Annotated in this window: 113 protein-coding genes, 3 tRNA genes, 2 pseudogenes and 2 riboswitches (2 of these 120 only partly in view); of the genes and pseudogenes, 57 read left to right on the forward strand and 61 right to left on the reverse strand. The window is 61.3% G+C overall.

Annotated features, from left to right (window positions below):
• Positions 1–120, reverse strand: partial view of an ABC transporter substrate-binding protein gene (locus DXT74_RS20140; protein WP_194426859.1) — the 5' portion only. 1,464 nt of this gene lie to the left of the window's left edge; only the first 120 of its 1,584 coding nucleotides appear in the window; the start codon lies at positions 118–120; the stop codon falls past the left edge of the window.
• A 187-nt stretch (positions 121–307) separates the two neighbouring features.
• Here DXT74_RS20140 and DXT74_RS20145 point away from each other — a divergent pair, with 187 nt between their 5' ends.
• Positions 308–1,084 carry an ABC transporter substrate-binding protein gene (locus DXT74_RS20145; RefSeq protein ID WP_194426860.1) on the forward strand — a complete coding sequence of 259 codons (777 nt, stop codon included), beginning with the start codon at positions 308–310 and terminating at the stop codon, positions 1,082–1,084.
• Here the strand turns inward: DXT74_RS20145 and DXT74_RS20150 are convergent, their stop codons facing one another.
• The 4 genes from DXT74_RS20150 to gcvT form a co-directional block, all read right to left on the reverse strand.
• Positions 1,085–4,510: an EAL domain-containing protein gene (locus DXT74_RS20150; RefSeq protein WP_194426861.1), complete on the reverse strand. Its 3,426-nt coding sequence runs from the start codon at positions 4,508–4,510 to the stop codon at positions 1,085–1,087.
• A 170-nt stretch (positions 4,511–4,680) separates the two neighbouring features.
• A complete protein-coding gene (gene gcvP, locus DXT74_RS20155) occupies positions 4,681–7,533 on the reverse strand; it encodes an aminomethyl-transferring glycine dehydrogenase (protein ID WP_194426862.1) in 2,853 nt (950 codons plus the stop codon).
• Positions 7,534–7,656: 123 nt separating this feature from the next.
• Positions 7,657–8,043: a glycine cleavage system protein GcvH gene (gene gcvH, locus DXT74_RS20160; protein WP_194426863.1), complete on the reverse strand. Its 387-nt coding sequence runs from the start codon at positions 8,041–8,043 to the stop codon at positions 7,657–7,659.
• Between the two features lie 73 nt (positions 8,044–8,116).
• Positions 8,117–9,205, reverse strand: coding sequence for a glycine cleavage system aminomethyltransferase GcvT (gene gcvT, locus DXT74_RS20165; RefSeq protein WP_081554257.1), 1,089 nt, complete (start codon positions 9,203–9,205; stop codon positions 8,117–8,119).
• A 41-nt stretch (positions 9,206–9,246) separates the two neighbouring features.
• A riboswitch (glycine riboswitch) is annotated at positions 9,247–9,343 on the reverse strand.
• Between the two features lie 14 nt (positions 9,344–9,357).
• Positions 9,358–9,449: riboswitch (glycine riboswitch) on the reverse strand.
• 245 nt (positions 9,450–9,694) lie between these two features.
• Between gcvT and DXT74_RS20170 the strand changes: the two genes are divergently transcribed.
• Positions 9,695–11,380 (forward strand): dihydroxyacetone kinase family protein, encoded by a 1,686-nt coding sequence (locus DXT74_RS20170; RefSeq protein WP_194426864.1) that lies wholly within the window; start codon positions 9,695–9,697, stop codon positions 11,378–11,380.
• A gap of 45 nt (positions 11,381–11,425) precedes the next feature.
• On the opposite strand, the gene DXT74_RS20175 is transcribed toward DXT74_RS20170, so the two are convergent.
• The 3 genes from DXT74_RS20175 to gluQRS all read right to left on the reverse strand — a co-directional run bounded on the left by DXT74_RS20175 (position 11,426) and on the right by gluQRS (position 14,962).
• A complete protein-coding gene (locus DXT74_RS20175) occupies positions 11,426–12,169 on the reverse strand; it encodes a M15 family metallopeptidase (RefSeq protein ID WP_194426865.1) in 744 nt (247 codons plus the stop codon).
• 139 nt (positions 12,170–12,308) lie between these two features.
• Entirely contained in the window at positions 12,309–13,649 is a 1,341-nt protein-coding gene (locus DXT74_RS20180; RefSeq protein WP_231138233.1) for an amino acid permease, read from the reverse strand.
• Between the two features lie 425 nt (positions 13,650–14,074).
• A complete protein-coding gene (gene gluQRS, locus DXT74_RS20185) occupies positions 14,075–14,962 on the reverse strand; it encodes a tRNA glutamyl-Q(34) synthetase GluQRS (protein WP_194426866.1) in 888 nt (295 codons plus the stop codon).
• Positions 14,963–15,097: 135 nt separating this feature from the next.
• Between gluQRS and fdxA the strand changes: the two genes are divergently transcribed.
• Complete coding sequence (gene fdxA, locus DXT74_RS20190) at positions 15,098–15,421, forward strand: ferredoxin FdxA (RefSeq protein ID WP_019103290.1); 324 nt, start codon at positions 15,098–15,100, stop codon at positions 15,419–15,421.
• Positions 15,422–15,572: 151 nt separating this feature from the next.
• On the opposite strand, the gene cheD is transcribed toward fdxA, so the two are convergent.
• The 10 genes from cheD to DXT74_RS20240 form a co-directional block, all read right to left on the reverse strand.
• Positions 15,573–16,181 carry a chemoreceptor glutamine deamidase CheD gene (gene cheD, locus DXT74_RS20195; protein ID WP_019101361.1) on the reverse strand — a complete coding sequence of 203 codons (609 nt, stop codon included), beginning with the start codon at positions 16,179–16,181 and terminating at the stop codon, positions 15,573–15,575.
• Positions 16,178–17,254 (reverse strand): chemotaxis response regulator protein-glutamate methylesterase, encoded by a 1,077-nt coding sequence (locus DXT74_RS20200; protein ID WP_043635910.1) that lies wholly within the window; start codon positions 17,252–17,254, stop codon positions 16,178–16,180. Before DXT74_RS20200 ends, cheD begins: the two co-directional genes overlap by 4 nt.
• A gap of 37 nt (positions 17,255–17,291) precedes the next feature.
• Entirely contained in the window at positions 17,292–18,119 is an 828-nt protein-coding gene (locus DXT74_RS20205) for a CheR family methyltransferase (protein WP_194426867.1), read from the reverse strand.
• A gap of 40 nt (positions 18,120–18,159) precedes the next feature.
• Entirely contained in the window at positions 18,160–20,511 is a 2,352-nt protein-coding gene (locus tag DXT74_RS23255; protein ID WP_196783793.1) for a methyl-accepting chemotaxis protein, read from the reverse strand.
• A gap of 34 nt (positions 20,512–20,545) precedes the next feature.
• The gene (locus DXT74_RS20215; protein ID WP_231138234.1) at positions 20,546–21,064 is read right to left on the reverse strand and encodes a chemotaxis protein CheW; all 519 of its coding nucleotides are present in this window, start codon (positions 21,062–21,064) and stop codon (positions 20,546–20,548) included.
• On the reverse strand, positions 21,061–23,085 hold the full coding sequence (locus DXT74_RS20220) for a chemotaxis protein CheW (RefSeq protein ID WP_194426868.1): 2,025 nt from the start codon (positions 23,083–23,085) through the stop codon (positions 21,061–21,063). The genes DXT74_RS20215 and DXT74_RS20220 overlap by 4 nt, the downstream gene beginning before the upstream one ends.
• A 35-nt stretch (positions 23,086–23,120) precedes the next feature.
• Positions 23,121–23,486 (reverse strand): response regulator, encoded by a 366-nt coding sequence (locus DXT74_RS20225; protein ID WP_043635932.1) that lies wholly within the window; start codon positions 23,484–23,486, stop codon positions 23,121–23,123.
• A gap of 259 nt (positions 23,487–23,745) precedes the next feature.
• Positions 23,746–24,744 carry a SpoIIE family protein phosphatase gene (locus DXT74_RS20230; protein ID WP_194426869.1) on the reverse strand — a complete coding sequence of 333 codons (999 nt, stop codon included), beginning with the start codon at positions 24,742–24,744 and terminating at the stop codon, positions 23,746–23,748.
• An 80-nt stretch (positions 24,745–24,824) separates the two neighbouring features.
• Positions 24,825–25,130 (reverse strand): STAS domain-containing protein, encoded by a 306-nt coding sequence (locus DXT74_RS20235; RefSeq protein ID WP_039754785.1) that lies wholly within the window; start codon positions 25,128–25,130, stop codon positions 24,825–24,827.
• A gap of 40 nt (positions 25,131–25,170) precedes the next feature.
• On the reverse strand, positions 25,171–26,328 hold the full coding sequence (locus DXT74_RS20240) for a PAS domain-containing sensor histidine kinase (protein ID WP_194426870.1): 1,158 nt from the start codon (positions 26,326–26,328) through the stop codon (positions 25,171–25,173).
• A 179-nt stretch (positions 26,329–26,507) separates the two neighbouring features.
• On the opposite strand from DXT74_RS20240, the gene DXT74_RS20245 reads away from it, so the two are divergent.
• From DXT74_RS20245 to DXT74_RS20285, 9 genes are read left to right on the forward strand one after another with little or no spacing between them, the layout of a single operon-like run.
• Positions 26,508–27,461 (forward strand): chemotaxis protein, encoded by a 954-nt coding sequence (locus tag DXT74_RS20245; RefSeq protein ID WP_019103159.1) that lies wholly within the window; start codon positions 26,508–26,510, stop codon positions 27,459–27,461.
• 38 nt (positions 27,462–27,499) lie between these two features.
• Positions 27,500–28,438 carry a chemotaxis protein gene (locus DXT74_RS20250; RefSeq protein ID WP_043635942.1) on the forward strand — a complete coding sequence of 313 codons (939 nt, stop codon included), beginning with the start codon at positions 27,500–27,502 and terminating at the stop codon, positions 28,436–28,438.
• Between the two features lie 51 nt (positions 28,439–28,489).
• Complete coding sequence (gene cheY, locus DXT74_RS20255) at positions 28,490–28,885, forward strand: chemotaxis response regulator CheY (RefSeq protein WP_019103157.1); 396 nt, start codon at positions 28,490–28,492, stop codon at positions 28,883–28,885.
• 45 nt (positions 28,886–28,930) lie between these two features.
• Positions 28,931–29,692 carry a protein phosphatase CheZ gene (gene cheZ, locus DXT74_RS20260; RefSeq protein WP_043635944.1) on the forward strand — a complete coding sequence of 254 codons (762 nt, stop codon included), beginning with the start codon at positions 28,931–28,933 and terminating at the stop codon, positions 29,690–29,692.
• A gap of 51 nt (positions 29,693–29,743) precedes the next feature.
• Positions 29,744–31,684 carry a chemotaxis protein CheA gene (locus DXT74_RS20265; RefSeq protein WP_194426871.1) on the forward strand — a complete coding sequence of 647 codons (1,941 nt, stop codon included), beginning with the start codon at positions 29,744–29,746 and terminating at the stop codon, positions 31,682–31,684.
• A gap of 19 nt (positions 31,685–31,703) precedes the next feature.
• Positions 31,704–32,927 carry an EAL and HDOD domain-containing protein gene (locus DXT74_RS20270; RefSeq protein WP_043635948.1) on the forward strand — a complete coding sequence of 408 codons (1,224 nt, stop codon included), beginning with the start codon at positions 31,704–31,706 and terminating at the stop codon, positions 32,925–32,927.
• Positions 32,928–32,973: 46 nt separating this feature from the next.
• Positions 32,974–33,648 (forward strand): tRNA (adenosine(37)-N6)-threonylcarbamoyltransferase complex dimerization subunit type 1 TsaB, encoded by a 675-nt coding sequence (tsaB, locus tag DXT74_RS20275; RefSeq protein ID WP_194426872.1) that lies wholly within the window; start codon positions 32,974–32,976, stop codon positions 33,646–33,648.
• Positions 33,645–34,088, forward strand: a complete 444-nt coding sequence (gene rimI, locus DXT74_RS20280; RefSeq protein ID WP_052370449.1) for a ribosomal protein S18-alanine N-acetyltransferase — start codon at positions 33,645–33,647, stop codon at positions 34,086–34,088. The genes tsaB and rimI overlap by 4 nt, the downstream gene beginning before the upstream one ends.
• Positions 34,085–34,915 carry a uracil-DNA glycosylase family protein gene (locus DXT74_RS20285; protein WP_194426873.1) on the forward strand — a complete coding sequence of 277 codons (831 nt, stop codon included), beginning with the start codon at positions 34,085–34,087 and terminating at the stop codon, positions 34,913–34,915. Before rimI ends, DXT74_RS20285 begins: the two co-directional genes overlap by 4 nt.
• A gap of 119 nt (positions 34,916–35,034) precedes the next feature.
• Here DXT74_RS20285 and rpmG read toward each other — a convergent pair whose 3' ends face one another.
• Positions 35,035–35,190: a 50S ribosomal protein L33 gene (rpmG, locus tag DXT74_RS20290; protein WP_017506994.1), complete on the reverse strand. Its 156-nt coding sequence runs from the start codon at positions 35,188–35,190 to the stop codon at positions 35,035–35,037.
• A gap of 34 nt (positions 35,191–35,224) precedes the next feature.
• On the reverse strand, positions 35,225–35,458 hold the full coding sequence (rpmB, locus tag DXT74_RS20295; protein WP_011137003.1) for a 50S ribosomal protein L28: 234 nt from the start codon (positions 35,456–35,458) through the stop codon (positions 35,225–35,227).
• A 288-nt stretch (positions 35,459–35,746) separates the two neighbouring features.
• Between rpmB and DXT74_RS20300 the strand changes: the two genes are divergently transcribed.
• The 5 genes from DXT74_RS20300 (at position 35,747) to DXT74_RS20320 (ending at position 41,790) form a co-directional block, all read left to right on the forward strand.
• The gene (locus DXT74_RS20300; protein WP_194426874.1) at positions 35,747–37,393 is read left to right on the forward strand and encodes a CTP synthase; all 1,647 of its coding nucleotides are present in this window, start codon (positions 35,747–35,749) and stop codon (positions 37,391–37,393) included.
• Entirely contained in the window at positions 37,390–38,241 is an 852-nt protein-coding gene (gene kdsA, locus DXT74_RS20305; RefSeq protein WP_043635969.1) for a 3-deoxy-8-phosphooctulonate synthase, read from the forward strand. Before DXT74_RS20300 ends, kdsA begins: the two co-directional genes overlap by 4 nt.
• 82 nt (positions 38,242–38,323) lie before the next feature.
• Complete coding sequence (gene eno, locus DXT74_RS20310) at positions 38,324–39,607, forward strand: phosphopyruvate hydratase (protein ID WP_043635974.1); 1,284 nt, start codon at positions 38,324–38,326, stop codon at positions 39,605–39,607.
• 4 nt (positions 39,608–39,611) lie between these two features.
• On the forward strand, positions 39,612–39,902 hold the full coding sequence (gene ftsB / locus DXT74_RS20315) for a cell division protein FtsB (protein ID WP_019103546.1): 291 nt from the start codon (positions 39,612–39,614) through the stop codon (positions 39,900–39,902).
• A 79-nt stretch (positions 39,903–39,981) separates the two neighbouring features.
• Complete coding sequence (locus DXT74_RS20320) at positions 39,982–41,790, forward strand: GGDEF domain-containing protein (RefSeq protein WP_194426875.1); 1,809 nt, start codon at positions 39,982–39,984, stop codon at positions 41,788–41,790.
• 29 nt (positions 41,791–41,819) lie between these two features.
• On the opposite strand, the gene DXT74_RS20325 is transcribed toward DXT74_RS20320, so the two are convergent.
• Entirely contained in the window at positions 41,820–42,128 is a 309-nt protein-coding gene (locus DXT74_RS20325) for an RnfH family protein (protein ID WP_194426876.1), read from the reverse strand.
• Complete coding sequence (locus tag DXT74_RS20330; protein ID WP_019103543.1) at positions 42,121–42,558, reverse strand: type II toxin-antitoxin system RatA family toxin; 438 nt, start codon at positions 42,556–42,558, stop codon at positions 42,121–42,123. Before DXT74_RS20330 ends, DXT74_RS20325 begins: the two co-directional genes overlap by 8 nt.
• A 205-nt stretch (positions 42,559–42,763) precedes the next feature.
• Between DXT74_RS20330 and smpB the strand changes: the two genes are divergently transcribed.
• The 4 genes from smpB to DXT74_RS20350 all read left to right on the forward strand — a co-directional run bounded on the left by smpB (position 42,764) and on the right by DXT74_RS20350 (position 46,757).
• Positions 42,764–43,219 carry an SsrA-binding protein SmpB gene (gene smpB / locus DXT74_RS20335; RefSeq protein WP_019103542.1) on the forward strand — a complete coding sequence of 152 codons (456 nt, stop codon included), beginning with the start codon at positions 42,764–42,766 and terminating at the stop codon, positions 43,217–43,219.
• Positions 43,219–43,572 (forward strand): hypothetical protein, encoded by a 354-nt coding sequence (locus tag DXT74_RS20340; RefSeq protein WP_019103541.1) that lies wholly within the window; start codon positions 43,219–43,221, stop codon positions 43,570–43,572. Before smpB ends, DXT74_RS20340 begins: the two co-directional genes overlap by 1 nt.
• An 86-nt stretch (positions 43,573–43,658) precedes the next feature.
• Entirely contained in the window at positions 43,659–45,242 is a 1,584-nt protein-coding gene (gene guaA / locus DXT74_RS20345) for a glutamine-hydrolyzing GMP synthase (RefSeq protein ID WP_114153825.1), read from the forward strand.
• A 306-nt stretch (positions 45,243–45,548) separates the two neighbouring features.
• On the forward strand, positions 45,549–46,757 hold the full coding sequence (locus DXT74_RS20350; RefSeq protein ID WP_194426877.1) for a site-specific integrase: 1,209 nt from the start codon (positions 45,549–45,551) through the stop codon (positions 46,755–46,757).
• On the opposite strand, the gene DXT74_RS20355 is transcribed toward DXT74_RS20350, so the two are convergent.
• Positions 46,732–46,971 (reverse strand): AlpA family transcriptional regulator, encoded by a 240-nt coding sequence (locus tag DXT74_RS20355; RefSeq protein WP_194426878.1) that lies wholly within the window; start codon positions 46,969–46,971, stop codon positions 46,732–46,734. The two genes, DXT74_RS20350 and DXT74_RS20355, sit on opposite strands and share 26 nt — an antisense overlap.
• Before the next feature lie 141 nt (positions 46,972–47,112).
• Entirely contained in the window at positions 47,113–48,087 is a 975-nt protein-coding gene (locus tag DXT74_RS20360) for a hypothetical protein (protein ID WP_196783794.1), read from the reverse strand.
• Between the two features lie 90 nt (positions 48,088–48,177).
• Between DXT74_RS20360 and DXT74_RS20370 the strand changes: the two genes are divergently transcribed.
• Genes DXT74_RS20370 through repC form a run of 3 tightly spaced genes read left to right on the forward strand, consistent with a single transcriptional unit; the run spans position 48,178 to position 50,152 of the window.
• Positions 48,178–48,399, forward strand: a complete 222-nt coding sequence (locus DXT74_RS20370) for a DNA-binding protein (RefSeq protein WP_194426880.1) — start codon at positions 48,178–48,180, stop codon at positions 48,397–48,399.
• Positions 48,400–48,414: 15 nt separating this feature from the next.
• On the forward strand, positions 48,415–49,293 hold the full coding sequence (locus tag DXT74_RS20375) for a helicase RepA family protein (protein WP_194426881.1): 879 nt from the start codon (positions 48,415–48,417) through the stop codon (positions 49,291–49,293).
• Positions 49,283–50,152, forward strand: a complete 870-nt coding sequence (repC, locus tag DXT74_RS20380; RefSeq protein ID WP_370551731.1) for a replication protein C, IncQ-type — start codon at positions 49,283–49,285, stop codon at positions 50,150–50,152. Before DXT74_RS20375 ends, repC begins: the two co-directional genes overlap by 11 nt.
• 438 nt (positions 50,153–50,590) lie before the next feature.
• Here repC and DXT74_RS20385 read toward each other — a convergent pair whose 3' ends face one another.
• Positions 50,591–51,370 (reverse strand): hypothetical protein, encoded by a 780-nt coding sequence (locus tag DXT74_RS20385; RefSeq protein ID WP_194426883.1) that lies wholly within the window; start codon positions 51,368–51,370, stop codon positions 50,591–50,593.
• Between the two features lie 177 nt (positions 51,371–51,547).
• Between DXT74_RS20385 and DXT74_RS20390 the strand changes: the two genes are divergently transcribed.
• The 10 genes and pseudogenes from DXT74_RS20390 (at position 51,548) to DXT74_RS20440 (ending at position 56,308) form a co-directional block, all read left to right on the forward strand.
• On the forward strand, positions 51,548–51,745 hold the full coding sequence (locus DXT74_RS20390; RefSeq protein ID WP_194426884.1) for a hypothetical protein: 198 nt from the start codon (positions 51,548–51,550) through the stop codon (positions 51,743–51,745).
• Positions 51,742–51,978, forward strand: a complete 237-nt coding sequence (locus DXT74_RS20395; protein WP_194426885.1) for a hypothetical protein — start codon at positions 51,742–51,744, stop codon at positions 51,976–51,978. Before DXT74_RS20390 ends, DXT74_RS20395 begins: the two co-directional genes overlap by 4 nt.
• On the forward strand, positions 51,971–52,240 hold the full coding sequence (locus tag DXT74_RS23260; RefSeq protein WP_194426886.1) for a TraK family protein: 270 nt from the start codon (positions 51,971–51,973) through the stop codon (positions 52,238–52,240). The genes DXT74_RS20395 and DXT74_RS23260 overlap by 8 nt, the downstream gene beginning before the upstream one ends.
• A gap of 303 nt (positions 52,241–52,543) precedes the next feature.
• Positions 52,544–52,915: a conjugal transfer transcriptional regulator TraJ gene (traJ, locus tag DXT74_RS20405; protein ID WP_194426887.1), complete on the forward strand. Its 372-nt coding sequence runs from the start codon at positions 52,544–52,546 to the stop codon at positions 52,913–52,915.
• Positions 52,916–52,951: 36 nt separating this feature from the next.
• A complete protein-coding gene (gene trbJ / locus DXT74_RS20410; RefSeq protein WP_194426888.1) occupies positions 52,952–53,731 on the forward strand; it encodes a P-type conjugative transfer protein TrbJ in 780 nt (259 codons plus the stop codon).
• 13 nt (positions 53,732–53,744) lie between these two features.
• Complete coding sequence (locus DXT74_RS20415; protein WP_194426889.1) at positions 53,745–53,951, forward strand: hypothetical protein; 207 nt, start codon at positions 53,745–53,747, stop codon at positions 53,949–53,951.
• A 4-nt stretch (positions 53,952–53,955) separates the two neighbouring features.
• Entirely contained in the window at positions 53,956–55,512 is a 1,557-nt protein-coding gene (gene trbL / locus DXT74_RS20420; protein ID WP_194426890.1) for a P-type conjugative transfer protein TrbL, read from the forward strand.
• Between the two features lie 18 nt (positions 55,513–55,530).
• Entirely contained in the window at positions 55,531–55,785 is a 255-nt protein-coding gene (locus DXT74_RS20425) for a hypothetical protein (protein ID WP_194426891.1), read from the forward strand.
• A 23-nt stretch (positions 55,786–55,808) separates the two neighbouring features.
• Positions 55,809–55,943, forward strand: a pseudogene (locus DXT74_RS20430) (conjugal transfer protein TraD); the annotation flags it as partial.
• Between the two features lie 191 nt (positions 55,944–56,134).
• Positions 56,135–56,308, forward strand: coding sequence for a hypothetical protein (locus DXT74_RS20440; RefSeq protein WP_194426892.1), 174 nt, complete (start codon positions 56,135–56,137; stop codon positions 56,306–56,308).
• Between the two features lie 107 nt (positions 56,309–56,415).
• On the opposite strand, the gene DXT74_RS20445 is transcribed toward DXT74_RS20440, so the two are convergent.
• Positions 56,416–57,378 carry a hypothetical protein gene (locus tag DXT74_RS20445; protein WP_194426893.1) on the reverse strand — a complete coding sequence of 321 codons (963 nt, stop codon included), beginning with the start codon at positions 57,376–57,378 and terminating at the stop codon, positions 56,416–56,418.
• A 164-nt stretch (positions 57,379–57,542) separates the two neighbouring features.
• Between DXT74_RS20445 and DXT74_RS20450 the strand changes: the two genes are divergently transcribed.
• The 8 genes from DXT74_RS20450 to DXT74_RS20485 all read left to right on the forward strand — a co-directional run bounded on the left by DXT74_RS20450 (position 57,543) and on the right by DXT74_RS20485 (position 63,140).
• On the forward strand, positions 57,543–57,920 hold the full coding sequence (locus DXT74_RS20450; protein WP_194426894.1) for a type II toxin-antitoxin system RelE/ParE family toxin: 378 nt from the start codon (positions 57,543–57,545) through the stop codon (positions 57,918–57,920).
• A complete protein-coding gene (locus DXT74_RS20455; RefSeq protein ID WP_194426895.1) occupies positions 57,901–58,236 on the forward strand; it encodes a helix-turn-helix domain-containing protein in 336 nt (111 codons plus the stop codon). The genes DXT74_RS20450 and DXT74_RS20455 overlap by 20 nt, the downstream gene beginning before the upstream one ends.
• Before the next feature lie 22 nt (positions 58,237–58,258).
• Positions 58,259–58,936, forward strand: a complete 678-nt coding sequence (locus DXT74_RS20460) for a hypothetical protein (RefSeq protein WP_194426896.1) — start codon at positions 58,259–58,261, stop codon at positions 58,934–58,936.
• Positions 58,933–60,372, forward strand: a complete 1,440-nt coding sequence (gene mauJ, locus DXT74_RS20465; RefSeq protein ID WP_194426897.1) for a methylamine utilization protein MauJ — start codon at positions 58,933–58,935, stop codon at positions 60,370–60,372. The genes DXT74_RS20460 and mauJ overlap by 4 nt, the downstream gene beginning before the upstream one ends.
• 335 nt (positions 60,373–60,707) lie before the next feature.
• Entirely contained in the window at positions 60,708–62,015 is a 1,308-nt protein-coding gene (locus DXT74_RS20470; protein ID WP_019103539.1) for an MFS transporter, read from the forward strand.
• A 136-nt stretch (positions 62,016–62,151) separates the two neighbouring features.
• Entirely contained in the window at positions 62,152–62,469 is a 318-nt protein-coding gene (locus DXT74_RS20475; RefSeq protein ID WP_019103538.1) for a YqjD family protein, read from the forward strand.
• Between the two features lie 3 nt (positions 62,470–62,472).
• Positions 62,473–62,862 (forward strand): phage holin family protein, encoded by a 390-nt coding sequence (locus tag DXT74_RS20480; protein WP_081554271.1) that lies wholly within the window; start codon positions 62,473–62,475, stop codon positions 62,860–62,862.
• Positions 62,859–63,140 (forward strand): hypothetical protein, encoded by a 282-nt coding sequence (locus DXT74_RS20485; RefSeq protein ID WP_019103536.1) that lies wholly within the window; start codon positions 62,859–62,861, stop codon positions 63,138–63,140. The genes DXT74_RS20480 and DXT74_RS20485 overlap by 4 nt, the downstream gene beginning before the upstream one ends.
• On the opposite strand, the gene DXT74_RS20490 is transcribed toward DXT74_RS20485, so the two are convergent.
• On the reverse strand, positions 63,141–64,118 hold the full coding sequence (locus DXT74_RS20490) for a hypothetical protein (RefSeq protein WP_194426898.1): 978 nt from the start codon (positions 64,116–64,118) through the stop codon (positions 63,141–63,143).
• A gap of 71 nt (positions 64,119–64,189) precedes the next feature.
• Here DXT74_RS20490 and tadA point away from each other — a divergent pair, with 71 nt between their 5' ends.
• From tadA to DXT74_RS20505, 3 genes are read left to right on the forward strand one after another with little or no spacing between them, the layout of a single operon-like run.
• Positions 64,190–64,957: a tRNA adenosine(34) deaminase TadA gene (tadA, locus tag DXT74_RS20495; protein WP_194426899.1), complete on the forward strand. Its 768-nt coding sequence runs from the start codon at positions 64,190–64,192 to the stop codon at positions 64,955–64,957.
• A 4-nt stretch (positions 64,958–64,961) separates the two neighbouring features.
• Positions 64,962–65,618 carry a L,D-transpeptidase gene (locus DXT74_RS20500; RefSeq protein WP_043632614.1) on the forward strand — a complete coding sequence of 219 codons (657 nt, stop codon included), beginning with the start codon at positions 64,962–64,964 and terminating at the stop codon, positions 65,616–65,618.
• Positions 65,618–66,031 carry a DUF2721 domain-containing protein gene (locus DXT74_RS20505; protein WP_194426900.1) on the forward strand — a complete coding sequence of 138 codons (414 nt, stop codon included), beginning with the start codon at positions 65,618–65,620 and terminating at the stop codon, positions 66,029–66,031. The genes DXT74_RS20500 and DXT74_RS20505 overlap by 1 nt, the downstream gene beginning before the upstream one ends.
• A 141-nt stretch (positions 66,032–66,172) precedes the next feature.
• Here the strand turns inward: DXT74_RS20505 and DXT74_RS20510 are convergent, their stop codons facing one another.
• From DXT74_RS20510 to DXT74_RS20525, 4 genes are all read right to left on the reverse strand, one after another.
• Positions 66,173–66,925, reverse strand: a complete 753-nt coding sequence (locus DXT74_RS20510; protein WP_081554275.1) for a class I SAM-dependent methyltransferase — start codon at positions 66,923–66,925, stop codon at positions 66,173–66,175.
• A 337-nt stretch (positions 66,926–67,262) separates the two neighbouring features.
• A tRNA-Thr gene (locus tag DXT74_RS20515) sits at positions 67,263–67,338 on the reverse strand.
• A gap of 154 nt (positions 67,339–67,492) precedes the next feature.
• Positions 67,493–67,569 (reverse strand) — tRNA-Pro (locus DXT74_RS20520).
• An 81-nt stretch (positions 67,570–67,650) separates the two neighbouring features.
• A tRNA-Pro gene (locus tag DXT74_RS20525) sits at positions 67,651–67,727 on the reverse strand.
• Positions 67,728–67,821: 94 nt separating this feature from the next.
• Between DXT74_RS20525 and DXT74_RS20530 the strand changes: the two genes are divergently transcribed.
• Together DXT74_RS20530 and DXT74_RS20535 are read left to right on the forward strand one after the other, a co-directional pair.
• Positions 67,822–68,802, forward strand: a complete 981-nt coding sequence (locus DXT74_RS20530) for a recombination-associated protein RdgC (RefSeq protein WP_043632609.1) — start codon at positions 67,822–67,824, stop codon at positions 68,800–68,802.
• Between the two features lie 667 nt (positions 68,803–69,469).
• A complete protein-coding gene (locus DXT74_RS20535; RefSeq protein WP_194426901.1) occupies positions 69,470–70,249 on the forward strand; it encodes a class III extradiol ring-cleavage dioxygenase in 780 nt (259 codons plus the stop codon).
• Here DXT74_RS20535 and DXT74_RS20540 read toward each other — a convergent pair.
• From DXT74_RS20540 to grpE, 6 genes are all read right to left on the reverse strand, one after another.
• A complete protein-coding gene (locus tag DXT74_RS20540) occupies positions 70,246–70,434 on the reverse strand; it encodes a hypothetical protein (protein WP_194426902.1) in 189 nt (62 codons plus the stop codon). The two genes, DXT74_RS20535 and DXT74_RS20540, sit on opposite strands and share 4 nt — an antisense overlap.
• Positions 70,435–70,495: 61 nt before the next feature.
• Positions 70,496–71,500 carry a porphobilinogen synthase gene (gene hemB / locus DXT74_RS20545; RefSeq protein WP_194426903.1) on the reverse strand — a complete coding sequence of 335 codons (1,005 nt, stop codon included), beginning with the start codon at positions 71,498–71,500 and terminating at the stop codon, positions 70,496–70,498.
• A gap of 164 nt (positions 71,501–71,664) precedes the next feature.
• Positions 71,665–73,170, reverse strand: coding sequence for a sodium:alanine symporter family protein (locus DXT74_RS20550; protein ID WP_194426904.1), 1,506 nt, complete (start codon positions 73,168–73,170; stop codon positions 71,665–71,667).
• 272 nt (positions 73,171–73,442) lie between these two features.
• The gene (dnaJ, locus tag DXT74_RS20555; protein WP_081554279.1) at positions 73,443–74,567 is read right to left on the reverse strand and encodes a molecular chaperone DnaJ; all 1,125 of its coding nucleotides are present in this window, start codon (positions 74,565–74,567) and stop codon (positions 73,443–73,445) included.
• A 143-nt stretch (positions 74,568–74,710) separates the two neighbouring features.
• A complete protein-coding gene (gene dnaK, locus DXT74_RS20560; protein ID WP_019101051.1) occupies positions 74,711–76,642 on the reverse strand; it encodes a molecular chaperone DnaK in 1,932 nt (643 codons plus the stop codon).
• Between the two features lie 116 nt (positions 76,643–76,758).
• On the reverse strand, positions 76,759–77,307 hold the full coding sequence (grpE, locus tag DXT74_RS20565; protein ID WP_043632594.1) for a nucleotide exchange factor GrpE: 549 nt from the start codon (positions 77,305–77,307) through the stop codon (positions 76,759–76,761).
• Positions 77,308–77,770: 463 nt separating this feature from the next.
• Here grpE and aceA point away from each other — a divergent pair, with 463 nt between their 5' ends.
• Complete coding sequence (aceA, locus tag DXT74_RS20570) at positions 77,771–79,069, forward strand: isocitrate lyase (protein WP_019101049.1); 1,299 nt, start codon at positions 77,771–77,773, stop codon at positions 79,067–79,069.
• A gap of 254 nt (positions 79,070–79,323) precedes the next feature.
• Complete coding sequence (locus DXT74_RS20575; RefSeq protein ID WP_019101048.1) at positions 79,324–79,878, forward strand: flavodoxin family protein; 555 nt, start codon at positions 79,324–79,326, stop codon at positions 79,876–79,878.
• A gap of 79 nt (positions 79,879–79,957) precedes the next feature.
• Here DXT74_RS20575 and mpl read toward each other — a convergent pair whose 3' ends face one another.
• From mpl to DXT74_RS22975, 12 genes and pseudogenes are all read right to left on the reverse strand, one after another.
• On the reverse strand, positions 79,958–81,337 hold the full coding sequence (mpl, locus tag DXT74_RS20580) for a UDP-N-acetylmuramate:L-alanyl-gamma-D-glutamyl-meso-diaminopimelate ligase (RefSeq protein ID WP_039754468.1): 1,380 nt from the start codon (positions 81,335–81,337) through the stop codon (positions 79,958–79,960).
• A 133-nt stretch (positions 81,338–81,470) separates the two neighbouring features.
• The gene (locus DXT74_RS20585; RefSeq protein WP_043632591.1) at positions 81,471–82,880 is read right to left on the reverse strand and encodes a sodium:proton antiporter; all 1,410 of its coding nucleotides are present in this window, start codon (positions 82,878–82,880) and stop codon (positions 81,471–81,473) included.
• A 520-nt stretch (positions 82,881–83,400) separates the two neighbouring features.
• Complete coding sequence (gloA, locus tag DXT74_RS20590) at positions 83,401–83,781, reverse strand: lactoylglutathione lyase (protein WP_043591907.1); 381 nt, start codon at positions 83,779–83,781, stop codon at positions 83,401–83,403.
• Between the two features lie 162 nt (positions 83,782–83,943).
• A complete protein-coding gene (locus tag DXT74_RS20595; protein ID WP_231138235.1) occupies positions 83,944–84,654 on the reverse strand; it encodes a M48 family metallopeptidase in 711 nt (236 codons plus the stop codon).
• Positions 84,614–85,390: a 1-acyl-sn-glycerol-3-phosphate acyltransferase gene (locus tag DXT74_RS20600; protein WP_019103521.1), complete on the reverse strand. Its 777-nt coding sequence runs from the start codon at positions 85,388–85,390 to the stop codon at positions 84,614–84,616. The genes DXT74_RS20595 and DXT74_RS20600 overlap by 41 nt, the downstream gene beginning before the upstream one ends.
• A 26-nt stretch (positions 85,391–85,416) precedes the next feature.
• Positions 85,417–85,962 (reverse strand): D-glycero-beta-D-manno-heptose 1,7-bisphosphate 7-phosphatase, encoded by a 546-nt coding sequence (gene gmhB / locus DXT74_RS20605; RefSeq protein WP_019103520.1) that lies wholly within the window; start codon positions 85,960–85,962, stop codon positions 85,417–85,419.
• A gap of 49 nt (positions 85,963–86,011) precedes the next feature.
• Positions 86,012–88,072 carry a glycine--tRNA ligase subunit beta gene (gene glyS, locus DXT74_RS20610; protein ID WP_194426905.1) on the reverse strand — a complete coding sequence of 687 codons (2,061 nt, stop codon included), beginning with the start codon at positions 88,070–88,072 and terminating at the stop codon, positions 86,012–86,014.
• A gap of 14 nt (positions 88,073–88,086) precedes the next feature.
• Positions 88,087–88,512, reverse strand: a complete 426-nt coding sequence (locus DXT74_RS20615) for a surface-adhesin E family protein (RefSeq protein WP_081554283.1) — start codon at positions 88,510–88,512, stop codon at positions 88,087–88,089.
• 44 nt (positions 88,513–88,556) lie between these two features.
• Positions 88,557–89,447, reverse strand: coding sequence for a glycine--tRNA ligase subunit alpha (gene glyQ, locus DXT74_RS20620; RefSeq protein WP_043632582.1), 891 nt, complete (start codon positions 89,445–89,447; stop codon positions 88,557–88,559).
• 137 nt (positions 89,448–89,584) lie between these two features.
• The gene (locus DXT74_RS20625) at positions 89,585–90,319 is read right to left on the reverse strand and encodes an ABC transporter substrate-binding protein (protein ID WP_162788047.1); all 735 of its coding nucleotides are present in this window, start codon (positions 90,317–90,319) and stop codon (positions 89,585–89,587) included.
• Between the two features lie 37 nt (positions 90,320–90,356).
• Positions 90,357–91,688, reverse strand: coding sequence for a protoporphyrinogen oxidase (hemG, locus tag DXT74_RS20630; RefSeq protein WP_194426906.1), 1,332 nt, complete (start codon positions 91,686–91,688; stop codon positions 90,357–90,359).
• 273 nt (positions 91,689–91,961) lie between these two features.
• A pseudogene (locus tag DXT74_RS22975) lies at positions 91,962–92,063 on the reverse strand (IS5/IS1182 family transposase); the annotation flags it as partial.
• A 254-nt stretch (positions 92,064–92,317) separates the two neighbouring features.
• On the opposite strand from DXT74_RS22975, the gene sodC reads away from it, so the two are divergent.
• Entirely contained in the window at positions 92,318–92,830 is a 513-nt protein-coding gene (gene sodC / locus DXT74_RS20635; protein WP_194426907.1) for a superoxide dismutase family protein, read from the forward strand.
• Between the two features lie 89 nt (positions 92,831–92,919).
• A complete protein-coding gene (locus tag DXT74_RS20640) occupies positions 92,920–93,372 on the forward strand; it encodes a DUF4442 domain-containing protein (protein ID WP_043632569.1) in 453 nt (150 codons plus the stop codon).
• Positions 93,373–93,393: 21 nt separating this feature from the next.
• Here DXT74_RS20640 and DXT74_RS20645 read toward each other — a convergent pair whose 3' ends face one another.
• Complete coding sequence (locus DXT74_RS20645) at positions 93,394–93,822, reverse strand: hypothetical protein (RefSeq protein WP_194426908.1); 429 nt, start codon at positions 93,820–93,822, stop codon at positions 93,394–93,396.
• Positions 93,819–94,757, reverse strand: a complete 939-nt coding sequence (locus tag DXT74_RS20650; protein ID WP_194426909.1) for a Nudix family hydrolase — start codon at positions 94,755–94,757, stop codon at positions 93,819–93,821. The genes DXT74_RS20645 and DXT74_RS20650 overlap by 4 nt, the downstream gene beginning before the upstream one ends.
• Positions 94,758–95,834: 1,077 nt before the next feature.
• On the opposite strand from DXT74_RS20650, the gene DXT74_RS20655 reads away from it, so the two are divergent.
• Entirely contained in the window at positions 95,835–97,541 is a 1,707-nt protein-coding gene (locus tag DXT74_RS20655; protein ID WP_043632847.1) for a potassium/proton antiporter, read from the forward strand.
• On the opposite strand, the gene DXT74_RS20660 is transcribed toward DXT74_RS20655, so the two are convergent.
• A complete protein-coding gene (locus DXT74_RS20660) occupies positions 97,536–98,408 on the reverse strand; it encodes an ATP-binding protein (protein ID WP_081554288.1) in 873 nt (290 codons plus the stop codon). The two genes, DXT74_RS20655 and DXT74_RS20660, sit on opposite strands and share 6 nt — an antisense overlap.
• A gap of 90 nt (positions 98,409–98,498) precedes the next feature.
• Complete coding sequence (cysK, locus tag DXT74_RS20665; protein WP_194426910.1) at positions 98,499–99,434, reverse strand: cysteine synthase A; 936 nt, start codon at positions 99,432–99,434, stop codon at positions 98,499–98,501.
• Between the two features lie 194 nt (positions 99,435–99,628).
• Here cysK and DXT74_RS20670 point away from each other — a divergent pair, with 194 nt between their 5' ends.
• Positions 99,629–100,504, forward strand: coding sequence for an ion transporter (locus DXT74_RS20670; protein ID WP_081554289.1), 876 nt, complete (start codon positions 99,629–99,631; stop codon positions 100,502–100,504).
• A 1-nt stretch (position 100,505) separates the two neighbouring features.
• On the opposite strand, the gene DXT74_RS20675 is transcribed toward DXT74_RS20670, so the two are convergent.
• From DXT74_RS20675 to DXT74_RS20690, 4 genes are all read right to left on the reverse strand, one after another.
• Complete coding sequence (locus DXT74_RS20675) at positions 100,506–101,024, reverse strand: O-acetyl-ADP-ribose deacetylase (RefSeq protein ID WP_194426911.1); 519 nt, start codon at positions 101,022–101,024, stop codon at positions 100,506–100,508.
• A gap of 95 nt (positions 101,025–101,119) precedes the next feature.
• Complete coding sequence (locus tag DXT74_RS20680; protein ID WP_275888101.1) at positions 101,120–102,484, reverse strand: amino acid permease; 1,365 nt, start codon at positions 102,482–102,484, stop codon at positions 101,120–101,122.
• A gap of 557 nt (positions 102,485–103,041) precedes the next feature.
• Positions 103,042–103,503 carry a DUF4136 domain-containing protein gene (locus DXT74_RS20685; RefSeq protein WP_194426912.1) on the reverse strand — a complete coding sequence of 154 codons (462 nt, stop codon included), beginning with the start codon at positions 103,501–103,503 and terminating at the stop codon, positions 103,042–103,044.
• A 4-nt stretch (positions 103,504–103,507) separates the two neighbouring features.
• Positions 103,508–104,398 (reverse strand): LysR family transcriptional regulator, encoded by an 891-nt coding sequence (locus tag DXT74_RS20690; RefSeq protein WP_043632538.1) that lies wholly within the window; start codon positions 104,396–104,398, stop codon positions 103,508–103,510.
• Positions 104,399–104,562: 164 nt separating this feature from the next.
• On the opposite strand from DXT74_RS20690, the gene aceB reads away from it, so the two are divergent.
• The 4 genes from aceB to DXT74_RS20710 all read left to right on the forward strand — a co-directional run bounded on the left by aceB (position 104,563) and on the right by DXT74_RS20710 (position 109,049).
• Positions 104,563–106,158, forward strand: a complete 1,596-nt coding sequence (gene aceB / locus DXT74_RS20695) for a malate synthase A (protein WP_194426913.1) — start codon at positions 104,563–104,565, stop codon at positions 106,156–106,158.
• Positions 106,159–106,391: 233 nt separating this feature from the next.
• The gene (locus DXT74_RS20700; protein WP_194426914.1) at positions 106,392–107,585 is read left to right on the forward strand and encodes a GGDEF domain-containing protein; all 1,194 of its coding nucleotides are present in this window, start codon (positions 106,392–106,394) and stop codon (positions 107,583–107,585) included.
• Positions 107,586–107,648: 63 nt separating this feature from the next.
• Positions 107,649–108,338 (forward strand): SIMPL domain-containing protein, encoded by a 690-nt coding sequence (locus DXT74_RS20705; protein WP_194426915.1) that lies wholly within the window; start codon positions 107,649–107,651, stop codon positions 108,336–108,338.
• A 99-nt stretch (positions 108,339–108,437) separates the two neighbouring features.
• A complete protein-coding gene (locus DXT74_RS20710) occupies positions 108,438–109,049 on the forward strand; it encodes a glutathione S-transferase (protein WP_043632529.1) in 612 nt (203 codons plus the stop codon).
• Positions 109,050–109,131: 82 nt separating this feature from the next.
• Here DXT74_RS20710 and DXT74_RS20715 read toward each other — a convergent pair whose 3' ends face one another.
• From DXT74_RS20715 to DXT74_RS20730, 4 genes are all read right to left on the reverse strand, one after another.
• A complete protein-coding gene (locus tag DXT74_RS20715; protein WP_081554294.1) occupies positions 109,132–109,467 on the reverse strand; it encodes a YnfA family protein in 336 nt (111 codons plus the stop codon).
• Positions 109,468–109,489: 22 nt separating this feature from the next.
• Entirely contained in the window at positions 109,490–110,176 is a 687-nt protein-coding gene (locus DXT74_RS20720) for a DUF1345 domain-containing protein (RefSeq protein WP_081554295.1), read from the reverse strand.
• Between the two features lie 77 nt (positions 110,177–110,253).
• The gene (locus tag DXT74_RS20725) at positions 110,254–111,045 is read right to left on the reverse strand and encodes an arylamine N-acetyltransferase (protein WP_081554296.1); all 792 of its coding nucleotides are present in this window, start codon (positions 111,043–111,045) and stop codon (positions 110,254–110,256) included.
• Between the two features lie 123 nt (positions 111,046–111,168).
• On the reverse strand, positions 111,169–111,711 hold the end of the coding sequence (locus DXT74_RS20730; RefSeq protein ID WP_019104242.1) for a carbohydrate porin. The gene runs 678 nt beyond the window's last position; the window shows 543 of its 1,221 coding nt (coding positions 679–1,221); its start codon lies beyond the right edge, outside the window — the gene reads right to left on this strand; it ends in the stop codon at positions 111,169–111,171.

Genomic DNA, 111,711 nt, shown 5'->3' on the forward strand with positions numbered 1-111,711 from the left:
GTTGTACTGCACCACGTCGAACCCCTCCGGATTGGCGTCCGTGCACACGGTCAACGGGCGAGCGGCCAGCGCCAGGGTGGGTGTCAGGGCCAAGGCCAAAAGCGTCAATTGCTTGTTCATCGGCATTTCCTTATCAAACTGCATGGCATCTTCGGTATCAGAAACGAAGGTTAAGCGAATAGGCGCAAAAAACAAACCATCGATTATGCATATCCATATTCGCACCGCGGGCCAGACCGAAATTTGAGCCCTGCGCAAATTGCCGCTACAGTCAAAGCGAACAGCCAGAATACAAAGCGCCATCGACATGACCCGCCGCCACTGCCTGCTTGCTCTGCTTTTGACCTGCCTTGCCGCCACGCAACCGCGGGCCGCGCCGGGTCCCGCGCTGGATATCCTCACCGAGGATGATCCGCCTCTGACGTTTGAGCAAGACGGCAAGGCTTCCGGCCTTGTGGTGGAGGTGGTTCAAGGCATACAGCGCCGCGTCGGCAACCATGACCCCATCTCCGTTGTGCCTTGGGCGCGCGGCTACCGCCAAGCTCAACAGCAGCCGAACACCGTGCTGTTCAACACCAACCGCACCCCAGAACGGGAACGCATGTTCAAGTGGGTGGGCCCGGTTACCGAAACCCTAGGCTGCCTGTTCGTGCGGCGGGACAACCCGATCAAGCTGCAGACGCTGGACGACGCCCGCAAACTGCCGCAGATCATGGTGGTGCGGGACTGGTATCTGCAACAACTGCTGAGCGCGCAGAACTTCTCCAACCTGGCCACCGTGGCCACGCCGGATCAACTGCTGACCATGCTGATGCGCAAGCGCGCCGATGTCATCGTCAGTGAAAACACCACCCTGCCCCACCAACTGCGGCAACAGGGCTTCGACCCCTCTCAGGTACGCAAAGCGCTGACCTTCTCCCACACCTACGGTTATATCGCCTTTTCCCGCCAGACGCCGGATGCGGTGATCAAAGCCTGGCAGCAGGCGCTGGACGAGATGAAGCGCGACGGCAGCTTCGCCGCGCTGTACCGGCACTGGCTGCCCGGCGAGGCGGTGCCCGGCATTAACCCGCCAGCCCCGTGATCACTCGAAGCGGCTGCGCCACCAGGCCACCAGTTCCTCGGCCGGCAAGGATCGCGAATAGAGGTAGCCCTGACCACTATGGCAGCCGCGCGCCAACAGCAAGGCGTGCTGGGACTCGGTTTCCACCCCTTCGGCCAGCACTTGCAGGCCCAGGCTTTCCGCCATCGACACGATGGCCGCCACCATCGCCAGGTCGCGCTCGTCGCTATCCAGCCTAATGATGAAGCTGCGGTCTATCTTCAATTCATCGATAGGCAGCCGCTTGAGGTAGGACAATGAAGAAAATCCGGTGCCGAAGTCATCCACGCTGACGTGAAAGCCCATGCGTTTGAGCGTAGGCAGCGCCTTCATCGCGCTGTCCGCGTCCATCAAGGTGCCCTCGGTAATCTCAAGACACAGCTGCTCCGGCGGCGCCCCACTTTCCTCGGCGATCAAACGCAAGCGCGACACGGCGTCCGGCAAACCAAAGAAGCGCGCCGAAAGATTAACGCTGACGCGCCAGGGCGGCAGCCCCTGCTCTCGCCAGGCCATGACCTGCTTGCAGACATTACGGAACACGTATTCGTCGATGTCGATGATCAGGCCGGTTTTTTCGGCGATGGCAATGAACTCGGCCGGCGATTGCTTGCTCCCATCCAACTCCCAGCGCAACAAGGCCTCCACCCCCAACATATCCTGGCTGCGTAGCGTCAGTTGCGGCTGGTACTCCAGCCTCAGCTCCTGCCGCTGCAGAGCCTGGCGCAGGCCGGTTTCAATCTGCAGGCGCTGACGCACGCCGTCGGCCATATCCTCGGAGAAGAAACAATAGCCGTTCTTGCCCGCGTACTTGGCGCGGTACATCGCCATATCGGCGTCGCGCATCAAACCCTCCGGCGTGTCGGCGTCGCAGGGGCAGCAGCTAACCCCGATGCTGGCGGACAAAAAATAACGGTGATCTCCGTCCTGGCACGGCGTCGCCAGCGCCGCCAGCATCTGTTCGGCCAAGTGCTCGGCGTCGCCGTCCGCGGCGTTTTCGGCCAAAGCCACGAACTCGTCGCCTCCGATGCGGAACAAAAGGTCATGCCCGCGCACGCAAGCACGCAGCCGTTCGGCCACGATGCGCAATAGGCGGTCCCCCACCTCATGCCCCAAGTTGTCGTTGATAAGGCGAAAATCGTCCAAATCCACCAACAACAGATACAAACGCCGCCCCGAACGCTGATGATTCCTCAAGCTCCATTGCAGCCGCTCATTCAACTGCACACGGTTGGGTAACTGAGTCAAACTGTCATGCTTGGCGAGAAACTCGATATCAAGTTGCGAACGTTTCAAGGTGGATACGTCTCGGGCAAAACCCATCGCGCGCCGCGGCCTTCCCTGCTCGTCTCGCCACAGGCTGGCGCTCACCTGCATCCAAACCTGCCCCTGCTCCGGCGTGGCGACGCGAAACTGGCATTCGTGCAGGCTCTCTCCGGCCTCCGCCGGCAAAGCCAGCCACCGCCGGCGCAGCTCATCCAGATCCTCCGGATGGATTTGCCCCAGCAAAGCGTCCAGGCTGTCATGGCGATAATCCTCGGCCCGCCCGAAAATACGCCCCACCGGCCCCTCCTCATGCAAAACGCCGTCGACCAGATCCACCTCCCAGGCAATCTGCTCCGCCGCGTACAACGCTTGCTTCAGACGCATCGCCGAGCGGCGCCGCTCTCCAATCAATCGCCCCACCCTCGCCAGCAACTCCGCCACGGAAAACGGCTTGAACAAAAACTCCTGCACGCTGTTCTGCAGCATCCGCAGCCGCAGCGAGTCGTCGGCCCTCGCTGACAGCATCACCACTGGAATGTCCTCGGTCTGTCGATTGCCGCGCAGCGCCGACACCAGCTCTTCGCCGCCCATGCCCGGCATCATCAGATCGCTAATGATCAAGTCCGGCTGCTCGCTCAAGGCCAATTGCAAACCGCGGCCGCCCTCCGGCGCCGTCATGACTCGATAATGTTTGCCCAGCGCACCGGCGATGAAGGCGCTCATATCGGGATTGTCTTCCACCAACAGCACCAGCGCTTGGCCGTTCTTGTCCGGCAAGGCCGTGGTCTCGCCCAGTTGCGGCGCGGGCAAAGGCACCGCGCCGCCGGCCAGCAGATCGTCCAGCCGCAAGTATTCCGACACCACCGGCGTTCCCGCCGGCGCCTCCAAGGGCAGGCTCAGTTGGAACAAGGCGCCGCCGCCCTCCGCCGCGGACAAACGCACTTCGCCATGGTGCAGTTCGATAAACTCCTTGACGATGGCCAGGCCGAGCCCGGTACCGCCATGGCGGCCGTAATCGCCGTCCTCCACTTGCACGAAGCGCTCAAAAACCTTGTCGCGCATCTCGGCCGGCACCCCCGGCCCATTGTCACGCACCCGAATGTCGGCTTGCCGGCCTCGCAGTTCCAGCGCGATCTGAATATGACCGCCGTCCGGCGTAAATTTGAAGGCATTGGACAGCAGGTTCAACAAAACCCGCTGCAACTTGATCGCATCGACCTGAGCCGGCGCCGTTGTCGGCGCGGCCACTTGGTAATCGATGCGTCTGTCGCTGGCCAGAGAGGCAAAATAAGAGGCTACATGGCGCACCAACTCGGCCAGATCCAGCTGCACATAACGCAGCTTCAGCTCCCCCGCGTCCAGCTTGGCCACGTCCAGCAAATCGTTCACCTGTTGCAACAACATGCGCGCCTGCCTCTGGATCAGGGATAGATTCGGCGCCTCCCCCGGCTCGGCTTGCCCGGACAGGAAGCGTTCGACCTGCCCCAGAATCAGCGTCAGCGGGGTGCGCAGCTCATGACTGACATTGGCGAAAAATCGCGTCTTCATCTGGTCCAGCTCCCGCATTTGCTGATTCAAGCGGGCCAGTTCGCTATTCGATTCCTTCAAGTCGGTGTTGGCGCGAGCGATCAGCGCGTGCTGATTCACCATTTCGGCTTCTAAGACCGCCGCATTATTCTTCAACCATTCGACGGAAAAATCCCGCACCGCGCTCTCGCCGCGCAAGCGCACAAACTCGCTGACATCCTGAACGCTGTGGATGATGCAGCTGACGCTGCCGTCGGCGCGCTTCACCGGCCAATTGGTCGGGCTCCAGTAGCGCTCCTCGAAGCTCCCGTCCGGTCGGGGAATATCGTATTTCTGCATCGCCATGCTGTCCTCAATCCCGGTGGACAGCACACGCTGCAAAGAAATGCGCAGATTGCGCGAGCCTTCGCCTTCCGGTTCGTCGGGATTGACCGGAAAGATATCGAACAGATTGCGCCCCAGGATGGACTCGCGCCGGGTCAGCGTCGTCTGCAGATAAATATCGCTGGCGGCGACGACGTTGAAATCGGTGTCCAGCACCAAGTACAGCCCTGGCGACCGTTCGAACAGCAGCTGAAAATCCGGCGCGGCAATCGCAGCCGGCACGCTCAACGCCAACGCAGCCTCCTATTGATAGGGTTTACATACCAACGGCAAGCAGACTGCCGTCATATCCTCCATTAAATATGATAGTCGTATATTCACTCAACTCCAGTGTCAGATGGCCGCGTCTACACGCAAAAAAGCCCCGGCCAAGGCCGGGGCTGCTTTACGCTTGCCTGCGCGAATCAGGCGTAGCTGTCGGTGGACGGGCAACTGCACACCAGATTGCGGTCCCCGTAAACATCGTCGATGCGGTTGACGCTGGGCCAGAACTTGTTTTCCAGTACATAGGGCAGCGGGAACAAGCCGGTTTCACGGCTGTACGGACGCTGCCACTCGCCTGCGATGTCCGCCTTGCTGTGCGGCGCGTTGCACAGCGGATTGTCGTCCGCGGGCCACACGCCGTTCTGCACTTTGTCGATTTCCTGGCGGATCGCCGCCATCGCCGCGATGAAACGATCCAGTTCCGCCTTGGGCTCGGACTCGGTCGGCTCAATCATCAGCGTGCCCGGCACCGGGAAGCTCATGGTCGGCGCGTGGAAGCCGTAATCCATCAGCCGCTTGGCTACGTCCACCTCGGTCACGCCGCTGGCGGCCTTGAGCGGGCGCAGGTCGATGATGCACTCATGAGCCACCCGGCCGTTGGCGCCGGTGTACAGCACCGGAAAGTGCTCGGCCAATCGCGTCGCCACGTAGTTGGCGGACAACAAGGCGTTCTCGGTGGCCTGCTTCATGCCCTCCGCGCCCATCATCGCGATGTACATATAGGAGATGGGCAAGATGGAGGCCGAGCCGAAGGGCGCAGCCGACACCGCGGTCTGGCCCGGCTGGGCGGTGGGCACCGACGCCACCACGTGGTTGGCGATGAACGGGGCCAAATGCGCCTTCAAACCAATCGGGCCCATGCCCGGGCCGCCGCCGCCGTGCGGGATGCAGAAGGTCTTGTGCAGGTTCATGTGCGACACGTCGGCGCCGATGTCGGCCGGACGGCACAAGCCCACCTGGGCGTTGAGGTTGGCGCCGTCCATATACACTTGGCCGCCGTGCTGATGGATGATCGCGCAGATTTCGCGAATGGGCTGCTCAAATACGCCGTGGGTGGACGGGTAGGTAATCATCAAGGCCGCCAGCTGCGCAGAATGCAGCTCGGCTTTCGCCTTCAGATCGGCAACGTCGACGTTGCCCGCCTCGTCGCAGTCCACCACCACCACCTGCATATTCATCATCTGCGCCGTGGCCGGGTTGGTGCCGTGAGCGGAACGCGGAATCAGACAGATATTGCGCTGGCCGTCGCCGCGCGACTCGTGGTAGCGGCTGATTGCCAACAGGCCGGCGTACTCGCCCTGGGCGCCGGAGTTGGGCTGCATCGAGATGATGTCGAAGCCGGTGATCGCGCGCAGCTGCGTTTCCAGACCGGCGATCATTTCCAGATAACCCACTGTCTGTTCGCGCGGCGCGAACGGATGCATATTGGCGAACTCCGGCCAGGTGATCGGAATCATTTCGCTGGTGGCGTTCAGCTTCATCGTGCAGCTGCCCAGCGAGATCATCGAATGATTCATCGCCAGGTCGCGGCTTTCCAGTTTCTTCATATAGCGCAGCATCTCGTGCTCGCTATGATGGGTGTTGAACACCGGGTGGCTCATGAAAGCGGATTCGCGCTTCAACCCGGCCGGAATCGCATCGGCAGCCGCGGCGTCCAAGGCGGCGATATCGGCGCTCTTGCCTGTGAAGATTTCAATCAGACGCGCCAGATCGGCTTCAGTGGCCGCCTCGTGGAAAGCCACGCCCAACACATTGCCGCCTGCGCGGCGCAGATTGTAGCCGGCGGCCAAAGCCGCCTGATACACCGCGTCGGCCTTGGGCGCGTCAACTTGCACCGTGTCGAAGAAACGATCGAACACCAGCTTGCCGCCAGCGGCCTTGACCGCGTGCGCGAAAATGGCGGCCAGACGGTGGATGCGAGCCGCGATGCGCTTGACGCCCTCCGGGCCGTGATACACCGCGTACATGCCGGCGATATTGGCCAGAAGCACCTGGCTGGTGCAGATATTGGAGTTGGCTTTTTCGCGGCGGATGTGCTGCTCGCGGGTCTGCAGCGCCATGCGCAGCGCGGTCTTGCCTTTGGCGTCCACCGACACGCCGATGATGCGGCCAGGCGCCGAGCGCTTCATTTCGTCCTTGAACGCGAAATAGGCGGCGTGCGGTCCGCCGAAGCCCATTGGCACGCCAAAGCGCTGAGTGTTGCCGATGGCGACGTCCGCGCCCATCTCGCCCGGGGATTTCAACGCCACCAAGGCCATGATGTCGGCGGCCACCACCGCCACCGCGCCCTTGGCCTTGACCGCGGCGATGTGCGGGGTCAGGTCGATCAAGTCGCCGGCCTCGCCCGGATACTGGAACAAGGCGCCGAAGTATTCGCCCTTGCCCGCCTCTTCCGGGTGGCCCAGCACCAGTTCAAAGCCGAAATACTTGGCGCGGGTCCGCATCACGTCCAGGGTTTGCGGCAGCACGCGACTGTCCACGAAGAACTGGCCGGACTTGGCCTTGGACACCCGGCGCGCCATCGCCATCGCCTCGGCGGCGGCGGTGGCCTCGTCCAGCAAGGACGCGTTAGCCAGTTCCAGGCCGGTCAGGTCGATCACCATTTGCTGGAAATTCAGCAAGGCTTCGAGACGGCCTTGGGCGATCTCCGCTTGGTATGGGGTGTAAGCGGTATACCAGCCCGGGTTTTCCAGCAGGTTGCGCAAGATCACCGTTGGGGTCAGCACCGGGTAATAACCCTGGCCGATGAAGGATTTGTTGACCACGTTCTTGGCGGCGACAGCCTTCAGCGCGGCCAGCGCCTCGGCTTCCGGCATGGGATCCGGCAGCTCCAGCTTGCGGTTCAGGCGGATGTCGGCCGGCAGCGTCTGCGCCACCAGTTCGTCAATGGAGGCCACGCCGATGGCGGCCAGCATTTGCTCGCGCTCTGCGTCGGACGGGCCGATGTGGCGGGAGATGAATTCTTTGCGGTTGAAAAGTTCGGAGAGAGACATGAGTACGAGACCTTCTGTGCTTGCCGTCCGCGCCGCGGCTTTCGCGGCCAATCGGGTGTTGCTGGATATCCGGGCGAAAAAAACGCCTCGCGGCCAATCAGGACTGCGAGGCGGTTTTCACCATCAGGCGCCAATTTCCTTGGCGTAGGCGGCGGCGTCCATCAGGGCGTCCAGGTCCGCCGGATTCGCCGGCTTGATCTTGAAGAACCAGCCCGCCCCGTAGGGTTCGCTATTGGCCAGTTCCGGTTCGGCTTCCAGTTCCTCGTTGATGGCCAGCACTTCGCCGGCAACCGGACAGTAAATGTCGGAAGCGGCCTTCACCGATTCCACCACGCCGGCCTGCTCTTCCTTGGCCAGCTTGGCGCCCACTTTCGGCAGCTCGACGAAAACGATGTCGCCCAGCAATTCTTGAGCATGCTCGGTAATGCCCACGGTCACGGAACCGTCAGCTTCCAGACACAGCCATTCGTGGCTTTCAACGTATTTGAGTTCGGCGGGGATGTTGCTCATGAGTGTCTCCAGTCAAATCCAGGTCTTAACGATTATTCCCGGCCGCGTCGCGCGGCCTGCCTGAGCAATCGGCTCAGGCGAAAACTTTCTTGCCGTTGCGCACGAAAGGCATCTTGACCACGCGCACTTCGGTCAAGGTGCCGCGCAGGTCCACCAGCGCCTTGTCGCCTGTGCCTGCCGGCACGCGCGCGATCGCGATGGAATGCTTGAGCGTGGGCGAGAAGGTGCCGCTGGTGATCACCCCTTCGCCCACCCCTTCCACCACTACTTTCAGACCTTCGCGCAGCACGCCGCGCCCTTCCAGCACCAGGCCCACTTGCTTGGTCTTCACGCCGGCGGCTTTCTGCGCCTCTAGCGCCTTGCGGCCGATGAAGTCGCGCTCTGCCGGTTCCCAGGCGATGGTCCAACCCATGCCGGCTTCCAGCGGGGAAACGGTTTCGTCCATATCGTGGCCGTACAGATTCATGCCGGCCTCCAGCCGCAGGGTGTCGCGCGCGCCCAGACCGATGGGCGCCACGCCGGCGGCCTGCAATTGTTGGAAGAAAGCGGCGGCTTCAACGCCGGGCAGCATCACTTCCAGGCCGTCTTCGCCGGTATAGCCGGTGCGGGCATAGAACCAGTCTCCTGCCGGCTGGCCTTGAAACGGCTTCAAGTTCTGGATGACGGCGGCGAGCTCGGGCTTGACCGAACAGACCTTGGCGATGGCTTGCGGGCCTTGCACCGCCAAGATGGACAGATCGCGTCTTACTTTGATGTCGACGTTGAAGTCCGCCTTGTGCCCTTCCATCCAGGCCAGATCTTTGTCGGTGGTGCCCGCGTTGACCACCATGCGATAGCCGTAGGAGGTCAGGTAGACGATCAGATCGTCCACCACGGTGCCGTCGGGCGTGAGCATGCCGGAATACAGCGCTTTGCCTTCGAAGCCCAGCTTGGCCACGTCGTTGGCAATCAGCCGCTGGAGCCAGGCCTTGGCGTCCGGCCCGCTGATGTCCAGCACCGTCATATGGGAAACGTCGAACATGCCGGCGTCGCTGCGCACGATTTCATGTTCTTTTAGTTGGGAACCGTAATGGATGGGCATTTCCCAGCCGGCGAAATCGACCATCTTGGCGCCGGCGGCGATGTGGGATTCAAACAGGGGGGTGCGTTTCGGGGCCGTCATTGGTGCGTCCTTAGCAAAAGCGTGTAGTGTTGCTCTATTCCCTACACCCCTCTGTCCCTGCACCTGAGATTTTCCGGCCTTGCGACCGTTAGCCCCTTCGGTGGGCATCCGTGGACGCCGCTCTCCAGATTCGGCGAACTGGCTGCGGCCAGTCCGATAATGCAGTCCTTTTGCCTGAGCGATTGCGGGTGCGCTTGCGCCTTCGGCGGTGGCGCGGACGGCCACTCTCTCCTGCATGACGTGCCAGATTATGGTTGCTGGACCGGGCCTTGGCAAGCCGTGTTTATCTTCAACTTAAACAATGACTTAAAATATTCGAAACCGCAAATCATTGAACGGATATTGCTTCGTTTAAGATCGATTACGAACACATTTCACTTCGTTATCGATCACGCAATCGACAAATTCCCCCTACAAGCAAAGCTGATCGTAAGATGACATCCATCTTTACCCAGCACGAGCTCTATCCGATATGGAAAGGAAACCGCCATGCGAAAACTAATCAACGATCCGCGCCATGTGGCGCGGGAAATGCTGGAAGGCCTGGCCGACACCCTGCCCGGCCTGGCCCTGCTCGAAGAGGAAAACGTCTTGCTGCGCGCGGATCTTCCGGCTGGCGGTCAGCTCGACAAAGTGGCGCTGATCTCCGGCGGCGGCAGCGGCCACGAGCCCGCCCACGCCGGCTACATCGGCCACGGCATGCTGGACGCCGCCGCAGTGGGCGACGTATTCACCTCGCCCAGCGTAGACACCGTGCTGGCGGCGATCCGCGCCGTCGCCGGCCCTAAAGGCGTACTGCTCATCATCAAAAACTACACCGGCGACCGGCTGAACTTTGGCCTGGCGGCGGAGCTGGCCCGTGCCGAGGGCATTGCCGTCGACAGCGTGGTGGTGGCCGACGATGTAGCGCTTCGGGACACCGTGGAGCCGGCGCGCCGTCGCGGCATCGCCGGCACCGTGCTGGTGCACAAGATTGCCGGTGCGGTTGCCGCCAGCGGCGCCAGCCTGGCCGAGGTCGCGGCCGCGGCGCGGCAGGCGGCGGAACAGGTAGCCACCATGGGCGTGGCGCTGGGCGCCTGCACCGTGCCGGCAACCGGCCGCCCCGGCTTTCAACTGGACGACGACGAAGTAGAGTTGGGGCTGGGCATTCACGGCGAAGCCGGGGTACGCCGCGTGCCGCGCCAATCCGCCGACGCCTTGTGCGCGACGCTGCTCGACGCCATTGTCAGGGACCGCGGTTGGCAGGCCGGCCAACGGGTGGCAATGCTGGTCAACGGCCTGGGCGGCACTCCGCCGATGGAACTCGCCATCGTGGCGCGCAGCGCGCTGGCCTCGGCGCGACGGCTCGGCTTGCATGTGGAACGGCTATGGAGCGGTAATTTCATGACCGCGCTGGAAATGCCGGGCTGCTCGCTGTCGCTGCTGGCGCTGGATGAGCAGCGCCTCGGCTGGCTGGATCAAGCCACCCAGGCCCCGGCCTGGCCCGGCTCCGGCCTTCTGCCGGCGCGACGCCAGCTGCGGCCGGCGCCGCCGCGCGCAGCAGCAGAGGCCCTCTCCACCGCCAAAGCCGACCCCCAGCTGCGCGCCGCGGCTTGGGCCGCGGCCAAGGCGCTGGACGCCGCCGAACCGCTGTTGACCGAACTGGACGGAGCGGCAGGCGACGGCGATCTGGGCGTCAGCATGCAGCGCGGCGCGGCGGCGATCCGCGCCTTGCCGGACAGCGCCTGGAGCGATCCGGCCACGGCGCTGCGCACCGTCAGCCAGACCTTGCGCCAAGCCATCGCCGGTAGCTCCGGCCCGTTCTACTCGACAGCCCTGCTGCGCGCGGCGCGGCGGCTGGACTCATCGAACGCGCCCAGCCCGCTCGACTGGGCCGCGGCATTCAAGGACGGCGTCGCCGCCATCGCGGAACTGGGCGGCGCGCAGGTGGGCGACCGCACCATGCTGGATACCTTAACGCCAGCCGCCAACGCTTTCGAAGCCGCTCTGAACGACGGCCAAAGTCCAAACGCGGCCTGGCGTTCCGCGCTGGAGGCGGCGGAACGCGGCTGCGCGGCCACCGCCGCCATGCGGCCGCGCTTGGGACGGGCCAGCTATCTGGGCGAACGAGCGCTAGGCGTGCCCGACGCGGGAGCCAGCGCCGCGCTGGTCTGGTTGAAGGCGCTGGCCGGCTAGCGCTTGACGATGCGGCCGCCGCAAGCACGCGGCGGCCGCGTCAAATCAGGACGGCTCCAGCTCCATGGACGGGTAAACCCAGTCCACGCCCAAAGCCTGCCCCCACAGGCAGTCGCCCAAGTCGTAATGCCACCATTCCTCGGCATAGTTGCTGAAACCGGACTGTTTCATCAGGTTGAACAAGACGCGGCGATTGTGACGCACCGCCAACCATCGCTCGGACGAAAAGCCCTGCGCGGGATCGTGCGGCGCTTCGAAGTAGTCGGTGCGCGACGCCGGCTCGGCCGCGTCGAAAGCGGTGCCGAAATCGCAGATCTCCCCGGTATCCCGCCGGCAGATCGCCAGATCAATCGCGCCGCCCGAATTGTGCGGCAACACCGCGAAACGAGCGGTATCGTCGGGATGGGCGGCAAACAAGCGAGCCTGCCGCTCCACCGCCGCCGCGTCCCAATCCGGATGCGCGGCGCGCACCTCGTCCAACACCATTTGAAATAGATCGGCCTGAGTCTCGCGGCTGCGGTAAGCGTCGAACAACAACAGGCCGTAATCCGGGGCCAGCCGCGCCGCCGCCTCGCGCAAGCGGCGCGCAACAAAGGCCCGTGCCGACATTCGCTCGGCGCAGCCTTTGCGGCCGGCGAGGTAATAGCTGTTTTCCGGAAACAAACCGTCCGCGCGCTCCAGCGCGCAAGGCTCGTTTTCCTCCCTCATCCGCGCCAGCGTTAACGCGTCCGGCACCGGGTAAGCGAAATCGATGGCGACAAGCAGGCTATCGACGGCGGCTATCCTCATGGCAACTCCCAGTCTGAAACCAAAGCGCCCTAGTAAGCCACCAGCCAGCGGCATAGGCAAGGCCATTTCGCCATGACGATAGCCTTGATCACAAAGAAAACGCGGCCGAGGCCGCGTGTCGGATCCAGCGCCGCCTCACTCACGAAGGGTCGGCGTAACGCTCCTTCACTTGCCAGACATAAACCGGCAGGCCCAGCAGCAGCAGGATCATGCCCCACATCACGATGTCGGCTCCGGAGCCGTATAAAGCCCACACCGAATAGGCGAAGCCCACGCCGGCGAAGCACAGCGGCGCCAGGTAGTCCTTGCGCTGGAACTGCTGGGGGCGCATCAGCATGATGGCCAGCAACGCCATCGAGCAAAACGCGTAAGGCAGCAAGGTGGTGGCGGTGGCAAGCAGAATAATGAACTCGAAAATTTTGACGCCGCCGTCGCCCCCGGCGTATTTCATCGCCATCAGCACCGTCACCAAGCCGCTGGACAACACCAGGCCGAAAATAGGCACGCCTTGCGGGTTCATCTGAGCAAAGCGGCGGGGAAACAGGCCGTCGTGCGCGGCGGCGGCCGGCACATGCGCCTGCATCAAGCTCCAGCCGTTAAGCGCGCCGAAGCAGGAGACAATGGCGCCGAAACCCACCAGATAGTAGCCCCAATCGCCCCACATCAGCCTGGCAGCGTCGGCGAACGGCGCCTGCGAGGCCGCCAGCATCGCCGGCGGCATCAAGCCCATCAAGGCCACCGTGGACAAGATGTAGAGCACCGTGGCGATCAAGGTGCCCAGCACCGTGGCGCGCGGAATGGTTTTTTCCGGCGCGATCACGTCGCCCGCCGGCACCGACGCCGACTCCAGCCCCAGAAAAGCCCACAGGGTCAGCGCCATGGTGGCGGACACCGAACTGAGCAGGGGTTTGTCGTGAGGGTTGAACACGATGTTGTCCGGCTGCAAATGGAAAAACCCGAAGAAAGTGACAGCGGCCAACGGCAACAGCTTGAGCAAGGTGGTCGTCACCGCCACTAGGCCGGAACTGCGCGCGCCGCGGCTGTTGATCCAGGTGACAATCCAGATCAGGCTGATGGCGAATACGCCGGCCAGCAGATTATCGTGCCCCAACACCGGAAAGAAGACCTGCATATAACTGGTGGCGGCCACCGCCAGCGCCGCGTTGCCGGCCCACAGCGCAATCCAGTAACCCCAGGCGATCCAGAAGCCGGCAAAACCGCCGAAGGCTTCATGAATATACGCGTAGGGCCCGCCTTCCTTGGGCAGAATGGCCGCCAGCCGCGCAAACACCAAGGCCAGGCAGATCGCGCCGGCGGCGGTGAGCAGCCAGCCTATCATCGACACACCGCCGAACGGCGCCAGCGACGCCGGCAACAGGAACACGCCGGAACCGATCATATTGCCCACCACCAGGGCGGTGCACATCCATACCCCCAGCGCCCGGGTCTTGGTCTTGCTGTCTAAATTGGTATTGCTCAAGGCTTGGTCTCCATCGGGCCTGCCGATTGACGGGCGCGCCGCGCGCGCGTGTTTCTACGATCATGCGATGGCGCCGGCGGAGCGGGTTCTGCCCGTTCCGTTCGCATTCAGACTGATACGGCTGAAAAAGCGCCCATGATAGAGGGCCGCGCCCGCAAGCTGGGCATGCTTTCTTTAAGCCGCTTGACCGGAGTCAACTGAAGCGGGACTTTGCGCCAGTGCGCGCGCATGAAAAAAAGGCGGCATTAGAACACAAATTCGACATAAAAACATGTCGCATTTTCCGTATGTCAACGAGAAGGCGATGGCAGTCCGCTTGTCGCGGCCAATGATGCGCAACAAGCGCGTGCGCAGATGCCAATATAGGTCAGCAGACAGGGAAAAAAACACGTCAAATGCATAGTTTTGGCATAAAAGGGCGCAATTCAGGCGACCACCACCGGCCCTGCCGGTACCCGCGCCAGCGACCAGTGAGTGCGCGCCCACTGCCACAACTCGGCTAAACCGCCGCACTCCTCCGGCGGCGCATGCCCCAGACGGCTCAAGGCCAAACGCAGTGAAGCGGCGGCGTCCTCCGCCGCCACCGCCGGCGCCAGCGTCTGCTTGGACAGTTTCTCTCCCGCGGCGTTAACCAGCACCGGCAAATGGCAATAAGTCGGCGTATTCGCGCCCAGCGCGCGCTGTACCGCCACCTGGCGCGGCGTGGACACCAGCAGGTCGGCGCCGCGCACCACATCGCTCACCCCTTGCTCCGCATCGTCCACTACCACGGCCAATTGATAAGCCCAGTAGCCGTCCGCGCGCAGCAAGACAAAATCGCCGATATCGGCCGCCAGGTTCTGCCGGTACGCTCCTTGCAGGCGGTCATCCACCACGGTCTCGCCGGGTTCCGCCCGCAGGCGCCAGGCTCGCCCCCCCTCCTCCGGACGCCTCAGCCGGCAATGGCCGGGATAAACGTAACCGTCCAGCCCGCGCCTCGCTGTCTCCGCGATCTTCTTGCGCGTGCAATTGCACGGATAAGCGTGGCCGGAGGCGACCAATTGCTCCAACGCCTGCCGATACAAGTCGTGGCGACGGCTTTGGTACACCACTTCGCCATCCCACTCGAAGCCATAGGCCTCCAAGGTGCGCAGAATGGCGTCCGCGGCGCCGGCCACCTCGCGCGGCGGGTCCAGGTCCTCCATCCGCAGCAGCCACTCGCCTCCGCGCGCGCGCGCCTCCAGATAACTGCCGACGGCGGTGCACAGGGAGCCGGCGTGCAACAAACCGGTGGGACTGGGGGCAAAACGCCCGCGATAGGGAGAAGCGTTCATGACGGATAGGAAATTTACAGCGGCAATGCGTTGTGAAGGGAATTTCTGGCTAATAATGTTGACTGATACGCTCAAATCATCGCCCAGAGGCCGCGCCAAACGGCGCAGCCGGCTTTCGACGACCAAGGAGCCAATATGGCCTACGTTGTAACCGATGCCTGCATCAAATGCAAATACACCGATTGCGTCGATGTCTGCCCGGTGGACTGCTTTCACGAAGGCCCCAACTTCCTGGCGATTGACCCGGAGGAATGCATAGACTGCACGCTATGCGTGGCGGAATGCCCAGTGAACGCGATCTACGCGGAGGACGACGTGCCGCCCGGACAAGAAGGCTTCGTCGCGCTCAACGCCGAGCTTTCCAAGCTCTGGCCCACTATCACCGAAAAGAAGGATCCGCTGCCGGACCACGAGGACTGGGCGGCGGTAGAAGGCAAGCTGCAACACCTGGAGCGCTGAGAACCGGTTCAAAGTCTCGCGAGCAAGAGCGAGGCAAGGCGAAAACCGCTGAGAAAGCGGAATGTACACGTGGTACATGAGCATTTCTAAGCGGTTTTTAACGCCGTATCGCCGATGCGCAGCAGACATTGAACAGGTTCTGAGAACCGGTTCAAATGAACAGTTCTATATCCCCGGACTTGCCGGCCACCTCCGGCTGCATCACCTGCTGACGATAGCGGTTCTCCTCGGTGATCACGGTGCGGCTGCGCTTGAGCTTCTTGACCAGCACCTTGCCGCTGTCGGTGAAGAAGTACACTTTGCGCGCGCAGTCGCCCAGCAGGTCTTCGGCCAGGATGGGAATCCTTTCCGCATCCAGATAAGCGTGGATGAAGCGGCGGTTGCGCTCGCCCACGTTCATCACCGACATGCCGTCCAGCACGTTGCCCCCGCCAAACACCTTGGCCTCCATGCGGTGTCGCATCGCCCCCAGCTTCTGCATCTCGGTGATCATCAGCTCCATCGCGTGAACGCCGAAGCGCGCGGCGGATGCGCCCTCACCCACCTCGATGCTGCCTTCCGGCAGCAGGAAATGGTTCATGCCCGCGACATTGGCCGCACGGTCCAACATGCACACCGCCACGCACGACCCCAGCAGCGTTACCAACAGCTGCGGCTGGCTGGTGACGTAGAAGCCGCCGGGAAACACTTTCACCGCCTGGCTTTGAAAATGCTTGTCGAAATAGGAATGGCTGCTGAAATGCACCGCGCCGCTGTTCATAACATCGCCTTTTCCGCCCTGCCGTACAGGCAGGCCAAGATTTTGGGGGCCAGCGCTTCCAGTGGCCACTCTTGTTGCACGCCGCCGGCCTTCATCGCCTCGCGCGGCATGCCGTACACCACGCAACTGGCCTCGTTCTGGCCGAATGTGACGGCGCCGGCGTCGCGCATCTTGCGCAGGCCATCCGCTCCGTCCCGCCCCATTCCTGTCAGGATGACGCCGATGGCACGCTTGCCCAGGCCGCGCGCGGCGGAGTCGAACAGCACATCCACCGACGGCCGGTGCCGGTTCACCCTCTCGCTCTGGTCCAACTCAATGCGGAAGCCGCCTGCGGCGGCCTGCACCCGCATATGCCAATTGCCTGGCGCGATATAGGCGACGCCCGTCTTGATCGGCTCGCCGGCTTCCGCTTCCTTCACCCTCATCGGGCAGTAACTGTTCAGCCGCGCGGCGAAACTGCCGGTAAAATACTCGGGCATGTGCTGAGCAATCAGGATGGGCGGCCCGTCGGCCGGCAAGCCGCTCAATAGGGTTCGGATCGCCTCGGTGCCGCCGGTGGAAGCGCCCACAAAAATCATCGCTTGCTGGGCGCTGGCGCCCAGAAAAGGCGTCTGCGGCGCCAAGGCCTCGGCCGCGCGATGAAAGCGGTGCGGCGCGCGCACCCTGGCTGCCGCCACCGTCCGGATTTTGTCTCGGATCTCGTGGGCGTAATCGCCCATCCGTCTGGCGATATCGTGCGCCGGCTTGGACATAAAGTCGATCGCGCCCAGCTCCAGCGCCGTCAGCGTCGCCTCCGATCCTTGCTGCGTCAGCGAGGAAATCATCAGCACCGGCGTCGGCCGCAAGCGCATCAAACGCCGAAGAAACTCCAAGCCGTCCATGCGCGGCATTTCGACATCCAGCGTGATGACGTCGGGGTCCAGCTCGCGGATGCGCTCGCGAGCGATGAATGGATCGGAGGCGGTAGCCACCACCTCCATGTCTTGCGCCTCGTTAATGATGGAGGTCAGCAGATTGCGGATCAAAGCGGAGTCGTCTACCACCACCACGCGAATTTTCTTGTCGAACCCCATCCACGCTCCCGAATCGATAAAAGGGCGGACACGCCGGCTAGGCCAGCCGGTAGCTGGTTTTGCCGCAAGGCAGGAAGGCGTCGCTCAGATGCAGGATGTTTTCCGAATGCCCCAGCAATAGCAAACCGTCCGGGGCCAGATGCCGCGCCATATGATTGAGTATGGCCGCCTGTGTCGGCTTATCAAAATAGATCAACACATTGCGGCAAAAAATGACGTCGAACTCCCCCAGCGGAGGCCACTCTTCCGCCACCAGATTCATCTGGAAAAAGGTCACCGCTTCGCGCAGGTGTCTCTTCAAGCGCACCTTGCCGTCGTTGGCACCCACGCCCTTATCGAAAAAACGGCGCAATTGCGGCTCCGGCAACTGGCTGACGCGCTCGCGAAGATAGACGCCGTACATCGCCTGCTCCAATACATGAGTATCAATATCGGACGCCAGCAATTCACAGGGGAATGGCCGTAAAGACTCCGCCAATTCCGCCATGGTCATGGCGATGGAGTAAGGCTCCTCGCCCGTCGAAGACGCCGCGCTCCAGACCCGGTACGGCCGGCCGCGCTTCCGCCAGCGCTCGGCGTGCGCGCGCAGCATGCTGAAATGATGCGGCTCCCGAAAAAACGAAGTCAGATTCGTGGTCAGCGCATTGACAAAGTTCTGCCACTCCCCCGATAAAGCGTCCTGGTCCAGCCGGTCCAAGTACTCGGCGAAGCTTTTCAGCCCCAAGGCCCGCACTCGCTTGGCCAGCCGCGCGTAGGCCATATGGGTCTTGCTGTCGTTAAGAGCGATGCCCACCCGCCGGTAAACCATGCCGCGGATGCGGCGAAAATCGTCTGGCGTGAACTTGATGTCCAGTTCCAGCCCCATCAACTCGATCCCCTCGGCTCCGCTCTCAGCCTAGCCAGCGTCAAAACTCCTCCCACTCGCCGTCCGTCAGGTCCACTTGCGGGCGCAGTCGTTCAGGCACCACGATCTTGCCGGCGGACTTGGGCGACACGGCCTTGGCTCTGGCAACGTGTGCAACGACATGCTCCGCCGTCTGCGCGACGTGCGGCTGCATGGGCCGCAAACGCTGTCCCGGCTCTCCCAGCTTGAATACCTGCACCGCGTCGTCCAAATAGCGCGCTTGCTCTTCCAGCGACTCCGCAGCCGCGGCGGCCTGCTCCACCAGCGCAGCGTTCTTCTGCGTGTTTTCGTCCATCTGCGTCACCGCCAGATTGACCTGCTCGATGCCCGAGCTCTGCTCAATCGATGCGGCCGAGATATCGCTCATGATATCGGCGACGCGGCGGATGGAAATCACGATCTCATCCATGGTGCTGCCGGCCTCGTCCACCAGCTTGGAACCGGACTCGACTTTAGCCACCGAGCTGCCAATCAAACCCTTGATTTCCTTGGCGGCGGCGGCGGAACGCTGCGCCAGGTTGCGCACCTCGCTGGCCACCACGGCGAAGCCTCTCCCCTGCTCGCCGGCCCGCGCGGCTTCCACCGCGGCGTTGAGCGCCAGGATATTGGTCTGAAAGGCGATGCCGTCGATCACGCTGATGATGTCGACAATCTTGCGCGCACTGTCGTTGATCTCGTTCATGGTGGCCACCACGTCGCCCACCACTTTGCCGCCGCGCGCGGCGATGTCGGAAGCGCCAGTGGCCAGCGTGTTCGCCTTTTTGGCGTTCTCCGCGTTCTGCCGCACTGTGCTGGTGATTTCCTCCATGCTGGAAGCCGTTTCCTCCAGGCTGGCCGCTTGTTGCTCGGTGCGGCTGGACAGGTTGGCGTTGCCGGAGGCGATCTCGCGCGCGGCAGTGTTGATCGCGTCGGTGGACTCCTTGATGTTGGAGACAATTTCCTTCAAGCGCTCCACCGTGGTGTTGGTATCGTTCTGCAACTGGCTGAACAGGCCCTGGTAGTCGCCCTTGATCGCATGAGTGAGATCGCCCTTGGCCAAGGCCGCCAGCACCGTGGCGATATCGCCCAGGCCCTGGCTGGTCACCGCCAGCAGTTGATTGACGCTTTCGCCCAACTGTCGGAAAAAGCCGTCCTTGCCTTCCAGATTGATGCGTCGGTCGAAATTGCCGGCCGCGGCCGCGGAGATGATGCCGGCCACCTCTTTCTCGATCTCAACTTCCCCGGTGCGATCCTTCCACTCCACCACCGTGCCCAACCGCGAGCCGTCGGTGCCGAACACCGGATTGGCCACCAAGCCGAAAATACGCTCGCCAATATTGATCTGCGCGCGATAAGTGGAGCGCAGATTGGCCAACAGGTCGCGCTGATGCGCCGGATTGCTGTGGAACACATCCATATTGGCGCCCAGCAAGGCGCGCGCGTCGAAATTGGGCAAGGCTTTGCGCATATCGGCCTCGGCGCGGCGCATCATCTCCAGCACGCTGTGATTGGTGTAGATGATGTTGCGATCATTGTCGGCGATCATCACATTGGTGGAGGCGTTGTCCAGGGCATTGCGCACTCGGATGTTTTCAACCGCTTTCTCGGCCAGCAAACTCATCGACGCGAACAGACTATGCTTGTCGCCCGACTTGACCTTGATCTCGGAACGTACCTGGCCCTCGGTCAACTCTCGCATCACCTTGACCAGCTCCGCAGGCTCGCCGCCCAACTGGCGCATCAGCGAACGGATAATGAAGACGCCGAAGCCGATGCCGATCGCCAGCGCCAACAAAGTGAAGCCAAACAGCAGCTTGTAAGCCTGTTGGGAATTGTCGCTGGCATCCTGTCCCGCCTTGCGCATCAGCCCCTCCTCAAACGCGATGTAGCGATCGATCGAGGTCATGTATTTAAGCTGGGTATCGCGCAGGGTGACGAACAAGTAATCGCGAGCCTGCGCATCCCGTCCCTGCGCTTGCATGCGTCGGAACACATTCAGTTCAGAGCGGAAACTGGCTTCATCGGAGCGCATCGCCTCGAACAGCGGCCGCCCGGCGTTGCCAACATTCGGCTCCAAGGCCGCCATTCGCTGCGTCAGGTTGACCAGGCTCTCGTCAATCTGCTGGTTGAGCTCCTTGGTAAGCTGGACATCCTTGGTCAACAACAGATTACGCACGTCCCGCGACGCCAGGTCGACATTGGCTGCAATCTTGTGCGCGGCGCTAACCTGCGGGATATGCACGCTGGAGATATTGACCAGATCACCGGCCAGGCCCTGCAGTTGTCTGACCGCCAGCGTCATCGCCACCGCCAGCAACAGAATCAACAGGCCAAAGCCCAACACCAGCCGATGGATCACTTTCATATTATTCATGCTTCGCCCCCTCAAAACAGGCTTGCGGCCGCGTTTATACGCGGCCAGCGGCGTCAGTCAACGCCATTTCCTCGCTGCCCATCAAACGCTCGATATCGATCACGATGATCATGCGCTCGTCCAGCGTGCCCAGTCCTTCGATATAGGCGGTATCCACCGCCGCGCCAAACTCCGGCGCGGCTCGCAGCGCTTCCCGCTCCAGTTGAATCACATCCGACACCCCGTCCACTACCGCGCCGATGACACGCCCGCACACATTCAACACGATCACCACGGTGAACTCGTTGTACACCGGCTCCCCGATGCCGAATTTCAAACGCAAATCCACGATAGGCACGATATGGCCGCGCAAATTGACCACGCCCTTGATGAAGTCCGGCGCGTTGGCGATACGGGTCACCGCGTCGTAGCCGCGGATTTCCTGCACCTTCAGAATATCAATGCCGTACTCTTCCGCTCCCAGCGTGAACACCAGCAGCTCATTGCCCGAACGCCTGTGCGCCAACCCCGGGTCGTTCCGTTCCGCCACCATTTTTTTTCCTTGTTGTTTCATGCATCCAGCGCCATCCGCTGGTTGTGCCGCGCAATCGCGGCGATATCCAGGATCATGGCCACCTGGCCGTCTCCGAGAATAGTGGCGCCGGAAATGCCGTCCACCTTGCGGTAATTCGTTTCAAGGTTTTTCACCACAAACTGCTGCTGGCCGATCAAATCGTCCACTAACAGCGCCAGCCTGCTGTTGCCGGCCTCCACGATCACCAGGATCGCCTCGCTCGGGGTCTGTTTCGCTTCGGGAATGGAAAAAAACCGTCCCAACGGCACAATCGGCAGGTATTCGCCGCGAATGCCCACCACCTGGCCGCGCGCGGCCACCGTTTTGATTTCATTCGGCGCCGGCTGCAGCGACTCCAATACCGCCCCCAAGGGCATCACATAGGTTTCCGCGCCGATGCGCACCGACATGCCGTCCATGATCGCCAGCGTCAACGGCAAATGAATGCTGATGGTGGTGCCGATGTCGGCCATGGAGTCTATCTCCACACGGCCGCCCATGCTCTGGATATTGCGCTTGACCACATCCATGCCCACGCCGCGGCCGGAAACCTCGGTCACCTCCGCCGCCGTGGAGAAGCCGGCCTCGAAAATCAGGTTCCACACCTCAACGTCGCTTAGCGAATCCGGCGCAGCCAAACCGTTCTGTCTCGCCTTGGCCAGTATCCGCTCCCGGTTAAGCCCGGCGCCGTCATCGCTGACTTCGATGACGATATTGCTGCCTTGGTGGAAAGCCCGCAGCGTAAGACGCCCCACCGGATCCTTCCCGCCCGCCTGCCTCGCTTCCGGGGATTCGATGCCATGATCCAGGCTATTGCGCACCAGGTGGGTCAACGGGTCGGACAATTTCTCGATGAAGCCTTTGTCCAGTTCGGTGCTTTCGCCCATCATCGTGAGCTCCACCCTTTTACCCAAGCGACCGGCCAAATCCCTCACCACGCGCGGAAAGCGGTTGAACACAAAAGAGATGGGCGTCATCCGGATCGACATCACCGCCTCCTGCAACTCCCTCGCGTTGCGTTGCAAAGCGCCGATGCCGCCAAGCAGGCGCTCATGCGCCACCGGATCCAGGCCCGCCCCGGATTGCGTCAGCATGGACTGGGTGATCACCAGCTCGCCCACTAGGTTGAGCAACAAATCCACCTTGTCGATATTGACCCGGATAGAACTCTCGCTCGCCGCGCCTCCGCGCGCCGCAGGCTTGGCCGCGTCGAACTCCGGCGCCAGCGCCGGAACTTCGTCCCGCTCCGCCGTCTCGGCAGGCGGGGGCTCGAACAGGCCGAATCCGTCTCCTTCCAGCCATACCGAGGCGTCCGGTTCCGGAGCCGCATCGAGGAACAAGCCGAAACTGCTCTCCTCCTCTACGCCATGATCGACGTTGATGCGGAAATGCTCCTGCGGCACGGCGAACGCCAGCGACTCCGCCACCTCCGCCGCGTCCAGCGGCGAGGTGAACACGGCAACCCAGGGCAGCTTGTCAAGCTCCTCGCCGCGCTGCACCACGCTCAAGTCGCCATGCTCGGCCAGCGACTCCAACAAGGCGTCGATGTCGACGCCGTCCACCACGTCGATTTCCAGATACAGCGTCCAGTGCCGCGCCTCCTCCGGCGCCCGGCGCGCCTCGGTTTCCGCCGGAGCGGCCGCCAGCGCCTCCAACTGCGCCTTTAGCTCATCGGCTTGCGCGGTATCGACACCGCCTTTGCCCTTGTGCGCCGCCAGCATCCCGTACAACACATCTTTGGCTCGCAGCACCAAGTCCACTAGATCCGAACTCAAGACGCGCGCGCCGCGCCTCACCTCGTCCAACAACCCTTCCAACACATGAGTCAAATCCGCCATGTCGGCGAAACCGAATGTGGCCGCACCGCCCTTGATCGAATGCGCGGCGCGGAACACCGCATGCAAATCCTCCTGCTGCGGACAGGACTGATCCATGCCCAGCAGCAGGCTCTCCATGCTGGACAAATGCTCATCAGCTTCATCAAAAAACACCTGATGAAACTGCGACATATCGATGGCCAAAAGCTCGCTCCTCGTCGTGCCCAAGATCAGCAGATTCAGCCGATCACGCGCTTGACCACATCCAGCAGCTTCTGCGGGTCAAATGGCTTGACCAGCCAGCCCGTAGCCCCGGCCGCGCGGCCAAGCGCCTTCATTTGGTCGCTGGATTCGGTGGTCAGCATCAGGATAGGCGTCGTCGTATACGCCGGCAGTTTACGCAAGGAGCGGATCAGGGTCAGGCCATCCATGCCCGGCATGTTTTGGTCGGTCAGCACCAGATTGAACTGGCCTCCCTGCGCCTTGGCCAGGCCAGCGTTGCCGTCCCCCGCCTCCACCACCTCGTAACCAGCGCTTTTCAAGGTGAACGACACCATCTGTCGAATCGAAGCGGAATCGTCAACCGTCAGTATTTTTTTGTGCATAACATCCCCGTTTCAGGAAACCTCCCAGCGCTCGCTCGCCTGACGCGGCTCTTCGCCCATCGTCAGTCCGACACCGTCCGCGCCGGGTCCATTTTCCATTCTTTACCTTGCTCACTCGCCGTCTCGTTCCGCACCCGCGAGACAACCGATTCGCCCAAGCGCTGAAATTCGCGCAGATATGAATGAGTGATCAACTAAAAAGCCCGCCGATTCAAGCCTGAATCCGCACGGCGTCAACGCATGCGGCCGAGAAACGTCGTTAAACCAGCCCCGGAGACGCCGACGACGGCACCGCGAAAGCCAGTGACGACATGTCGTCATTGTATGGGCTGCTGAAGCCTAGCGGAATTGACGGCAAGGGGCCATAGCCGTACGCATCGGCCGGGGAAACGCTGGACAAGCGCAGCAGACGCGACAGCAGGTATGGCAGATCCGACTCCTCCATGCCATCGCTGTGCGCCAGGAAGTGCTGACCCTCCGCCCAGGGCAGCGCCAGAGGCGGCTGCAACTCGATGTCGGCGCGCAAGCCCAGCGGGCTGCACATGGAGGGAAAACGACGCTCAAGCCTGGTGGATAGAAACAGCAAGATATCCGGCATGCCGGCATTGACCAGCCGCACCTCGCGAGCGCCCCAGTCAATCTCCAGCAACGCGCTGCCAACGTAGCGCCCGTCGGCCACATGACGATGCATGAAGGCATTGAGTTCGCGCAACGCCGACAAGGACAAAGGCTGCCCCAACAGCACCCGCGACACCCCCAGCGCCAGCAGCGCGGCGTCCAGGGCCGATCCTTGCCCGTGACCGGACGCGTCCCCAAGGATCAGCAAGGTTCGTTCCGGCAAATCCGCGCGCAGCACAACGTCTCCGCCCACCGCCTCTACCGGCTTGACGGACACCTCCAAGGGAAACGAGCGGACCGTCGCCTGTTTCGACGGACGATACAGAGACATGGCTCCGTTGATGATGTCGAAAGCCGCCGCTCCGAATAAACACGGGCACAGCGCATGTTGCTGCCAATGCCAGGCCAACAGCCGGTTGCGCAGCAAGTCCGCGTCGAAGTCCCCGCGCAGAAAGTGAATATTGGGCGTGGCCAGCCAGGGCGCAGAACGCCCTGACGAAAACACCCACAAGGGCTTGTCGCCCTCCCACTGCTCGAACAGTTCGGCGGGAGCGTCCGCCAGATTCGTCAGCCAAAGGTCCTGCCTGCCGCCCACTGCAAAGTCGGCGCCACCACAAAACCACCAATCCAGCGCTGACAACCAAGGATCGCCACGAACCCGTGCCTCGGCATCAGCGGACAACCAGGCCCGGATGCGCACAGACGCTCCAATGCTTGAACTTACTTAATGGTGAACATCTTGTTGAAGCAGGCGATTTCGAACACCTGCATCACCGCCTCGCGACAATTGATCAAGGTCATGCTCTTTTTCTGCCCAGCCGCGCGCTCCTTCAGCAACAGCAGCATTCCAAGCGCGGAACTATCCAGAAACGGCACCTGATCGAAATCAATCTCAATCTCTTGCACCTCCGGATTGTCCAGCAGCTCCTGGCTGGCCTGACGGAATTCCCGGTGCAGGTTGAAATCAAACTGTCCGATCAGGATCATCTTCCCAACTCTGCCCTCTACTTTGACAATGGGTCTCATCCGGCGTCCTCGGCTTTCTTCTGAATAAACGGCACATCCATCACGGTTGCATCATCGGAAGGCTAAGCTCGAAACAGGCTCCGCCCTCCCCCTTGTTGAAACAACGCACTTGTCCGCCCAGCTCGTCCACCACTTTCTTGACGATGGCCAAGCCCAAGCCTGTACCGCCAGGGCGGGTTGTGAAGAACGGTTCGAACATCTTCTCCAACTCCTCCGGATTGAACCCGGGGCCCGAGTCCTCCACCCGAAACAGTAAAGCGGTCTCACCTTCCTCCACCGATAATCGCACCACATCCCCGCTTGCTGAGAAGTGCCAGGCGTTCTCCAACAGATTCACCAAGGCCCCCTGCAAGGCTTTGCGGTCCACCAAGACCTTTATGGCAGATGACACCACCACATTGCAATCAAAAAGCACGCCTTTTTCATGACATTGTGGTTGCATGACCGCGCGTAAATCCTCCAGCAGCCCCTCCAGATCCAAAGGCTCCAGCGTCGTTACCTGACCGCGGACAAAACTCAGCATGTTCTGGATCAAACTCTCCAGCGCCCGCATCCGCGCCAGGCTCTTGTCGACGAAACGGGCGCGGTCCTCGGCCCGCGGAATATCCTGCTTCAGATTCGCCGTATACAACATCGCCGTGGCCAAGGGCGTGCGCAGCTGATGCGCCAATGCCGCCGCCATGCCTCCCATGGACGCCAACTTCTGCTGACGGGCCAATTCTCCGGTCAATTGATGCAAACGAGATACATCGTGAATAAGCACAATCTGCCCTCCGACAGATGGCAGGTCCTGGCATTGCATCGTCAACACCAAACCCGACTCCCCATGCCGATGGCAATAGGTGTCATCCAGTTCCGAACGCGACAGCACCGCCAGCATGTCCCGCCATAAAGCGCCTACAGAACAACCGTTTAGCATCCGGCTGGCCGCGGGATTCACCGCCGTGACCACGCCTTCGGCCGAGACTTGGACCACGCCCGCGGGCAGCGCCTCCAGCAGCAAGCCCAAGCGCTCGGCCAGCATCGCGTTCTCATCCCGCTGTTTGCGCAGCTGATTATTGGCTTCGTCCAATTGCGCATTGAGAACTGTCACTTGGCTCTCAAGTTGTCTATATGCATCAATAAGTTGGCCGGATACCGCATTGAATTGCTCGAACGCGGCTTCTAGTTGCTGCTGATCTTTGAGGCTTGAAACCATATGCCGAATCGCTTGCGAGTTATTTGTAAAAACCACTTAAACAGTATGATAATGAATGGGTATCGCTGAGCCAACCTGTTATCTGGCATGAGGCTCAGCAAAAAAAACCGGGCAAAACCGATATCTGGCGTATAAAGGGTAGTAGTACGCCACTTCAAAAGAATGCAGCGGAGGTTTCTGTGTCAGAGCTTCTCAAAAAAATCGACGCCAGGACGAAACTGGCCGGCACCAACAAGCTGGAAATCCTGCTGTTCTCGTTGGGCCAGGATCAGCGCACGGGGCGCAAGGAAATCTTCGGGATCAACGTGTTCAAAGTGCGCGAAGTCATGCGCACGCCGGAAATCACCTCCGCCCCTGAAATGCCCTCCTCCGTGGAAGGCATGGTCAGCCTGCGCGGCGCGCTGGTGCCGGTCATCGACTTGGCCAAATACACCGGCGTCGTGACCAGCAACAAGCCGGAAATCATGATCGTCACCGAGTACAACGCCCACACCCAGGGTTTTCTGGTGGAAGCGGTGGACACCATCCTGCGTCTGGACTGGTCCGCAATGCGCGTGCCTCCGGAAATGATCACCAACCGCATGGCAGGCCTGGTGACCGCCGTCACCGAACTGGACAACGGCACGCTGGTGATGATGATGGACGTGGAAAAAGTGCTGGCGGAAACCACCATCATCGACGACGGCCACACCTTCCTCGGCATCGAGCCGGTCAAGGAACCGCGCCGGATCTTCTTCGCCGATGACTCCGCCGTGGCCCGCAAACAGATCGAGCGCACGCTGGAAGCGATGAACATCCAGTACACCTCCGCCATCAACGGCATGCGCGGATGGGAAGAATTGCAGAAAATGGCCAACCAGGCCGACCTGGCCGGCAAGAAGCTGTCGGATTCGCTGCACCTGGTGCTGACCGACGTGGAAATGCCGGAAATGGACGGCTATATGCTGACCAAGATGATCAAGAGCGATCCGCGTTTCAACGGCATTCCGGTGTTGATGCACTCCTCCCTTTCCGGTTCCTCGAATCAGAAACTGGGCGAATCAGTAGGCGTTGATTCCTACGTCGCCAAATTCGAACCGCAGAAACTGTCGATGAAACTGCGCCAGATGCTGAATCTGGAACCCAAAGACTAAGATCAAGTAAGCAAAAGCATTAAGGGAGAGGGACAGATATGGCAGCCACAGACGCCTCCTTGCTTGCAAGCGTTGACGCCAGGACCAAACTGGCGGGTTCCAACAAAATGGAAATCCTGCTGTTTTCGCTTGGAACGCGGGAAACCTTCGGCATCAACGTTTTCAAAGTGCGCGAGGTGTCGCAGACGCCCGCCATCACCAAAACGCCGAACATGCCTTTTGGCGTAGAAGGCGTGCTGTCGCTGCGCGGCAACATCATCCCGGTCATTTCGCTTGGCAAATTCATCGGCGCCGACCAGACCCGCAGCTACGAAACCATGATCGTCACCGAATTCAACAAGAGCACCCAGGCCTTCCTGGTTGACTCGGTGGACCGCATCATCCGCGTGGACTGGGACAAGGTGCGCGCGCCGGAAAACATGATGGCGGCCAGCGGCACCAATCAGAATCTGATCACCGCGATTACCGAACTGGAAAACGGCAAGCTGGTATCCATCCTGGACGTGGAGCAAATCCTGGCCAGCGTGGTCGGCGAGCCGCGTCTGCCCGACGTGCCCACCGCCCAGCTGGAAAACGATCAGTACATTTTCTTCGTCGACGACTCTGTCGTGGCCCGCAAGGAAATCACCGGCGTGCTGGAAAAGATGGGCATCAAATTCCAGCAGGCCACCAACGGCCGCGAGGCATGGGACCGGCTGCAAACGCTGGCCAACCGCAACTTCGGCGAGGACGAGTGCCTGCACGACCACCTGAAGATCATCCTCGTGGACGCCGAAATGCCGGAAATGGACGGCTATGTGCTGACCAAGCTGATCAAATCCGATCAGCGCTTCCGCGGCATCCCGGTCGTGATGCACTCCTCGCTGTCCTCCAACGCCAACCGCGCGATGGGCTCCAGCGTGGGCGTGGACGCCTATGTCGCCAAGTTCGACCCCGGCGTGCTGGCCGAAACTTTGATTCCATTCCTGCAGAGGTAGTCGCTACAATATGCGGCTCGATGAATTTCAGATAAATCAGGACACACCTCAATGGCAGACAAGAATATTCGCTTCCTAGTCGTAGACGACTTCTCCACGATGCGGAGAATCGTGCGCAACCTTTTGAAAGAGCTAGGATTCACCAATGTCGACGAAGCCGAAGACGGCATGGTTGCGCTGCACAAGTTGAAGACTCAGCATTTCGACTTCATCGTTTCCGACTGGAACATGCCCAATATGACCGGCATCGAACTGCTCAAGGCGGTTCGTGCCGACGCCCAGCTCAAACACCTGCCCTTCATGATGATTACCGCGGAAGCCAAACGCGAAAACATCATTGAAGCGGCCATGGCCGGAGCCAGCGGTTACATCGTGAAGCCTTTCACTGCCGCCACCATGGAAGAGAAAATGAGCAAGATCTTCCAGAACATGAATAAACCAGCCTGAGTGCCGAAAAAAAACGGTCTGCGTCAGTATTGAGGAGGATTTACCGTGTCCAATCACATCATGGAAAGCGGGGATAACCCGGAGCTTGAGGCCCTGTTCGACAGCATCTCGATGCAGCAGAGCGCCCCTCCGGAGCCGGAACCCGCCGCGTCGGAAGCCGCGGCGGCCTCTCCGCAGCCAGCCGGGACTGCCGGCAGTCCTACCTCGATGTACGAACAAATTGGTCAGTTAACCCGCAAAATGCATGATGCGCTACGCGATCTAGGCTACGACAAATCTCTGGAAAAAATGGCGGATGCGATTCCGGATGCCAAGGACAGGCTGACTTACATCGCCACCCTGACGGAAAATTCCGCCGAACGCGTGCTCAACGCCACTGACCTGGCCAAACCGTATCAGGACCAGCTGGAAAGCAAGGCGCTGGAATTGTCCTCGCGCTGGGAACGGCTGTACGCCAACCTGTTGACCGTGGAAGAGTTCCAGCAACTTGCAGCCGACACGCGCACCTACTTAAATGAAGTGCCGGCCCAGACCCAGGCCACCAGCACACAGTTGCTGGAAATCGTCATGGCGCAGGACTTTCAGGATCTGACCGGCCAAGTCATCAAAAAGATGATGGGCATGGTCAAGCTGCTGGAAAGCGAGCTGGTCAATTTCCTGATCGAGTTCTCGCCAGAGGCAAAAAAAGAAGAGCTGGGCATGGGCACCAATCTGCTGAACGGCCCCGTGATCAATCCGGAAGGGCGCACCGATGTGGTCAGCAGCCAGCAACAGGTCGACGACCTGCTGGAAAGCCTGGGCTTCTAACGAACAACACGCAGAACAGAGCACGCGAGCAAGGCGTGGCGGGAGTGGAAAATGAGCGAATTCGCCGGCATGGAAGAGCTGCTGCAAGACTTCTTGATGGAGTCTACGGATCTCCTTTCCGATGTAGACAATAAACTGGTCGAACTGGAAAAGCGTCCGGAAGACAAGGCACTGCTGAACGACATTTTCAGAGGCTTCCACACCATCAAGGGCGGCGCCGGCTTTCTCAACGTCGGCCCGATGATCAATCTATGCCATCGCACCGAAAACTTGTTCGACAAACTCCGCAACGGCCAACTGCACATCACCGCCGGCATCATGGACGTGATTCTTGACGCCACGGGCATCGTGCGCGACATGTTCGGCACCATGGGCCAGGGCCTGATGCCCAGCGAAGCCGATCCGCGCATCTTGGCGGCTTTGGACGCGGCACTGGCAGGCGAAGCGCTGTCCGAAGATACCGCGGCGGCCGAACCCGCCCCAGCGGCAGCCCCTGCTCCGGTTGCAACGCCAGCGCCGGCCGCTGCGGCCGCGCCGCAGCCCGCAGGCAACGGTCAAGGCCCGGACTGGAATCAGCTCTATCAAGCCGTCACCCCCGGCGGCGCGCCCGCCGCTCCGACGGCTGCGCCCGCCCCCCAGGCGGCGGCTCCCGCTGCGCCACCGGCCCCGGTAGCAGCCGCCCCGGTAGCAGCCGCCCCGGTAGCAGCCGCCCCGGCGGCTAAACCCGCGGCCAAGCCGGCTCAGAACAAACCGGCCGCCAGTGCGCCCAGCAGCAGCGGCCCCCAGGAAAACACCATCCGCATCGATACCGTGCGTCTAGACATGGTGCTCAACCTGTCCGGTGAAATCGGCCTGACCAAGAACCGCCTGACCACGCTGCGCACCGAGATCCTGCAAGGCAACCGCGACACCAACACGCTGCGCTCGCTGGACGAGGCGATCAGCCAATTGGACCTGCTGGTGGGAGATCTGCAGAACGCGGTGATGAAAACCCGCATGCAGCCGATTGGCCGCCTGTTCCAGAAATACCCGCGCTTGGCGCGCGACCTCGCCCGTCAGTTGGGCAAGGAAGTCGAACTGGTGCTTTCCGGCGAAGAAACCGAGCTGGACAAGACCATGATCGAGGACTTGAACGATCCTCTGGTCCACTTGGTGCGCAACGCCGTGGATCACGGCATCGAACAGCCTGAAGACCGCATCGCCGCCGGCAAGAAGCCTCAGGCTCTGGTGCAACTGACCGCGGAGCAAGTGGGCGATCACATCCTGATCGAGATCACCGACGACGGCAAAGGCATGAATGCCGACGCCCTGCGCCGCAAGGCGATCGAAAAAGGCCTGATCGACCAGGAAAGCGCCAACTCCCTGGATGAGAAGCAGTGCCTGCAGCTGATTTTCCTGCCCGGCTTCTCCACCAAGGACCAGATTTCCAGCGTGTCCGGCCGCGGCGTGGGCATGGACGTGGTCCGCACCAACATCCAGAAGCTGAACGGCCGCATCGACATCAATTCGGTGCCGGGCGAAGGCACCCGCATCAGCATCTCGCTGCCGCTGACGCTGGCCATCCTGCCGGTGCTGGTGGTGCGCGCCTGCAACCAACCGTTCGCCGTGCCTCTGGCGATGGTGCGCGAAATCATCACCATCGACCCGAACGCGATCCAGGAAGTGTCCGGCAAACCCACCATCGTGGTGCGCGACGAAATCCTTCCGCTGAAAACCCTGGCCGGCCTACTGGGCTGGGAGCCAACGCAAAAGCCCTACTTCGGCGTATTGATGCAGTCCGCGGAAAAGTCCTTCATCCTGGCGATCGACTCCTTCGTCGGCCGCGACGACGTAGTGATCAAGCCGCTGCAGAACATTCGTCCGAAAGGCGTGGCAGGCGCCACCCTGTCCGGCGACGGCTCCGTCGTACTGGTTCTCGACATGGAAGATCTGCTTTCCTCCAGCGAGGCCAACAACAGCGTCACCCGATCCACGGACCTGATCGCCACCTGAGCAAAGGCATACCGGGACAATGACCTCGACGAGCGCCTTCATAGGCAGGCAGGCCGTTCTCAACCGCAACCAGCAGCTCATTGGCTATGAGCTGCTTTTTCGTCCCAGCGGCGAGGCCTCAGGCGTAGGCAAGCATACAGAACTGCAAGCCGACACTCAGGTGCTGGTCAACACCCTCAACAATATGGGCACCAGTTGGCTGATCGGCAGCAAGCTGGCCTTCATCAACATCGGCGAAGCCATGCTCAGCAGCGAGTTTCTTGAGCTGCTGCCGCCGCGCCGCGTCATTCTCGACATCTCGCCGCGCATCGTGCCCTCCAACGAACTGCTGTCGCGCGCGCGGCACCTTCGCTCGCTGGGTTTCGGCATTTCTCTGGACGACTTCAGCTTCGAATCGCCGGCTGCGGCCTTTCTGGAGCTGGCCAACTACGTCAAGCTGGACATCCAGCACCAAGACACCAACCGCTTCCAGATGCTGGCGTCGCGCTTGCGCAGCTATCCGGTGATCCGCATCGCCGAACGCGTGGAAACCCACGCTCAGTTCCATCTATGCAAGGAACTGGGCATGGACGGTTTTCAGGGCTTCTACTTCGCCCAGCCGGAAACGCTGTCCGCCAAGGTCATCCACCCATCTTTTCGCAACACCCTGGAGCTGCTCAACCTGCTGCGGCTGGACGCCGACATCCGCGACGTCGAGCAGGTTCTCAAACGCGACCTGGCCCTGTCTTACAAGCTGCTGCGCTACGTCAACTCCGCCGCCGCCGGCCTGAACACCAGCATCAGCTCCTTCTCCCACGCCGTCACCGTGCTGGGATACCAAAAGCTCTACCGCTGGCTGACTCTGCTGCTGGTCACCGCCTCCGAGGAGGGCCACGCGCCCCCGGCGCTGCAAAAAACCGCCGTCACGCGCGGCCGCTTCATGGAGTTGCTGGGCAAAGCCCACGGCGAGCGCCACGACACCTGCGACAATCTGTTCATCATCGGCATGTTCAGCCTGTTGGACGTGCTGTTCGACATGCCGATGGCCAACATCATCGAGCACCTGCAACTGCCGGAAACCATCACCGAAGCCCTGTTGCACGAAAAAGGCACGATGAGCCGCTTCCTCAAACTGGTCAAAGCCTGCGAGGACGGCCAACTCACCGGCGTGCCAGAACTCTGCGCCCAATTGAACCTCAGCAGCGAACAGTTCAACCAGGCCCATGTCTCCGCGCTCGCCTGGGTGGAAGAACTCGGCTTATAATTCGCAGTCTTGCAGTACGCGCTTAAGCTTGAGACCGAATTCCCCGATGAAATTGCTTGCCATTGATTGTTCCACCTCGTTTCTATCCCTAGCCATTGACAACGGCTCGCGTATTTTCTCCTTCCACGAGAAAGTCGAGCAAAAGCACGCGGAACGCGCGCTGCCGGAATTGGCTCGCCTGTTGGAACAGGCGGAACTGCGCCTGGAGCAACTCGACGCCATCGCCTTCGGCCAGGGCCCCGGCTCCTTCACCGGCCTGCGCATCGCCTGCGGCCTGGCTCAAGGGCTGGCTTTCTCCGCCGGCATTCCCGTCATCGGCATTCCCACGCTGGACAACGTCGCTCAACAAGCCGGCGCTGGCACGGTGCTGGTCTGTCTCGACGCCAGGATGCAGCAGGTTTACAGCGCCTGCTATCGAGTCGCCGAAGGCGCCGCGCCGGAACGGCTGGACCCGATAAGCGTCGGCGCGCCGGAAGCCGTGCTTTGGCCGGAGCGAGTCGATATTGCCGCAGGCGACGGCTTTGAACGCTATCCCGGTCTGCAAGACAATGCCGGTGCCGCTATTGTCCGCGCGGATCTGCTGCCCAACGCCGTCGCCTACTTCTCCATGGCGCGCAGCGGCTGTTATCCCCAAACTCACCCGCGCGAAGCGGAACTGCTGTACGTGCGCAATAAAGTCGCCCTGACCGCACAGGAACAGCAGCAGGCGCGCCAGAAATGACCCCGGACTACCGCACCTTCCTGCCTGACGACGCGAGGCAGCTGGCCGAGCTAGAGAGCCGCGCCTGCGCGCACGGCTGGTCCGCCGCCCAATACCAGGACTCCGTGCGCTGCGGTCACCAGTTTCACGGCCTGTTCGCCTCGAACCAGCTACAAGGCTTCGCCGTTACCCAGAGCGTGCTGGACGAAGCGGAACTGCTCAACATCGTGATAGACCCACAATGGCAAGGCCAGGGCTTGGGCAAACAACTACTGCGAGAACTAAGCGCCACTCTGGCCGCAAGCGGTGCACGGCGCCTATTCCTGGAAGTACGGGCCGGCAACGCCGTTGCCCGCAGCCTGTACGCAAGCCAAGGTTTCGTTGAAAACGGCAGGCGCAAGAACTACTACCCCTGCGCTGACGGCCGCGAAGACGCGGTCCTGATGGAGACCACGCTATGAACCGCGCCGCGCTGATTCAAAGCGTGATAGGACTAGGCCCATCCTGGGAAGCTCGCCCCGGTTGGTTCGAGCAGCATCCTGCGGCGCTAAGCCGTCCACTGGAAACACTGGTGGAAACCGATATGGTGCCGGAGGAGTGCCCGGCGCCGCCGCGCGAGGACGCCGTCACGCCGGCCCAGCCGGCCGTACTGCTTGCCCCCTCGCCTGCAGCCGACATCGCCCCACCCGCCGCGTCTCCCGCGCCTCAAGCCCACACCTCGCCTTTGCTAGAGTGGGATGCGCTCGAACGCGCGGTACGCGACTGCCGCGACTGCCACCTTTGCCAAACGCGCACTCAAACCGTTTTCGGTCGCGGCAACAAGCAGGCGCGCTGGCTGTTGATCGGCGAAGCGCCGGGCGAACAAGAGGACAGACAAGGCCAGCCCTTCGTCGGCCGCGCCGGCCAGTTGCTGGACAATATGCTGAGCGCGACCGGACTGGACCGCGACCGCGATGTATATATCGCCAACGTGCTCAAATGCCGCCCGCCCGGCAACCGCAATCCTAGCGGCGATGAAATTGCCTCCTGTCAGAACTATCTGATCCAGCAAATTCAGCACATCCAGCCCACATTGATTCTGGCGCTTGGCCGTTTTGCCGCCCAAACTCTGCTGCAAACAGAAAAAGGCATTGGTCAATTGCGCGGCAAGCTGCACAGCTACCAGGACATCCCTTTGATCGTCAGCTATCACCCGGCCTACCTGTTGCGCAATCAGCCGGACAAACAAAAAGCCTGGCAAGACTTGGTCTTCGCCAAAAAGACTTTCAGCCGCCTAAGCGCCGATTAAACGCAAAACCCCGCCAAGCATGCTTGACGGGGTTTTTTAGTCCCGAACCATAAAGAAAAAAACCCTTCTCCGTGCACCAGAGAAGGGCTCTTTACTTTCGCGTTCCCGCGGAAACCGGCTTATTTCAGCTTGGTTTCTTTGTACAGAACGTGTTTGCGAGCAACGGGATCAAATTTCTTGATCTCCATTTTTTCCGGCATCGTACGCTTGTTCTTCGTAGTCGTGTAGAAATGGCCGGTGCCAGCAGTGGACTCAAGCTTGATTTTATCGCGCATGTTATTACCTCAGTAGCTTTCTGGTTGACCGCAATCAGATCTCGCCGCGAGCGCGCAGATCAGCCAGCACTACATCGATGCCAACCTTGTCGATGGTACGCAGTGCCGCGTTGGATACGCGCAGACGCACCCAGCGGTTTTCGCTCTCAACCCAGAACTTGCGATATTGCAGGTTGGGCAGGAAACGACGTTTAGTCTTATTGTTGGCGTGGGAAACATTGTTCCCGGTCATCGGACGCTTGCCGGTGACTTTGCAAACACGCGCCATGTTAAACACTCCCAAAACCGGTAAAAGCTGGCTTTATATCATAGATAAAGCCAGACACTCAAGCAGAAAACGCACCCTTGTTACTGCATGGGCGCGATCGTGTATGAAACAGTCGGCGGCAATTGTACCGTATTCGCCACAGAGATGCGAGCACTTCTTTGCCAAGCCGCGCGACGCGACCGGCGGCGGCTCGGGGTGTCGGCGCGACTTGCAACAACATGGTTCGAAGCGATTCAAATCGCAACGATTTCAGGGTAGAATCCCGGATTCCCATAGAGCCGTAATCTCATGACCAAGTACATCTTCGTAACCGGCGGTGTGGTGTCCTCCCTGGGTAAGGGCATTGCCGCTGCGTCCATCGCCGCCATCCTCGAGTCTCGCGGGCTGAAAGTCACCATGCTGAAGCTCGACCCCTACATCAACGTCGATCCGGGCACAATGAGCCCTTTCCAGCATGGCGAGGTGTTCGTCACCGAAGACGGCGCGGAAACCGACCTTGATCTGGGCCACTACGAGCGCTTCATCCACGCGAAGATGAAGAAAAGCAACAACTTCACCACCGGCCAGGTATACGAGTCCGTGATCACCAAGGAGCGCCGCGGCGACTACCTGGGCGGCACCGTGCAAGTGATCCCGCACATCACCGACGAAATCAAGCTGAAGATGCACGAAGGCGCGGCCGACGCGGACGTCGCCATCGTCGAGATCGGCGGCACCGTGGGCGACATCGAATCGCTGCCGTTCCTGGAGGCCATCCGCCAGATGCGCTCCAATTTGGGCCGCAAGAACACCCTGTACGTGCACCTGTCCTATGTGCCTTACATCGCCACCGCCGGCGAGATCAAGACCAAACCGACCCAGCACTCGGTAAAAGAATTGCGCGAGATCGGCATTCAGCCGGACATCCTGCTCTGCCGGATGGACCGCGAACTGCCGGAAGACGAAAAGCGCAAGATCGCGCTGTTCTGCAACGTGGAAGAAAACGCCGTTATCGGCTGTTACGACTCCGACTCCATCTACAAAGTGCCGGCCATGCTCCACAACCAGGGCATCGACGAGATCATCGCCGAGCAGCTGCAGCTGGACCTGCCCAAGGCGGATCTGTCGGTATGGGGCCGCATCATCGACGCGATCGAGCACCCGGACCACAGCATCAACATCGCCATGGTCGGCAAATACGTTGACCTGACCGAGTCCTACAAGTCGCTGACCGAAGCGCTGAAGCACGCCGGCATCCACACCCGCACCAACGTCAACATCATCTACGTCGACTCCGAGGAAATCGAGCGCGACGGCGCCGATTCGCTGAAGGACATGGACGCCATTCTGGTGCCGGGCGGCTTTGGCAAGCGCGGCGTGGAAGGCAAGATCAAAGCGGTGAAATTCGCCCGCGAAAACGATATTCCCTACATGGGCATCTGCCTGGGCATGCAGATCGCGCTGATCGAATACGCCCGCGACGTGGCAGGCATGGCCGGCGCCAACTCCACGGAGTTCGACCTCGACACCAACTTCCCCGTGGTGGCGCTGATCGACGAATGGGTCAACCACGACGGCAAGGTAGAAAAGCGCGACGAAAACTCCAACCTGGGCGGCACCATGCGCCTGGGCGGCCAGCAATGCGACCTGCTTCCGGAGTCCCTGGCGGCCAAGATCTACGGCCGCGGTGAGATCGTAGAGCGCCATCGCCACCGCTACGAAGTCAACAATTACTATATTCCGCGCCTGGAACAGGCCGGCCTGACCATCAGCGGCCGCTCCGCAGGCCATGAGAAGCTGGTCGAAACCATCGAGCTGGCGAACCACCGCTGGTTCTTCGCCTGCCAGTTCCACCCGGAATTCACCTCGACTCCGCGCGACGGCCACCCGCTGTTCATCTCCTACGTGAAAGCGGCGCTGCAATACCAAGCGGACAAGCAAGGACCCAAGGCATGAAACTGTGCGGATTCGAAGTCGGCCTCAACCAGCCGCTGTTTCTGATCGCGGGTCCCTGCGTGATCGAGAGCGAACAGATGGCGCTGGATACCGCGGGTCAGCTCAAGGAAATCACCGCAGAGCTGGGCATCAACTTCATCTACAAATCGAGCTACGACAAGGCCAACCGTTCCTCCGGCTCTTCCTTCCGCGGCTTCGGCATCGATGAAGGCCTGCGCATCCTCTCGGAAGTGAAACGTCAGATCGGCGTGCCCGTGCTAACCGATGTGCACAGCGAAAATGAAATCGTGCAAGTCGCTAGCGTGGTCGACGTGCTGCAAACGCCCGCCTTCCTGTGCCGCCAAACCGACTTCATCCGCGCCGTCGCCCAGTGCGGCAAGCCGGTGAACATCAAGAAGGGCCAGTTCCTGGCTCCTGGCGACATGAAGAACGTGATCGACAAGGCCCGCGCCGCCGCGCAAGAGGCCAACCTCGAACCGGACAGCTTCATGGCCTGCGAGCGCGGCGTATCCTTCGGCTACAACAATCTCGTATCCGACATGCGTTCGCTGATGATCATGCGCGACACCCAGTGCCCGGTGGTTTACGACGCCACCCACTCGGTGCAGCTGCCCGGCGGCCAAGGGACTTCTTCCGGCGGCCAGCGCGAATTCGTGCCGGTGCTGGCGCGCGCCGCGGTGGCGTCCGGCATCGCCGGCATCTTCATGGAAACCCATCCGGACCCGGCCTGCGCAATGTCCGACGGCCCCAATGCCTGGCCCTTGCCGCGCATGAAGGAACTGCTGACTACGCTCAAGGCGCTGGACGAGTTAGTCAAGCACAATCCCTGGCCGGAACACACCCTGTAAACCGGCAGGCGCAGATCGCAACCGGCTCCGGCCGGTTGCTTGCCCTCCGCCCGAACACAACCAGCCTTTGAAGGAAATGTAAATGAGTTCGATCATCGATGTGGTAGCTCGTGAGATTCTGGATTCGCGCGGCAATCCGACCGTGGAAGCAGACGTATTGCTGGAGTCCGGCGTCATGGGCCGCGCGGCGGTGCCCAGCGGCGCCTCCACCGGCGAAAAAGAAGCGCTGGAACTGCGCGACGGCGACAAAAGCCGCTATCTGGGCAAGGGCGTGTTGAAGGCGGTGGAAAACATCAACACTGAAATCTGCGAAGCCATCATCGGCCTCGACGCCAGCGACCAGGCCTTCATCGACAAGACCCTGATCGAACTGGACGGCACCGAAACCAAATCCCGCCTCGGCGCCAACGCGCTGCTGGCCGTGTCCATGGCGGTGGCCCGCGCCGCAGCCGAAGACGCAGGCCTGCCGCTGTACCGCTACCTGGGCGGCGCCGGTCCGATGGCCCTGCCGGTTCCGATGATGAACGTCATCAACGGCGGCGCTCACGCCAACAACACCCTGGACATCCAGGAATTCATGATCATGCCGGTGGGCGCGCAAACCTTCCGCGAAGCGCTGCGCTGTGGCGCCGAAATCTTCCACAGCCTGAAGAAGATTTGCGATCAAAAAGGCTACGCCACCACCGTGGGCGACGAAGGCGGCTTCGCGCCCAACCTGAAGAGCCATGAAGACGCGATCAAACTGATCCTGGAAGCCATCGACGCCGCCGGCTACGTGGCCGGCCAAGACGTGATGCTGGCGCTGGACTGCGCCTCTTCCGAGTTCTACAAGGACGGCAAGTACCACCTGACCGCCGAAGGCCTGCAGCTCACTTCCGAGCAGTTCGCCGACTATCTGGAAACCCTGGTCAACAACTACCCGATTCTGTCGATCGAAGACGGCATGAGCGAGCACGACTGGGACGGCTGGAAGCTGCTGACCGAGCGCCTGGGCTCCCGCGTGCAGATCGTCGGCGACGACTTGTTCGTCACCAACCCCAAGATTCTGGCCAAGGGCATCGAAGGCGGCCTCGCCAACTCGCTGCTGGTCAAGGTCAACCAAATCGGCACGCTGTCGGAAACGCTGAAAGCGGTTGATCTCGCGAAGCGTTCCCGCTATACCAGCGTTATGAGCCATCGCTCCGGCGAAACCGAAGACAGCACCATCGCGGATCTGGCCGTTGCCACCAACTGCATGCAGATCAAAACCGGCTCGCTGTCCCGCTCCGACCGCATGGCTAAATACAATCAGTTGCTGCGCATCGAAGAAGAACTGGGCGATGCGGCCTACTACCCGGGCAAAGCTGCCTTTTACCACCTGAAGTAATCGTATGCGCTGGCTGACCCTGACTCTGGTGACAGTAATACTGGCCCTGCAATGGCCGTTGTGGTTTGGAAAAGGTAGCTGGCTCAGAGTCTGGCAGCTGGACAAGCAACTACAGGAACAGCGGGCGACCACCCAAAAGCTGGTGGCCCGCAACGCCGCGCTGGACGCGGAAGTGCGTGATTTAAAACAGGGGACGGACGCCATTGAGGAGAGAGCCCGCAATGAACTTGGCATGATTCGGAATGGTGAAGTTTTTTTCCAATTGCTGGATCCGGTGAAGCCAACGCCTCGCTAAATATCCGCCCGGACCGCACTGTAGAGCTGAACAGACAACAAGAATGACGTCCGGTCTAAAAAAGTCCAAGGTTTGGGCAATGACAACACAAAACCCCATCGAAGTCGCACGAGAAACGCTCAAACAGCTGACGGTGCGCAAGCTGTTGCCGACGCCGGAAAACTTTGAGCGGGTCTATCACGAGTTGACGCAAACGCCGGTCGACCGCGACAACAAGCTTGCCGTGTTGCTGCTGCGCGCACTGGAAACCCTGCCCCAGGAAAGCGTGCAGGCCAAAGTCACTCTTACCCGCCTCAAGCAAGTCTGCGACGAAAATCGCTGGGAACAAGCCCCGCAACTGATCATCGACTTTCTGCGCGCCTCTCTCAGCGCCAGCCAGCAACAACACAGCTGGGGCATGCTGATCCAAAATCTGATCCGAAACTGGGACCTGCGGCTGCCCAATATGCCGCAGCACCACAAGCAGTCCACGCTGGAACGGGTGCTGATCAATTACGGCAACCAGCCGGACGAACTGAACCAGAAACTGGCCACGCTGATTCAGAACTGGACCCAGTCCATGCCCCCGTCCAACGGCAACGGCGCGGCAAGCTCCGACACCCCCGCTCCGGCAGCCGGCCTCGATGAAGACGGGGCCGACGCGCCCAGCAACAGCTGGCTGGCCTGGCAGCGCATGCTGAGCTTCGCCCTTAAGCACGGCCTGGAGCCGCGCCTGATCAACTACCCGGAATTGGTGGATGCGCTGGAGGCGCTGCTGGGCGAACTGAATCAGGTGGCCGACGACGCCACGCTTAACGCCTACATGCCCAAGCTGCGGGCCTTCATGATCAAGCTGGAGCTGCAATCGCAGCAAGACGACCGCTTGGTGTCCGCGATGACCAACCTGCTGCGCCTGCTGCTGGAGAACATCGCCGAGCTCAACCACACGGACACCTACCTGGTGGGGCAGGTTCATTCGCTGCAAGACATCCTTAGCCATGAGCCGCTGTCCATGCAGCAGGTCTACCAGATGGAGTCCAGCCTCAAGGACGTAATCCGCAAGCAAGGCCAACTGAAAACCTCGCTGGACGAGGCGGCAAGCTCGCTACGCTCCTTGCTGGACCGCTTCATCTCGCGGCTGGCGATGATGACGGATAGTACCGACGACTTCCAGAACAAGATCAAGGACCACAGCACTCGCATCAAACAGTCGCAGAACGTCGAGGAACTGGGCAGCATCATCGGCTCCTTGATGGAAGATACCTCGCTGATGCAACTGGACCTGACTCGCTCCCGCGATGAGCTGCTGTCCGCCAAGGAGCAAGTGGAAGCCGCCGAACAAAGAATCGCCGAACTGGAAACCGCGCTGGAAGCCGCCAGCGCCAAGGTGCGCGAAGATCAGTTGACCGGCGCTTTCAACCGCCGCGGCCTGGCAGAGCATTTCCAGCGCGAAATCAGCCGCGCGGAGCGCACCGGCGCGCCACTGTCGGTCGCCCTGCTCGACGTGGACAACTTCAAGCAATTGAACGACAAATACGGCCACCTAGCCGGCGACGATGCCTTGAAATATCTGGTGGACACGATCAAGCACAGCCTGCGTCCAGCCGACATCGTCGCCCGCTTCGGCGGTGAGGAATTCGTGATCCTGATGCCGGACACGCCAGAAGAAGAAGCCGTCGCCACCGTGCAGCGGCTGCAGCGCGAACTAACCAAAACATTTTTCTTGGCCAACAACGACCGCCTGCTGATCACCTTCAGCGCCGGCGTCGCCAAATGGCATTTGGGCGAACAAGAAGCCGACGTGCTGGAGCGCGCCGACCAGGCAATGTATCAAGCCAAACTCAACGGCAAGAACCGCGTGCACTCGGCGGAGGAACAGCCACCCTCACTGATGTCGCCCCAGCTATAAACAGCGCTTGGATATCCTCTCGGCGGCGGCTAGTTCCCGCCGCCTTTTTTCATCTGTTTTCCAGCCTCGGCGCGTTGACGCCGCACCGTCTTGGGGTCCGCGATCAAGGGTCGGTAAATCTCCACCCTGTCATGCTCGCGCAGCGGCGCGTCGTCCTTGACCGCCTTGCCGAATACGCCCAGCTTCAAGCTCTCCGGCGCCCATTCAGGGATGCGCGCCAGCAGGCCGGACAGTTCCACCGCCTGGCGCGCCGTTGTGCCCGGCGCCACCCGCAAAACCACCAGCTCCTGATGCTCGGGCAGCGCCAACGCCACTTCCACCTGCAAAACTTCAGTCATCGCCGTACACCTTGTCCGCTTCCTTGATGAAGGCGTCCACCAGCGTGCCGGAAATATGTCCGAACACAGGGCCGATGATCATTTCCAGTATCTTGCTGGAAAACTGATAGCTGAGCCGGAACTCCACCTTGCAGCCGATCTCGCCCAAAGGCAGGAAACGCCAGCGCCCCTCCAAATGCTCGAACGGACCATCCACTAACTCCATCAGAATGGCCTCGCCCGCTTGATTGGTGTTGCGAGTGGTGAAATGCTGCTTCACTTTCAGATAATCGATGTGCAAGCTGGCCACCACCTGATCACCCTCGCGCGACAACACCTCGGCCTTGCCGCACCAGGGCAGGAACCGGCTGTAATGCTCGATATCATCCACCAGCGCAAACATCTGCGCCGGCGTATGCGCCACCAACACGCTTTTTTCAACCACCTGCATCCATCGCTCGCTTATCGTCTCCGCTGCCCCATCCCTGGCTGGGAAATTGTCAGCATCGGTAAAAACCGCAAGTTTAACAAAATCCGGCGCGCCCTACCCGGCCTCATCCTGGCTTCGCGTCAAAGCGCTGTGTTTTCATGGCTTTGGCAAGCCGGCTGCTTCTGATACAATAGAGGATTCATTCAAAAAACATCCCGTAGGCGACATGAGCATCATCCAGAACCGCAAGGCCTTCCACGACTACTTCATCGAGGAAAAGCTCGAAGCCGGGCTCGTGCTGGAAGGTTGGGAGGTCAAGGCCATCCGCGCCGGCCGCGTCCAACTGAAGGAAAGCTACGTGGATTGGAAAAACGGCGCGTTCTGGCTGATCGGCTGCCACATCACGCCGCTGCAATCCGCGTCCACCCACGTCAAAGCCGACCCGGTTCGTCCGCGCAAACTGTTGCTGTCCCAAGAACAGATCAACCGCTTCATCGGCAAGGTGGAACGCGCCGGCTACACCATGATGGCGCTGGACCTGCACTACACCCGCGGCAACATCAAGGCGGAAGTGGGGCTGGCCAAAGGCAAGAAGCTCCACGACAAGCGCGACACTGAAAAAGACCGTGAATGGCAGCGCGAGAAGCAGCGCTTCATGAAAAACCAGCGTGGAGCCGCCTGATGAACCGCAGCGCGGCCTTGCCCATCGTGCTGATTTGCCTGGGATCGGTCTGGTTTCTGAAAAGCACCTCGCTGCTGCCCAACACATCCACCCTGCTCGCCTTGCTTCTGGCCGCCGCCGGAGTCTTGTTGTTCATCGTGGACGGCTTCAACAAATCCACCCTGGTCACCAGCCCGCTGCTGGTCTACGCCGGCGGCGCGATCTATCTCTACGACAACCTGGGCCTGCGCCCCAGCCATCTGCTGTCCTTCGGCATGATCGTCGCCGGCCTGCTGATGCTGCTGGCCCGCAGCGAGCATATACCGGAACGCAGCCGCAGATTCCGGCTGCCGTCGAGGGACGGCGAACAATGAAAGCAGGCCCGCGCCGCCGCGCGCTCAACCTCCTGCGACACAATCTCAATCATCATGGCCGCACGGCCCACAACATTTCCTGAAGGATAGGCATGGACAAAGTCCTCATTCTCGATTTCGGCTCTCAGGTCACCCAGCTGATTGCCCGCCGCGTACGCGAAGCTCACGTTTACTGTGAGCTTCATTCGTTTGACATGCCGCTTGAAGAAATCCGCGCATTCGCGCCCAAAGCCATCATCCTCTCCGGCGGCCCGAACTCGGTGTACGAATCCGACTACCAGGCCGATCCGGCGCTATTCGAACTCGGCGTTCCCGTGCTGGGCATCTGCTACGGCATGCAGTTCATGGCCCAGACCCTGGGCGGCAAGGTGGAAAGCGGCGACAAACGCGAGTTCGGCTACGCCCAGATCAAGGCGCGCCACCACTCCAAGCTGCTGGAAGGCCTGCAGGATCAGATCGACGACGCCGGCAACGGCTTCCTCGACGTATGGATGAGCCACGGCGACAAGGTAACCGCGCTGCCGGCCGGCTTCCAGGTGATCGCCGAAACCCCGTCCTGCCCGTATGCGGCGATGGCGGACGAAGCCCGCGGCTTCTACGGCGTACAGTTCCATCCGGAAGTGACACATACCAAACGCGGCACCGAGATGATCCACCGCTTTGTGCTGCACGTAGCAGGCTGCAAACCCAGTTGGACCATGCCCAACTACATCGACGAAGCGGTGAAGAAAATCCGCGAACAAGTGGGCGACGAAGAAGTCATCCTCGGCCTGTCCGGCGGCGTGGACTCCTCCGTGGCCGCCGCGCTGATCCACCGCGCCATCGGCAATCAGCTGACCTGCGTTTTCGTGGATCACGGTCTGCTACGCCTGAATGAAGGCAAGATGGTGATGGAAATGTTCGCGCAGAACCTGGGCGTGAAAGTAGTGCATGTGCAGGCGGAAGCCGACTTCATGAGCAAGCTCGCCGGCGAAAGCGATCCGGAGAAGAAGCGCAAGATCATCGGCGCGGAATTCATTGAGGTGTTCGACCGCGAATCCGGCAAGCTGACCAACGCCAAATGGCTGGCTCAAGGCACTATCTACCCGGATGTGATCGAATCCGCCGGCGCCAAGACCAAGAAAGCCCACACCATCAAGAGCCACCACAATGTGGGCGGCCTGCCGGAAGACATGAACCTCAAGCTGCTGGAGCCGCTGCGCGAGCTGTTCAAGGACGAAGTTCGCCAGTTGGGCGTCGCGCTCGGCCTGCCGCACGACATGGTCTACCGTCACCCCTTCCCGGGCCCGGGCCTTGGCGTGCGCATCCTTGGCGAAGTGAAGAAAGAATACGCCGACCTGCTGCGCCAGGCCGATGCCATCTTCATCGAAGAACTGCGCAATACCGTGGACGAGAAAACCGGCAAGAACTGGTACGAGCTGACCAGCCAGGCCTTCGCCGTGTTCCTGCCGGTGAAATCCGTTGGCGTAATGGGCGACGGCCGCACTTACGATTATGTCGTCGCGCTGCGCGCCGTGGTCACCAGCGACTTCATGACCGCCCACTGGGCGGAACTGCCTTACAGCCTGCTGGGCCGCGCGTCCAACCGCATCATCAATGAGGTGAAGGGCATCAACCGCGTGGTTTACGACGTGTCCGGCAAGCCGCCGGCCACCATCGAGTGGGAATGATCCCGCGTCTGGCAGTGGTTGGCATTCGCTGGCATCAAAGTGTACGTAAGTCAGCGTAAACATTGAAGTTTTTGCGTTTTAGTCTGGCATTGGCTGGCACCGTTTGGCAACGCCAAGCACACTTTTTTCATGGCATTGTGAATGGTACTATGTGCCTGTGATGCCATGCGTGGCGCTCGATACCATGCCGCTTCGTTGAAAGCAGCATGGTATTAAAACATAGTAAGTCATTGATTTTAAATGATTTATTGTTGATTTGAGCGGTTCTTCTAATCATGGTATTCGAACCCGAACAGGACCGAAACCATGCTGACCGATACCAAGCTGCGCAATCTCAAGCCGCAGGACAAGCTCTACAAGGTGAATGACCGCGACGGCCTCTATGTGGCCGTTACCCCCGCTGGGGCGATCTCCTTCCGCTACAACTACTCGATCAACGGTCGGCAGGAGACCATCACCTTCGGGCGCTATGGCGTCGGCGGTATCACCCTGTCGGAAGCCCGCGAGCAGTTGGGCGAGGCAAAGAAGCTGATCGCTGGCGGGAAGTCCCCGGCGAAGGAAAAGGCGCGAGACAAGGCCCGCGTCAAGGACGCAGAGACATTCGGCGCGTGGGCGGAGAAGTGGCTGCGTGGCTACCAGATGGCCGACTCCACCCGCGACATGCGAAGGGCTGTCTATGAGCGCGAGCTGAAGTCGAAATTTGGCAACCAGAAGCTGGTCGAGATTACCCACGAGGATTTGCGGGCGCTGACCGATGCCATCGTCGAGCGCGGCGCACCGGCGACGGCGGTGCATTCCCGCGAAGTGGTGTTGCAGGTCTACCGGTGGGCCATCGAGCGCGGACAGAAGGTCGAAAACCCTGCGGAAATGGTGCGCCCTACGACCATTGCCAAGTTCGAGCCGCGCGACCGGGCGCTGACGCCGGACGAGATCGCCTTGATGTACCAGTACATCGAGCGGATCGGCACCACGCCATCAATCCGTGCGGCGGCCAAACTGCTGCTACTGACGTTGGTGCGAAAGAGCGAGCTGACGAACGCGACGTGGAGCGAGATCAATTTCAGCGAGGCGCTGTGGACCATCCCCAAGGAGCGCATGAAGCGGCGTAACCCGCACCTGGTGTTCCTGTCCAGGCAGGCGCTGGACATCTTCATTGCCTTGAAGACCTTTGCCGGCGGATCGGACTATGTGCTTCCGTCGCGGTATGACTCAGATACGCCAATGAGCAGCGCAACGCTCAACCAGGTGCTGACGCTGACGTACAGGCTTGCGCAGAAGGAGGGAAAGTCCCTTGCGAAGTTCGGGCCGCACGACCTGCGACGGACGGGCAGCACGTTGCTGCACGAGGCCGGATACAACACCGATTGGATCGAGAAGTGCCTTGCGCATGAGCAACGAGGTGTCAGGGCCGTCTACAACAAGGCTGAGTACCGCGAGCAGCGCACGGGCATGCTGCAGGACTGGGCGGACATGGTTGACGAATGGGCGCTCAAACGGCCACGGCCAACGAATTGATTCCGGGGCGCATCGCCTGGGTTCCTGACGACCTGCGCACCTCAATCCATTCCTCTACCTCGGCCAAGTCCCAGGCGACGTTTCTGCTGGTAAGTGCGATGCGGCGCGGGAATTCCCCTCGCTGTTCCAAATTGAAAATCGTGCGCTCAGAAAGCGGGATCATCGCCAGCAGCTTCTTGCGATTGATGAGAATCTTGTTCGTCGGTGCTTGCATGCCTGGCCTCTTTCAGTCACGTGCGAGTGATTGCCTGATGGTGCCTGACAGTGCAGATTGATTCGTCCTATTAATTGTCCATTTAAGTTGACATCATGCTAGGGCCGCTCAGGCTATGTGTGACGGCTTGGTAATGGCGCATCAGCGACCGGTACGCTTCTTCTTCCGCTTTATGTGGAACATCGGAGGGATCGACGCCAGGGCCTTGGAAACTGCTTGGCGCTCGATCCCTAACTTTCGCGCAATCTCTGACTGATTGAGTCCAGACCATTGGAGCATCAACATTTGCTTTTTGCGGTCAGAAAGTTTCGAGTCCACCATCAGCCGCGCTCGATTGCGCAGCTCTACCTTGTCGGCCGGCTGCAAGGTCTGGCCAGCGATGTAGTGGAAGAAATAGCTGTCAACGAGTTGATCGCCTGACACCGCTTGGGGCGCAGCCGGCTTCGCGCATTGCTGGCTAAGTCTGGTCAATTCAAGGTCGAACTGCGCTAATGATCGTCTCGCCTGCCTATAGGTGGGGTTCCATGCGCCACTCGGCAATTTGGGCCTGTGATCCACGCAGTACAGGCTGCTCAGTCGAAGTTTTTCTTCCGGGTCATCCGCCTTGGGGGTGTCGTTTCCGCCTGCGAATGAGGTGAGCTCGGCGAGCGACCCGCAAAACCTGCAAAACCCTTGCGGGCGTTCGCCATTCAGGCGAGTGTCGCGCACCTTTGACTTCACGGGTCGTTTGCAGGCGCAGGCCCACGTCAACTCGATCAACGATTCGAGAGTGGCGACAAAGCGCCGATCCCTTGCGGACTGCTTGTCTTCGGTGAGGACGAACGCCCGTAGCAACTGGCGCTGCATGCGCACCATCGCATCAAGACCAACCAGCCGAATGATTTCGCTGAGTGCTACCCCCGTCCCCGCTCCGGGGAGGTGACCCAAGTAACGCGATGGCAGCGTTCCCGTGTACGAGGCCACCGCCGGATCGATCAACTCTTGGATCAGCCGAACGATGGGGTAGCGCCGCGAGGAAGCGGAATACGGCCGCCACCGATCCTCGAACCTTCCGATGACTTCCGAGACTGTGGGGTCGCAGCCTTTCCAGATGGCAATGGTTTGCTCGTTTTTCATGTCAACCATTTTGAACAATTAATAGGATGTAGGCAACCACAATGATGCCTTACCTTCGTTGTCATTCGGTTGATTACGGAAGATTACGCAATGACGATAGAAGACACGCTGCTGCATCGATTCGGCCCGCTCCTGAGCCTCGCCCAGCTCGCCGCCATCCTTGATCGATCACCTGACGGGTTGCGAATCAGCCTGCGTACAACAAACGAGTGGGCGCAGCGAATCAATAAAGCTCGCTTGAAGATCGGCCGACGCGTCTATTTCCGGACATCTCAGGTCGCCGAGGTGTTGGGCGGCGAGTCCCTGTCTTGAGTGGGGACCATAGTCATGGCGATTGATGTACTGGCCGCGTTCGAGGGCGAGCCGCCGGTGCTGGACTTTATATGGCCAGGTTTCCTTGCTGGGACCGTTGGCGCGCTCGTCGCTCCAGGAGCCACGGGTAAGAGCTTCTGGTGCTTGGAAGCGGCCATGAGCATCGCATGCAGCGTTGCAGGTGGTGATCTCGTGGGGCTTGCCCCCGTGCGCACCGGGCGCGTGGTCTATCTTGCCGGGGAAGACCCACCGCCCGCGCTTGTACGACGCATTCACGCCATCGGCCAACACCTTGGGCATGCGGCTCGCCAAGCCATCGCAGAGAACCTGGCACTTGAGCCGATCATGGGCAAGCGCCTGGATATCATGGACGACGCCCACTTGCGCCGCGTCATTGACTACAGCGCGGGGGCGCGGCTGATCGTGCTGGACACCCTGAGTCGCATTCATACTCTCGATGAGAACAGCAACGGCAACATGGCACACCTCGTGGCTGTGCTGGAGCACGTCGCGGTTGCCACGGGCGCATCCGTGCTCTACCTGCACCACGTCAGCAAGGGAAGCGCCCGCGAAGGGCAGACCGATCAGCAGCAGGCCGCGCGCGGAGCGTCGGCGTTGATCGACAACGCCAGATGGTGTGGATACGTCGCCCGCATGACCGAAGATGAGGCACAGCGCCTCAGCGAACGCGCTCATGATCGACAGCCCATCGGCAGTGAACGGCGCGGCTACTTCGTGCGTTTCGGCGTCAGCAAGCAGAACTATGACGCCACGCCGCTTGATCGCTGGTACATGCGGCACGCCGGCGGCGTACTGCTGCCAGTGGAACTGCATGAGGCCGGCAGGAATGAGGAGAAGGGACGCGATGGCCGGAGGCGAAGCGATGGCTTTTGACCTCACCCATGCCAGGCACGATCCAATGCACTGCTTGGTCCCAGGCTTGTTCCGAAGTCTAAAGCGCGGAGATCGGAAGAAGCTCAAGCTCGACGTGACGTATCCCTACAGCGAGAATGAACAAGCGAGGTTCGTCGGCTTCGAGCCGCTTGGTGCTGATGACATGCGGCTGCTGCAAGGTCTTGTGGCTCTTGGTGGGCCGAAGGGCATCATCCTGACGCCAGAGCCCACAGCGTATTTGCCGAGACAGCTCCGTCTATTCCTTGAGCCGAAGTTCGACGCGGTTGGGCAGGATGCGCTTGTCGTTAGGGAGAGCATTACCAGCCTATTAGGCGAAATCGGCTTGACCGATGGCGGCGACAACATCAGGTCGATCAAGGCGTGCTTGCTGCGCATGGCAAACGTGACGGTGGTAGTCACCAAAGGGGGCAGGCAAAGGTCTTTTCATTTGATGAGCTATGCCTTCGATGAGGAGGATGGACGGCTGTTCGTCGCGCTGAATCCTCAGATTGCAGAGGCGATTCTTGGGAGGCGTCCGTATACCCGCATCGAGATGGCCGAGGTGCGAGCGCTACAGACTGACCCGGCCCGCCTGATTCACCAGCGGCTATGCGGCTGGATCGACCCAGGAAAAGCTGGCCGCGTGGAACTGGATACTCTTTCCGGTTACGTCTGGCCGGATGAGGCAAACGCTGAGGCTATGAAGAAGCGGCGCCAGAAGGCCCGCAAGGCTCTGGCGGAGCTTGCGGCCGTGGGCTGGAAGGTAAGCGAGTATGCAGAAGGGAAGTGGGAAATCGGCAGGCCGAAGCCCGTAGTAACGTTCCCCAATCTCCGTAGCAACGTTCCCCCTTGGCCGTAGCAACATTCCCTGCTGCAAACTGAAAAACGCAGCATCGGCGCGGGCTTACGGTCCATTCGCAAATTCCATCCATGATCTTCCAAGATCATCCACTAAGCGCGGCATTTGCCGTCGCCATGAGGGCGACGCCAAGCCTTGCGGATGGTCGGCCTTCGGCCTCTATGTTGTACGCCAGGAGGGAAGAGCGGTCGGCTACTTTTAGCGGCTAAAAAGTGCGCCCCTCAAGTGTCAATGAAAATTCGTCCGATGCGCGTCTGCGGCCTTTTCCCCTCCTTCTTGGCGTCAAACCTCGCCGTGGCGTGATAGGTGCGACGGTCCATGCGGTATCGAAAAAGCTCTTCATCGCACGATCTTGACACTTGAGGGGCGGCAGCGGGATCGCACGGCGCGAAAATTTTAGCCGCTAAAATTTTCGCGCTGACCTCGCCATCCCGGTGTTCAGTCGGCCCAAGTCAAGTGAAGGGCATCCCACCGGGCATCCTCGGACATGAAGGCCTGCGGGTTCCGAACGTACCCGAGCAAGTCATCGACTGCAACAGCCGAACGGTAAGACCGTTCATGCTTCAACCGGCCAAGTTCCATGTCGGCCACATGGTTCGCCAAGAGGTCGCCGATGCCAAGGGTTGTCAATTCGCCTCGCACCGCCGAGTCTTCCAGGCACATATGCATGCAGCGATACGCGCCGACACCATCTACGTCGGATGGCGCAACGGTGTTGATGTGTTGGTGCAATCTGTAAAAGGCGATGGCTTCCGTCAAATGACGTAACGTGAGTGGTTCACCGTAGGCGTCGGCAAGCAGCAATTCACCCTCGAATTCCCGAAGTGCAGAACCAAAAGATTTTTCATCGTTAAATTCGTCCGCAATCGCCGACCATATGCGGTCATCGAGCATCGGGCCGTGGTTGCTGAAGCGAGTACGGCACAGCGGCCATAGCTCGCGAACATCACCCCACAGCGCTTGCCAAAGATCGGCAGGCCCAGCGCTGTGCAGACGCGCTACGTCGCCATCACAGCGCGACAGCAGTTGAAGTTGTTGGGGCGACAGCGGCCGCTCTCCGCTGAAATTCAAGCGCCATTTTCCTGACGCCTGCGTATCCATGCCGGTGTGTTTGTCGAACCACCCGGCGAACTGATGCGGATTCTCGGCTCCGACTCGACGGGCCAGCTCGTGCATGAGCGCCGCCGAGCGCATGCGGCCGCGCAACTGCTCAGTCATGGTGCGTGTCGGTCGGGCCATAGGGCAAATAGTCCTAGTAAGAAAACACGATGTTTTTCGCACTGCCATCTTACCCCTGTCTGCCCAAGAATTCATACATGAACATCAGTCAATCAGCATTAGGCCAAGTGTGTGAATTCGACATTCGAAATTCTGAAAGAGCAATACGGAGTGGTCATGACGCTCGAACAAGTCGCGGCGACATTGAGCCGCAAACCGGAGGGGCTGCGAATGGCGCTGCTCAAGCCAAAAGAAGCATGGGCGCGCGAGATGAATGACCGCAAGGTCTATATCGGGCGGCGGATGTACTTTCAAACCAAGGATGTTGCCGCGCTGTTGGACGGCGACCTTGCCATCGGAGATAAAGAGCAATGAAGCGAATCGTCATTCAGGTGTCTGACGAAACGGCCACGAATCTGCATGCGTTGGCCGCCCGTTGCACCGATGAACACAATCGGCGGGACGGGTTTACAAGTCACGGGATTCTGACTGTTTCCGCGCTGCTTGCCATGTTGGCGGAGGATGCCGGCATGGTTGTGGGCCGGCCTGGAAGTTGGGAGGGATCGAATATGGCTCAAGTTTTCCAGTCGCACGGCTACGATGTTTAATCCAACGAAAAGCCTCTCGGAGAGGATCGCCGACAACACGCTGAAAAACAGCGCGGGTCGAAACGACAGAAATCGCGCGGCATTCATATTGGTTCGCGGCGACGTTTCGAAAGCCGTTGAGGATGGCTATTCACTGCTGTCCATTTGGGAAACGCTCCATGCAGAGGGGCGTATACAGTACACATACCAGACGTTTCGTCGCTATGCACGCGTTCTGCTGCCACCACGACCAGGCCGGTCGGAAAGGTGGACAAGCAAATGATGAAGCTTTGTTCAGCGGTGGATCAGGCATTGAACAAAACCCCATGCGGCGCTGTTCTGAACCGCGCTTTTCCGTTCTTCTTTTGTTCAGTCGAAAAAAGAACGCGGCAACAACGATGTTTGTTCGATTTTTATGCGGTAGGCCCACTTACAAACAACGGTGATTTACAGGGCAGGATATGTGAAGTAGGCCCACCCGCAAGCGGGTCGTCCTATTTCACTGCCCCTTATTCGCACTACGTGCTCAACGGGCATCCTGCTCTGCGAGGCAGACGGCTGCCGCCGTCAGGGGAAGGGGGGAGCGATGGAAAAAATAGGTAAAACCACAAGGAAATGCAGTCCGCCGATCAAGGTGTATTGCCTTCCAGACGAGCGAAATCAGATTGAGGCGAACGCCAAGGCAACTGGTTTAACCATGTCCACCTATTTGCTGAATGTTGGTATGGGCTACCAGGTGCGAGGAATTCTGGATCACAAGGGCGTCGAAGATCTGGCGCGGATCAACGGCGATCTTGGCCGTCTTGGTGGCTTGCTGAAACTCTGGCTGACAGACGATCCGCGTACCACACGATTTGGCGAATCCACCATTCGCGCACTGCTTTCCAAAATTGAGGATACGCAGGACAAGATGCATGAAGCCATGCTTGCGGTGGTGATGCCAAAAACCAAGCGATGAAATTTTTAGCCGCTAAAACCAAGAGGAGTTTTTGATATGAGAAAGACCAAAGTAGCCGCAACTCTCGCACTTGTATTTTCACTAGCGGGTGGTGCCTCAATGCCGGCTCATGCCGGTATCCCAGTTATCGACGGCGCGAACCTCTCGCAAAACATCGTTACCGCGCTGCAAAGCGTGTCCGCCGTTTTACAGCAGATTCAGCAGTACGAAACCCAGTTGCAGCAGTATCAAAACATGCTGCAAAACACGGCCGCACCGGTGTCGTACATTTGGGATCAGGCGCGAGCGACCATCAACGGGTTGCTGACTGCCACCAATACGCTGAGCTACTACCAGAACCAGCTCGGCAGCATTGATGCCTACCTTGGCAAGTTCCAGGACTTGAACTACTACAAGGCATCGCCGTGCTTCACGGGGCAAAGCTGTAGCGCCGCCGATATGGCCGCGCTGGCCAGCAATCAGCAGCTTGCATCACAGTCGCAGAAGAAGGCCAACGACGCCATCTTTCAGGGGCTGAAGTTGCAGCAAACGAACCTGCAAAACGATGCCTCCACGCTGGCGAGGCTGCAATCGTCAGCGCAAGGGGCCAGCGGTCAAATGCAAGCCATCGGATATGCCAATCAGCTTGCCAGCCAACAGGCAAACCAACTGCTGCAAATCCGTGGCCTGTTGATGGTTCAACAAAATGCCGTGGCATCCAAGATGCAGGCCGATGCGGACAAAGATGCCCAGCAAACGGCCGCACACACCACATCCGCCCAGGATCGTATCGGCAAGACCGGCAACGCCACAAACTGGCTCAACTTGATCCACTAACAGGAGACGACCCATGCACTTCAAGAAACTCATGCTTGTGGCGGTTGCCGTTATCGCGGCGCTTCTGGCTTCCGGGTGCGGTCAGCGTGAGCTTGACTGCAAGGCCCCGCGCGACCAGGGCGAGCGGCAGCAGTGCGCGCACAAGGCTTCGACGGAAGATCGCATCGCGCCTACCGAGAAGCCTAAGAACTGGCTCGACCTGACCAATCCGAAGAGGTGACACCATGCTGCAAAGCAAAACAATAATCCTCGTCGGCGCTGCCCTTGTGCTCTATTCGACCGGCGCGGCAGCCCAACTCACGAACCAGGGGATGCTTGACCAGGTGGTGAACCAGTTCGCCACGAAGGCCGCGAGCTGGCAAACCGTGGTGATGAATGCGGCCAACTGGCTGTTCTGGACGCTGGGCACGATTTCCCTGGTGTGGACTGGCGGCATGATGGTCTTGCGCAAGGCCGACATTGGCGAGTTCTTCGCCGAGTTCGTGCGCTTCATCCTGTTCTTTGGCTTCTTCCTGTGGCTGCTGCGGAACGGGCCTACGTTCGCGTCGTCGATCATTCAGTCCCTACAGCAGCTTGGCGAGCAAGCCTCCGGCACCTCATCGGTTACGCCGTCCGGCATCGTGGATATCGGCTTCTTGATCTGGAAGCAGGCAATCACGAACCTTTCCATTTGGAGTCCCGTCGATAGCTTCGTCGGCACGCTCATGAGCGCCGCCATCATGCTGCTGCTCGCGGCCGTGGCCGTGAACATGCTGCTGATTTTGGTCTCGGCCTGGATACTGATGTACGCGGGAATATTCTTCCTCGGCTTCGGCGGATCGCGGTGGACGTCAGACATGGCGATCAACTACTACAAGACCGTTCTTGGCGTGGCCGTGCAGCTCTTCGCAATGGTGCTGCTGGTTGGCATCGGCAACGACCTATTAACCGGCTTCTATTCGCAGATGAACACCGGGACGCTCAACTTCCAGGAGCTGGGCGTGATGCTGGTTTTCTGCTTTGCCCTGCTGATGCTGGTCAACAAGGTTCCGGGCCTGCTGTCCGGGGTCATCACTGGCGCAGGGGTCGGACATGCCGGCATCGGCAACTTCGGAGCGGGTGCGATTGCCGGCGCAGCGATGGGCGCGGCCGGCATGGCGACAACGGCCGCAGGCATGGCTGGCGCTGCCATGATGGGCGGTGCGCAGAGCATTGCTGGTGGCGCGCAGGCGATCATGGCGGCCTTCTCCAAGGCGAACGCTTCGGATAGCGGCGGCGGCAGCCCAGGCATGGGCGACCTGATGGGCGCGGCCGGCGGTGCCGGTGGCGGTTCTGGCGGCGAGAGCGGTGGCGGTAGCGCCCTGGCTTCGGCGATGGGCGATTCCGGCGGCGGCACGTCTCAGGCGATGGGCGGCAGCTCGTCAGGCGGGGCACCTGGTGAAGTGAAGTCGGGTGGCTCACGCGCGGCGGCGGTCGCGGCCAAGGTCGGCAGGGTTGCCGCAGGCACGGCCGCGAACCTGGCGCAAGGCTCCTGGGACGTTGCCAAGGCCAAGGCCGGCTCGATCAAGGATGGCGCGATGGATCGCATCGGAGAGACCACGGGCGGCAAGATCGCGGCGGCGATCAAAGCCAGGGACAACCAGCCGGCATTCGGAGGCGACAGCCTAAGCGGCGCGAGCGATGAGGTCTCGGCCTTCGTCAACAAGTCGCCGCAGGGCGGCACCGAAGAGCAGGGACACCAAGCGAGCGTGACGCCCAGCGCCGACAGCAGCGATTCAAGCACCAGGTCCGTTTTTGATTGACGCCAGGAGGAATGTCCCATGAATACCGTTATCACGAGTGAACGAGTCAAGCAGTACGCCGAAGTCTTGCGAGACATGCTGGTTGTGGCTGAGGCACAGACACAAGGCAAAGTGCGCCGGCCTCGGCGCGAGGTCGTTGATCTTCTTGATGCGATGACCAATACCTGCATCATGCTGAACTGCCAGGTGACAGGTGGGCCGCAGCCCCGGCAGCATGACATCGCCTCGATCAAGATGCAGGCGGCGCAATTGATTGCGGGGGCCGCGCAATGAGCGCACCGAGCGAACGTGAGGAGGAGCCCGCATTCCTGGATGATGAAGGCCCAAGTGCGGAAATTCCTCCATTCATCACCACGACCAACGCACGCGAGCTGTACGGCCTGCGCGACGGTGAAACCGTTGCCGAGGCGATTGCAAGAGCCTGCGATGAACTGAAGGCCGATCCATCGCGTGCTGTCACCCCGGACGAGGTGCGCGAACGCTTGGCATCTGAGCATGCCAAGAGGCAAGACACAAAGAAGATCGCAACGATCAATGAAATGAACGAAGCCGCTGCCACTGGTTGTACCGGTGAAATCGAGGTGGACAAGCTGCCAAGCTTCGACGTTGACAAGGAGGGGGGATGAGGCAAGGCACTATCATCAGCGCCGCCGTTCCAGCAGCAGTGAAGACCGAAGCGAAAGCCATCTTTGCTACCCACCGCGTCAGCATGGCCTGGTTGCTGCGCGAGTTCCTGACTCGCGTTGCCGCCTGCGATGCCGAGACTCTGGCCTGGCTTGATGAGGCTAAGCGATGAGCCGCCCGAGCTGCACGATGGGCACGTTGCTTTGGTAAGAATAAGAAGAATAATCTTCTTATTCTTACCTCCATGGCCGCCCATGATGGTCTTGCACCCGGCAAGGGTTAATTGTCGCTACGAGCCATCGTTGTTGCGCCTTGACGAATCTGCGTGCGCAGCTCGTTCAGATGTGTCCGGGCGGAGATCACTCGCTCTATGCGCTCGTACAGCGATTTCCAACCCGGCCAGTAGTTATGCTTCGGTGCCATCTCGTGATCCCATATGTCCTCCCACCACATAGACCGCGATCCCTCCTTGAGCAGAGACCCAGGGTGAGTGTTCCCATTGGTCAATTGCGTGATGTCGTCGGGCCGCAATTGGTATCCTAGAACCATGATGCCGCTACCCATCGTGGTATAGCGCTTGTACAGAAGTTCGAGCGTCACGAAGAGCGCGGCCAGGGATGCTTCGCCGCCAGCACCGATCTCCTCTGATACGTGAATCGGTGTGTGGAAGGTCCGAAAGTGCCCCTTGTCGGATTCCTTCACGATGTACAGACCGCCGGCGGTATTTTCGGCTCGGATCAGGTGCAAGGTCTTGAGCGTTCCATCCGACTGACTGTTGGCCATGTCCCAACGCAGAAGCCAGTCTACGGCTTCGAAAGGGTTCTCGGACAAGCGCTCGTATTCGGGGGGATAGAGCGCTTTGTCGCCATGTTTGAGCCAGTCTGAATCGACACCCAGAAAACTCGCGATGGCCGACAGTTGGGAAAAACTCGGCTCCTTTTCCCCAAGAAACCAGTCCTCGACATCCTCCGCGCGCTCCTCCTTGATGGCTTCGGCGATGTGTGACGGAGTGAGCTTTGTGCCTCGCCGGCCGGAATTGACTTGCGTCAGCATTCGGTTGAGTCGCTCCGCTACTTCTTTGCGGCGGGTGTTCCGACTGTCTTGAACTAACAACGGGTCAACCCATGCTCGCAGGGCCTGCCGAGCTTCGGCCTCGGTTGAGCGGTCGTGGAGGTCCGCCAGTGTTTCCAGTGCCCGAAAGATCTGGTTGGGTATGTTTCGAATCGCGATTTTGCTGAACATGATGGCTCCTTGTCTTATGTGTTCAAAATGATATCATATTGAGCCTGTATGACAAGATGGGTGTTATGTGACCTGTGTGGCTGGCGCTGTGGTGTTGAACGGGCATAAATCTCTCGGCCCGTGCACTATTTGACTTCATACCAGAAATGGTATAAAGTAGCGACATGACAGAACAAGACAGGCTGCTAATCTGGGTCGGAGGAAGTAAACGAGACCTGATGGCGCTTCCTCTCGATGTGCGGAAGTTCTTTGGTCACGCCCTCGACTTCGCTCAGCGCGGCGACCAGCACGGGGCGGCAAAACCGCTCAAAGGCTTCGGCGGTGCTGGTGTCCTTGAGATCGTCGAGGACGATGCCGGCGGTACGTACCGGGCCGTCTACACGGTGAAGTTCGCGGAAGCGGTGTTCGTCCTGCACTGCTTCCAGAAGAAGAGCAAGAGCGGGATCGCCACGCCGAAAGAGGACATGGACATCATTCGCGCCAGGCTGAAAGTAGCCGAGGCGCTGGCAAAGGAGCTACGACATGGCAAAGCGCATGATTGAAGGCATCGAGATCGAAACCAGCTCGGGCAACGTGTTCGCCGACCTCGGCCTGGCCGACGCCGAAAAGCTCAAGATCAAGTCAGGCCTGGTGATCGAGATCACCCGTGCCGTGCGTCGTCTCGGTTTGACCCAAGAAGAGGCCGGCCGGCGCATGGGCATCCCACAACCGAAGGTGTCGGGAATGATGCGTGGCGACTTCGCCAACCTCTCCGAACGCAAGCTCATGGAGTGCCTGAATCGTCTCGGTTACGACATCGAGATCAAGGTTCGGCCGGCCGTCGAGTCGATCGGTCATTTGACGCTGGCGATCGCCTGACCTAGTGCCTGTGGCCAAGGTCATGAACCACATCGACCTGGTGCTATTCGCAGCACTGGTCGCGTTTGGCTGGTACGTCCTGGCGTGCAGGCCCTGGGGAATCGGTCACGATCAAGCAGCGGCGGCCGGCCTCGCTGGTGCGTTGTTCGGTGGTGCCGCGCTCTTGTTGGGCAACTGGATCAATCGCGCCAACGATCGATTCAAGGCCGCACAGGAACAAGCCGGCCAGGTGGAAAAGCTCAAGGCCATGATCGCCGCCGAGCTGGTCGATGTGGCATGCGGCCTGATGAGCGCCAAGCAGCTCGTCGATGCAGCCATCATCAGCGCGCGAGCTGGTGGACAGGTGTCGGAGGCATTGGACATGAGCCCTTACCGGCCCCGTCAGATGCCTTTCACCGACAGCCTCGGCACGAAGCTACTTGCCTTTGAAAAGGGAGCGATCGACGCGATCGCGACCTTGCGATCGAACCTGGCTGTCACTCGGCAAGGCATGGACGAGGTGACGGCCGGCGCTCGCCTTGGCCTGCTAAAAGCGACATCGCTATCGAACGGCCTGGGCCACGACATGACCGTTCTGGCCGAGGTATTCACGCATATCGCACCGACTCGCAAGCTGCTCATCGGAGACGCTGAGCCGGAACTTGTGACCGAAATCCTGAAGCGCGCTGCCAAGCCACCTGCCGAGCCTGTGCAGCTATGAAGACCCCCTACATACCGCATTTATTCGGCGTTGCTGCCTTGGACCGTATCAACGGCCGCCAGGGCTGGCTGTCTGTGGGTGTGGTTTCGTCGATTGCTTGGTCACAGGAGGATGTTTGGATCGAGTACGACGGGCACGAGTACTTCCTGCAAGGCGTGAAGCCCAAGCAGGAAGGCGAGGTGCGCAGCGCGCCGGGCATCAGCACGCCTGCTGAGCAAGACAACATGGACGAGGCGATGGCGCGGCTGTACCGCTTTACGTCCATCCTTGGTTTCTACAAGCGCGGTTATGTTGACATTACGAATCGAAACTGGGGGACCTTCATCGTTCGCTTCGGTGCTGTTCGAGACGTCTATACCGAGATCCTGCAGGGAGGCGCGCACGGGTTCGATTGCAACCACATGCCCATCATTGAGGACGACCAGGTGCGTAAGGCGCTGGCGTTCCTACGTGAAGGCCGTCGGTTGAGCCGCGTTCATGACGCCTACAGCTTTCTGAGCTTCTTCAAAGTCATCGAAAGCCAGATGCCCAGCGAGCAGCGCGTCGAGTGGGTCGGGAAGAATCTGGATCAACTGGCCGAGGAGCGAGCAGTCGAGCGCATCAAGGAACTGCGCGACCAAGGCATCGATGTCAACAAACATCTGTTCGACTCGGGACGTTGCGCGGTGGCTCATGCGAGTATCGGCAAGATCATCGTGGACCCCGACATTCCGGCGGATCGCCAGCGCATCGCAGCGGACTTGTGCATCATCGAGGCATTAGCTAACCGCTACATCAAGGTTGAAGCCGAGGTGCCCGACGAGATGGATGTGTACTCGAACCGTGACCGGCTCATGCCCTGGTACCCGCTCATGATGCCCGAAGCGGTGGAGACGCTCAAAGCTGGTGGTGTCGTCGAGGATGCCGTGCAGCTCGGGCAGCTTGAAGGGGCCACGGTTTCGGTGAACCTTTGGCCTCATCCGGCTGCTGACCAGTTTCGAGAGATGACGCTGCTGCCTATCGACAGCGGTGATGGCGTCCTGCGGTTCGTTACATTAAGCTCTCGCGGCACCATCGTGCTTGCGTTTGCCATGGATGTGGCGAACGGAAAGCTGCATACGCTGCTCAATGAATGCGGCTTTCGACAAGGAGCCGAGATAACCGAGCAGGACATTGAGGACTTCACCCGCTATTTCCATAGCGTCATTGGCAACGGTACGGTGGAATTGCGCATTAAGGGTAACGTGGAGCCGGTCGATTGCGAGGTCGTCATACCCGTCAACATCATCCCTCAAGCGCCAGAAGAGGCAGTGCAGCGAGCGCTGGAGCAGTTCAGGCGCAGCCGACAGCACGCGGAAGCGCCTGCACCCGCTGTAGCGCAGACTCAAGGTGACGATCAAGCGGGCGGCGACAGTCTCGGCCGGAGTGAGACGGCGAAAAGTGGCTCTACATCATGAGCATGGCATTATTCATGGCATCGCCAGTTGTCGTCGAGCGTAACTAACTGTCAATACTGAAGTTTTTGTGTTCGTTTATAATTGAGTGGGAAGCGCCTTTCTATCAACCCCGGCCCAGCGCCGGGGTTTTTTTCTTGTCCATGTCCGGTGTCATTTATGCCGTTAAAATGCAATTGACTATCGCCACATTTCCCGACACGCGCTAAACTGGCGGCATGTTTGCCATATCGCCATATTCGCATTGCCTTAAGCAGATCCGAGCCCCCCGACTAGCCACTGTCGGCGTGCATTGAATCCGACTCCAGCCCCTCCTCCGCCGTCGCCCCCGAACCCTCATGAACGCCATCTCCACGCCTGCCGCCGCACTTTCACGCACCGACTACCGCACCCTGGGACTGGCCGCATTGGGTGGCGCGCTCGAAATCTACGACTTCATCGTCTTTGCCTTCTTCGCCGCCACGCTCAGCCACCTGTTCTTCCCGCCGCAAATGCCGGAATGGCTGCGCTTGCTGCAAACCTTCGGCATTTTCGCCACCGGCTATCTGGCTCGCCCGCTGGGCGGCATGCTGATGGCCCACTTTGCGGACCGCCTGGGCCGCAAGCGGATGTTCAGCCTCAGCATGCTGATGATGGCCGGCCCCTGTCTGCTGATCGGTCTATTACCCACCTACGCCCAGATCGGTTATCTCGCGCCGCTGCTGCTCTTATGCCTGCGGCTGCTGCAAGGCGCGGCGGTGGGCGGTGAAGTGCCCAGCGCCTGGACTTTTGTCGCCGAGCACGCTCCGGCCCGCCACCGCGGCTACGCGTTGGGCCTGCTTCAGGCCGGCCTGACCATGGGCTACCTGCTGGGCGCGCTCACCGCCACCCTGCTGGCCGAAATCTTCAGCCCGCAGCAAATGCAGGATTACGCTTGGCGCATTCCGTTCTTGCTCGGCGGCCCGCTGGGCCTGTTCGGCGTCTGGCTGCGCCGCTGGCTGAATGAAACACCGGTATTCCTGTCCCTGCGCTCTCAGCGACAGGAACGCGCCTACCCGCTGTTGGAAGTGCTGCGCTCTCACCGGAGCACGCTGCTGCCGGCCGCGCTGCTGACCTGCGTGCTGACCTCCGCTGTAATAATTCCGGTCGTGGTAACGCCCACCTTGCTGCAGCAACACTTCGCCTGGTCGGCCAAGGATGCCTTCGCACTAGGCAGCCTCGGCATCGTGTTTCTGAACATCGGCTGCGTGATCGCCGGCCGCGTTACAGACCGTGTCGGCCCTTTGCACAGCCTGATCCTCTACAGTCTGTTGCTACCCGTGGGCGTTGGCCTGCTCTACGCCAGCCTGATCGGCGGCTGGCGCTGGCCCGGCGTCGCCTACGCCATCGCCGGCTTATGCTGCGGCATCGTCGGCGTGGTGCCTTCGGCGATGATCAGCCTGTTCCCCGCGGATATCCGCGTGTCCGGCATCGCCGTCACCTACAACATCGCCTATTCGCTATGGGCCAGCGCCGCGCCGCTGTTGCTGATCGCCGCCGCACCCTGGAGCCCCTGGGTCTCCGCCTGGTTCGGCCTGGCCATGGGCGGCGTCGGCCTGTTCGCGGCCAGCCGCTTCCGCGCGCCTAGCGTTCCACATTGGGAAAACGCAGCCTATAGCCGGATTTGACGCAGTCGAAATCGGTCAAATCCAGTGTTTGACGTCACTGGCCCAGCCTGATAGGTTGATGGTAGTCAGCTTGATTGCTGCACCGCGAGAGCCGTGCCATCGCGGAGTTCCCATTCATTTTCACCAGGAGATCTTTATGTCCAATGCCGCTGCAATCGCCAAGGAAAAAGAACAATTACTGGATGACGTGCGCCAGGTTCTGGTCAGCACCGAAGAGCTGATCGACGCCTCGCTGGACGACGGCAGCCAGAAAAGCAAGGAAATCCGCCAGCGCGTCAGCGAAAAACTGAAAGTGGCCAAGGCCAAGTTGCTGGATGCCGAACAAGTGGTGGTCGGCAAGGCCAAGGTCGCCGCCAAGGCGACAGATCAATACGTGCATGAAAACCCTTGGAAATCGATCGGCATCGCCGCTGGCGTCGCCTTCCTGCTGGGCATGCTGGTTTCCCGCCGCTAAGGCATGCCGCAACGCCCATCCCCACCCCGTCCCGGCAGCCTGCGCTCCTTCGCCGGCGGGGTGGCTTCCCTGCTGCTGACCCGAGCGGAGTTGCTGTCGCTTGAAGCCCAGGAACTGAAAGACGACATCATCGGCAGCCTGTTCACCGGCATGCTGGCGCTGATTCTCATCGCCGTAGGCCTGACGGCCGGACTGCTGCTGGTCTGGACGCTGACTCCGCCGACTCTGCGCGCCTGGGTCCTCGCCGTCTGCGCGCTGTCGTTCTGCGGCGCCGGCGCCTGGCTGGGCTTCAGCTTGCGCCGACGCCTTCGCGACCAAGGGCCGGCCTTCGCCACCACCTTGGAAGAAGTGCGCAAGGACTGGGCGGCCCTGGGTGGAGGAGACGCTCCGTGAACCCAAGGGACCGCGCCATCAAGAAACAGTTGCTGGTGATGAAGGGCGAAGCGCTCAGAGTCAAACTGCGCCTGGAGTTGGATACTCTGCGGCGCCATCCTCTAGGCGCCGCCGGGGAAGGTTTGAAGGCCTGGAGCCGGCAGCGCGGCCTCGGCAAGATTCTGGCCACGCTCGGCAGCCTGCTGCCGCCCGGCGGACGACTGCAATCCTGGCTTGGCACTGGCGCGCGGCTATGGGCGCTATGGCAACTGGGACGCCGGCTCTGGCGCAGCCGCTGATCAAGCCTGGACGTTCACGCCCGCGCCGGCCTCCGCCTCAACGTGGACCTGAACGTCCATCTCTCCGTTCTCCGCTATTTCTCCAGTCGCCAGCATCTTCTCGATGCCCTCCATGTCCTTGTCCATCTCCTTGATCATCTTCCGAAGTTCCTGATCCGCTTGCAGCTGGCGCGTCTGCTGCTTGAGCCAGTTTTGCAGCTGCTTCAGCTTCATCATGATGTCCTGGATCACCGGGTCTCCCGCCACCGGATTGCCGCTGGAAAGCGGATTACCGCCCCCCGTCCGCGGCGCGGCGCCATCGTCGCGAGCCACGCCCCCTGCGTTCTTGTCGCCGTTGGCGGCAGCCGCGTCGCCTCGCGCGCCGGCGGCCGAGGACGCTTCCCCCGCCCCGTCCTTAGCCTGCCGCGTCTCATCCTCGGCTGCGGCGGCTTGAGCCTGAATCTGGGCCGCGGCGCCGGACGCGTCTCCGCCGGCGTCTGCCGGCTCGGGCACCGCCGCTTCCGAGGCGGCCGCGCTTGCCGCCTCCGCGTCGCCGCCTACGCTCACCGACATCATGGAATCGGCTGCGTTTTGCGTCATGCTGGCCACTAACTGTTTCAGCTCCTTAACCGCGCGGGCCAGTTCCCCCGCCAGCGCTTTCAGGCTGGCCTTGTCTCGGCCCGCCATCTGAGCCATCTTCAGCAGCATGTCCACCTTCTTCTTCAACATCTCCTTTTGCATGCCATCCACTTCGGGCGAACGCTTGGGCAATGGCCGCAAAGTCACTTTCAGTTGCTGCATGAATTTACCCAAGCTTTGCTGCAAAGAAGATTGCAGCTGCTGACGCGCCTGTTGCGCCGGACTGGCCGGCAAGGAAGCTGTTGGGGAGGCCGCCTGGGCCGCAGCGGATTCGGCGAAAGAAGCTGCCGCGGCGCGGCCGGCCGATGACTTGGGTTGCGACGGCGTATAGGAGGCGGAATAGGGCTTTATCACGGGCATATAAGAAAAAACCTATGGTTATGACATTCTATCGGCCGTGAAAGAGATTTCTTTACGCTAAAATCGACATCATGCAAGACAACCCCCTCCCGTCCGCCAAGACCATCGAGATCAGCTCGCCGCTGACCTCGCCTCCTCTGCCGCCCGCGGCCATCGCCTGGCTCGCCGAAATCGGCATTATCGACGCCGACACCCTGCGGCAACGGGGCCCCGTCTTGGCTTTCTTGCAATTAAAAAGCCGCGGGCGCACCGCCACCCGCAAACTGCTGTTCGCGCTGGAAGCCGCCTGCCGCGGCATTCATTGGAACCAGCTTGGGGACGAGGCCAAAAACGCCTTGCTGCGACAGCTCGCCGCGCACCCGCCCGTGGCCGCGCCGCCGTCCGACACCGAAATCGCCCTCCATCTGACCCAAGCCCTGGAACTAGCCGCCCAGGCCGGCCTGGAAGGCGAGATTCCTGTGGGCGCAGTGGTTGTCCGACAAGGCGAAGTGATTGGACGCGGCTACAATCAACCTATAGGCCGGCATGACCCCAGCGCCCACGCAGAAATCATGGCCATGCGCGATGCGGCCGGCCAGCTGGGCAATTACCGCCTGGACGGCTGCGATCTATACGTGACGCTGGAACCTTGCCTGATGTGCAGCGGCGCCATCATGCACGCCCGCATCGCTCGCGTGATTTATGGAGCGCCGGACGCCAAGACCGGCGCCGCCGGCAGCGTGCTGGACGTTTTCGCAGACAGCCGTCTCAATCATCACGCCGCGGTGTTCGGCAAGCAGCAGGCGGACGCCTGCGTACAACCATTGACGGCGTTTTTCCAAACCCGTCGGAAAGGCTGATGCCATGCTGCGACTGATGCTCGTCCTATCCTTGAGCGCATCCGCTTTCGCCGCGGGCATGGAAGACGATGCCTCCCTGACAGTGGACCCGCTGGCGGCGGCGGCATTCGCTGCTGGCCAGCAAAGCGCCGCGCCCTTGCTGGACACCCGCCCCAATCCTCGCCATTACGGCGCGCCCTGGATTCTGGTTGGCGTACGCAGCCAAACCCTGCGTCATTACGACGGCTGGGGCCTGCTGCAGCGCGAATACCAGGTATCCACCGCGCGCAACGGCGTGGGAGAAGCCAGCGGCAGCTATCAGACGCCTCGCGGCTGGCATCGGGTCTGCGAACGCATCGGCGCCGGCGTAGAGGCCAATACCATTATTTTTCGCCGCAAAGTGACGCCCTGGAAATACACGCCGGAACTGCACGCACAGTATCCGACCAAGGACTGGATCCTCACCCGCATCCTGTGGCTTTGCGGCGAAGAGCCAGGAAAGAACCAAGGCGGCGAGGTAGACAGCTATAATCGAGCCATTTACATTCACGGTGCCGGGGACCATGTGCCCTGGGGCACCCCCAGCTCCCTCGGCTGCGTCCGCATGAAAAACCCGGACGTAATCGAACTGTTCGACGCCACCGACAACGGCATTGATGTCCTGATTGATGAGAACGCCTGATGCATTCCGCGCTGACCCTGACCACACCCGCCCTGCTGTTTCCCGCCATCTCCCTGTTGCTGCTGGCTTATACCAACCGTTTTCTCGGCCTGGCCGGCATCATTCGCAATCTGTATGAGGAGTACCGCGACAACCAGGATCCAAAAATCCTGCGCCAGATCGGCAATTTGCGCACTCGCATCACCTTGATCAAATGGATGCAGTGCCTGGGCATCGCCAGCCTGTTCCTGTGTACCGTGGCGATGTTTCAGGTCTATACCGGCTGGCAGGCCTGGGGGGAACTGACTTTCGGCATCAGCTTGCTGTGCATGATCTGCTCGCTGGCCGTGTCCTTGATAGAGCTACTGCGCTCGTCGGACGCGCTCAACATCCTGCTTTCCGATCTACAGGCGGAATACGACAAGCGCCGCTAAAAACCTGTTTACGATCTGCTACGCGTCGTGGAGCTTTACACGGTGAGTACACCTTCGAAATGCTCATGCCCCCCTCGACCACTCCGCTTTTTCGCTCGTTTTCGCCTCGTCTCGCTTTTGCTCGCAAAAACATGAACGGCTTTACGCTGGGCGCCGCGCCACCAGCAAGCTTAACGGCATGCTCACTTGACGCGCTTGCCCGCCATCGCCCCAGGCCCGGGCGATGCGGCCAGAGGCATCGTCCAGCACATGCTCGCCCAAAGTCTGCTTGCACAGCTTGCTGGCGGAAAGCGTGTTGAGAAAACCCAGGTATTGTTCCAGCGTCCAATCGCAGCTAATCGCCAGCTCCGGCGTTTCAAGCGTAGGCAGCGGGCAACCCGCGGTACTGTAGCCGTCCCACAGAATCTGGCAGCGGCTAGACCAAAACGGCTCGATAATGGAAGTCAAAATCGCCGCGGCGCGGTCCACCTCGGGGGAAACCCGGCATAGATGATAGCCCCAAGCGGCGAATACCCCGCCCGGCTTGAGCACCCTGACCACCTCCGGCCAAAACGATGGGAAATGAAACCAATGCAGCGCCTGCGATACCGTGATCAAGTCGAAAGCGGCATCGTCGAAGGGCGTGACCTCGGCGGGACACTCCCGGTAATACACTTGATTATGCGCCTCGGCTTGGCCCAGTTGCGCGGAGCTGATGTCGGTGGCATCTACCCGCGCAAAGCTCTCCCCCAGCCTCACCGCGGTCTGGCCGTTGCCGGTTGCGCAGTCCCAGGCCCGTTCACGCTCGAAGCACTGCGGCAACAACCACTGATACAAGGCCTCTGGATAAGCCGGACGAAACCGGGCATATAAATCCGAATACAGGCTGAAAGTAGCAACGGAATTGGATAGCATGTTCGCTTTCTACAATTGCTGTAGCTTTCCATTAGATGACAGCCTAGACCGTCATGTCCATTCGTCATAACAGACGTTCACAATATATTTCAGCCCAGGCGCATTCTCAAGTTGTCGCCGGCACCGGTAGGGCCGCTCATTCAGCACGCCCGCCGATAAAATGCTTATATCATATTCGACATGCAATCACCAGCCGTCGCAACGGCATCCGTGGCAGGAATTTCAAAGCGCACCAACGCAAATGAAACAGGCGGGAATGAAGAAACCAACAGCAATGGCGGCCGGAAATGCAAAAAGCCCGCGGCAGCGGGCTCATTGCAGTTTCAGAAGAGGATTGTGGTGCCGGTAAGAGGAGTCGAACCCCCGACCTTCGCATTACGAATGCGCTGCTCTACCAACTGAGCTATACCGGCACATCACTCCGCCCTGAAGCAGAGCGCGTAATAATAAACAGTTTCCATCGATTTGAAAAGGGGCGGCGCGCGTTTCCAAATATCCGATTTAATTTATCCGCGCTTTAATGCAAAAACCCTGAATTCAAACGAATTGAATTCAGGGTTTTAAATCTGGTCGGAGTGAGAGGATTCGAACCTCCGGCCTCTACGTCCCGAACGTAGCGCTCTACCAGGCTAAGCTACACTCCGTTTACTGCTTTCAGCGCGGTAGCGCCGAGGAGCAGAAATTTACTACATCCAATGCTTTTTGACAAGCTATTTCTATTTGACTGGTCGGAGTGAGAGGATTCGAACCTCCGGCCTCTACGTCCCGAACGTAGCGCTCTACCAGGCTAAGCTACACTCCGACGACCATCTAACAGCTTGTCTGAAAACCGCCCCGCTGCCGTCTTGGCTGCGGTACAATCTGTGGCATCAGAGGACGCGCATTATGGAACAAATATGTGGTTTAGGCAACTATCTTTTTACCGTTTGAATCAAGACGACGCCCCTAACAACGAGCAACTTTCCGCCGCGCTGGAAAAGCGTCCATTCCAGCACTGCATGGGTCTGGACTGGTTTAGCGAGGGCTGGGTGCCCGCCGCCAACCATCTGGACGCGCCGGTTTACGCAGTGCGCGGCTGCCAGATGGTCTCGCTGCGCCGCGAGGACAAAGTGCTGCCCTCGTCGGTGATCCGCGATTTCGTCGAGCTGAAAGTCGCGGAAATCGAAGACAAAGAGCTGCGCAAGGTGGGTCGCAAGGAAAAGCTGGCGCTGAAAGAGCAGATCACCGACGACCTGCTGCCGCGCGCCTTTGTGCGCAGCAGCAGGATGAGCGCCTATCTGGACACGCGCCGCGGCTGGCTAATGGTGGATTCGGCCGCCGCCAGCAAGGCCGAGGCGTTGGTGTCCAAGCTGCGCGAAGCCTTGCCGCCTTTCCCTGCCGCGCTGCCTCGCACCAAGATCGCGCCACACACCGCGATGACGGACTGGCTGGCGGCCGGCGAAGCCCCTGCCGGTTTTGAGTTGGACTCGGATTGCGAATTGAAGGATAGCGGAGAAAACGGAGCGGTGGTGCGTTGCGCGCGCATCGACTTGACCGCGGACGAAATCCGCCAGCACATTGCCACCGGCAAGCAAGTTACCCGGGTAGGCCTGATCTGGCAGGAAAAAATCCGCTTCCAGCTGACCGACATGCTGCAGCTGAAGCGGCTGCAATTCCTGGACCTGCTGCAGGATGAAGCCAGCCAGGCGGGCGATGATAGAGAAAGCCTGTTCGAAGCCACCTTCACCTTGATGAGCGAAGAACTGGGCGAACTGGTAGACGCCCTGGTCGCCGCCCTGGGCGGATTGGAAGAAGCATCCAGCCCGACAGTCTCACCCGCGGCAAACAGCACGGTTGCCGCCGTAGTTGAAAACTCGGCGGAAGTCCCCTGGGATTGATCCCTGCCCCGTCCCGCAAACGAAGCGCTTGCGGGGCGCATTTTCCTCCCCCATTCTCACAACTTCATTTCTTGAGCCCCACGCTCATAGCTCCTGGCTAACAAAAAACAAAAAACAATCAATTTCACTGATAAAAACCGCTGAGCGATACTGAAGACAATCTAGCAACGGAGCCCCCGATGAAACCGGTCAACTGGCAAGCGTTCTGGCTGGAATTGTGCGCCAACTTCGCCTGGCTGCAATAAGCACTGCCCCCTCTGAGGAATACGCAGGTTTTCGCGACCCGCCTGCCAATTGCAGATCCCTCTCAGCTCCAGCCGCTCCACGCAGGAGCGTTTATTTTGACATTCAAACAACAATGATTATCATTCAAATATAGGAGCGTCAAATGACCATGTATCGACAACAACTCAGAAGGTTGAAGCGGCAGCCGCTTACCGGCAGGCAAGGCAGGCGCAATTGGCGACGCATCGCGGGCTTCCTCATCTTCATTGCGGGCTGCGCCATCCTGCTTGCCGGATTAAGTTAGGTCCGGCATCCGATCTCCGCCTAGCCGCCCCTCTGCCAAATTATTTCCAAAGAGTAAACAATAAAACCAATAAACTGCGGTTTATCAGAGAATCGGCGTGGCTTAAGCTGAAGCATCTCTTGAATGAAAGCTTCAGTCATGACCACTCGCCTACCCGCGCTGTTCATCTCGCACGGCGCCCCCACCTTGGTGCTGGAAGACAGCCCAAGTCGTCACTTCATCTCCCGACTGGGAACGGAACTGCCCCGCCCTCGCGCCATCGTCATCGTTTCCGCGCACTGGGAAACTCGCGGCCTGGTGGTCAACCACAGCCCGAATCCGGAAACCATTCACGACTTCTACGGTTTCCCCGAAGCCTTATACCGCCTGAGCTACCCGGCACGCACCGATGCGCCGCTCTGCGCGCGTCTGCATGAATTGTTCGCCGCGGCCGGTCTTCCCGCTCAAAGCACCGAACAAAGAGGATTGGATCACGGCGCCTGGACGCCTCTGATGCTGATGTATCCGCAAGCGGATATTCCCATCGTCAATCTGTCGCTGCCGCATCAGGCGCCCGCATCCGAGTTGATGCGCATTGGCGAAGCGCTGCGCCCGCTGCGCGACGAGGGTGTTCTGATCATCGCCTCCGGCAGCTACACTCACAATCTGCGCGCGCTGGCGCCGGAAGGTTCGGAACCGGCTCCGTGGGCGCTGGCTTTCCGGGATTGGCTGGACTTGCAGTTGGAAACCGGCGCGCATGAAGCATTGGCGGACTGGCTGAGGCTGGCCCCCGACGCGCGCCGCAACCATCCCAGCGACGAGCACATCGCCCCTCTGTGGATTGCGCTGGGCGCCGGGGGCCGCGACGCCAAGGCTTCCAAACTGCACGACGACTGGCGCATGGGCAATCTGTCCATGGCTAGCTGGCGCTTCGACTAGCCGCCCGCCGCCGGCGGCCCAGCATCGCCGTCTTGATCCTCATCGTCCCAAGCCAGCGGCTTGACGCTTGCCGGCAGCTCCGGCGGCGGCTCGTGCCTGGCCAACCGGATCAGAATACCCAGCGCCGTCACCGCTGGCGCGGCGGCGATGATCACCCAGAACAGGGTGGAATGCGTCAAATCCATATCCGCTCCCATGCAAAACGCCCCGGTCTGAGCCGGGGCGCGATGGCTTGCCTTCCTGCGTTTAGCCTTGACGCAGCAAGCGCGCAGCGTCCAGCGCAAAATAGGTCAGGATGCCGTCGGTGCCGGCGCGTTTGAACGCGATCAGGCTTTCCAGCATGCACTTTTCCTCGTTCAGCCAGCCGTTCTGGAATGCGGCCTTCAACATCGCGTATTCGCCAGACACTTGATAGGCAAAGGTCGGCACCCGGAAAGTATCTTTCACCCGACGGATCACGTCCAGGTAAGGCATGCCCGGCTTGATCATCACCGCGTCCGCGCCTTCCTCCAAGTCCTGCGCCACTTCCTGGATTGCTTCGTCCAGATTGGCCGGATCCATTTGGTAGTTGTTCTTGTCGGCCTTGCCCAGATTACCGGATGAGCCCAGCGCGTCGCGGAACGGGCCGTAGAAACCGGATGCGTACTTGGCCGAATACGCCAGGATTTTGGTGTGGATGAAGCCTTCCTCCTCGAAAGCCTCGCGAATCGCGCCGATGCGGCCGTCCATCATGTCGGACGGGCCGAACATGTCCACGCCGGCCTCGGCGTGACAGAGGCCTTGCTTGATCAGGATTTCAGTGGTTTCGTCGTTGAGCACGTAACCGCTGTCGTCCATCACCCCATCCTGACCGTGAATGGTGTAGGGATCCAGAGCGCCATCCGTCATCACCCCCAGTTCGGGAAAGCGTTTTTTCAACTCGCGCACCACGGTCGGCACCAAGCCTTCGGGGTTGTAAGCCTCTTGCGCGCTATTGTCCTTGCCGGACTCGATCACCGGAAACAGCGACAGCATCGGGATGCCCAATTCCAGCGCCTGTTCGGCGGTGTACAACAGCTTGTCCAGCGTCTGTCGCGGCGCGCCCGGCATCGACGGCACTTCCACCACCCGGTTCTGTCCCTCCATCACAAATACCGGATAGATCAGATCGTTGGCGGTCAGCACGTTTTCACGCATCAAGCGGCGGGAGAATTCATCTTTGCGCATGCGACGCATGCGAGTGGCGGGAAAATAACGATTGGCGAAAATCATGACAATTCCATTAGAAGGATCAGCCCGGCCATTGTACGCCTGTTGCCGCCGCCCCGCAGCGGATGCCGGCCGGCAAAACAGAGTGTTCTGAATTTTGCACGCCCGGCCTGCGGACAACGCCGACGCCGACACCGGCGCCGTCCGTATCCTCCTTGGCTCAGCTCTCACGCGGAGCAAGCTTGCCCTCCCCCCCCCTCGTGGCTGGCCTTCGCCGCCAATTCCGCGGCCAGATTGTCCTCCGCGCGCCGCCCTTCCCAGTAGGCGGCATTGACGATGCCCAGTTTCTCCGGATGGAACACCGGGTCCAAGCCCTGCGCCTTCTGCGCTTCGTAATCGCGCAGACAGGCCAGCGCTGGTTTTTGCATGAGGATGATGGCGATGATGTTGAGCCAGGCCATCAGACCCACGCCGATATCGCCCAACCCCCAGGCCAGATCCGCGGTTTTGACCGTGCCGTACACCGTGGCCGCCATCAGCGCGATCTTCAACACGAAGCTCAGCCAAGGCAGCTGTATCTTGCGGTTGATGTAGGCAATATTGGTTTCAGCGATGTAGTAGTAGGCGACGATGGTGGTAAAGGCGAAGAAGAACAGCGCCAGCGCGACGAAGATGGAGCCAAAGCCCGGCATGATGCTTTCCATTGCGATCTGCACATAGCCAGGCCCCGCCGCCACGCCGGCGATGCCGGTGAACATGGCCTGGCCCTCCGGGCCCTGCACATTGTATTGGCCGGTGATCAGCAGCATGAAAGCAGTGGCGGAACAGACGAACAGGGTGTCGATATAGACCGAGAAGGCCTGCACCAGGCCCTGTTTGGCAGGATGCGACACCGCAGCGGCGCTGGAGGCATGCGGGCCGGTGCCCTGACCGGCTTCGTTGGAATACACGCCGCGCTTCACCCCCCATTGGATGGCGAGGCCTAGAATGGCGCCGAAGCCAGCCTCAAAACCAAAGGCGCTTTTCAGCACCAACGCTATCACGCCGGGCAGTTGCTCTATGTTCAGCGCGATGATCACGCAGGCGACGATGATATAACCCAGGGCCATGAACGGCACCACCGCGCCGGCGAACAGCGCGATGCGCTTGACCCCGCCGAAGATAATGAAACCCAGGATGATGGCCAGGACCGCGGCGGTGACGGTGGGCGCGATGCCGAAGGCGGTATCCAGCGAGGCGGCGATGGAATTGGCCTGCACCCCCGGCAAAAGCACGCCGGTGGCGACAATGGTGGTGATGGCGAACAGCCAGGCATACCACTTCATGCCCAGACCCTTCTCGATGTAGAAAGCCGGCCCGCCTCGGTACTGGCCGTCTATTTTCTCCTTGTAGACTTGACCCAACGTCGACTCGACAAAGGCCGAGCTGGCGCCGAGAAAGGCCACCATCCACATCCAGAAGATGGCGCCCGGGCCCCCGAAAGTAATTGCGGTGGCCACGCCGGCGATATTGCCAGTACCCACGCGGCCGGCCAAGGTCATCGCCAGCGCCTGAAACGAGGACACGCCGCTGGAGGTGCTCTCCGTATTGAACATCAGCCGCAGCATTTCCTTGAAGTGGCGCAACTGCAGGAAGCGCGTACGCACAGACAGGTAAAGCCCCACGCCCAGGCACAGGTAAATCAGTGCCGGGCTCCAGATAACGCCGTTGGCGGCATTGACGAATGCATCCATGAAACTCTCCTTTGAGCGAAGCCGGGTGTGCTTCGCCTGACGGCGGACACCCGGATATTTTTATGTTCTCGCCCCGGAGCGGGGTTCCGGAGCCCCTCCAAGATAAGGCCGTAGACCGGAACCCTCCAGATAATTCATTTTAAAAAAACGCTCATTACAACAAGTTACCCAAAAACATTTGACCAATAGACAAAATGATGAAACAAAAAAACGGCAAGCTCTCTCGCTTGCCGTTTTGCGCCGACGCCCGCGGGGGCCGCTCGGAAATCCCTTTAGCCGAAGAAATCCTTCAGCTTGTCCATGAAAGACTTGGAACGCGGGTTATGAGTCGCCACGTCGCCCTGGCTGATGGCGTCGAATTCACGCAGCAGCTCTTTCTGGCGATCGGTCAGCTTGACCGGGGTTTCCACCACCACATGGCAGTGCAGGTCGCCGTAATCGGCGCCGCGTACCGCCTTCACGCCTTTGCCGCGCAAGCGGTAGACTCGGCCGCTCTGGGTTTCCGCCGCGATTTTGACCTTGGCCATGCCGTCGAGCGTGGGGATTTCCACTTCGCCGCCCAGCGCCGCGGTGGAGAAGGAGATCGGCATCTCGCAATGCAGATCCATGCCGTCACGCTGGAACACCGGGTGCGGCTTGATGTGGGTGACCACGTAGAGATCGCCGGACGGGCCGCCGTTCTGGCCCGGTTCCCCTTCGCCGGATAAGCGGATGCGATCGCCCTCGTCCACGCCGGGCGGAATCTTCACGTTCAGCGTCTTGTTGGTCTTTTTCTGGCCCGCGCCGTGGCAGCTGGTGCAGGGATCGGAAATCTGCTTGCCGGTGCCGTGGCAGGTTGGGCAGGTTTGCTGGATGGAGAAGAAGCCCTGGCTCATCCGCACCTGGCCGTGGCCGCCGCAAGTGGTGCAGGTCTTCGGCTGGGTGCCGGGCTTGGCGCCGCTGCCGTGGCAGACTTCGCACTCTTCATGCGAAGGGATGCGGATCTGCTTCTCGCAACCGCGCGCGGCTTCTTCCAGCGAGATTTCCATGTTGTATCGCAGGTCCGCGCCGCGATAGACGTTGGAGCGCCCGCCGCCGCCGCCGGAGCGTCCGCCGCCGAAGATGTCGCTGAAGATATCTGCGAAATCGCCGAAGCCTCCGAAGCCCGCGCCGCCGCCTGCGCCAGCCTGCGGGTCCACCCCGGCGTGGCCGAATTGGTCGTACGCGCCTCGCTTCTGGCTATCAGACAAAACCTCGTAAGCTTCCTTGACCTCTTTGAACTTCTCTTCCGCTTCCTTGCTGTCCGGATTGCGATCCGGGTGATACTTCATCGCCAGCTTGCGGTAAGCCTTTTTGATGTCGTCGTCGGAGGCGTCGCGATTGACGCCCAACACATCGTAGTAATCTTTCTTGGACATGTTCCTGTCTCTCTCAAAATTCAGCCTGCACGGGAAGCAAGCCCCCTGCGCGGCCGGCCACCATACGCCAATGACCGGTCCGAGCCGCGGAACACTCCGGCGGGCCCGGCCCGGTCATCAGGCGTCAAGACATCGGCTGGCGATTAAGCCTTGTCTTTCTTCACTTCTTCAAACTCGGCGTCGACGACGTTGCCGTCTTCCTGCTTGCCCGCCTGCGCGTCCGCGCCGCCCTGCTGGGCGCCGGCTTCAGCCTGCTGAGCCTGGGCATACATGATTTCGCCCAGCTTCTGGCTGGCCTTGGCCAGTTCTTCGGTCTTGGCTTCGATCGCGGCCTTGTCTTCGCTCTTGGCCACTTCCTCGGCCGCCTTCACCGCGTCTTCGATCTTGGCCTTCTCGGCAGCGTCGATCTTGTCGCCGTGCTCGGCTAGAGATTTCTTCACGCTGTGGATCAGGCCTTCCGCCTGATTGCGCGCGGTGACCAGCTCGTGCAGCTTCTTGTCTTCCTCGGCGTTGGCCTCGGCGTCCTTCACCATTTGCTGGATCTCGGCTTCGGACAAGCCGGAAGAAGCCTGGATGGTGATGTTGGCCTGCTTGCCGGAAGCCTTGTCCTTGGCCGACACATGCAGAATACCGTTGGCGTCGATATTGAACTCCACTTCGATCTGCGGAATGCCGCGCGGCGCCGGCGGAATATCGCCCAGGTTGAACTGGCCCAGGCTCTTGTTGGCGGAAGCCTTCTCGCGCTCGCCTTGCAGCACGTGGATGGTCACCGCGGTCTGGTTGTCGTCGGCGGTGGAGAACACCTGCGACGCCTTGGTCGGGATGGTGGTGTTCTTCTGGATCAGCTTGGTCATCACGCCGCCCAGGGTTTCAATGCCCAACGACAGCGGGGTCACGTCCAAGAGCAGCACGTCCTTGCGGTCGCCGGACAGTACCGAACCCTGGATCGCCGCGCCGACAGCCACAGCTTCGTCCGGGTTCACGTCCTTGCGCGGCTCCTTGCCGAAGAACTCTTTAACCTTTTCCTGCACCTTGGGCATGCGGGTCTGACCGCCGACCAGGATCACGTCGGAGATGTCGTTGACCGACAGGCCGGCATCCTTCAGCGCCACGCGGCACGGCTCGATGGAGCGCTCCACCAAGTCTTCAACCAGGCTTTCGAACTTGGCGCGGGTAATCTTCATCGCCAAGTGTTTCGGGCCGGTAGCGTCCATGGTGATGTAAGGCAGGTTCACCTCGGTCTGGGTCGCGCTGGACAGCTCGATCTTGGCTTTCTCCGCGGCTTCCTTCAAACGCTGCAGCGCCATCACGTCGTTCTTCAGGTCCACGCCCTGTTCGCGCTTGAACTCGGTCACGATGTAGTCGATCACGCGCTGGTCGAAGTCTTCGCCGCCCAGGAAGGTGTCGCCGTTGGTCGACAGCACTTCAAACTGGTGCTCGCCGTCCACATCGGCGATTTCAATGATGGACACGTCGAAAGTACCGCCGCCCAGGTCGTACACCGCGATCTTGCGGTCGCCTTCCTGCTTGGACAGGCCGAAAGCCAGTGCCGCGGCGGTCGGTTCGTTGATGATGCGCTTCACTTCCAGACCGGCGATGCGGCCGGCGTCCTTGGTGGCCTGGCGCTGGCTGTCGTTGAAGTAAGCCGGCACGGTGATCACCGCCTCGGTCACTTCCTCGCCCAGATAATCTTCAGCGGCCTTCTTCATCTTGCGCAGTACTTCGGCGGAGATTTGCGGCGGGGCCAGTTCTTGGTCGCGCACTTTCACCCAGGCGTCGCCGTTCTTGGCTTTCAGAATCTCAAAAGGCATCAGGTCGATGTCTTTCTGCACTTCCTTATCTTCGAAGCGGCGGCCAATCAGGCGCTTGGCGGCGTAGATGGTATTGCGCGGATTGGTCACGGCCTGGCGTTTGGCCGGCGCGCCGACCAGGATTTCGCCGTCGTCCATGTAAGCGATGATGGACGGAGTGGTGCGAGCGCCTTCGGCGTTCTCGATGACTTTCGGGTTGCCGCCTTCCACTACCGATACGCAGGAGTTGGTGGTGCCCAAGTCGATGCCAATGATTTTACCCATGTCGAAGTTCCTTTATCTTAATTCGTTTCAGCGGCCATTTGTTCGATAGCGACCGCCTGTTGTCTCAATAGGTATTGGCTATGCCCATTATTTCAAGAGGAGCACGCCGCCCTTTTTTATGCTTTCGCCTTAGCCACCACCACCATCGCCGGACGCAGCACGCGGTCCGAGATCTGGTAGCCTTTTTGCATCACTCGCACGATGGTGTTGGGCTCGGCGTCGGCCTCTTCCGCGCTCATCGCCTGATGCTGATGCGGGTCCAGCTTGTCGCCCGCCTGAGGGGCGATGTCCTTGATCTGCGCCTTGTCGAAAGCGGAGACCAACTGCTTCAGCGTCATGTCCACGCCCATCTTCAGGGTGTCGATCTGGCCGCTCTGATCCAGCAAGGCCATTTCCAGGTAGTCCTTCACCGACACCAACTCGCCGGCAAACTTGGTGATCGCGTACTTGTGCGCGGCGGCGACGTCTTCCTGCGCGCGGCGGCGCTGATTTTCCAGATCGGCGCGGGCGCGCAGCAATGCGTCCTTCAGTTCGGCCACTTCCGCATCCAGAGCGGCGATCCGCTGCTCTGCGCTCAGTTCTTGCTCTACGGCCTGCTCCGCCACCGTTGCGTCGATATTGTCATTGTCCACGGCGTCTGCCGCGATGTTTTGCTTGTCCTGCATGGCAATTCCTCGGATTTGGATTCAGCGGTACGAATAGTCCCGACTCAAGGTAGGGGCTTCATCGCGGAATTCAAGTCCTGAAAACGACTGAACCGCTTCAGACCGCCGCGCCCAGGCTGCCAAACGCGGATGTGCGTTTGCGGACTTTTATTTTCTAAAAGCAAACGCTTGAGCGAGCCGCAATATTCGTTTTAGGAAAGTTACTGTTAGCTTTTGAAAATCAACAATTTTCTTTGTGCTGCACTGCACACAAGCGTTTTTTTTTGTGCTAATAATTGAGCCACACCCGCAAGTGCACTGCCGGGCGGCCCTCTATCCGCAGGGTCTGAGCGGCGGGCATGCCGAGCCGGCGCCATGAGGGCCGGCCGCAAGAAAATCCGGAAAAACCGGATGAAACAGATCGCTTAATGAGGACGCCGGCGACTGCCGGCGCGCACAGAAACGTATCGAGAAGGGCTTTAGCATGACGACTCGCGAACAACGCATTGCAGCCATCCAGAAAGACTGGAACGAAAATCCCCGCTGGAAAGGCATCAAGCGCGGCTACAGCGCCGCTGATGTGGAACGACTGCGCGGCTCGCTGCAGATTGAGTACTCGTTGGCGCGCAACGGCGCGGACAAACTGTGGGGCCTGCTCCACAGCGAGCCTTACATCAACTGTCTGGGCGCGCTGACCGGCGGTCAGGCCATGCAGCAGGTCAAGGCCGGCGTCAAAGCCATTTATCTGTCCGGCTGGCAAGTGGCCGCCGATAACAATGAATACTCGGCGATGTACCCGGACCAGTCGCTGTATCCGGTGGACTCGGTGCCCAAGGTGGTGGAGCGCATCAACAACGCCTTCACCCGCGCTGACGAAATCCAGCATTCCAAGGGCGTGGCGCAAGGCGACGCCGGCTTCATCGACTACTTCGCCCCTATCGTGGCGGATGCCGAAGCCGGTTTCGGCGGCGTGCTGAACGCCTATGAATTGATGAAGGCGATGATACGCGCCGGCGCCGGCGGCGTGCACTTCGAAGACCAATTGGCCTCGGTGAAGAAATGCGGCCACATGGGCGGCAAGGTGTTGGTCCCGACCCAGGAAGCCGTGCAGAAACTGATCGCCGCGCGCTTGGCCGCCGATGTTTACGGCGTGCCCACTCTGGTGATCGCCCGCACAGACGCCGAAGCCGCCGATCTGTTGACCAGCGACTGCGACGAGCGCGACCGTCCCTTCCTGACCGGCGAGCGCACCGCCGAAGGCTTCTACAAGACCAAGAAAGGCTTGGAGCAGGCGATCAGCCGCGCCATCGCCTATGCCGACTACGCCGATCTGGTCTGGTGCGAAACCGGTACACCGGATCTGGAATTCGCACGCAAGTTCGCCGAAGCGGTTCACGCCAAGCATCCGGGCAAACTGCTGGCCTACAACTGCTCGCCGTCCTTCAACTGGAAGAAGAACCTGGACGACGCCACCATCGCTAAATTCCAACGCGAACTGGGTGCGATGGGCTATAAGTACCAGTTCATTACCTTGGCCGGCATTCACAACATGTGGTACAACATGTACGACTTGGCGCAAGATTATGTTGCCCGCGGCATGTCCGCCTATGTTGAAAAAGTGCAGGAGCCGGAGTTTGCCGCCCGCGAACGCGGCTACACCTTCGTATCCCACCAACAGGAAGTGGGCACCGGCTACTTCGACGACGTCACCACCGTGATCCAGGGCGGCCAATCCAGTGTCACCGCGCTGACCGGCTCCACCGAGGAAGAACAGTTCCATTAAACCGCGGTTCCCGATGAGAAAACGCCCACCTTGCCGTGGGCGTTTTTATTGACCTGCCGCTGCGCCGAAAAGCTACTATTCAAGCCCACGGCTCGCGATACCGAAAACGCGTCAAGGCGTCTAGATTGTTTAATGCGACTAAATAATTAATTTATCCGACGACGCTTTTTCAATTCACCATCATCGCCAATACTTGCACAAGGCCCACCTCGCTGCGGGCCTTTGTTAATTCACGGCAATATGAAAGGCTCGCCATGGCGAAAGTCGTCGTTGTATATCACTCCGGTTACGGTCACACCCAGCAAGTGGCCCAGCATGTCGCCGAAGGCGCAGGTGCGCAATTGCTGGCCATTGACGCCGAGGGTAATCTGCCCGCCGGCGCCTGGGATCTGCTAAATAGCGCCGACGCCATCATTTTCGGCTCCCCCACATATATGGGAAGCCCAAGCTGGCAGTTCAAGAAATTCGCCGACGCCAGTTCCAAAGTCTGGTTCACACGAGGCTGGCAGGACAAGGTGTTCGGCGGCTTCACCAACAGCGCCAGCCTGAACGGCGACAAGCAGGTTTCGCTGATTTATCTGCAAACCCTGGCCTCTCAGCACGGCGGTCTGTGGGTCAGCCTGGGCTTGCTGCCCAGCAACGCCAAGAACGCCAGCCGCGAGGACATCAACAATCTGGGCGGCTCGGTAGGTCTGCTGGTGCAATCGCCGTCCGACGCCAGCGTCGACGAAATCCCGCAGGGCGATCTGGACACCGCCAAGGCCTACGGCCAGCGCGTGGCCGGCATTGCCGCCAAACTGCGCGGCTAAGAACCTGTTTACGATAAACTCCGCGTCGTAAAAGACAAAGGGGGCCAACGGCCCCCTTTCTTGCGTCGACGCTTGTCGCTCAGCCGCGCATGGCCAGTTGGTCCAGCAGCTTCTGATGAATGCCGCCGAAGCCCCCGTTACTCATCACCAGCACATGGTCGCCCGGGCGCGCCGCGGCCACCACCGCTTGCAGCAGCGCGTCGAAATTGTCGAAGGTTTGCGCGCGGTCGCCCAGCTCTGCCAAGGCCTCGCCGGGGTTCCACCCCAGATTGGCGGCGGAACAGAACACCAGGTCGGCATCTGCCAGAGAGGCCGGCAGCGCAGCCTTCATCGTGCCCAGCTTCATGGTGTTGGAGCGCGGCTCCAGCACCGCCAGGATGCGCGCCCCGCCTGCCTTGTGGCGCAGGCCGGCCAGGGTGGTGGCGATGGCGGTGGGATGATGGGCGAAATCGTCGTACACCGTGACTCCGGCCGCCACGCCGCGCACCTCCATCCGCCGCTTTACGTTTTGAAAGCGCGACAATGCATCAATGGCCTGGCTCACTGCCACGCCGACATGGCGAGCGGCGGCGATTGCCGCCAAGGCGTTGAGACGGTTGTGTTCGCCCATCAAATCCCAACGCACCCGGCCCTGAATCTGGCCGTTGAGCAGCACATCGAAATGGCCATTGTCCTCCAGCGCGCCCAGCTGCCAGCCGGCGTCCGCGCCAAAGCGTTCCACCGGCGTCCAGCAGCCGCGCTCCAGCACCCGATCCAAGCTCGCCTCCCGGCCATTGCTGACGATCAGGCCCTGGCCCGGCACGGTGCGCACAAGGTGGTGGAACTGAGTTTCTATCGCCGCCAGGTCGGCGAAGATGTCGGCGTGGTCAAACTCCAGGTTGTTCAGCACCGCGGTGCGCGGCCGGTAATGGACGAATTTGGAGCGCTTGTCGAAGAAGGCGGTATCGTATTCGTCAGCCTCAATCACAAAGAAGGGGCTGACGCTCGCCGCGTCCTGACGCGGCGCGCCAGGCAGGCGCGCCGACACGCCAAAGTTCTGCGGAATGCCGCCGATCAGGAAGCCCGGCGCCAAGCCGGCATCTTCCAAGATCCAAGCCAGCATTGAACTGGTGGTGGTTTTGCCGTGAGTGCCAGCCACCGCCAGCACCCATAAATCCTTGAGCACGTTTTCCGCCAGCCACTGTGGGCCGGAGATATAAGGCAGCCCGCGATTGAGGATTTCCTCCATCAGCGGCTTGCCGCGCGTCACCACATTGCCCACCACGAAGATGTCCGCGCCGATGTCGGCCTGCTCCGCGCCGAAGCCCTGGATCAGCTCGATGCCCATGGCTTCCAGCTGGGTGCTCATCGGCGGGTATACATTGGCGTCGCAGCCGGTGACCTTGTGGCCGGCCTGTTTGGCGATAGCGGCGATGCCCCCCATGAAGGTGCCGCAAATGCCCAGGATATGGATGTGCATAGTTTGGTTCAGCGTATTGAAAACGGCAAAACGGCAAGCATACCGGAAAGCGGCGGGGCCGACATCCATGCCCTCCGGCTCGAACAAGACAAAGCCCGCGACAGCGGGCTTTGTCTGCAACAGGACGGCGGGTTCAGAAGAAAATCAGCGTCATCAGCACAAACAAGGGCAACAGAATGGCGCAGGACCAGCCCAGATAGCCGAAGAAGCTCGGCATCTTCACATGACGATGCTCGGCGATGGCCTTGACCATGAAGTTGGGCGCGTTGCCGATATACGTATTGGCGCCCATGAACACAGCGCCCATGGAGATCGCCAGCAGGGTGTCCGCCATCGGGCCCATCAGCACCTGAGCGTCGCCATGCGCCAGGTTGAAGAACACCAGATAGGTGGGCGCATTGTCCAGGAAGCTGGACAGAATGCCGGTCATCCAGAAATACATCATGTTCACCGGCTGGCCATTGGCATCGGACACCATGCGCACCAGGCCGGCCAAGTGGCCGTCGGCGCCGGCGCGCAGAATGGCGATCACCGGGCCGATGGTGACGAAGATGCCGGCAAACAACTTGCCCACTTCTAGAATGGGATCCCAGTTGAACTCGTTGCCGGCGCGCACTTGCTTGGGAGTGATCCACAGCGAGGCGAAGGCCAGGCCGATCAGCGCCAGATCGCGAATGATGTTCTGCAGCTCGACATGCGTGCCCATGATGTCGAACTCCACGCCCGGCTTCCAAACGCCGGACATCAACACCGCGCCGACAATGCCGGCCAGCAGGAACAGATTACGCTTGCCATGCAGCTTGATCGGCTTGTCCTTGGAGCGATCCACCTCCGGCAGCGTGCCCGCCTGGGCTTCTTTCTTGAAGAGATAGCTGTCCAACACGTAGAAAATGGCAAGCAGCGCCAGCGACAACACCAATACCGGCAGCGCCATGTGCTGCACCGTCCAGCCGAAACTCACGCCCTTGAGGAAGCCGAGAAACAGCGGTGGGTCGCCCAGCGGAGTCAGGCCGCCGCCGATATTCGCCACCAGGAAAATGAAGAACACCACCACGTGCACATTGTGCTTGCGCTTTTCATTGGCGCGCAGCAAGGGGCGGATCAACAGCATCGCCGCGCCGGTGGTGCCCATGATGGAGGCCAGCGCGGTGCCGATCGCCAAGATGGCGGTATTGAGCTTGGGCGAGCCGTGCAGCGAGCCCCACACCAGAATGCCGCCGGACACTGTGTACAGCGAAAACAGCAGCACGATGAAGGGAATATATTCGGCGAACAGGGCGTGAACGATCAGCGCCATAGAAGTGCCCAGGCCATATGCCACCGCGAAGGGCGCCAGGAATAGCACGGTCCAGACCGCGGTGATCTTGCCGAAGTGGTGGTGCCAGATACCCGGCGCGAATATGGGGAACAGCGCGATGGACAGCAAAATGCCGGCAAACGGCAGTCCCCAGGCCAGGCTCAAGGTGGCGCCGTCCAGTTCAGCGGCTTGCGCCAGCGTCGGCAGCAGGGCCAGCGCGGCGGCGCTAAAGAGTTTTTTGGTCATCTATCTTCCCGAGGGCATGACGCCCATTGATAAAAGCGCCATCGCCTGCGCCGCGTAAGGGCAGGCTATGCAAAGAGTGGATTCCGGCAGTGTTATCGACGCGAAACGGCAGCCGGATGCCGTTGCGCTGACGCTTAGCCGTCAGGCCGGCGCGGATCTCGTCTCCGGGGGAGCGGCGCCTCCGTTTCGGCCAGAACGGTTACAAAGCGTTACATCGTCCCATAACTCGGGCAGTCCGGACAAGGAAAACCGGAATCGGAACCAAGAGTTTTTGCGCAATTGCCACGCTAATTAAGCATTTGATGAAACAAGGCCGGCGGCTCATTGCCGCCGGCCTTGTCTTGAAAGCTGTTCAAGGGCCCTCGAACAAGAATGCTTAGAGCCTATTCACGATCTCGCGAGCTAAGGCGAGGCAAGGCGAAAACGGCTGAGAAAGCGGAGTGTACACACGGTACATGAGCATTTCGAATGCCGTTTTCAACGCCGTATCACCGACGCGCAGCAGATCGTGAACAGGTTCTCAGCGCTGAATGAACTCGATCTTGTAGCCGTCCGGATCCTCGACGAAGGCGATCACCGTAGTGCCGTGCTTCATCGGGCCGGCTTCGCGGGTGACCTTGCCGCCCTTGGCGCGCACCATGTCACAGGCGGCGTAGGCGTCCGGCACTTCCACGGCGATATGGCCGTAACCGGTGCCCAGTTCGTAGGACTCGGTGTCCCAGTTGTGGGTCAGTTCCAGCACCGTCTGTTCCTCTTCCGCGCCGTAACCCACAAAGGCCAGGGTGAAGCGGCCTTCCGGATAATCCTGGCGGCGCAACAGTTTCATATCGAGCACTTCCTGGTAAAACGCCAGCGAGCGCTCCAAGTTGCCCACTCGCAGCATGGTATGTAGTAAACGCATCATTCTTCTCCTTAGAACCTGTTCACGATCTGCTGCGCGTCGGCGATACGGCGTTGAAAACGTCTTCAAAATGCGCATGTACCGTATGTACACTCCGCTTTTTCAGCCATTTTCACCTTGTCTCGCCTTAGCTAGCAAGATCATGAACCGGTTCTTTATTCATTAATCAAAATGGAACAGCTCGGCGCCGCGCAGCTTCAGCCAACGCCGTGCCGCCTGCCAGTCCGGGTATAGACGCGCAGTCTCCGCCCAGAAGGCGGGCGAATGGTTCATGTGTTCCAGATGGGCCAGTTCATGGGCGATCACATAGTCCAGCACCATCGGCGGGGCTTGCAGCAAGCGCCAGTTCAGCCGGATGATCCCGGCCGCGGTGCAACTGCCCCAACGCGTGCGCGCCGACGACAGCTGCAGGCCGCAGGGCTGGCGACGACAGCCGCGCGCCAGTTCCGCCATCCGAGCCGGAAACCGCAAAGCAGCCTCTCGCTTGAAGAAACGGCGGACCGCCTGCTTCAAGGCCGCCGCGTCACCGTGCGCGATACCGGTAACAATCAACCCTTCCGCCGTCAGTCTGGCCGTGCGCCTCACGCCGGGCGTCAACACGATGGGCAGCGCCTCCCCCCGCCAGCGCAGCTGGCTGAGATCTTCGGCTTGCCGCCGCTCTAGCCTCTGCCGCGTCACATGGCCGGCGATCCAGTCTCGACGCTCCAACAACACTTCGCGCAGACGGGCGGCGCTAACCGCCGGATGAGCCACCAGCTCCACCCTGCCCGCGCTCACCCGAATGCCCACGCTCTTGCGCGGACGACGGGTCAGCACCACATCCACCTCGCCGTCAGGCAGCGGCAGACGCAGCCAGACGCTTGCGCTTTTCATCCTCGTCCGCAAACGGGCCGACGCCGCCGATCTCGCGCTGGCGCGCCTCGATCCACTGCTCGGCCTCCTTCATCATCGCCTCCGGCCCCAGCTCTTCGCTAGGCACAATGGGCTGGCCCACCACCACGGTGATTTCACCGGGGTACTTCAGGAAGGCGTTGCGCGGCCAGAACTCCCCGGCGTTGTGCGCCACCGGCACCAGCGGCATGTCGAACTGCTTGGCCATGCGCGCGGCGCCCAGCTTGTATTTGCCCGCCACGCCCGGCTTGGTGCGAGTGCCTTCCGGAAATACCGTGATCCAGAAACGGTGGCGTTTGCGCTCCAAGCCCTGCTCCAGCAAACGCTGGTTGGCGTTGGCGCGGTCGGAGCGGTTGATGATGATGGGGTTCATCAGCACCAGGCCCCAGCCGAATACCGGAATCCAGGTCAGCTCTCGCTTGGCCACGTACACTTGCCACGGGAAAATCTTCTGCAAGGCCAAGGTTTCCCAACCGGACTGGTGCTTGGAACAGATCACCGACGGCTGCTCAGGCAGATTTTCCGCGCCCAGCACCTTGTATTTCAAGCCGATCACATGCTCCAGCATCCACAACAGGCTCAAGGCCCAGCTGACGCCGAACACATGGCGCGCGCGGCGCGGCAGCGGCGCGGACAGCAGCAGCAGAAAGAAGAAGAGCGGCGTGATGATGATCAGCACCAGCCAATACAGCAGGTTACGAAGCCATAAACTCAGCATGCTTGGAACACTATCCTTTTCTGAAGTCAACGTTCGCGGGAATCGATCAGATATTCCGCGGCGTCGTACAAATCGTCGAACACCAGGGTGCCGGCCGGCAGCTCGCCGTCAGCCAGCGTCTTGGCCCCCTTGCCGGTCTTGACCAAGATGGGCAGGCCGCCCACCGCCGCCACCGACTCAAGATCGCGGCGGCTGTCGCCGATCAGCGGCAAGCCGTCCAGTTTCACATTGAAGCGCTCCGCAATCTCCAGCACCATGCCCGGCAACGGTTTGCGGCAGTCGCAGCCGGCGCTGGGGCCGTGTGGACAGAACAGCACCGCATCGATGCGGCCGCCGGCCTGGCCCACCAGCCTGTGCATCTTCTCATGCATGGCGTTAAGCGCTTGCATGTCGAACAGCCCGCGGCCGATGCCGGATTGATTGGTGGCCACCACCACCCGCCAGCCGGACTGAGTCAGGTTGGCGATCGCCTCCAAACTGTGTTCGATCGGCACCCACTCCGCCGGCGATTTGACGAAATCGTCGCGGTCCTCGTTGATCACGCCGTCGCGGTCGAGTATCACTAGTTTCACGGTTGTCCCCGTCTAGAGCGCCGGGGCGGCCGCCGGCCGCCCCATCGAATCACTCCGCCAGCAGCGAGATGTCCGCCACGCGGTTGAACAAGCCGGCCAGACGCGCCAGCAAGGCGATGCGGTTGTTGCGCACCGCGGCGTCGTCCGCCATCACCATCACGCCGTCAAAGAAAGCGTCCACCGGCGCGCGCAGCGAAGCCAACTGGGTCAGCGCGGCGGCGAAATCGCGGGCGGCGAATTGGCCGTCCACCTGCGGCGCCAGCTGCTCGACGGCGGCGAACAGCGCCTGCTCGGCCGCTTCGCTCAGCAGCGCGGGATTCACCGCGCCCACTTCGCCTTCGGCCTTCTTCAGGATGTTCTTTACCCGCTTGTTGGCGGCGGCCAGCGCGGACGCTTCCGGCAAGGCCTTGAAGGCGGCCACCGCGGACAACACCGCGCGCACTTCCGCCAGCCGGCTAGGCGCCTGCGCCAGCACCGCGTCGATCTCGTCGCCCTTGTAATCGGCTGCGAGGAAGTTCTTCAGACGGTCCATCATGAAGCCGAACACCTCGTCGGCCACATTGGCGGACAGCTTGCCTGCCGGGAAGGCGGCGGCGACGATGTTCAGCAGCGCCTTCACATCCAGGTCCGCTTCCAGCGCCATGCGCACCACGCCCAGAGCGGCGCGGCGCAATGCGAACGGGTCCTTGTCGCCGGTGGGGATCAGGCCGATGCCCCAGATGCCGACAATGGTTTCCAGTTTGTCCGCCAGCGCCACCGCGGTGGCGATCTTGCCTTCCGGCAGCGTGTCCCCCGCAAAGCGCGGGTGGTAATGGCCTTCGATGGCGGCGGCCACTTCGGCGTGCTCACCGTCGTGCTGGGCGTAGTACATGCCCATCACGCCTTGCAGTTCGGGGAATTCACCCACCATGTCGGACACCAGATCGGCCTTGGCCAGATAGGCTGCGCGGGCGGCCAGCGCGGCGTCGGCTCCCAATTCATGGGCGATGGCGCCGGCAATGCTCTGCAGACGCTCCACGCGCTCCAGTTGCGAACCGATCTTATTGTGGTAGACCACATTGGCCAACCGCGGCAGCCGGCTGTCCAAGCGCGCCTTCTGATCCTGCTCGAAGAAGAACTTGGCGTCGGACAGACGCGCGCGCAATACGCGCTCGTTGCCGCCGACGATAAAGGACGGATCGGCGGTTTCCAGATTGGACACCAGCAGGAAACGGTTCATCAGCTTGCCGGAAGCGTCCAGCAGCGGGAAATACTTCTGGTTCTGCTGCATGGTCAGGATCAGGCACTCCTGCGGCACGCGCAGGAATTCGGCTTCGAAGCCGGCCTCCAGCACCACCGGCCACTCCACCAGGCCGGTCACCTCGTCGAACAAGGCCTCCGGCGCGGCGATGGTGGCATTCAGGCGGGCGGCGGCCTCGGTCAGTTTGTGGCGGATCAGTTCGCGGCGCGCGTCGAAGCTGGCCACCACCTTGCCGGATTCATGCAAGGTGCGCGCGTAGGCGTCGGCGTTGGCCACCGTCACCTCGCCTTCGGACAAGAAACGATGGCCGCGGGTGCTCTGCCCGCTTTGCAGGCCCAGCACCTCGCCCGGCACCACCGCGTCGCCGTGCAACATGATCAGGCCGTGCACCGGGCGCACGAACTGCACGTCCAGGCTGCCCCAACGCATCAGTTTGGGCACCGGCAGCTTTTTCAGCGCCAGCGCCACCACGTCGGCCAGCACCGCGGCCAGCGGCTGGCCCTGCTTGACGCTTTCATAGGCGTACACATCCTGCTTGCCGTCGCTCATCGTGGACAGCGCGGACACCTCCACGCCGCAGGAACGGGCGAAACCGGCCAGCGCCGGCGTGGGTTGACCGTCCTTGAATCCAGCGGTGACGGCCGGGCCTTTGCGGGTGATCTTCTGGTCCGGCTGCAAGGCGGCCACATTGGCCAGTTGCACCGCCAGGCGGCGCGGGGAGGCGTAAACCGTCGTCTCGGCGTCGGCCGGCGCGAACTGCATTTTCTTCAATTCGTCGCCAATGGTCTGGGCAAAGCTGGCGGCCAGCTTTTCCAGCGCTTTGGGCGGCAGCTCCTCGGTGAGCAGCTCAATCAGCAATGTCTGGTTCATATTCACTCGAAAACTTAACGCTTGGCGGCCCCGGCGGCTTCGCAGATCACCTTCATCATGGCGTCGGCGACCGATCCCCCATACACGGGCTGCCATTTCCAGGCGTGACGCGGCACTGGAAACAGGGTTGAGAACAGGTGCTTGTTGTTGCGATCGAAATAATCGGAACTAACAAACACGTACTGGTACTTGCCGCAGTCGGCGTAGCCTACGCTGCGGCGGATATTGAATTTCAGCTTGTAGTTTTTCTCGTCCTGGACCTTGTCGAACCGTTCCTGGTTGACGAAGTGCACCAGTCCGTCCTGCCCCAGCCATAGCGAATTGCCGTCTATCGCCAACTGCAGCGCCTTGCCGTCCTGATACGCCACCCAGTCGGCGGCGGGTTCGGCCAGCGCCGGCAAGGCCAACGCGGCGCACATGCATGCGAAAATAGCTTTCATGCGCATTCCCTCTTTCGAGAAGCGGCCGGGGCGGCAAGCCAAGCTCAGGCCTGCCGGCACATTGGGAAGCCCAGCGCTTCGCGGGCGTCGTAATAGGCCTGCGCCACGCCGCGAGACAGAGTGCGGATGCGGCCGATGTAGGTGGCGCGCTCGGTCACGGAAATTGCGCCGCGCGCGTCCAGCAGGTTGAACGTGTGGCCGGCCTTGAGGATCATTTCGTAGGCCGGCAACGGCAGGCTGGCCTCCAGCAGCGATTTGGCCTCGGCCTCGTAATCGTTGAACTGGCGGAACAACAGCTCCACATTGCTGTGTTCGAACGCGTACTTGGATTGCTCCACTTCGTTCTGGAAGAACACATTGCCGTAAGTCACCGGCTGGCCGTCCGGCAAATGGGTCCAGATCAGATCGTAGACGTTCTCCACGCCCTGCAAATACATGGCCAGGCGTTCCAGGCCGTAGGTGATCTCGCCCAACACCGGCTTGCAGTCGAGGCCGCCCACTTGCTGGAAGTAGGTGAATTGGGTCACTTCCATGCCATTCAGCCATACTTCCCAGCCCAGCCCCCAGGCGCCCAGGGTCGGGTTTTCCCAGTCGTCCTCAACAAAGCGGATATCTTGCATCGTCGGGTCCAGGCCCAGCTCCTTCAAGGAGCCCAGATACAGTTCCTGAATATTGGACGGAGACGGCTTCAGCACCACCTGGAATTGATGATGCTGGAACAAGCGGTTGGGGTTTTCGCCGTAGCGGCCGTCCTTGGGACGACGGGACGGCTGCACATAGGCCGCGTTCCACGGCTCCGGCCCCAGCGCCCTCAGAAAGGTGGCGGTGTGGGAAGTCCCCGCGCCCACCTCGGTGTCGTAAGGCTGCAGCAAGGCGCAGCCCTGGCGGTTCCAATAGTGCTGGAGCGTAAGGATGATTTCCTGGAAGGTAAGCATAGACGTGGCAAGCAAAGTGAAAAGTCAAAGGCCGATTCTACCGCCTAGCGCCCCCCGCGCAAAGCCAAGCCGTTGGCGGCAAATCAAAAAGGCCGGCGAAATCTCCTCCCGCCGGCCCTCCTCGCGTCGCGTCGCCGTCATTTGCCCGTCGCCGGCACCATGTCCCGAAACTTGCGCTTGGTGTATTTGGCGTAGATACGTTCCACGCTGCCGTCGCGGATCAAATCGCCTATCGTCGCGTCCAGCCGGGCGGCCAACGCTGTCTGTCGAGCGCTGAAATTGGGCGATAAATCCGTGCGGTCTATCACCGGCTGCAGGATATCCACATTCGGCCGCAGGGACGCGCCCCAGACATCGCACAATACAAACTGGCGGTGGCCGCCAATCAGCATCGCGTAAAGCTGATCCTCGTCGTTGCTCGGCTCCAGCTTCCAGTTGGGATAGTTCAGGATCTTCGGTGTATAAGTGTAGCCGCGCACCATGCCCACGGCCTGGCCCTGCACCAGCTTCCAGTCGAAGGACTTGACCGGCGAGCCTCGTTTGACGCACAAGGCCACCGGATAGCTGGAGTAAACGTTTTTGAAACGCGGCGTCTGCGCCGCGACTTCATTGTCGATCACCGCGTCGTAATCGCCGGTTTTGATACCTCGCAGGCAACGCTCCCACGGCGCGGCCTCCATCGTGACCGGCACATTCATCCGGCGGAAGGCCTCCTGCAATACGTCGTGGCTGATGCCGGAGTCCACCTTGCCGTTTTTCACATAGGTGAACGGCTGCCACTCCACCCCGCATAGTTTGATCGGGGCCTGCGCCGCCGCGCCCGCCGCCAGCAAACCGGCTCCGGCAGCCGCCATCCATAGACTCGCCCGCATCGCCCGCTCCTTTCGCCCGGCTGTCCGCGACGATTTGTTATATGCCGTATCCGCGACAATGCAAAGCCCGCTCCGCCAGCCGGTCGGCCAGCGCCCGGCCCTTGGCCAGGCAATCCGGCAGCGACACCCCATCCAGCCAGTTGGCGCATACATGCAGACCGCGCTCGCTCGCGGCCGCCGCCAGCGGCCGCAAGGCCGCCATCGCCGAGGTACCCTGCGGCAGCGCCTGCGGCCAACGCACGATGCGCTGGCTCAAGGGCTCGCCCTCCAGGCCGAACAGGCGCGCCAGTTCCAGGTTCAAACGCCGCAACAAGGTCTGATCCGGCAATCCGGCCAACTCCGCCTGGCGACGGCCGCCGATAAAACTGGTCACCAGTTTCAAACCGGGCGCCGCCGTGTGCGGAAAAATCCGGCTGGACATCAAATGTCCCAAGGCCAAAGCCTGCTCGCTGGCGGGGTGCAAACCGCCAAACCCATTCAGCGGCCGGCGCAGCGCTTGCTCCTCCGTTACCGTGGCGACTACGGTCAGCGGCGCATAGGGCAGCGCCGCGCAGGCGCCCGCCCAATCCGGCTCGCAATCCCTCAACAGCAAGGCCGTCTGCGGCGCAGGCAAGGCCAGCACCACGGCACTGGCCAGTTGCGGCCCCCTCGGCGTCAACACCCGCCAGCCCTCGTCTGCGCGCTCCAGCCCCAGCGCCGGACAGTCCAGCCTCACGTCCAGATCGCGCGCCAGCCGCTCGGCCAGGCTGGACAGCCCGCCCGCCAGCGTGAACATCCGTTTGCGTCTCACCTCCCCGCGCCGCCAGCGCCGCCACATGCCCAAGGCCAGCGAACCGGCCTCCCGCTCCGCAGCCGCCAATGCGGGCAAGCATTCCGCCATCAGCAACTCTTCCGGATCGCCGGCGAATACACCGCCGATGAACGGGTCCACCAGAGTGGATAGCGCTTCCTCTCCCAGCCGGCGCCGGAAAAAGGCCGCCACCGTTTCCGCCTGCGCCGGCGCGGAACAACGCCAGGGCTCGCTCAATAAACGCCATTTGGCGCCCCAACTGAAATAGGAGCCGGTCAGCAAAGCGGCCAGGCCGTCGGGCAAGGCGCGGTAGTGACCATGCCGCAACACGAAACGCCGCTGCGGCCCCGGCGCCGGCGACAAGGGCGTCAGCCCAAGCTCCAGCAGCCATTGCCACAAGGCTTCGTCCGCCAACACGGTGTTGGGCCCCGCCTCCATCAGACCCGGTGCCAAGTCCAGGCTCAGCACCTTGCCGCCCACCCTGCCGGACGCTTCGAACACCACCGCATCCACGCCGTGTCGGCGCAACTGCCAGGCGCAGGCCAGGCCGGACATTCCCGCTCCTATCACTGCAATCATTTCCCGTCCTCTCTAAATATGAGCCTGCTCAAAGTCTCGCGAGAGCAAGGGAGACAAGGCGAAAACGGCCGGGAAAGCGGAATATACATAGGGTACATGGGCATTTCGAAGGGGCTACTCGCCGTGCAACGCTCCACGAAGCGCAGCAGACTTTGAACAGGTTCTTAGCCCCAGTATGCCTGGAGCGGTCCACACGCCAGTTGATCCGCGGCAAGCCGGCTCGCGCCCAAGTTAAACATCGGCAGGGAGCCCCCCCCTTAACCCCAAACGGATTTACATCACGGCCACCGTGCACGGACGGCTCTGCAGGCTAAAGCGATTCAAGCTTGCAATGCGCATTGGCACTTCCGCCACCGGACCATCGAAACGACAGGCCGCCCGACCCTCTTTCACCCCAACGTGAGAACCTGTTCAAAGTCTCGCAATCAAGAAAGACACAAGGGCGAAAACGACGGCATGAAGCCGAGTGTGCTCGTGGCATATGCGCATTTTGAAAGAGCCCTCGCTGTGTCACGTTCCGCAAAACCCGGCAGGTCGTGAACAGGTTCTAACAGCCAGGCTCCAAGCAGGAGCCGAAATGGCACAATCGGAGTCTTGATCCTTCCCCGCCCTACACGGAGAACCGCCCCATGTTACGCACCCTATCCGCCATACTGTACTGTCTACCCGTTCTGGCCCTGGCCCAAAGCGTGGAACTGTCCTTCGTCGATGCCAAGGGCAATGCCGGCCCCGCCGGCAACATCGTCATAGAGGACACGCCCTACGGCGCGCTGCTGACGCCCAACCTGGAAAAACTGCCTCCAGGCCTGCACGGTTTCCATGTGCATGAGAAACCTTCCTGCGCGCCGTCCATCGGTGCCAACGGCGCGGCCACCCCGGCCGGCGCGGCCGGCGGCCATTGGGATCCGGACAAAACCGGCTCTCACGCAGGCCCATACGGGCAAGGTCATAAGGGCGATCTGCCCGCGCTATACGTGGGTGCCGACGGCAAGGCGAACTATCCCGTGCTGGCGCCGCGCTTGAAAGCGGCGGACTTCTCCGGACATGCGCTGATGGTGCATGCCGGCGGCGACAATCACAGCGATCATCCGCAGCCGCTGGGCGGCGGCGGCGCGCGTATGGCCTGCGGCGTGGTCAAATAAACCCATCCTCGACAAAGAAAAACCGGCGCGATTGACAAGGCCGGTTTTTTTATTGACGATGGCAGAATTCAAACAAGTGTTTTAATACAATGCGCCCACCCGCCTGGCTGTTCAGACTGTTGCTCAATTTGTGGCCGCCCTTCTTGGGCGCCGGCATCCGCGTCAAGCGGCTCGCCGTCGACTTCAGCGATATCGAAGTGCGGTTGAAGCTGGGATTCAGCAACCGCAACTACGTCGGCACCCATTTCGGCGGCAGCCTGTACGCGATGACCGACCCCTTCTTCATGCTGATGCTGATGCGCCAGTTGGGACGGGACTACTATGTGTGGGACAAAAGCGGCAGCATAGACTATGTCAAACCAGGCCGAGGCACGGTATGCGCGCATTTCCGGCTGGAGCCCGCCATGCTGGAGGAGATCAGACTGCACACCGCCGCCGGAGACAAATACCTGCCGAAATTACAAGTAGATATTCTGGATCAGCAGGGCGAGCTGGTGGCGAGGGTATTCAAGACCTTGTACATCAAACGCAAGAAGAAATGAGGCGGCGCGCCGCCCCTCTGTTCAATGCGTGGAAAACGGCAGCAGATAGCGCTTGCCGTTCAGGCTAAAGACAGCGAACCAGTCGCGGCTGCCGCTGACGCACAGCGGCAGAGTGACCACCGCCTTCCAAGCGGCGCCGTCGCGCACAAAGGTATAGCGATTGAAGCCCATGTCCATATCGGCCATATTGAATTCCACCTGTGGCGCTTCCCGCGCCGCGACGCCTTCCAAACGAATCTCGAACGGCTTGCCATTTTGCGGCGGCGACGCGAAACGCCATACGCCGCCGCCGGGCAGATCACAGGATGGCCGGCCGGCAACGCAGGCCAACGGCGTCGGCTTGGCCGGCTGCCGCTCGCCGTACCAGCGGTAGATCAAGCTGAACTTGAGGCTGGCCAACAGCAGCAAGGCGCCGCCCAGAGCCAGCCATTTACGCTGCTTGACATTCATCGCCAAGCGCCCCGCATCAAGGCGACGCCGTGCGCGCCATGACGACGGGCGGCATCCAGATCGTCCAGGCTCATGCCGCCCAGCGCGTAGACCGGCACGGGCGCGCCGGCGGCCAGGCACTGCCGGAAACCGTCCCAGCCCAACGGCGCCGCGCCGGGATGACTGGGGGTAGCCGCCACATGGCCGAGCAAGGCGTAGTCCAGGCCCAGCTCTCCGATCCGCGCCGCTTGCGCCGCATCATGCGCCGACGCCCCCACCCAGGCGAACGCCGGGCGCTCCGTCAGCGAAGCCAGCCGCGCCGCGTTAAGATGCACGCCGTCCACCGGCCATTCCATCGCCCAGGCCGGATCGGCATTGACCAGCAGCTTGCCGCCGCGGCCATGAACGATAGCCGCCGCTTTGGCGACAAAATCGGCCAGCTCCTCGCGCGGCATCCCCGGCTCGCGGATCTGCACCACGCTCCAGGCAGGCCCCTGCTCCAGCCGCCGCAATTGGGTATCGACGCCGATCTCGTGCGCGCAGCTGATCGCATAAACCGCCGGCAATTCAAGCGATTTGAGAATCGGCCCGTTGGCCGGCAGCATGGGCTGCACCGTGCACGCCCCCGGCGTCTGCCAGGCGAAGCGCTGGCCTTCCCGCGACTGCGGCTCGCCGCGCCAGGCCCAGACCCGGAAGAAACTCAACCGCACCGAAGCGTGTTCGTAATGGTGGACCTTGGTCAGCCACGGCGTCGCGGCTTCCATCTCAATGCCCATTTCCTCGTACAGCTCTCGGGCCAGCGCCTGTTCGCCGCTCTCACCCGGCTCCACCTTGCCGCCGGGAAACTCCCAATAACCGGCGTAGGGTTTGCCCTCCGGCCGGCTGCCCAGCATGAAACTGCCGTCCGGCCGCATCAGCGCGCCGGCCACTACCTCTATGATCTTGCTGTCGCTCATTGCTTGGTCTTGCCCGGTGAAAATCGTCCCGGCTCTCAGCGGCCGGCAGCGCATTTTACCCCAAGCGCCGCCCAGCATTAAGGGCGCCTCGGCGCCCTTATTGTCACAAACCCTAAAGTTACGCACTTAGAAGGTGTTTACGATCTCGCGAGCAAGGGCGAGACAAAGCGAAAACAGCTGAAAAAGCGGAGTGTACACGCGGTACATGAGCATTTTGAAGGTGCACTCAGCGTGTAACGCTCCACGACGCGCAGCAGATCGTAAACAGGTTCTTAGAGCCTGTTCACGATCTCGCGAGCAAGAGCGAGACAAGGCGAAAACGAGCGAAAAAGCGGAATGTACACGTGGTACATGAGCATTTTGAGCTTGTACTCACCGTGCAACGCTTCACGACGCGCAGCAGATCGTGAACAGGTTCTTAGCCCTGGGTTGAAATCGTCGGTCTCAACACAAGGCGCCGCATTGAACAAGCGGGACCGCGCGCCTAGAGCAACCCAGCCAAGGCCTAGCGTCGAGCCTAATCAGCCCGGACGGCTAGGAATGCGGCAGCCCGCGTCTTTGTAAGGAATGTTATTGAACAAAACCCACCCCGGGCCATAGGAGAATTGCGAGCACACCAGCTGGCCGTCAAACTTGCTTTCCCATCTGTACCAAGGAGCCATGGAAGCAAAAGCCATCCAGGAGATGCTCAGGCCCACAGTCAGCAAGGCGATTTTACGAAAAGTCATACACACCTCAATATATTTATTTATCATTAACTTGCAAATATAAAATGCATAACAAATACACATTGCATCGGACAAAAAATAAACACTACGTCATATAGTCGGCATTATTGCCAAGTCAGAAAAAACATAATAAGCATTAAAAACGCAAAAAAATGAGCCGATTGCTGGTTTCAGGCGCGGCTGATAAGTCTCAAAGTGTTACCATTAGCACTGTAAACCTGCGAAATCTGCATATTTATCCCGATTGTCATTCCATCTCGTGGCGACACAAGGCAAGCCATCCGCGCTCCGCCTACGGGCTTGATCGATTTCGTCATGACCTCCCCCATCCCGCAGAAGGAGCATGCACTTGGACACCTTAAATTCACTCATCCTGGCCGGCTCGCTGGTATTCCTGGCCAGCCTGGTGGTGTCCTCCATCGCTTCCCGCTTCGGCGCGCCGCTGCTCCTGGTATTCCTGGCCTTGGGCATGTTGGCCGGCGAGGACGGCCCCGGCAAGATCGTGTTCAGCAATTACCAGCTCAGTTACGTGGTCGGCACCATTGCCCTGGTGGTGATCCTATTCGACGGCGGCCTGCGCACGCGCCAGGACAGCTTCCGCATCAGCCTCAAACCAGCCGGGGTGCTCGCCACGCTGGGGGTGTTGATCACCACCGGCGTGACAGGCCTGTTCGCCGCCTGGGTGCTGAACCTAAGCTGGCTGGAAGGCTTGCTGATCGGCGCCATCGTCGGTTCCACCGACGCCGCCGCGGTGTTCGCCCTCCTGTCCGGGCGCGGTCTGGAAATCAACCGCCGCGTCGGCAGCGCGCTGGAGATAGAGTCCGGCAGCAACGACCCGATGGCGGTGTTTCTGACCTCGGCGCTGATCGGGGTGCTGGGCCAGCAGGGCCAGGATGCCGGCGTCGCTTCCATGCTGTGGCTGTTCGTCAAGCAAATGGGCCTGGGCGCGCTGGCCGGCTGGGCCGGCGGCAAAGCCATGGTTTGGCTGTTCCAACGGCTGGGTCCGCGCGGCGCGATGCTGGCGCTGTTCAGCCTGGGCACCGCCGGCGCGCTGTTCAGCCTGACCACCGCGGCCGGCGGCAGCGGCTTCCTCGCCATCTATCTGGCCGGCATCGTGGTGGGCAACGCCCGAGTGGCGGATCTGCCCAATCTATTGAACATCCACGACGGCTACGCCTGGCTGGCCCAGGTAACCATGTTCCTGGTATTGGGGCTATTGGTGACGCCGTCCAATCTACTGCCGGTGGCGCCCTACGCGCTGGCGATCTCCATCGTGCTGATGCTGGTGGCGCGGCCGCTGGCGGTATGGCTGTGCATGCTGCCCTTCCCGGTGCCCAAGGCGGAAAAACTGTTCATGAGCTGGGTGGGCCTGCGTGGCGCGGTGCCGGTGATTCTGGCCATTTTCCCGCTGATGGCGGGCTTGCCCAATAGCCAGCTGTTCTTCAACGTGGCCTTCTTCGTGGTGATGATGTCGCTGCTATTCCAGGGCTGGACCATCGCGCCGCTGGCGGAGAAATTGAAGCTGAAGCTGCCGGCGCGGCCGGACGTCGAACACCGGGTGCCCGTGGTCAGCGGCCAGGAGGCCCGCTACGAGGCCGCCTCCTGCCTGGTGCGCGCCGACAGCCCGGCCGAAGGTCAACTGGCCGGCGAACTGGCCTTGCCCAGCGGCGTGCGGCTAGCGGCGCTGTATCGCGATGAACAAGCGCTTGAGCCGGCAGCGAGCCAAACGCTGCGCGCCGGCGACTGGGCCTGCCTGATCGGCCCCAGCCCGGCGCTGGAGACGGCCGGCGAGGCCTTTCATCCGCCCGGGGACGATCCTTATTACGGTTACTTCACCGTGTCCGGGCTGGCGCGGCTGGGCGATCTGGCCGACAGCTACGGCCTGACGCTGAGCGAGCGCGACCGCGCCGACAGCATCGCCGAATACTGCAAACGCGCCTGCGGCTATCCGCTGGTGGCCGGCGACGTGCTGCGGCTGGACCGGCTGGAGATGGTGATCCGCGCCGCGGCCGACGGTCAGGTCAAGAGCGTGGGCCTGCGCTATCTGAAGTCATAGCAAGGCCTTGCGCTCCTTGGCGCTGCGCCCGGCCCAATCGCAGGCGAACTGCCAGGCGACGCGGCCGGAGCGACTGCCGCGCAGGTGGCTCCAGTGCAAGGCCGCTTTTTCCGCCTCGGCGTCCAGCTTCAGGCCGAAATGCGCCAGCCACTCGGTCGCCGCCGCCAGGTAGGCGTCCTGATCAAACGGGTAGAAAGACAGCCACAGGCCGAAGCGGTCCGACAACGACACCTTCTCCTCAATCGCCTCCCCCGGATGGATTTCGCCGTCCTGCACCCAGCCTTCGCGGTTTTCGCTCATTTTTTCCGGCATCAAATGGCGGCGGTTGGAGGTGGCGTACACCAGCACATTGTCGACGCGGCGCGCCAGGCCGCCGTCCAGCGCGGTCTTCAGCGCCTTGTAAGCGTCGTCGCCCTGCTCGAAGGACAGGTCGTCGCAAAACAGAATGAAGCGCTCCTTGCGTCCAGCCACCAGGTCGACAATACGGTTCAAGTCGCCCAGTTGCGCCTTGTCCACTTCGATGAGGCGCAGGCCCTTGGCGGCGAACTCAGGCAGCAGCGCCTTGACCAGCGAGGATTTGCCGGTGCCGCGCGCGCCGGTGAGCAGCACGTTGTTGGCCGGCCGACCCTTGACGAACTGGCGAGTGTTGCGCAGCAGCTGCGCGCGCTGGGCGTCGATATGGGTCAGCCGCTCCAGTTCCGGCGCGTGCGGCTCCGCCACCGCCTCCAGCCAGCCGGCCATGCCCTGGCGCTGCCAGCGGAAGGCCAGCGCGCCCCAGTCCGGCTCCGGCCGCGCCGGCGGCAGCAAGGGCTCCAAACGCGCCAGCATGGCTTCGGCGCGGGTCAGCAAAGCTTGCAACTGCTCCATGATTTCCCCTAGATGCGAAACGACAAAAACAAACAGCCTGGCAGAAAGCCGCCAGGCTGTCGATGTTGCGGCCACGCCGGCCGCAGGCGCTTAATCCGCCAGATGCTGGAACAGCGGCGTGGACAAATAGCGCTCGCCGAAAGAAGGAATCACCACCACGATCAGCTTGCCGGCGTTTTCCGGACGCTTGGCCAGTTCCAGCGCCGCCCACACCGCCGCGCCGGAGGAAATGCCCACCAGCAGGCCCTCGCGCGCCGCCACCGCGCGCGCGGTTTCCATCGAATCCTCATTTTTCACCCGGATGATTTCATCGTAAACGCCGGTGTTGAGGATGGCCGGCACAAAACCGGCGCCGATGCCCTGGATCGGGTGGGGGCCTTTGGGGCCGCCGGACAGCACCGGAGACGCGTCCGGCTCCACCGCTACGATGCGCACGCCGGGCTTGCGCGCCTTCAGCACTTCGCCCACGCCGGTGATGGTGCCGCCGGTGCCGACGCCGGCGACGAAGATGTCGACCTTGCCGTCGGTGTCCTTCCATACTTCTTCGGCGGTGGTGTTGCGGTGGATGGCCGGGTTGGCCGGGTTCTCAAACTGCTGCGGCATGAAGTAGCTGTCCGGATTCTGTTCCACCAGTTCGCGCGCTTTGGCGATGGCGCCTCCCATGCCGTCGGGTCCCGGGGTCAGAATCAACTCGGCGCCGTAGGCGCGCAGCAGTTGACGACGTTCCCGACTCATGGTTTCCGGCATGGTGATCACCAACTTATAGCCGCGCGCGGCGCAGACCATGGCCAGGCCGATGCCGGTATTGCCGGAGGTGGGTTCGACGATGGTAGTGTCCGGGCCGATCTTGCCGGCCTGCTCGGCAGCGTCGATCATCGCCACCGCGATGCGGTCCTTGACGCTGTGAGCCGGGTTGAAGAACTCCAGTTTGGCCACCACGGTAGCGCCGCAGCCTTCGGTCACCCGGTTAAGCCGCACTAGCGGGGTGTTGCCGATCAAATCCGTCACAGCATTGGCAATTCGCATCTTTATTCTCCACAGACTGTTTTGAAGAAAACCTTATTACCCAGCATCATAAACAAGCTGAGCAACGAACCAAAATATTGTTTGCTTATAATCGACAAACTTGGCAGTCTCAGCCGGCCCCGCGCGCGCCGCGGTCCGGCAGCTACACTGAAACCATTGCCCACCACCCGCAGACCGAGGTCCACTCCCCGCTTATGCCAACACAGGAAACCCTGATCCCCCTCACCGGCTGGCGCCGCAAGCTCTACATCATCATTTACGAAGCAGACACCCGGCCGGGCCGCATCTTCGACCTGGCGCTGATCGTCGCCATCCTGCTGTCGGTGCTGACGGTGATCTTGGAGAGCGTGCAAAGCATACAAGCCGCTTGGGGGCCCCAACTCAAGATTCTAGACTGGTGTTTCACCATTCTGTTCACTATCGAATACGCATTGCGGCTGATCTGCATCCACAAGCCGATGCGCTATGTGAAAAGCTTCTTCGGCGTCATCGATCTGATGTCGGTGCTGCCGCTGTATCTTGGGCTGCTCATCCCGGAAAGCCGCTTCCTGGCCGATATCCGCATCCTTCGCCTGCTTCGCATGTTTCGCATTCTCAAGCTGACCCGCTACATCGGCGAGGCCAGCGAGCTGAAACGGGCAATGCTGGCCAGCCGCCGCAAGATCACGGTGTTTCTGGTCACCGTGGTCTTGCTGGTGGTGATTCTGGGCACGATGATGTTCGTGATAGAAGGCCCGGAGCACGGCTACACCAGCATCCCGGTCAGCATTTACTGGGCCATCGTCACCCTGACCACGGTGGGCTTCGGCGACATCACGCCCAAGACGCCGCTGGGCCAGGCGCTGGCCAGCGTGGTCATGATTACCGGCTACGGCATCATCGCGGTGCCCACCGGCATCGTCACCGCGGAAATCGCGCGCGGCAGCGGCGCCAAGGCCAAGACCGTGGAAGCCGTGTCCGGCACTCGGCTGTGCCCTCATTGCTTCACCGAGGGCCACGACTGGGACGCCCGCTTCTGCAAGCACTGCGGCGGCCAGTTGCCGCGCCCGTCCAAGGGCGAGGTTAGCTAGCCTAGCCGGCCAGCAAGCGCCGGTAACGATCGGCCATCGCGTCGTCAAAGGCCACCAGCAGCACGCGCCGCAGCGTATGCGGCTCCTGCGCCAGCCACTGACGGACAGTGCCAACCGCGATATCGCTGGCCTCCGTTGCCGGGTAGCCGTAAACGCCGCAACTGATCGCGGGGAAGGCAATGCTGGCCAGCCCGTGCCGCGCCGCCAGCGCCAGACTGTTGCGGTAGCAGGCGGCCAGCAACTCCTCCTCTCCTTGAGCGCCGCCCTGCCAGATCGGCCCCACCGTATGAATCACATGCCGCGCCGGCAGCTGGTAGCCGGCGGTCAGCTTGGCCTCGCCGACGCGGCAGCCGTTCAAGGTCCGGCATTCCGCCAGCAGTTCCGGCCCGGCTGCGCGGTGGATGGCCCCGTCCACCCCGCCGCCGCCCAGCAAGCTGGCGTTGGCGGCATTGACAATGGCGTCCAGCGCCAGCGTGGTGATGTCTCCCTGCCATGCCGTCAATTCGGTCTTCGCTTCCATCGTTTCCCCTCCTCCGTCCATGCCGCCATTATCCGCCCGCGGTCGGCCGCGGGCGCAAAAAAAGCCGGCTTTTGCCGGCTTTTTCACACTCCGCCTCAGGCGGGATTGTTCAACAGCGAATTCCGCCGCGAATACCCAAAATACACCACCAAGCCTATCAACAACCAGGCCATGAAACACAGCCAGGTCAGCAGCGACAGCTGAGTCATCAGAAAGCCGCAGCACAGAATGGCCAGCGCCGGGATGTAAGGCACGCCAGGGCAAACGAATTTGCGCGGCAGATTGGGTTCGCGCTTGCGCAGCACGATCACGGACAAGGCGATCAGGGTAAAGGCGGCCAAGGTGCCGATGTTCACCAGTTCCGCCAGAGTGTGCAGGGGCACGAAGCCGGCCAGCAGCGCGATGATGGTGCCGATCAGCCAGGTGGCCTTGTACGGCGTGCCGTACTTGGGATTCACTTCGGAAAAGATTTTGGGCAGCAGGCCGTCGCGCGACATGGCGAACAGGATTCGAGTCTGACCATAGGTCATCACCAGGATCACCGTCATCATGCCAAGGATGGCGCCCAGATCGACGAAGCCGGCGAACCAGTCCAACTTGGCCACTTGCAAGGCCAGGGACACGGGATGATCAACGCCGGCGAACTGCATATAAGGCACGATGCCGGTCATGATGGCCGCCACCACCACGTAGAGCAGGGAACACACCCCCAACGACCAGATCACCCCGCGCGGGATATCCTTGGCCGGGTTCTTCACTTCCTCGGCGGCGCAGGTCACCGCGTCGAAGCCGATGAAGCTGAAGAATACAATGGCGGCGCCATGGAACACGCCGGAAAAGCCGAAGGGCAGCGCCGGCTGCCAGTTCACCGGTTTGACGTGCCACACGCCGATACCGATGAACAGCAACACCACGCCCACCTTGATCAGCACCACCACATTGTTGACGCGCTTGGACTCCTTGATGCCGAAGGCCAGCAAAGCGGTGATCACCATCGCCACGCAAAAGGCCGGCAGATTGAACAGCGTCTGCTTGCCTGGCAGCGAGCCTGCGGCGGCGGTCAAGTATTCAGGCAAGGTCACGCCGAAGCCGGACAGCAGGCTCTGGAAATAGCCGGACCAGCCCACCGACACCGCCGACGAAGCCAGCAGGTATTCCAACAACAAATCCCAGCCTATGATCCAGGCGATCATCTCGCCCAGCGTCGCGTAAGCGTAGGTGTAAGTGGAGCCGGAAACCGGCAGCATGGAGGCGAACTCGGCGTAGCACAAGGCGGCGAAGCCGCAGGCGAAAGCGCTGATCACGAAGGAAAGCACCAGTCCAGGGCCGGCCACAGTGGCGCCGGTGCCGGTCAGCACAAAGATGCCGGTGCCGATGATGGCCCCGATGCCGAGCATGGTAAGGTCGAAAGCGGAAAGCTCCTTGCGAAGCCCACGCGAGGTCTGAGCGGTAGCCAGCATTCCCTGGACGCTCTTTTTGCGCATCAAACTCATTTGTTTCACTGTCCCGTAACGGCCGTCCGGTACAACGACAAAGCGCCCGCTGTCCGGCGGGCGCTTCATACTCGGATGGGGCCTGTATGATCTGTTGTGTCCTCTCCCCTGCTGTCCTGTCCGCCGTCGGCTTAAAGCGGCACGACAAAATCCTGATGCGGCGTTGCGTCGACTCGCCGTACTCTGTGTACGGTCTTCGTCGACGCGCCCTGCCTTAAGAAGCTGTTCAAAATCCAGCGAGCAAGGGCGAGACAAGGCGAAAATGGCTAAGAACGCGGAATGTACACAAGTACATAAGCATTTCTAAGCTGATTTCGACGCTGTATCGCCAACGCACAGCAGATATTGAACCGGTTCTCAGACGCTACGCTGATTTTGTTCGCCGTTCTTGACTAGCCGCCGATCCACGCAGTTCATGCCGGGGAAGAATGCGATAGTACCGCAGGGCCTGAGGCCGGCAATACGGGAAACCCCATATAGCACGCCATTGGCAAACCCTGCACGTCATCATAGCGCAAAACAAATCATGGCAATGGCATCAAATCTATCAATTTGCGCGCCGCGTTCTCCAATTGCTGGCGCCCGTTGTCCCCATCGCCCAACTCCTGCTGGCCCTGCCACAACACCGCGCCGTCCGCGCTGTTGACCACTTCCAGCGCCAACGTGCGCACGGTTCTCACCTGATAGTCCGGCGACCAGTACATGCCGCCGCCGTAGCGCCAATCTCGCCAGCCGCCGGCATACCAACCGTCCGCCGGCCAATACACCTGGCGCTGCTGGCTTTGCTTGAAACACAGCTTCCATTGAGGCCGCGTCTCATCCACTGCCGCGCCCTTCAAAACCAGCCGATCCAGCAGCCATTCGCGCATGTCCACGCCGGCGCCGGCCGACGGCAGGCAGCTAAGCCCCACCGTGCCCGCGCCGGCCCAGGCCGGAGCGGCGGCCAGCGCCGCCAGGAGCGCCACCATCGCTGTTTTCATCTTCATCGCCTCAATTCCAATAAGCCGCGTCAGCATACACTGACCGCAGATAGTCGACGAAGTGCCGCACTCGCGCCGGCAGCAAGCGCCGCTGCGGCACCACCGCGCATACCGGATAGTCCGGCGCGGAGAACTCGTCCAGCACCGTCACCAAGCGGCCATCGGATAGATCGTCCTTCACTTCCCACAGCGAACGCCAGGCCAAACCCAAACCCTGCAATGCCCAATCGTGCAACACCGCGCCGTCGTTGCACTCCAGCCGGCCGGACACGCGCAGGTTCACCGCCTCGCCCTCGCGACGAAACGCCCAGCCGCGGCTCTGACTCTCCCCCAGCGACAGACAGTTGTGCTCGGCCAGGTCCTCCAGCCGGAGCGGCAAACCGTGACGCGCCAGATAGGCCGGGGCCGCCACCACCACGCGACGGTTCTCCGCCAGCCGGATCGCCACCAGCGAGGAATCCGCCAGGTCTGAAATGCGGATCGCGCAGTCGATGCGGTCGCGCTGCAGGTCCACCAAGCGGTCAGACAGATCCAGCGTCACCTTCACGTCCGGGTGAAGTTGCTGAAAGCCCGCGATGTGCGGCGCCACGTGCTTGCGGCCGAAACCGGCCGGCGCCGAAACCCGCAAATGGCCTCGCGCGCGGCCGCTGCCGGAAGCCACCGCCGCCTCCGCGTCTTCAAGATCGGCGAGGATGCGCTGACAGTCTTCGAAAAAGGCCGCCCCCTCCTGGGTCAAGGCCAGGCTGCGCGTGCTGCGGGTCAGCAGCTTGACGCCCAGCCGATTCTCCAGCGCGTCTATGCGCCGGCCAATGATGGCCGGCACCACCCCCTCCTGGCGCGCGGCGGCCGACAAGCTGCCCTGCGACACCACGGCGACGAAGGTCTCCATTTGTTTCAACATTCAGGCCGCCTCACGATTAGCTAACAAAAAGTAAAAGATGATATGTCTATATATGCATTTTTTTTTATGCTTTGCCTAGCTAGACTAGCCAGGTCCCGTTTCATTGTCCCAGGTCCAAACGCGGGCGCCTCCCGCCCCGGCCAACACTGCAAAGGAGTCCCAACATGGCAGCCACGCTTCCTCAGGGGATCGAAATCCTCGCAACGCTCACCCCGGCCTACGCCGACATCCTCAGCCACGACGCGCTGGCCTTCGTCGCCAAGCTGCACCGCCGCTTCGAACCTCGCCGCCGTGAACTGATGGCCGCCCGCGCCGCGCGCCAAGCCGAGCTGGACGCGGGCAAGCTGCCGGACTTCCTGCCGGAAACCGCCGCCATACGCGCCGGCGACTGGAAGATCGCGCCGCTGCCGGACGATTTGCTGGACCGCCGCGTGGAAATCACCGGCCCGGTAGACCGCAAGATGATGATCAACGCGCTCAATTCCGGCGCCAAGAGCTTCATGGCGGATTTCGAGGACTCCAACTGCCCCAGCTGGGACAACCAGATCAACGGCCAGATCAATGTCCGCGACGCCTACCGCAAGACCATCTCCTTCTCCAACCCCGACGGCAAGCAGTACCGGCTCAACGCCGATACCGCCACCCTGCTGCTGCGTCCGCGCGGCTGGCACCTGATGGAAAAACACGTCAAGGTGGACGGCGACATCGTCTCCGGCGCGCTGTTCGACTTCGCCTTGTCCTTCTTCCACAACATCGCCTATCTGCGCAGCGTGGGCAGCGCCACCTATTACTACCTGCCCAAGATGGAAAGCCATCTGGAAGCGCGGCTGTGGAACGAGGTATTCGTGTTCGCCCAACAGGAGCTGTCCATCCCGCAGGGCACGATCAAGGCCACAGTGCTGATCGAAACCATACTCGCCGCTTTCGAAATGGACGAAATTCTGTACGAACTGCGCGAGCACAGCGCCGGCCTCAACGCCGGCCGCTGGGACTATATTTTCAGTTGCATCAAGAAATTCCGTCAGAACCGCGACTTCTGTCTGGCCAACCGCGCACAGATCACCATGACCGTGCCCTTTATGCGCGCCTACGCGCTGCTGCTGCTGAAGACTTGCCACCGCCGCGCGGCGCCGGCGATAGGCGGCATGGCGGCGCTGATCCCGATCAAGAACGATCCGGCGGCCAATGAGAAGGCGCTGGCCGGCGTCCGGGCGGACAAGGAGCGCGACGCCGCCGACGGTTACGACGGCGGATGGGTGGCCCACCCCGGCCTGGTGCCCATCGCCGCCGAGGCCTTCGGCAAAGTGCTGGGCAACGCGCCCAACCAGATCGCCAAACAACGGCCGGACGTTCAGGTCGGCGCCGCCGAACTGCTGGACTTCCGCCCGGAAGCGCCGATCACCGAAGCCGGACTGGCGATGAACATCAATGTGGGCATCCAGTACCTGGGCGCCTGGATTTCCGGCAACGGCTGCGTTCCCATCCATAACCTGATGGAAGACGCCGCCACCGCGGAGATCTCCCGCTCTCAGATCTGGCAATGGATACGCAGCCCCAAGGGCGTGCTGGACGACGGCCGCAAAGTAACAGCCGAGTTGTTCCACCAGTTGCACGCGGCGGAAGTGGCCAAGCTCAAGGCCGAGTACGGCGCGCGCTGGACCCGCCAGTACGACGATGCCGCCGCGATGTTCTACCTGCTGACCACCTCCGACGATTTTGTCGAGTTCCTGACGCTGCCTGGATACGAATACCTGGCCTGACAGGACAAATGGATCCCGACGGCGTGAATGTCGGGATTTGTCAGCCTGGCTGCGTAGCTTTGCGGATTGAAGCTCATGGACAACGGCCCTATCATGGGCCGCTTGTCATAATTCACCTTGCAAAGCGCGCCCGCCAGTCATCTGTTCAAGCTCTGGCCACCGCTCGCGAGACAAGACGCCGCGCCCGCCGCGCGAGGTTTCACGACGCACAGCAGACTTTGAACAGACCCCACATGCAAAGCATCCTCGACTTCCAGGCCACCGTGCTCAGCACCACCGGCTACGGCCTGGCGCTGACCGCCATTATCACGATGTTCTGGCTGCGCAACCGCGGTGAGCGGGCCTTCCTGTATTTCTGCGCGGCCGGCGCCAGCGTCAGCCTGGGCGGCATGTTCAGCCTGCTGCCCATCGGCCTGCCGCCATGGCCGCAACTGGTATTCAACAATCTGCTGTGGATGCTGTTTCATCCCCTCGCGCTCTGCGGCATCCGCCATCTGAACGGCAAGAGTCCGCGCGTCTGGCAAAGCCTGTTGCTGGTTGCCGCCGGCATGGCCGCCTATCTTCAAGCCGGCCCGGCCGATATGGGACAGCGCACCATCGCGATCTGCCTGGTCTATCTGGTCGCCTGGCTGCTGGCCGCCCGCGAACTATGGCCTGGGCACTCCCGCATCGCCGGCGCCGGCCGCAAAATGGCGCTGGCTGTCAGCCTGCTTTATGCCCTGTTGGCGCTGGCGCGCATCGTACACACCATCTGGGCCGGCAACGTTTACAACGCCGACTCCATGAGCTTTTCCATGCTCAGTTCTCTAGGCATGCACTGGCTTAGTTTCAGCTTCATCTTGTGCGCGCTGTACATCTGCTACGAACGCGCGCTGGAACGGACCCAGCACCAGGCCAGTCACGACGGCCTGACCAATCTGCTCAACCAGCGCGGCTTCCGCGAACTGGCCGAGGCAGCCTGCCGCCGCGCCTGGCGCGAGCGCAAGCCGCTGGCCCTGCTACTCTTGGACGTCGATCACTTCAAAAGCATCAATGACCGCCACGGCCACCAATGCGGCGATCTGGTGCTGCAACAACTGGCCGCCTGTCTGCGCGCCCAAGCGCGCGCCGGCGACATAGTGGGCCGTTACGGCGGCGAGGAATTCGTGATGCTGCTGCCGCGCACCGGCTTGCACGACGCTCACGCGGCAGCCCAACGCCTCATGCGAGCGGTGGCCGATCTGCGGCCGCAACCTGCCTCAGCCGCCCCGCCCTTGCGCATCAGCGTCAGCATTGGCGTGGCCAGCACCAGCCAGCAGCCCTATGATGGCCTGTCCAGCCTGTTCCGCGCCGCGGACAGCCAGCTCTATCGGGCCAAACGTAACGGCCGCAACCGGATAGAACTGGCCGAAGGACAGTATGCCGTCGGAAACTTTTCTCGGGCATGATGGGCCTACACACTGCGAATCGGACTTTTCCGATCAAGACAACAATGTCATGGGAATCGACACATGAACAAACAGACTCTCTTGCTTGCCAGCTTAGGAACCCTGCTCGCCGTCAGCGCCGCCCCGGCCCTGGCCGACGCCACCCAGCTCAATCTGTCCGCCAGCGCCCAGCGTGAAGTGCCCAACGACCAGATCAGCGCCACCTTCTACCAGCAGTTGAGCAACGCTCAGCCTGCGGTGTTGGCCGACCGCCTGAACAAGGCCGCCGCCCAGAGCATCGCTCTGGGCAGAACCTATACCAAAGTGCAGCTGTCCAGCGGCGGCTACAACACCTGGCCCAATTACGACAAAAACGGCAAGATCCAGGGCTGGCAAGGCCGGGTGGAAATCCAGCTGAAAAGCCGCGATTTCGCCCAGGCCGCCGAACTGATGGCCAAACTGCAACAGAACCTATTGCTGCAAGGGCTGCAGTTCAGCGTATCCGACCAGGCGCGCAAGGAAGCGGAACAGAGCATGCTGCCGGAAGCCATCGCCAATCTGGAAGCCCAAGCCAAGATCGCCGCCAAGGCCATCGGGAAAAATGTCAGCAATATCAAGGAACTGGATATTGGAAGCCAGTCGCCCATCTTTCGTCCGCCTATGATGATGAAGGCCGCCGGCATGGCCGCCAACGCGGAAGTGGCGCAACCGGACCTGCAGCCAGGACAATCTCAACTGCAACTGCAAGTCAGCGGCAAGGTGGAGTTGAAGTAAGCCTTCCAGCCGCCACGGCATTGCGCTAAAGTAGTCGCTCGCCGGGCCTTATCCGTCCGGCGAGCACTTCGCCTGCCATCATCCAGAACGACCCGAAACATGAAACTGATCGCCTCGTTGACCAGCCCCTACGCCCGCAAGGTGCGCATCGTGCTGGCCGAAAAGAAAATAGACTGCCCGCTGGAGGAAGACGTGCCATGGAACGCGGACACCCGCGTTGGCGACTACAATCCTCTGGGCAAGGTGCCGGTTCTGGAACTGGATGACGGCTCGACGCTCTACGACTCGCGCGTCATCGCCGAGTATCTGGATAACATCTCGCCGGTATCGCGCATTCTTCCCCAGGAAAACCGCCTGCTGATCGCCACTCGGCGCTGGGAAGCGCTGGCCGACGGCATCGTCGACGCCGCGGTGGCCATCGTGCTGGAAAAACGCCGCCCGGACGACAAACAGATGCCGGAAGCTATCGCCCGCCAACGCGGCAAGATAGACCGCGGCCTGGCCGCGCTCGCCGCCGATCTGGCCGACCGCCAGTGGTGCAACGGCGTGGGCTACAGCCTGGCCGACATCGCCGTCGGCACCTGCCTGGGCTATCTGGACTTCCGCTTCCCGGAAATAGACTGGCGCGACAGCCACCCCAATCTGGCCAGCCTGCTGGAGCGGCTGATGACGCGGCCGTCCTTCGCCGACACGCTGCCTCCGTCCGTTTGAATCGCGCCGCCGTCAAAAAAAACCGGGCCCAAGCCCGGTTTTTTCATGCCGCCGCGCAATGCGGCGGATCATCAACGGGTTCTCAGCCCGGCCGCGGCGCCAGCATGATGATGGCCATCCCGCACAAGGCCACCGCCGCGCCAGCCATGTCCCAGGCGCTGGGCCGGATGCCGTCCACCAGCCACAGCCACAACAGCGCCACCGCCACGTAGACGCCGCCGTAGGCGGCATAAACCCGGCCCGCCGCCGCCGGGTGCAGACTGAGCAGCCAGACGAACAGCATCAAGGCCAGCGCCGCCGGCAATAACAACCACAACGGCCCCTCTTTGCGCAGCCACAGCCAGGGCAAGTAACAACCGACGATTTCCGCCACGGCGGTCAGGCCGAACAACAACAACAATTTCAAAGCGTTCAACATGGGGTCTCGCTGCGCGCCGGCATCAGATCAGGCCGGCGGCGATATTAATCATCAAGGCCAACACCGTGGCGTTGAAAAAGAAAGACAGCACGCAATGCAGCGTGCCCACCTTGCGCATGGCGCTGGTGGTGTAGCTAATATCGGCGGTCTGCCCGGATGTGCCGATAATGCAGGCGAAATAGAGGAAGTCGCCGTAATCCGGCTCTTCCTTGCCGGGAAACTCCAGGCCAGGAGCCAGGCCGCGCGCGTGAGCGTTGTAATAAGCGCGCGCGTAATGCAGCGCGAACATCACATGGATGAAGGCCCAGGAGGAAAAAATGGTCAGGATGGCCAGCGCGACGTGGCCGGCGCGCGGCCAGCCGTGCAGGTCCTTGACGACCGCCAGTTCCAGCACGATGGCGGCCAGGCTGGCCATCGCCGCCAGCACGGCCAGCGTCATCACCAACGTCTGCCCCTCGTCCTCCAGCCTGGCCCAATGACGAATATGCTGACGACCCTCGCTGAACATCATCCAGGCCACTAGCGCCAAGTAGAGCAGCACGCCGACGTTCCACGCCACGATGTAGCGGGTGATGTCCTGCAACGGCAATAGCCACGGCAGCGTCTGCAAAGCCAGCAGGCCGACAGCGGCGGCCCCCACCAGGCGTGGACGGGCCAGCAGCATGCGGGTCGGGGCAAAACGACGGGCGGCGCGTAACAGGGCGGACATAGCGGCTAAGCTCCCCTTGAAGGAATGGACCAGCGCCCAGTGTACCTGTCCGGGCGCTGGCGGCAAGCCCTCGCCGCTTAAGCCGGCAACTTGCTGAAACGCCGGGTGAACAGACGGCGGAAGGTCTCAAACTCGCCCGGGGCCAGCGCCAGCCGACATTGCCTGCCGTTGCGAGTCTCGGTCAGCGTCTCCTCGGTCAGCACCCGGCTGCCTTCGGCGGTCAGCAAGGCCATTAGCCGGGTCTTGTTGAACGGCGAGCGCGGGTCTTCGGCGATGCGGCGCTGGATCTCGCTCAGCGCGCCGCAATCGGCAATCTCATCGTCCAGGTCAAAACCGTAGGCGATGCGCCAGCCCTCGCCCTCACCCGGGGGCCGCCGTTCCAGTTGCGCGAAGCCGGCGCCGGCCGGCCAGGCCACCCGGTAGTCGCCGTTGGCGGAGCGCGCCACTTCGCCGCACAGCGGCACCATGCGCAGCGGTTGCTTCAGGCCGTAGCCGCAATCGAGCAAATAGCCCTGACCTTGGTGCCACAACAGAATGGCGACATGGGTGCCGCCCAGCGGCAGCCAGTCCTGGCTGTTCTCGTCGAAGATCGTGGCGCGGATCAGGCTGGCTTCCAGGCCGTTGCGGCGCAGGAACAGATAGAGCAAGGGGTTGAGCTCGTAACACAGGCCCCCTTCGTCGCGTAGCGCGATTTTTTCAAGCAAGCCCCGCTCGCTGATCGGTTCGGGACCGCCCTGAAACAGGCTCAGATTTTCAAACGGCAGACTCAATGCCGTCTCGCGCAACAAAGCGTCAATGTCTTCGAAGGCCAGTGGCCGCTGCGCATCCCAGCCGATGCGGGCCCGAAATAGAGCGTTGATGTCCGGCATAGTCCCTCCCGTCTAGCTTCAGACAGGCAATCTAACAGCCGCCGGGCGGGATCGACAGATCAATTATCCGGGCGAGACATTCAAAAAATTTGATGGACCTCGCCCGCTGCGCTCAAACATTGCTCACCACCAGTGTTCCAGCTGCACCCCGAAGGTGGAGCCGCTCAGCGCATGGCCGAAGGCGCCGCCGTCGGCCAAAGTCGAGCCGGGCGCGGCCGCCTGCTGGGCGGCGCGGTTCCAACGCGCGTAGGTATAGAAGAAACGCAGTTCCGGCCGGCTCCAGAACGCCTTGTCCAGCGCCAGCGTCGGCGCGATGGTGAACTTGCTCAGGGTGCGGACTTGGCCATCGGCGGCCTTGACCCGGTCGAAGCCCACTTCGGCCGCCAGCTTGAAGCGCTCGCCAAAGGCGTAGACCGGCCGCGCGCCGGCCGACCACCAGGTCTGCCCGCCGTCCGGCCGCGCGTCGCGTTGCCAGGCCAGCATCAACTGGCCGCCGAACTCTCGCGTGGCTTGCCAGTCCAGCGCCTCCACCAGCCGGCTGCGCCGCGTGCCGCTGTCGCTGACGAGACTGCCGGTGCCGCCCAGGCCGGTGCCCGGCCCCACCCCGTATTGCAACGCAAACAGATTGCGTCCGCCCAACACGCCTTTTTGCTCGTGCAAGGCGCT

Source organism: Chromobacterium sp. Rain0013 (assembly GCF_015291765.1).
GTDB lineage: Bacteria > Pseudomonadota > Gammaproteobacteria > Burkholderiales > Chromobacteriaceae > Chromobacterium > Chromobacterium haemolyticum.

Excerpts from the sequence above, each read along its gene's own strand:
- DXT74_RS20540 (WP_194426902.1), bottom strand. The coding sequence starts at position 70,434 with ATGGATTTGACGCATTCCACCCTGTTCTGGGTGATCATCGCCGCCGCG.
- cysK (WP_194426910.1), bottom strand. The coding sequence starts at position 99,434 with ATGCGAATTGCCAATGCTGTGACGGATTTGATCGGCAACACCCCGCTA.
- traJ (WP_194426887.1), top strand. The coding sequence starts at position 52,544 with ATGGAAAAAATAGGTAAAACCACAAGGAAATGCAGTCCGCCGATCAAG.
- DXT74_RS20175 (WP_194426865.1), bottom strand. The coding sequence starts at position 12,169 with ATGAGGATAGCCGCCGTCGATAGCCTGCTTGTCGCCATCGATTTCGCT.
- DXT74_RS20460 (WP_194426896.1), top strand. The coding sequence starts at position 58,259 with ATGAACCACATCGACCTGGTGCTATTCGCAGCACTGGTCGCGTTTGGC.
- dnaJ (WP_081554279.1), bottom strand. The coding sequence starts at position 74,567 with ATGTCCAAGAAAGATTACTACGATGTGTTGGGCGTCAATCGCGACGCC.
- gluQRS (WP_194426866.1), bottom strand. The coding sequence starts at position 14,962 with ATGAACGCTTCTCCCTATCGCGGGCGTTTTGCCCCCAGTCCCACCGGT.
- DXT74_RS20445 (WP_194426893.1), bottom strand. The coding sequence starts at position 57,378 with ATGTTCAGCAAAATCGCGATTCGAAACATACCCAACCAGATCTTTCGG.
- repC (WP_370551731.1), top strand. The coding sequence starts at position 49,283 with ATGGCTTTTGACCTCACCCATGCCAGGCACGATCCAATGCACTGCTTG.
- DXT74_RS20225 (WP_043635932.1), bottom strand. The coding sequence starts at position 23,486 with ATGCACAAAAAAATACTGACGGTTGACGATTCCGCTTCGATTCGACAG.
- DXT74_RS20640 (WP_043632569.1), top strand. The coding sequence starts at position 92,920 with ATGCGCCCACCCGCCTGGCTGTTCAGACTGTTGCTCAATTTGTGGCCG.
- DXT74_RS20625 (WP_162788047.1), bottom strand. The coding sequence starts at position 90,319 with ATGCGGGCGAGTCTATGGATGGCGGCTGCCGGAGCCGGTTTGCTGGCG.
- dnaK (WP_019101051.1), bottom strand. The coding sequence starts at position 76,642 with ATGGGTAAAATCATTGGCATCGACTTGGGCACCACCAACTCCTGCGTA.
- DXT74_RS20285 (WP_194426873.1), top strand. The coding sequence starts at position 34,085 with ATGAACCGCGCCGCGCTGATTCAAAGCGTGATAGGACTAGGCCCATCC.
- DXT74_RS20390 (WP_194426884.1), top strand. The coding sequence starts at position 51,548 with ATGACGCTCGAACAAGTCGCGGCGACATTGAGCCGCAAACCGGAGGGG.
- DXT74_RS20720 (WP_081554295.1), bottom strand. The coding sequence starts at position 110,176 with ATGTCCGCCCTGTTACGCGCCGCCCGTCGTTTTGCCCCGACCCGCATG.
- DXT74_RS20355 (WP_194426878.1), bottom strand. The coding sequence starts at position 46,971 with ATGCAAGCACCGACGAACAAGATTCTCATCAATCGCAAGAAGCTGCTG.
- DXT74_RS20615 (WP_081554283.1), bottom strand. The coding sequence starts at position 88,512 with ATGAAAGCTATTTTCGCATGCATGTGCGCCGCGTTGGCCTTGCCGGCG.
- trbJ (WP_194426888.1), top strand. The coding sequence starts at position 52,952 with ATGAGAAAGACCAAAGTAGCCGCAACTCTCGCACTTGTATTTTCACTA.
- rpmB (WP_011137003.1), bottom strand. The coding sequence starts at position 35,458 with ATGGCGCGTGTTTGCAAAGTCACCGGCAAGCGTCCGATGACCGGGAAC.
- tsaB (WP_194426872.1), top strand. The coding sequence starts at position 32,974 with ATGAAATTGCTTGCCATTGATTGTTCCACCTCGTTTCTATCCCTAGCC.
- DXT74_RS20375 (WP_194426881.1), top strand. The coding sequence starts at position 48,415 with ATGGCGATTGATGTACTGGCCGCGTTCGAGGGCGAGCCGCCGGTGCTG.
- eno (WP_043635974.1), top strand. The coding sequence starts at position 38,324 with ATGAGTTCGATCATCGATGTGGTAGCTCGTGAGATTCTGGATTCGCGC.
- DXT74_RS20675 (WP_194426911.1), bottom strand. The coding sequence starts at position 101,024 with ATGGAAGCGAAGACCGAATTGACGGCATGGCAGGGAGACATCACCACG.
- DXT74_RS20440 (WP_194426892.1), top strand. The coding sequence starts at position 56,135 with ATGAGGCAAGGCACTATCATCAGCGCCGCCGTTCCAGCAGCAGTGAAG.
- sodC (WP_194426907.1), top strand. The coding sequence starts at position 92,318 with ATGTTACGCACCCTATCCGCCATACTGTACTGTCTACCCGTTCTGGCC.
- aceA (WP_019101049.1), top strand. The coding sequence starts at position 77,771 with ATGACGACTCGCGAACAACGCATTGCAGCCATCCAGAAAGACTGGAAC.
- DXT74_RS20240 (WP_194426870.1), bottom strand. The coding sequence starts at position 26,328 with ATGGTTTCAAGCCTCAAAGATCAGCAGCAACTAGAAGCCGCGTTCGAG.
- DXT74_RS20395 (WP_194426885.1), top strand. The coding sequence starts at position 51,742 with ATGAAGCGAATCGTCATTCAGGTGTCTGACGAAACGGCCACGAATCTG.
- cheY (WP_019103157.1), top strand. The coding sequence starts at position 28,490 with ATGGCAGACAAGAATATTCGCTTCCTAGTCGTAGACGACTTCTCCACG.
- DXT74_RS20370 (WP_194426880.1), top strand. The coding sequence starts at position 48,178 with ATGACGATAGAAGACACGCTGCTGCATCGATTCGGCCCGCTCCTGAGC.
- DXT74_RS20600 (WP_019103521.1), bottom strand. The coding sequence starts at position 85,390 with ATGCTGAGTTTATGGCTTCGTAACCTGCTGTATTGGCTGGTGCTGATC.
- rpmG (WP_017506994.1), bottom strand. The coding sequence starts at position 35,190 with ATGCGCGATAAAATCAAGCTTGAGTCCACTGCTGGCACCGGCCATTTC.
- DXT74_RS20530 (WP_043632609.1), top strand. The coding sequence starts at position 67,822 with ATGTGGTTTAGGCAACTATCTTTTTACCGTTTGAATCAAGACGACGCC.
- DXT74_RS20235 (WP_039754785.1), bottom strand. The coding sequence starts at position 25,130 with ATGAGACCCATTGTCAAAGTAGAGGGCAGAGTTGGGAAGATGATCCTG.
- hemG (WP_194426906.1), bottom strand. The coding sequence starts at position 91,688 with ATGATTGCAGTGATAGGAGCGGGAATGTCCGGCCTGGCCTGCGCCTGG.
- DXT74_RS20270 (WP_043635948.1), top strand. The coding sequence starts at position 31,704 with ATGACCTCGACGAGCGCCTTCATAGGCAGGCAGGCCGTTCTCAACCGC.
- DXT74_RS20710 (WP_043632529.1), top strand. The coding sequence starts at position 108,438 with ATGAAACTGATCGCCTCGTTGACCAGCCCCTACGCCCGCAAGGTGCGC.
- mpl (WP_039754468.1), bottom strand. The coding sequence starts at position 81,337 with ATGCACATCCATATCCTGGGCATTTGCGGCACCTTCATGGGGGGCATC.
- DXT74_RS20705 (WP_194426915.1), top strand. The coding sequence starts at position 107,649 with ATGAACAAACAGACTCTCTTGCTTGCCAGCTTAGGAACCCTGCTCGCC.
- DXT74_RS20595 (WP_231138235.1), bottom strand. The coding sequence starts at position 84,654 with ATGAAAAGCGCAAGCGTCTGGCTGCGTCTGCCGCTGCCTGACGGCGAG.
- DXT74_RS20690 (WP_043632538.1), bottom strand. The coding sequence starts at position 104,398 with ATGTTGAAACAAATGGAGACCTTCGTCGCCGTGGTGTCGCAGGGCAGC.
- DXT74_RS20145 (WP_194426860.1), top strand. The coding sequence starts at position 308 with ATGACCCGCCGCCACTGCCTGCTTGCTCTGCTTTTGACCTGCCTTGCC.
- glyQ (WP_043632582.1), bottom strand. The coding sequence starts at position 89,447 with ATGCTTACCTTCCAGGAAATCATCCTTACGCTCCAGCACTATTGGAAC.
- gcvH (WP_194426863.1), bottom strand. The coding sequence starts at position 8,043 with ATGAGCAACATCCCCGCCGAACTCAAATACGTTGAAAGCCACGAATGG.
- DXT74_RS20455 (WP_194426895.1), top strand. The coding sequence starts at position 57,901 with ATGGCAAAGCGCATGATTGAAGGCATCGAGATCGAAACCAGCTCGGGC.
- rimI (WP_052370449.1), top strand. The coding sequence starts at position 33,645 with ATGACCCCGGACTACCGCACCTTCCTGCCTGACGACGCGAGGCAGCTG.
- DXT74_RS20250 (WP_043635942.1), top strand. The coding sequence starts at position 27,500 with ATGGCAGCCACAGACGCCTCCTTGCTTGCAAGCGTTGACGCCAGGACC.
- DXT74_RS20325 (WP_194426876.1), bottom strand. The coding sequence starts at position 42,128 with ATGACTGAAGTTTTGCAGGTGGAAGTGGCGTTGGCGCTGCCCGAGCAT.
- DXT74_RS20585 (WP_043632591.1), bottom strand. The coding sequence starts at position 82,880 with ATGACCAAAAAACTCTTTAGCGCCGCCGCGCTGGCCCTGCTGCCGACG.
- tadA (WP_194426899.1), top strand. The coding sequence starts at position 64,190 with ATGCAAGACAACCCCCTCCCGTCCGCCAAGACCATCGAGATCAGCTCG.
- gcvP (WP_194426862.1), bottom strand. The coding sequence starts at position 7,533 with ATGTCTCTCTCCGAACTTTTCAACCGCAAAGAATTCATCTCCCGCCAC.
- DXT74_RS20680 (WP_275888101.1), bottom strand. The coding sequence starts at position 102,484 with ATGCTGGCTACCGCTCAGACCTCGCGTGGGCTTCGCAAGGAGCTTTCC.
- DXT74_RS20490 (WP_194426898.1), bottom strand. The coding sequence starts at position 64,118 with ATGCCCGTGATAAAGCCCTATTCCGCCTCCTATACGCCGTCGCAACCC.
- DXT74_RS23260 (WP_194426886.1), top strand. The coding sequence starts at position 51,971 with ATGTTTAATCCAACGAAAAGCCTCTCGGAGAGGATCGCCGACAACACG.
- DXT74_RS20700 (WP_194426914.1), top strand. The coding sequence starts at position 106,392 with ATGCAAAGCATCCTCGACTTCCAGGCCACCGTGCTCAGCACCACCGGC.
- gloA (WP_043591907.1), bottom strand. The coding sequence starts at position 83,781 with ATGCGTTTACTACATACCATGCTGCGAGTGGGCAACTTGGAGCGCTCG.
- DXT74_RS20650 (WP_194426909.1), bottom strand. The coding sequence starts at position 94,757 with ATGAGCGACAGCAAGATCATAGAGGTAGTGGCCGGCGCGCTGATGCGG.
- DXT74_RS20215 (WP_231138234.1), bottom strand. The coding sequence starts at position 21,064 with ATGAAACAACAAGGAAAAAAAATGGTGGCGGAACGGAACGACCCGGGG.
- DXT74_RS20470 (WP_019103539.1), top strand. The coding sequence starts at position 60,708 with ATGAACGCCATCTCCACGCCTGCCGCCGCACTTTCACGCACCGACTAC.
- DXT74_RS20300 (WP_194426874.1), top strand. The coding sequence starts at position 35,747 with ATGACCAAGTACATCTTCGTAACCGGCGGTGTGGTGTCCTCCCTGGGT.
- DXT74_RS20350 (WP_194426877.1), top strand. The coding sequence starts at position 45,549 with ATGCTGACCGATACCAAGCTGCGCAATCTCAAGCCGCAGGACAAGCTC.
- gcvT (WP_081554257.1), bottom strand. The coding sequence starts at position 9,205 with ATGACGGCCCCGAAACGCACCCCCCTGTTTGAATCCCACATCGCCGCC.
- DXT74_RS20200 (WP_043635910.1), bottom strand. The coding sequence starts at position 17,254 with ATGGGGTTCGACAAGAAAATTCGCGTGGTGGTGGTAGACGACTCCGCT.
- trbL (WP_194426890.1), top strand. The coding sequence starts at position 53,956 with ATGCTGCAAAGCAAAACAATAATCCTCGTCGGCGCTGCCCTTGTGCTC.
- glyS (WP_194426905.1), bottom strand. The coding sequence starts at position 88,072 with ATGAACCAGACATTGCTGATTGAGCTGCTCACCGAGGAGCTGCCGCCC.
- DXT74_RS20670 (WP_081554289.1), top strand. The coding sequence starts at position 99,629 with ATGCCAACACAGGAAACCCTGATCCCCCTCACCGGCTGGCGCCGCAAG.
- DXT74_RS20715 (WP_081554294.1), bottom strand. The coding sequence starts at position 109,467 with ATGTTGAACGCTTTGAAATTGTTGTTGTTGTTCGGCCTGACCGCCGTG.
- DXT74_RS20425 (WP_194426891.1), top strand. The coding sequence starts at position 55,531 with ATGAATACCGTTATCACGAGTGAACGAGTCAAGCAGTACGCCGAAGTC.
- fdxA (WP_019103290.1), top strand. The coding sequence starts at position 15,098 with ATGGCCTACGTTGTAACCGATGCCTGCATCAAATGCAAATACACCGAT.
- DXT74_RS20645 (WP_194426908.1), bottom strand. The coding sequence starts at position 93,822 with ATGAATGTCAAGCAGCGTAAATGGCTGGCTCTGGGCGGCGCCTTGCTG.
- DXT74_RS20550 (WP_194426904.1), bottom strand. The coding sequence starts at position 73,170 with ATGGATGCATTCGTCAATGCCGCCAACGGCGTTATCTGGAGCCCGGCA.
- DXT74_RS20415 (WP_194426889.1), top strand. The coding sequence starts at position 53,745 with ATGCACTTCAAGAAACTCATGCTTGTGGCGGTTGCCGTTATCGCGGCG.
- DXT74_RS20685 (WP_194426912.1), bottom strand. The coding sequence starts at position 103,503 with ATGAAGATGAAAACAGCGATGGTGGCGCTCCTGGCGGCGCTGGCCGCC.
- DXT74_RS20480 (WP_081554271.1), top strand. The coding sequence starts at position 62,473 with ATGCCGCAACGCCCATCCCCACCCCGTCCCGGCAGCCTGCGCTCCTTC.
- DXT74_RS23255 (WP_196783793.1), bottom strand. The coding sequence starts at position 20,511 with ATGAATAATATGAAAGTGATCCATCGGCTGGTGTTGGGCTTTGGCCTG.
- grpE (WP_043632594.1), bottom strand. The coding sequence starts at position 77,307 with ATGCAGGACAAGCAAAACATCGCGGCAGACGCCGTGGACAATGACAAT.
- DXT74_RS20725 (WP_081554296.1), bottom strand. The coding sequence starts at position 111,045 with ATGCCGGACATCAACGCTCTATTTCGGGCCCGCATCGGCTGGGATGCG.
- DXT74_RS20340 (WP_019103541.1), top strand. The coding sequence starts at position 43,219 with ATGAACCGCAGCGCGGCCTTGCCCATCGTGCTGATTTGCCTGGGATCG.
- DXT74_RS20535 (WP_194426901.1), top strand. The coding sequence starts at position 69,470 with ATGACCACTCGCCTACCCGCGCTGTTCATCTCGCACGGCGCCCCCACC.
- DXT74_RS20660 (WP_081554288.1), bottom strand. The coding sequence starts at position 98,408 with ATGGAGCAGTTGCAAGCTTTGCTGACCCGCGCCGAAGCCATGCTGGCG.
- cheD (WP_019101361.1), bottom strand. The coding sequence starts at position 16,181 with ATGAACAGCGGCGCGGTGCATTTCAGCAGCCATTCCTATTTCGACAAG.
- DXT74_RS20500 (WP_043632614.1), top strand. The coding sequence starts at position 64,962 with ATGCTGCGACTGATGCTCGTCCTATCCTTGAGCGCATCCGCTTTCGCC.
- aceB (WP_194426913.1), top strand. The coding sequence starts at position 104,563 with ATGGCAGCCACGCTTCCTCAGGGGATCGAAATCCTCGCAACGCTCACC.
- DXT74_RS20170 (WP_194426864.1), top strand. The coding sequence starts at position 9,695 with ATGCGAAAACTAATCAACGATCCGCGCCATGTGGCGCGGGAAATGCTG.
- DXT74_RS20320 (WP_194426875.1), top strand. The coding sequence starts at position 39,982 with ATGACAACACAAAACCCCATCGAAGTCGCACGAGAAACGCTCAAACAG.
- DXT74_RS20360 (WP_196783794.1), bottom strand. The coding sequence starts at position 48,087 with ATGAAAAACGAGCAAACCATTGCCATCTGGAAAGGCTGCGACCCCACA.
- mauJ (WP_194426897.1), top strand. The coding sequence starts at position 58,933 with ATGAAGACCCCCTACATACCGCATTTATTCGGCGTTGCTGCCTTGGAC.
- ftsB (WP_019103546.1), top strand. The coding sequence starts at position 39,612 with ATGCGCTGGCTGACCCTGACTCTGGTGACAGTAATACTGGCCCTGCAA.
- DXT74_RS20205 (WP_194426867.1), bottom strand. The coding sequence starts at position 18,119 with ATGGGGCTGGAACTGGACATCAAGTTCACGCCAGACGATTTTCGCCGC.
- kdsA (WP_043635969.1), top strand. The coding sequence starts at position 37,390 with ATGAAACTGTGCGGATTCGAAGTCGGCCTCAACCAGCCGCTGTTTCTG.
- DXT74_RS20450 (WP_194426894.1), top strand. The coding sequence starts at position 57,543 with ATGACAGAACAAGACAGGCTGCTAATCTGGGTCGGAGGAAGTAAACGA.
- smpB (WP_019103542.1), top strand. The coding sequence starts at position 42,764 with ATGAGCATCATCCAGAACCGCAAGGCCTTCCACGACTACTTCATCGAG.
- DXT74_RS20265 (WP_194426871.1), top strand. The coding sequence starts at position 29,744 with ATGAGCGAATTCGCCGGCATGGAAGAGCTGCTGCAAGACTTCTTGATG.
- DXT74_RS20510 (WP_081554275.1), bottom strand. The coding sequence starts at position 66,925 with ATGCTATCCAATTCCGTTGCTACTTTCAGCCTGTATTCGGATTTATAT.
- DXT74_RS20475 (WP_019103538.1), top strand. The coding sequence starts at position 62,152 with ATGTCCAATGCCGCTGCAATCGCCAAGGAAAAAGAACAATTACTGGAT.
- DXT74_RS20385 (WP_194426883.1), bottom strand. The coding sequence starts at position 51,370 with ATGACTGAGCAGTTGCGCGGCCGCATGCGCTCGGCGGCGCTCATGCAC.
- DXT74_RS20505 (WP_194426900.1), top strand. The coding sequence starts at position 65,618 with ATGCATTCCGCGCTGACCCTGACCACACCCGCCCTGCTGTTTCCCGCC.
- DXT74_RS20575 (WP_019101048.1), top strand. The coding sequence starts at position 79,324 with ATGGCGAAAGTCGTCGTTGTATATCACTCCGGTTACGGTCACACCCAG.
- DXT74_RS20330 (WP_019103543.1), bottom strand. The coding sequence starts at position 42,558 with ATGCAGGTGGTTGAAAAAAGCGTGTTGGTGGCGCATACGCCGGCGCAG.
- hemB (WP_194426903.1), bottom strand. The coding sequence starts at position 71,500 with ATGATTTTCGCCAATCGTTATTTTCCCGCCACTCGCATGCGTCGCATG.